The sequence below is a fragment of the Kitasatospora sp. NPDC056138 genome (assembly GCF_042264695.1).
In the GTDB taxonomy this organism is placed as follows: domain Bacteria; phylum Actinomycetota; class Actinomycetes; order Streptomycetales; family Streptomycetaceae; genus Kitasatospora.
This window is the reverse complement of record NZ_JBHJVK010000003.1, coordinates 1-115343: the sequence shown is the minus strand read 5'-3', so window position 1 is coordinate 115343 and position 115343 is coordinate 1. Positions and strand designations below refer to the sequence as shown.

The following is a 115343-nucleotide window of genomic DNA, read 5'->3' as shown; positions in this document are numbered from 1 at the left end:
CGCCAGCGTGAACGGCGAAGCGCCTTCAAAAACCCGATCGATGGCAGATCGAAGGACCTTCGATTCGGTCGGATGAAGTGTCCGCTTATCGGAATTCCATCCGGTCGGACGTGTCCCGCCGGTGGAGATTCCAGCCTCCTTCATTGCCCTATGCTTGCGCTTCACGCGGCGAGCGGTGTCGGAGCTGGACTTGTTGAACACTGTAACGAGCAGGCGGGCCACGGTCCGCCCGTTGTCGGTCAGAAGGTCCAGCGTTCCGGTGATGTCGATGATCGGCCGCCCGAAGTTCTCCACCACCTCGATCGCGTCTTCCAGATGCCGATTGTCGCGGGTGAGTCGATCAAGGTCTGGCACAATGAGGCCATCAATCCGTTGGCCATTCGGCGCGACACCCTGCTTCAAGTCCTCAAATGCGCCTTCCAGGACCGGTCGAATCACGCGATACACGATTCGGCCGTCGGCCAGCCTGACGCGCTTACGCTTCCATGCTGAGGTGTCAGGCTCCTCGTATGTGTAAACGTAGTTGCCACCCCTGGACTCCACGTATCGGCGGTTGTCCTGGTCCTGCACATCACGATTCTTGATGTCTCGACCGGTAGCCGGAGTGAAGCGGACCCCGGTGGAGCCGTCCGCTGTCGCTGTGACCTCGTCTTCGTCGGGCTCGAACGACAGCCGCGTTAGGCCTGCCCAGTTCTGGCCGCTGAGGTCGCCCCAGTGTGCTCGCTGAACCAAGTCTTCGCTCATGCCGGAAACATACATCTACCGATGCATTGATAGCCGCACAAGACGGCCTACCGCCCGCTGCTGGAGCGCCCGGCGCTGCGCGACCTGTGGGCGGGCGAGCCGCAGCACGCGCTCTCGCTCTACCTGCACATCCCGTTCTGCGAGGTGCGCTGCGGCTTCTGCAACCTGTTCACCCGGATCGGCAGCCCCGAGGGCCTGACGACGGCCTACCTGGACGCGCTGGAGCGGCAGGCCACGGCCGTGCGGAAGGCGCTGGACGGCTCGGCGCACTTCGCGCTGGCGGCCTTCGGCGGCGGCACCCCGACCTACCTGACCGCCGCCGAGCTGGCCCGCCTGTGCGACATAGCCGAGCAGCGGATGGGCGTCGACCTGCGCGCGGTCCCGCTCTCGGTGGAGGCGTCGCCCGACACCGCGACCGCGGACCGGCTGGCCGTCCTCGCCGAGCGCGGCACCACCAGGCTCAGCCTCGGCGTGCAGTCCTTCCTGGACGAGGAGGCCAGGTCGGCCGTCCGCCCGCAGAAGCGGGCCGCCGTCGAGGCCGCACTGGGCCGGATCCGGGCGGCGGGCTTCCCGGTGCTCAACATCGACCTGATCTACGGCATCGACGGGCAGACCGAGGCCAGCTGGCTGCGTTCGCTGGACGCCGCGCTCGCCTGGCGGCCCGAGGAGCTCTACCTCTACCCGCTGTACGTCCGCCCGCTCACCGGTCTGGCCCGGCGGGCCGCCGAGGAGTCCCCGGCCGGGTGGGACGCCCAGCGGCTCGCGCTCTACCGGGCGGGCCGCGACCACCTGCTGGCCTCGGGCTACCAGCAGGTCTCGATGCGGATGTTCCGCCGCCTCGGCTCGCCGGACGCGGGCGGCAGCGAGTACAGCTGCCAGACGGACGGCATGGTCGGCCTCGGCTGCGGCGCCCGCTCGTACACCTCGGGCCTGCACTACTCCTTCGACTACGCGGTCGGCACCTCCGAGGTCCGGGGCATCATCGACGACTACGTGGCCACCCGGGACTTCGCGCACGCCGAGTACGGCCGGGTGATCACCCCGGCCGAGGCCCGACGGCGGCACCTGATCCAGTCGCTGCTCCAGGCCGAGGGGCTCGGACTCGCCGACTACCGGCGGCGGTTCGGCACCGGACCGGCCACCGACTTCCCCGCCGAACTGGCGGCGCTGACCGAGCGCGGCCAACTGGCCGAGTCCGGCGGGCGCCTGCGGCTGACCCCCGAGGGGCTGGCGCACTCCGACGCGATCGGGCCCGCCCTGTTCTCCCCCGCGGTCCGGGCCGCGATGGCCGGGTACGAGGCGAAATGACCTTCCTCGGACTGCCGGGAGCAGCACCGGGGCCGGGGCACCCGCCGGGGCCCGGCACCGTGTCCACGGGCCCGCTGGACCTGACGGTCCTGTACCGGGGCCCGCTCTCCTCCTGCGACTACGACTGCCCGTACTGCCCGTTCGCCAAGCGCCGCGACAGTCCCGAGCGGCTGCGCGCGGACCGGGCCGCGCTGGAGCGCTTCGCCGCCTGGGCCGCCGGTCAGACCGGCGACACCCTGTCGCTGCTGTTCACCCCGTGGGGCGAGGGCCTGACCCGGTCCTGGTACCGGCGCACGCTCGCCGAGCTGAGCCGGCTGCCGCACGTCCGCCGGGTGGCGATCCAGACCAACCTGAGCGCCCGCACCGACTGGCTCGCCGGGGCCGACCTGTCCACCCTGGCCCTCTGGGCGACGTACCACCCCGGCCAGGTCACCCACGAGCGCTTCCTCGCCAAGTGCCGCGAGCTGGACGGTCGCGGGGTCCGCTACAGCGTCGGCGTGGTCGGCGAGCCCGGGCACCTCGCCGCCGCGCGCCGGCTGCGCGCCGAGCTGCCGCCCGAGGTCTACCTGTGGGTCAACGCCGCCGAGGGCCGCGGCTACACCGATGCCGAGGCCGCCGACTGGACGGCGCTCGACCCGCTCTTCGGCTTCAGCCGCGACCCGCACCCGAGCGGCGGCCTGCCCTGCCGCACGGGCGAGTCGGTGATCTCGGTGGACGGCGACGGCGGGGTGCAGCGCTGCCACTTCGTCCGCGCCCCGCTGGGGAACCTGTACGACGGCTCCTACCGCGCCGCCCTGGGGCCGCGCCCCTGCCCGCTGGAGGTCTGCGACTGCCACATCGGCTACGTCCACCTGGAGTCCCTGCCGCTCTACGACGTGTTCGCCGGCGGAGTCCTGGAACGCATCCCCCGCCACCTGCCGTAGCCGGCCGGTGCTGTCCCCGCCGGGGGCGGGGCCCGGTCGGCCGCGCTCGAAGCGGGCGAGGTCGCGGGCGGCCGCCGGTGCGAGGCCCGCCAGTCCAGGGCCCCGTCGGTGCCAGGGGCCCGTCGGGGCGGCTGCCCGGTTCTCCGATCAGCCGGGACCGGCCGTCCAGCACGCCCCGACCCCCATCGCGTCCCGCCCCTGCCCAGGCCCCAAGTGCCGCCGAACCGAACGGAGTTCGGACTGTCGACGGCACCCGGAACCACAGGGCCCACTCCCGTCCTCGCGACCGGACCACCGGGCCCGGCCGGGCCCGATCCAGCCCGGCCCAGCCGTGCGCGGAACGGACCTCGGAGACCGGCGGAACGGCCTCCGGGACTACTGCCGCTTCTCCAGCAGATCCTTGAACTTCTCCAGGTCGGCCCGGACCGTCTCCTCGATCGCGTGGACCTGGGCGAACCCCTTCGGGCCGCCGAAAGCCGCACGCACCGCCTCCGGGTCGTACTCCAGCCGGACCTGCAGCTGGGTGTGCTCGTCGTCCAGCGGGTTGACGGCGAAGGCGCACTTCAGCTCGGGGCTGTCCACCGTCCAGTCCATCACCTGGCCGTTACCGCGATCGGCGAGCCGGGTCTCGAACGCCTGCTCGCCGTCGCCGATCCTGATATCGAGATGGGCTCGGCTGCTGCCGTGCGCGGCGGCAGCCTTCACCCCGTCCACGAACATGGGGTACTCGTCGATGCGGTGCAGTTGCGCCCAGACCTCCTGCGCGGGGACATCGACGTTGATCTGTTCTTCGAGCCTGCTCATCGGAAGCCTCGCCTCCCGGCCCGGCCGCCCGGGCCATCGGTACTTCCAGCCTGCTCTGCCGCCCGCCACCCGGCAACCACCCGGCCCGCCGACCCGCGCAACCGCTCGGCCACCCGGCGTCCGGACCCGGTCACCCCACCCCGGCCGTCCCCTCCGCTCACTCGGCCCCGGGCAGTCCGGGCGGGTTGATCTCGGAGCTCCGGACGGCCTCGCCGTCCAGGCCCCAGCGCTTCAGCACCTGCGCGTACGTGCCGTCCTTGATCACCGCGTCGATGGCCGCGGCGAGCGCCTTGACCAGCCCGTTGCCCTTCCTGGTGGTGGCCGCGATCTTGCCGAGCACCCGGTCGCCGCCACCGGAGTAGGTGCCGATGACCTCGGTCTCACCGGTCTGCACGGCATGGAAGGCGGCGGTCGGGTTGGGGCCCAGGTAGGCGTCGATCCGACCGGAGGAGAGGGCGAGGTAGTAGTCGGAGGAGTTCTGGAAGTACTTGATCTCCACGGGTTCGAGGCCCGCCTTGACGTTGGCCTCGTTCCAGGCGATCAGCAGCTTCTCCTGGTTGGTGCCGGAGGAGACGGCGATGGTGTGTCCGGCGACGTCCTCGGGGCCGGTGATCCGCCAGCTGCCGCCCTTCTTCGCCTCGAAGCCGAGGACGTCCAGGCGGTAGGTGGCGAAGTCGTACTTCTCCTTGCGGGCCTCGGTCACGGTGATGTTGGTGACGCCGACGTCGTACTTGCCGCTGTCCAGGCCGACGAAGACGTTCTCCCAGGAGACCGGGTCGAGCTCGACCTTGAGGCCGAGCACGTCGCCGATCAGATGGGCCAGGTCGGGTTCGACCCCGATGATCGTCTTGTCGTCGGTGGCCCGGAAGTCCAGCGGCGGCACCGTGTTGACCGAGTCGACCACCCGGAGGGTGCCGCGCCTGCGGATCTCCTCCGGGACGAGGGCGGCGATCGCGTCCACCTTCGCGGCGGTGACCCGCTTCTGGTCGGCCGTCAGGTTGACCCTGGTCCCGTCCGGTGCGACACCGCCCTCGGCGGAGCCGGAGCCCAGGTCGGCGGAGGCACTGCCCGAGCCGCCGCAGGCCGTCAGCAGCAGGGTGGCCGTCAGACCGGTGGAGGCGGCGAGCAGGGCACGGCGGGGCAGCGACATGGTGTGACTCCAGGAGTGACGGGGTCGAGCGGTACGGGCCGGGCGACGGGGATCAGAGGACCTTGGAGAGGAAGGCGCGGGTGCGCTCGTGCTGCGGGTCGTCCAGAACGGCGGCCGGCGGGCCCTGTTCGACCACCACCCCGCCGTCCATGAAGACCACGGTGTCGGCCACCTCGCGGGCGAAGCCGATCTCGTGGGTGACCACGATCATCGTGGTGCCGGCCCTGGCCAGGTCCTTGATGACGTCCAGGACCTCGCCGACCAGCTCCGGGTCGAGCGCCGAGGTGGGCTCGTCGAACAGCAGCACCTTGGGTTCCAGGGCCAGCGCGCGGGCGATGGCGACCCGCTGCTGCTGACCGCCGGAGAGCTGGCGCGGATAGGCGCCGGCCTTCTCGGCCAGCCCGACCCGGGCCAGGAGTTCCAGCGCGTGCGCGCGGGCGGCCGCCCTGGGCCTGCGCAGGGCGCTGACCGGCGCCTCCACGATGTTCTCCAGCACGGTGAGGTGCGGGAAGAGGTTGAAGTTCTGGAACACGAAGCCGATGTGGGTCCGCTGGCGCAGCACCTCGCGCTCGCGCAGCTCGTACAGCCTGCCGCCGGAGCGCCGGTAGCCGATCAGCTCGCCGTCGATGGAGACGTGGCCCCGGTCGAGCTTCTCCAGGTGGTTGATGGCCCGCAGCAGGGTGGACTTGCCGGAGCCGGACGGGCCGAGCACCACCGTCACGGACCCGGTGGGCACCTGGAGGTCCACCCCGCGCAGGACCTCCAGCCGGCCGAAGTGCTTGTGGACGTTGCGGACGTCCACCATGATCGCGGGCATTCAGCGGTCTCCGATCGGTGTCGGTGCGCCTCGCCGGGCGGACTGGACCCGGCTGACGAAGGCACGGGCGCGCTGCAGGGGCGTCGGCGGCGGGGTGCGCTCGGCGCCCCGGGCGAAGTACCGCTCGACGTAGTACTGGAGCACCGTCAGCAGCGTGGTGAGCACCACGTACCAGACGGTGGCCACCATCAGCAGCGGGACGACCCGTCCGGTGCGGCCGTAGATGACCTGCACCTGGTAGAAGAGCTCCCCGATCGCCATCACGTAGACGATCGAGGTGCCCTTGAAGAGCGAGATCACCTCGTTGCCGGCGGTCGGCAGGATGGATCGCATGGCCTGCGGCAGGACGATCCGCCGGGCCTGCCGCAGCCGCGGGATGCCGAGGGCGGCGGCGGCCTCCAGCTGCCCGCCGTCCACCGCGATCACCCCGGCCCGGATGATCTCGGCGGCGTACGCGGCCTGGTGCAGCGCCAGCCCGAGCACGGCCGCGCCGAGGGCGCCGAGCAGGTCCACGGTGTCGAAGCTGAACACGGTCGGGCCGAACGGGACGCCGATGCCGAGCCGCTTGTAGAGGTAGGAGAGGTTGAACCAGAAGACCAGCTGGACGATCAGCGGGATCGAGCGGAACGCCCAGGTGTAGGTCCAGGCGATGGTCTGCAGGATCGCGCTGCGGGAGAGCCGCAGCGCGGCCACCACGGCGCCCAGGACGAAGCCCAGGACCGTTCCGTAGCAGGTGAGCTGGACGGTGACCCAGACCGCCCTGAGGATGGTGCCGGCGGTCAGGAAGGCGTCGAAGGTCTGCCAGTCCCAGCCCGGATTGGTGGCCAGGCCGTGCAGGAACTGGGCGACCACGACCAGCGCCACCGCCCCGGCCAGCCAGCGCCAGGGGTGCCGGGCGGGCACGACGGGCAGTTCGGCGAGGCCGTCGGTCGGCCTGGCCGACGGCGGCGTCTCGGTGGCGACGGTGGTCACGGGGGTGCTCCTTCGGCGGTCACGGGCGCTCGGGTTCGGCGGGTCACGGGTGCTCGGGCGGATTGATCTTCGACTCGGTGACGGCGGAGTCGGCGGTGCCCCACTTCTGCAGGATCCGGGCGTACGTCCCGTCCTTGATCAGCTCGTTGACCGCGGCCTGGAACGCCGGGGTGAGCGGGGAGCCCTTCTTGAAGGCGAAGCCGACGTCCAGCCGGTGGAACTCGCTCAGGAAGCGGGTCCCCGAGGCCGGCTGGGACGCCTGGTAGCGCAGGCCGTTGATGGTGGACATCACCGTGTCGACCTTGCCCTGCTGGAGACTGGTGAGCACCGCGCCGGTGTCGGAGTACGCCTTGACCTCGTACGGCTTCTTCCCGGCGTCGGTGCAGACGCTCTTCTTCGCGTTGAGCGTGGTCTCGAAGGTGGTGCCCACCCCGGTGCCGATGGTCAGACCGCAGAGCTGGAAGAGGTCGGTGACGGGCGGCAGCGAGGTGTCGTCCTTCCTGACCGCGAAGCCCTGCCCGTCGTCGATGTAGGTGACGAAGTCGATGGTCCTCAGCCGTGCCGCGGTGACGCCGAAGTTGCCGGTGCCCACGTCGTACTTGCCGCTGCCGAGGGCGGGCAGGATGGTCTCGAACGCGGCGGTCTCGTGCTGGACGGTGATGCCGAGCACCCTGGCCACCGCGTCGGCGAAGTCCACGTCCAGGCCGGCGGCCTTCCTGGTGGCCGGGTCCGGGTAGAAGGCGGTGGGCGGGCTGCCGACCGAGCCGCCCAGCTTCAGGGTGCCCGCCCGGCGGACGTCCTCGGGCAGCAGGGCGGCGACGGCGTCCACCTTCCGCACCCCCGAGACCACGTCCTGCCCCGCCGCCGCGACGGCGGAACTCCCGGCCCCGGCAGCCGGCCCGGTGGTGCCCGGAGTGGAACTGCAGGCGGTCAGGACCAGGGCGGGCAGCAGGACGGCGGCCGGGAACAGGCGTCTCACGGGGTCTGGGCCTCTCGGGTGTCGGTCGTTGCTTGGTGCAGGTGTTTCTCGAACGGCAGCGGTCCCACCGGGTCCGCCGCCACGTCGAACAGCGGGGTGTAGCCGGCGGCCAGGTAGAGGCTCCTGGCCTCGGGCTGGAGCGGCCCGGTGGTGAGGTGGATCCGCCGGTAGCCGGCCTGCGCGGCGGCCGACTCCAGCTCCGCCAGGACCCGGCGGGCCAGGCCCCGGCGGCGGTGCCCGGAGTGGGTCCACATCCGCTTCAGCTCGGCGGTCCGCGCGTCGTGGCGCCTGTACGCGCCACCGGCCACCGGCTGCCCGTCCGCCAGCAGGAGCAGCAGCAGGCCGTCCGGCGGCGCGAACGCGGCGGCCGGGTAGCGGGCCATCTCCTCGTGCGCGGACGGCCCGTAGCGGCTGACGTACTCCTCGGTGAGCTCGCGCACCAGAGGTTCGGTGAGCGGGTCGTCCAGGCCGACCCGGCGGACCTCGGTGAGCAGCGTCATGCCTGTGCCGCGATCAGCTGCCGCCGGTCGTCCTCGCGCGCGGCGGCCTGCGCGGCGGTGCGCTCGGCGTCGCGCCTGGCGACCTCCTCGCGGACGATCGGGATCACGTGGCGGCCGAAGTCGATCGCGTCGTCGAGCAGGTCGTAGCCGCGGGCGGAGAGGATGTCCACGCCGAGGTCGTAGTAGTCGAGCAGGGCCTGCGCGACGGTCTCGGGCGTACCCACCAGCGCGTTGGAGTTGCCGCCCCCGCCGGTCGCGGCGGCGGTCGGGGTCCACAGCGCGCGGTCGTAGCGCTCCCCGGCCTCGGCGATCTCGATCAGCCGCTGCGAACCGGTGTTCTCCGGCGTCCGGTCGCCGAGCCGGCGGTGCCGGACCAGGCCCTCGGACTTCCGGGCCCTGATCGCGTCCACCGTCCGGTACGCCTTCTCCCAGGCGAGTTCCTCGGTCGGCGCGATGATCGGCCGGAAGGCCACCTGGATCCTCGGTGCCTCGGTGCGCCCGGCCGCCAGCGCGGCCTCCTTGACCCTGCCGATCTGCTCGGCGGTCTGCGCCAGCGGCTCGCCCCACAGGCAGTAGACGTCCGCCTCGGCGCCACCGGCCGCGTACGCCGCCGGCGAGGAACCGCCGAAGGAGACCCCGGGCCTCGGCTGCTGGACCGGGAAGACGTCGGCGACGAAGTCGTTGAAGCGGTAGTACTCGCCCTCGTGGTCGAACGGCTCGTGGGTGGTCCAGATCTTCTTGACGATCCCGATGTACTCGCGGGTGCGGTCGTAGCGCTGGTCCTTGGTGAGGAAGTCGCCCTCGCGCTGCTGGTCGTGGTCGTTGCCGCCGGTGATGAAGTGCACGGTGAGGCGGCCGTCGCTGATCTGGTCCAGGGTGGCGAAGGTCTTGGCCGCGAAGGTCGGGTACGAGACGTTCGGCCGGTGCGCAAGCAGGATCTGCAGCCGGTCCAGCTTCGACGCGAGGTACGCGGCGGCGGCCGCCGGCTCGGGCGAGCCCGAACCGTACGCGAACAGGACCCGGTCCCAGCCGTACTCCTCGTGGGCGCGGGCCAGGCGCAGGGTGTAGTCGCGGTCGAAGGCGGCGGTGGTACGGGGGTTGGTCTCCGAGCCGTCGCCGGTGGCGGCGATGCCGAGGAACTCGACGGGCATGGGGAAGGACCTTTCGGTGGTGCCGCCCGAAGGCGGGGCACGTGGGCATGGCGCCCGGGCGGGGCACGTGGGCATGGCGCCCGGGCGGGGCGCGGCGGGGATCCGGGCGGACCGAAGCGAACTCGGACGGAGGGAGCGGTGCGTGACGGTGGATCAGCCGGAGTGAGCGGGGAGGGCGGCAGCGTGCGCCTGCGATCCGTCCGGGCGGACGGGGTCCCGGCCCGCGAACGGGGCACCGAGGGAGGTCTCCGAAGGAGGGGAAGGGCCGGTCAGACGGCCCGCTGCCGGGTCAGCCGCAACACGCTGCGGACCACACCCGACCGAAGTCGATGTGGCCGCGCGTGACCAGGGGCTGCTCGGCGTTCATGCCGTCAAGTTGAGCAGTGCGGCTCACGATCCGTCAACCACCGCCCGGATCTGTTCACACGGGGGCAACGCGGCCGGCGGAGCGGGGACCGACCCGGGGGTCCGCCTTCGAACTCCCTTCTGCCGGGCGGCGCTTCGAGCCGCACACCTCCGCCCGGACACACCTTGACAGTGCGGGATCGGGCATGCGTACGATCCTGGCCGGAGTGAGTGTGCACCGAGGAGCCCGCCAAGTCGCGTCGGCTCCGGCCGCGTTGAGGGGCGCGGCAGTGCGCGTGACGACCGCTGCCCGGTCCGCCCACCCCTGGAGCCCCTCTGATGGCCAGCACGCACGACGTCCTGCCCGCCCCCGCCCCACCGCGCGACCCGGCCGCCGCCGACGGCGAGCTGCCGATCGTGCCGCGCCGCCGGCCGGGCCGGCTGGCCGGCTCCGCCGCCGCCCTGCTGCTGTTCGCGCTGCTGCTCGGATCCGTCGTGCGGAACCGGGCGTTCCAGTGGGACGTGGTGGGCCGGTACTTCACCACCACCGCGATCGTGAACGGCCTGGTCCTCACCCTCTGGCTGACGGCCGTCGTGATGGTGCTCGGCTTCGCCCTCGGCACCCTGCTCGCCGTCTGCCGCCTCTCGGGCAACCCGGTGCTGCGGACACTCAGCTGGGGGTACGTCTGGATCTTCCGGGCCACTCCGGTCCTGGTCCAGCTGCTGTTCTGGTTCAACATCGGCGCGCTCTACCCGGTCATCGAACTGGGCATCCCGTACGGTCCGGAGCTGTTCAGCGTGCGGACCGTCAACCTGCTCGGCCCGACCCTGACCGCCGTGATCGGACTGACCCTGCACGAGGCCGCGTACGCCGCCGAGGTGGTGCGCGGCGGAATCCTCTCGGTCGACCAGGGGCAGTTGGAGGCCGCCCAGTCGCTCGGACTGCGCCGGTCCCGGGTGCTGCGCCGGATCGTCGTCCCCCAGGCGATGCGCTCGATCGTGCCGACCGCGGGCAACATGCTGATCGGCACCCTCAAGGGCACCAGCATCGTCAGCGTGCTGGCCGTGCAGGACCTGCTCTACTCGGCCCAGGTCATCTACAACCAGACCTACCAGGTCATCCCGCTGCTGCTGGTCGCCACCCTCTGGTACATCGCGGTCACCAGTGTGCTCTCGGCCGGCCAGTACCACCTGGAACGCCACTACGCGCGCGGGAGCACCCGGGGCGATCTGCCGCCGACCCCGCTGCAACGCCTCCGTTCGGCGCTCGGCACCACCCCGGGGAGCCGGCGTTGAACTCCCTGGTGATCATCGGAGCGGGCCCGCGCGGCACCGGACTGCTGGAGCGGATCGCCGCCAACGCCGCCGAACTGCTGCCCGCCGAACGGCCATTGGAGATCCACCTGGTCGACCCCTACCCACCCGGCGGCGGCCGGATCTGGCGGCACGAGCAGTCGCCGCTGCTGCGGATGAACTCGATGGCCGAGGACGTCACCATGTTCACCGACGAGTCCTCGACCATCGACGGACCCGTCCGCCCCGGCCCCTCGCTCGCCCAGTGGGCCCGGGGCATGGCGGAGTTCGCGCCGTACGCCCCGGTCGCCGACCCCGCCGTACGGGAGGAGCTGCGCGCCCTGGCCCCCACCGACTTCCCCACCCGCCGGGCCCAGAGCGCCTACCTGGACTGGGTGTTCCGCCGCGCCGTCGCCGACCTGCCCGCCCACGTCACCGTCACCGTGCACCGCGACAGGGCCCGCTCGGTCACCGGAGGGCCCGACGGTCCGCAGCTGGTGCGGCTCTCCGAGCGCGTCCTGACCGCCGACCAGGTGGTCCTCACCCTCGGACACCTCGACTCCGCCCCCGAGCCCCGGCACGCCGCCACCGCCGCCTTCGCCGCCCGGCACGGCCGCTTCCACCTGCCCCCCGCCTTCTCCTCCGACGCGGACCTCTCCGGGATAGCCCCCGGCGAGCACCTGGTCCTGCGCGGCCTCGGGCTGGCCTTCGTCGACCTGGTCGCCCTGCTCACCGAGGGGCGCGGCGGACGCTACGAGGAGACCGCCGACGGCCTGCGCTACCGGCCCTCCGGCCGGGAGCCGGTGATCCACGCCGGCTCCCGGCGCGGCGTCCCGTACCGCTCCAAGACCGGCTACCGGCTCCAGGGCCCGCCCGCACCGCTGCCCCGCTACTTCGGCACCGCCGCCGTCGACGCCCTGCTCGAGCGGCCCGGCCCGCTCGAACTCCGCCGTGACGTCTGGCCGTTGATGGCCAAGGAGATCGGCTTCGGGCACTACCACGAACTGTTCCACGCCCACCCCGAACGCACCACGCTCCCCTGGGCGGACTTCCTCGCCCGCTACGACCGGCACGGCTGGTACGACTCCCGACTCGCCGACCTGATCGCCCGGTCCGTCCCCGACCCGGCCGACCGGCTCGACCTCGAAGCCCTCGACCGCCCGCTGGCCCACCTCCGCTTCGCCGGCCCCGGGGAACTCCAGCAGCACCTGCGCGCCCACCTCGCCGCCGACACCGAGCGCCGCGCCGACCCCGGCCACAGCGCCGACCTCGGCGCCTTCCTCGCCCTGCTCTCGCTCTACGCCCAGCTCCCCAGGCTGACGGCCTCCGGACGGCTCACCGCCCGCTCGGTGGCCGACGAACTGGACGGCTGGTGGTCCGGCTTCTTCAACTTCCTCGCCTCGGGGCCGCCCGGCTTCCGGCTGCGCCAGCTGCTCGCCCTCTCCGAGGCCGGCGTCCTGCGGTTCCTCGGCGCGGACCTCCGGGTCCAACTCGACGAACCCACCGGCACCTTCCTCGCCACCAGTGCGACCGTCCCCGGCCACACCGTCCGGGCCACCGCCCTGATCGAGGGCTACCTGCCCAGGCACTTCCTGGCCAGGACAGGCGACCCGGTCCTGCGGGCCCTGCACCGCGCCGGGCAGATCCAGGAGGAGGTCGTGGCCGACGGCACCCACACCCACCGCTCCGGACTCCTGACCACCGCTCCCGGCGACGGCCGCGTCCTCGACCCCGCCCTCGACGGCACTCCCCACCCCCGCCGCACCGCCCTCGGCCCGCACACCAACGGCCGCGCCTACGCCGCCTTCGCCCGCCCCCGCACCGACGCCCCCGCCTTCCGGCAGAACGACGCGGCCGCCCGCGCCCTCCTGCGCGCCCTCGCCCGCGAGGGCGACCGGGCCGCCCCCGACGGGCCCGGGGCACCGCGCGGAACGGAGGACGCCATCGCCGTACCGGCCCCCAGCCGGTGAGGTGCACCACCTCACCGGGGCCGTCGGGGTGCGGCCCGGCCACGGCCCCGGCCGAACGCGGTCGCCTTCCGCCGCGCGCGGGCCCCGCGCCCCGAGGGGGGCGCCTGGTGGCCCCTTCGCACCCCGCCGTCCACCGCACGACACTGCCCGCCGACCCGCCTCCCGGTCGGGCGCCGCAGGTGAAAGGATGCACCGGGCCCGGCAAAGGTGCGCGAGCCCTGGTGAGCAGGAGGTGGGCAGTCATGGCCAAGCAGGCCCCGCAGAGCGACCCGGTGCAGGACGCGCCGCAGGTGGCACCGCCGCAGCACGCCGCCGCCGGCCTCCCCGCGATCGCCCACACCCTGCGGATGGCCGGGCAGCAGATGAGCCCCGGCCGCACCCTCGCCACCCTGCGCAAGGTGAACCAGCCGGACGGCTTCGACTGCCCGGGCTGCGCCTGGCCCGAGCCGGGGAAGACGCACACCGCCGAGTTCTGCGAGAACGGTGCCAAGGCGGTCGCCGAGGAGGCCACCGAGCGCCGGATCACCGCCGACTTCTTCGCCGCCCACTCGATCACGGAGCTGGCCGGGCGCTCCGGCTACTGGCTCGGCCAGCAGGGCCGCCTCACCCAGCCGATGCTGCTGGACGAGGGTGCCTCGCACTACGTCCCGGTCTCCTGGGACCGCGCCTTCGAGATCGTCGCCGACGAACTCGGGAACCTGGACACCCCGGACGCGGCCGCCTTCTACACCTCCGGCCGGACCAGCAACGAGGCCGCCTTCGCGTACCAGCTGTTCGCCCGCAGGTTCGGCACCAACAACCTGCCCGACTGCTCCAACATGTGCCACGAGTCGTCCGGCTCGGCCCTCACCGAGACCCTGGGCGTGGGCAAGGGCAGCGTCAGCCTCAAGGACCTCTACCAGGCCGACCTGATCATCGTGGCCGGCCAGAACCCGGGCACCAACCACCCCCGGATGCTCTCCGCCCTGGAGCGCGCCAAGCGGGCGGGCGCACGGATAGTCAGCGTCAACCCGCTGCCCGAGGCCGGCCTGGAGCGGTTCAAGAACCCGCAGAACGCCCGCGGCCTGGTCGGCCAGGGCACCAAGCTGACCGATCTCTTCCTGCAGATCCGGCTCGGCGGCGACCTCGCCCTGTTCCGCGCCCTGAACCGGATCCTGCTCGCCACCGAAGGCGCCGTCGACGAGGCGTTCATCGCCGAGCACACCCTCGGCTTCGAGGAGTTCGCCGCCGAGGCCAGGACCACCGACCGCGCGGAGGTCGAGGCCGCGACCGGTCTGCCGTACGGGCAGATCGAGGAGCTGGCCCGCCTCGTGCTGGCCTCCGAGAAGATCATCGTCTGCTGGGCGATGGGCCTGACCCAGCACAAGCACTCCGTGCCGACCATCCGCGAGGTGGTCAACTTCCTGCTGCTGCGCGGCAACGTCGGCCGGCCGGGCGCCGGGGTCTGCCCGGTGCGCGGGCACAGCAACGTGCAGGGCGACCGGACCATGGGCATCTTCGAGCGGCCCGGCACGGCCTTCCTGGACGCCCTCGGCAAGGAGTTCGCCTTCGAGCCGCCGCGCCACCACGGCTACGACGCGGTGGACACCATCAGGGCGATGCGCGACGGCCGGGTGCAGGTCTTCTTCGCGATGGGCGGCAACTTCGTCGCCGCCACGCCCGACACCGAGGTGACCGAGGCCGCGATGCGCCGCTGCCGACTGACGGTGCACGTCTCCACCAAGCTCAACCGCTCGCACGTGGTGACCGGCGCCCGCGCGCTGATCCTGCCCACCCTCGGCCGCACCGACCGGGACCGCACGGCCAAGGGCGACCAGTTCGTCACCGTCGAGGACTCGATGGGCATGGTGCACTCCTCGCGCGGCGGACTCCGCCCGCCGAGCCCGGAACTGCTCTCCGAGCCGGCCATCGTCTGCCGGCTGGCCCGGGCCGCCCTCGGCCCCGAGGACCAGCTCCCCTGGGAGGACTTCGCGGTCGACTACGACACCATCCGGGACCGGATCGCCCGGGTCGTGCCGGGCTTCGAGGACTTCAACGCCAGGGTCCGCCGCCCCGGCGGCTTCGCCCTCCCGCACGGGCCGCGCGACAGCCGCACCTTCCCGACCACCACCGGGAAGGCCAACTTCACCGTCAACGAGCTGACCGCCCCCGAGGTCCCGGCGGGCCGGCTGCTGCTCCAGACGCTGCGCTCGCACGACCAGTACAACACCACCGTCTACGGCCTCGACGACCGCTACCGGGGCATCACCGGCGGCCGCCGGGTGGTCCTGGTGAACCCCGCCGACGCCGACGAGCTCGGGCTGACCGAGGGCTCGTACGTGGACCTGGTGAGCGAGTGGCAGGACGGCGTCGAGCGCCGGGCACCGCACTTCAGGGTGGTGCCCTACCCGGTGGCCCGGGGCGGCGCGGCGGCGTACTACCCGGAGACCAACGTGCTGGTCCCGCTGGACTCGACCGCGGACATCAGCAACACGCCCACCTCCAAGGCCGTGGTGATCCGCTTCGAGGCCGACACCGCCCCCGACGGCGAGCACGGGTGACACTCCGTCGGACCCTTCGGATGAAATGTCGGATTTGCCACTAATCTGACACCCATCCGCATGGGACGACCCCGGAGGTACCGCCATGGCCGACGCAGTCCCGCACGACAGCGCCGGCCATGGCGGCCCCGAAACCCCCGGCAGCCCCGGCGGCCCCGATGCCCCGGACTCCCCCGGCCCGCCGGAGGACCCCGGTTCCCCGGACTCCCCCGACCGCCCGGTGCGCCGCCCGGCGACCCCGGCGGGACGGCTGGTCCCACTGGTCGTCCCGGCGATCGTGGTCGGCATCGGCTCCAGCCTGCTCCTGCTCGCCCTCAGCCGGGTCGCCGACCGGGTGGGCCGGCTGCTCTGGAGCTCGATCCCGGGCGGCCTCGGTGTCGACGGCTTCGGCCCCTGGTGGATCATCCTCGTGCTGACCGCCACCGGTGCCGCCGTCGGCCTGACGGCCTGGAAGGCGCCCGGCCACGCGGGCCCGGACCCGGCCACCACCGGCCTGGTCGACCCGCCGCAGCCCCCGTACGTCATCCCCGGCCTGGCGGTGGCCACCGTGCTGGCACTGGCGGGCGGCGTCAGCCTCGGCCCGGAGAACCCGATCACGATGATCAACGTGGCGCTGGCCTACTGGCTCGGACGCCGCTTCCGGCCCACCACCGGGCCCGACCCGTGGGCCGCCCTGGCGGTGGCCGGGACGGTCGGCGCGCTCTTCGGCTCACCGGTCGCCGCGGCGCTGGTCCTCTCCGAGCTGCCCGGACCCGGTGCGCTCTGGGACCGGCTCTTCGCCCCGCTGGTCGCCGCCGTCTCCGGCTCGCTCACCGCCGAGCTGATCGCCGGGAACGAGTTCCTGGTCAAGGTCCCCGGCTACCCCGGCGCCCGGCCGCTCGACCTGCTCTGGGCACTGCTGACCGGCGCCCTCGGCGCGCTGCTCGGCCTGGCCGCCATCCAGGCGTTCCCCGCCGTCCACCGGGCGTTCCGGCAGATCGGGCACCCGGTGGCGATGCTGACTGCGGGCGGCCTCGTGCTCGGCGTCCTCGGCGCGCTCGGCGGGGAGCTGACCCTCTTCAAGGGGCTGGCCCAGACCAACGAGCTCGCCGCCGACTACACCGGTCACGGCTTCTGGGGCCTGCTGGGGCTCGCGGCGGTCAAACTGATCGCGCTGCTGGTCGCGTCCGGCTCCGGTTTCCGCGGCGGCCGGATCTTCCCCGCGGTGTTCGTCGGAGTGGCGTTCGGCTTCGCGATCAGCACGCTCGTCCCCTCGGTACCGCCCGCGCTGGCGGTGGTCTGCGCGATCCTCGGCCTGCTGATGGCGACCACCCGACAGGGCTGGCTCAGCCTGTTCACGGCTGCGGCGATCGTGCCCGACCTGGCCCTGCTGCCGATCCTCTGCGTGGCCGCGCTGCCCGCCTGGCTGCTGGTCACCGGCCGCCCCGAGCTGCAGCTGGCACCCGAACCGGCCGCCCCCGCCGGGGCGGCCGGCTGAGTGCGCGTCAGCCCCGGCCCGAGGGGGACGGGGAGCCCGAGGACGAGAGGGAGCCGGACGGCGAGGGCGACGCCGAACCGGACGGCGAACCCGACGGCGTGCCCGACGGCGTGCCCGGCCCGCCGGTCGACGGAGAGCTCGACGGCGAACCGGACGGCGTCGACGACGGGGTGCCGGACGGGCCGGTGGACGGCGTGGCGGTCGGGCTCGGCGTACCGGTCGGCGCCGGCTTCGGCAGGGTCGACGGCTTCGACGGCTTGATCGGGGTGACGTCGTCCGCCGACTGGGCGACGTCCGGCACCTTCCACGCCCCGCCCTGGTCGTCCGCCGCCGCCCCCGGGTCGGGCCGGACCGCGCCGAGGATCGGCATCATCCCGACCGGAGAGATCTTCACCACGGCACCGGTGTGCGGGGCCTGCACGACCAGCCCGCCGCCGATGTACATCGCGACGTGGGTCGCCTCGGCGTGGTAGATCACCAGGTCGCCGGGCCGCAGCTGGTTCAGCGACACGTGCTGCAGCTCCGCCCACTGTTCCTGGCTGGTCCGCGGGATCGGACGCCCCGCGTGCAGCCACGCCTGCGAGGTGAGCCCGGAGCAGTCGAACATGTTCGGACCTTCACCGCCCCACAGATAGTCCTTGCCGAGCTGCGCCAGCGCGTACGCGACCGCCTTGCGCCCGGCCGCCGAAGGAGTGCGCTCCCCCTTGCCGAGCGCACCGGAGGCGAGGAAGGCCAGCTGTGCCTCGTCGGCCTGCTGCTTCTCCAGCTGCTCCAGCTCGTTGCGCTGGGCGCCGGTGAGCGAGCCGACCATGTCCTCGACCGCCTGCAGCCGCTTGGCCGCCTCGTTCTTGGACTGCTCCTGCTGGGTGGCGAGCGCCTGGGCCTGCACCTGGGCGGCCTGGGCCTGCTGCTGGAGCCCGGTCAGCTCGGCCCGGTCGGCCTTCAGCTTGTCCAGGAAGACCGACTGCGAGCGCCCGGCCGCCTGGAGCAGCTCGGCGATCACGACCGCCTCGTACGGGTCCTTGGCGAGCAGCAGGTCGGCGAACTCGGAGGCGTTGCCGTTGCGGTACTGGGCGCCGGCGAGCTGGGCCGCGACATCGGTGCCGGCGTCGACGGCGGCCTGCTGACGGGCCAGCCGGACGCCCAGGTCCGCCAGGGCGGCCTGCTGCTGCTTGAGCTTGTCCACGCTGGTGTTGTACGTCTCGGTGGCGGCCTCGGCCTCCGTGTAGAGCTGGTGCAGGCGCTGCAGCATCGGGCCGAGGGTGGCCTTGGCGCTGGCGAGCGGGTCGGCACCGGGCGCGACGGTGATGGTGGGCTGGGGCTCCGGGGCCGCGTACGCCGTGCCGGCCAGCGGGAGCGCGAGGGCGGCCACCGCGAGCATCGCCCCGCACCGCAACGCTGCACGTACCCACGGCTTGCCGCCGGTCGCCTCGACCCGCTGTGCAGCCCACATCGGCCGGCCCTCCCCCGTCCGGCCTCGCCGGACCTCTGTTACCCACGAGTTACCGGCTGATCCTGCCATGTCCGCGCCGTCACAGACAGAGGCGGTCCGCACGTGGCTGATGAATTTTCAGATCCGCTGTGACCCCCGTCTCACCCCAACTCCGCCAAATCGTCTGATCATCGACAAATGGCCACGTCAGCGGCGTGCAGGACACCTTCCGGCCGTCTCCGCGACACCCCCGTGCCACCGTACGAACCACGATTCCCGCCGTAGTTCACCTTCCGTTCATCAACCGTCCCTACCGTCCCCGGAGACAGCACTGTCAGGTCGATAACTACGACGATTGTTTGGGTATGGAACACATCACGTTCCTGGTGGCCGTTGTGATCATCACGGCGCTCGCCTTCGACTTCACCAACGGGTTCCACGACACCGCCAACGCGATGGCCACCTCCATCGCCACGGGAGCCCTCAAGCCCAAGGTCGCGGTCACCATCGCGGCAATCCTCAACTTCGCGGGCGCGTTCCTCTCCGTGAAGGTCGCCACCACCATCTCGGGCGGCATCGTCAACGAGAAGGCGGGCATCCAGCCGTCGATCATCTTCGCGGCGCTGGTGGGTGCCATCCTCTGGAACCTGCTGACCTGGCTGCGGGGCCTGCCCTCCAGCTCCTCGCACGCGCTGTACGGCGGTCTGATCGGCGCCACCGTCGTCGGTGTCGGCATGAACGGCGTGAACTTCGCGACCGTCCTGTCGAAGATCGTGATCCCGGCCGTCGCCTCCCCGATCGTCGCCGGCCTGGCCGCCTGGGGTGCCACCAAGCTGGCCTACCGGCTGACCCGCAACACCGACGAGAAGACCAGTGACAAGGGCTTCCGCAAGGGTCAGATGTTCTCGGCCTCGCTGATCTCGCTCGCGCACGGCACCAACGACGCCCAGAAGACCATGGGCATCATCACCCTGACCCTGGTCTCGGCCGGCGCCCTGCACAAGGGCGCGACGCCCCCCGTCTGGGTGATCGCCAGCGCCGGTGCGGCCATCGCGCTCGGCACCTACATGGGCGGCTGGCGGATCATCCGCAGCATGGGCTCGGGCCTGGCCGACATCCGGCCGCCGCAGGGACTCTCCTCCGAGACCGCCGCTGCCACCGTCATCCTGACCTCCTCCTCGATGGGCTACGGCCTCTCCACCACCCAGGTCTGCTCCGGCGGCATCATGGGCGCCGGCCTCGGCGGCCGCAACCCCCGGCTGAACTGGGGCATGGCCCGTCGCATGGTCTACACCTGGGGTCTGACCCTGCCGGCCGCCGCGGTCGTCTCCGGTCTCGCCGCCCTGGTCGTGGACCAGGGCACCTGGGGCGTCGTGCTGGTCGGTGCGGCCCTGGTGATCGGCTCGGGCGCGATGTACCTGGTCTCCCGCCGCCAGCCGGTGCACGCGGGCAACGTCAACGACGTGACCCCCGTCGACGCCACGGTGGCCGCCGAGACCGTGGAGACCGTCGAGGTCACCCCGGCCGGCACCACCACCGCCCCGACCGCCGCCTCGACCACCGTCGCAGCCTGAGCCCGGAAGGCAGTCACTCATGAGCATGAGCATCAAGTGGGCCGCCCTGGCCCAGACCGCAGGTGTCAGCTTCGCCGTCACGGTCGCCGTGGTCGCGGTCTTCTCCGTGGGCGTCCTCGCCCTCTGCCGCCGCGAGGCGGCCCTGGAGGCCGGCCGGGACGGCGCCGGGAGCGCCACCGCGGCCAAGGGCGGCCTGGCACTGGCCTCCGTCTGCTTCGCGGTCTGCGCGGGCGTGGTGCTGTACGGCCTGTCCCTGATCGCCGGTTGACCCCACCGCGCGACCGTCCACCGGTCGCGCACGCCGAAGGGCCCGGGCCGCTCACGCAGCGACCCGGGCCCTTCGGCCGTGTCCGGCTCCGGTCTCCGGTTCTCAGCTGACCTCGACCGCCGGCCCTCGGCTCTTGCCCCTCGGCCCTTACCCCCGAGGCTCTTGCCCCTCAGCCCTTACCCTCCCCGGGACTTTGAGCCTCGGTCCCTGATCCTCAGTCCTTGACGAGCTGCAGATCCGGCTGTCGGTCCTGGGCCTCCTCGTGGCCGCTCCGCAGCGGCACCTCACGGATCAGCAGCACCACCAGGAACGCCAGCAGCGCGAACGGCGCGGCCACCAGGAAGACCTCGCCCACGCCGTGTCCGAAGGCGTCGGTGACCAGCGGCACCACCGGCCTGGGCAGCTTGTGCAGGTCGGGGATCTCACCGCCGCCGGCCGCCGCTGCGGCGGCCGGGTTGATGTGCGCGGCGACCAGGTTCTCGGTCAGGTAGTGGGTGACCCGGTTGGAGAGCAGTGCGCCGAGCGCGGTGACGCCCATCGCGCCGCCCATGGTGCGGAAGAAGGTGACCGCCGAGCTGGCCGCGCCGAGTTCCTTGCGCGGGACGGTGTTCTGCACCGCCAGGACCAGGTTCTGCATGGTCAGACCGAGGCCGATGCCGGTCAGCGCCATGTAGAGCGCGAGCATCGGGTACGCGGTGTCGTCCCGGACGGTGCCCAGCAGTCCGAAGCCGACCGCGAGCAGGAAGGTGCCCGCGACCAGGTACGCCTTCCACCTGCCGTACTTGGTGATCAGCCGTCCGGCCACGGTGGAGGAGATCGCCAGGCCGAGGATCATCGGCAGGGTCATGATTCCGGCCATGGTCGGCGACTTCTCCTGGGCCAGCTGGAAGTACTGGCTCAGGAAGGTGGTGGCGCCGTACATCCCGATGCCGACCAGGGCGCTGGCGACGGCCGCGAGCGAGACGGTCCGGTAGCGGAACAGGCTCAGCGGGATGATCGGCTCGGCGGCCCGGCTCTCGACCAGGACGAAGAGCGCGGCCAGCAGCAGGCCGCCGGGGACCATCAGGGCGGTCTGCCAGGAGATCCAGGCGTAGTTCTGGCCGGCCAGGCTGATCCAGATCATCAGCGTGCTGACGGCGGCGGCGATCAGCAGCGAGCCCAGGTAGTCGATCCTCACCTTGCGCTTGGTGACCGGCAGCTTCAGGGTCCGCTGCAGCACCAGGATGGCGACCAGCGAGAACGGGATGCCGACGTAGAAGCACCAGCGCCAGCCGAGCCAGCTGGTGTCCACGATGACGCCGCCGATCAGCGGGCCGCCGATGGTGGCCAGCGCGAAGACCGCGCCGAAGTAGCCGCTGTACCGGCCGCGCTCGCGCGGCGGGACCATCGAGGCCAGGCAGATCTGGGCGAGCGCCGTGACACCGCCCGCGCCGATGCCCTGCAGCACGCGGCAGGCGATCAGCTCGCTGGTGTTCTGCGAGAGGCCCGCCAGCGCGGAGGAGACGATGTAGATCACCAGCGCGACCTGCACCAGCAGCTTCTTGCTGACCAGGTCGGAGAGCTTGCCCCAGATCGGGGTCGAGGCGGTGAGCGAGAGCAGCGCCGCGGTGATCACCCAGGTGTACGCCGCCTGGCCGCCGTGCAGGTCGTTGAGGATCCGCGGCAGGGCGTTCGAGACCACGGTCGAGGAGAGCACCGCGACGAACAGACCGAGGAGCAGGCCGGACAGGGCTTCGAGTACTTGGCGATGGTTCATGGGTTCGGTCGGTTCGGCGCTCATCACGGTCCTTCACTGAGATTTCGTTGCCTAAGGCAACCATAATCCCAGATGGTTGAATAAGGCAACCTTCTCCGGGGCAAAGTAAAGCCCGCCGGCCAGGGCAGGCGGGGTGCGGACGGGCGGGATGTGAGCGGGATGCGGACGGCAGCAGGCAGCAGGCGCCCGGGGGTCAGGCTTCGAGCGGCTCGCCGGTCAGGTCGTTGAAGCGCCGGAGCAGCTCGCCGAACTGCTCCACGTCGGCCGTCTCCCAGGTCCCCAGCAGCGCCCTGAAGTTCGCCATGCGCTCGTCCCTGGCCCGCAGGAACCGCCGCGCGCCGTCCTCGGTGAGCGAGACCAGCGAGGAGCGCCGGTCCAGCGGGTCGACCTCGCGCGCCACCAGGCCGAGCCCCTCGAGCACCTTGATCTGACGACTGATGGTGGCCTTCCCCACACCGAAGTGCTGCCCGATGTCGGTCATCCGCACCCGGCCGGCGTTCTCGATGAAGCCCATCATGCTGTAGGCGACGCCCTCCAGCCGCGGGTGCACCCGCCGGGACATCTCCGCCACCCGGGCCCGGCCGCGCCGGAACAGCAGTGCGACCTCGCGCTCGACCGCCAGGAACGCCTCTTCGGCAGCCGCCTCGTCACTCATGGCGACCAGTATCCCGCAGGCCGGGCGACCTCCCGCCCGGCAACTGTTTCATGATATGAAGTATCCGTTTTGCCCGTGTTTTCGATAATCAAGGGGAGAGAGTCGATGGCCGGCCCGGACCAAGGGTTCCTCGCAGAGCTGAAGGACGCGGTGAAACCCCGCGCAGCGCTTCTGGTGATCGCCGTACTGCTGCTCCAGCTCGGCTTCATCACCTCGTACGTCGGCGCCCTGCACCACCCCGCACCGCACCGCCTGTCGATCGCCGTGGTCGCCCCGCCCCAGGTGAGCCCGAAGCTGGTCGGCGGCCTCGAATCCGTCCCCAACGACGCGGTCAGGGCCGTCACGGCGGCGAGCCCGGAGGCGGCGACGGCGCAGCTCAAGGACCAGAAGATCTACGCGGCCCTGGTCTTCGACCCGAGCGGCACCGAGGACACCCTGCTGGTCGCCGGGGCCCGCGGCGCAGCGGCCGCGACCGCCGCCGAGCAGATCGTCACCGGTCTGGAGAAGTCCCAGCACCGCACCCTGAAGGTCACCGACGTGGCGCCGCTCGCGGCGGGCGACGCCAAGGGGCTCTCCTCCTTCTACCTGGTCATCGGCTGGTGCGTCGGCGGCTACCTGGTCGCCTCGATCCTCGGCATCAGCGCGGGCGCCCGGCCCGCCAACCGACACCGGGCACTGATCCGCCTCGGCGCCCTCGCGCTCTACTCGGTCGCGGCCGGGATCGGCGGCACGGTCATCGTCACAGCGGCCCTGGACGCCCTGCCGGGATCCACCTGGGGGCTGATCGGCCTCGGCAGCCTGGTGGTCTTCGCCGTCGGAGCGATCACCATGGCGCTGCAGTCGCTGTTCGACATCATCGGGATCGGGCTGGCGGTGCTGCTCTTCGTGGTGCTCGGCAACCCGAGTGCGGGCGGGGTCTACCCGCCGCCGCTGCTGCCCCCGTTCTGGCGGGCCATCGGCTCCTGGATCCCCAACGGCGCGGGGACGGACGCGGCCCGTTCGATCGCCTACTTCGGCGGCACCAACGTCGGTACCCCGCTCCTGATCCTGGCCGGCTGGGCGGTGCTCGGCGTCGCGGTCACCTTCCTCGCGGTCATCCGCAAGCCGCGCTACGGCCGTGAGCTGGTGAACTGACCCGACCGCGCAGCGCCGACGGGGGCGCGAGGAGTGGCGTACGGCCGGTGTGGGCCGGTCGCACACCGCTCCTCGCGCCCCACCGCGTCGGTGCCGACCCGGTGCCGGGAGGGGCGGCCCCGGCCGGCTTCCGGTCCGCAGGGCCCAGCGTGCTACAGGCCCGGGGCGCCGATGGCCTGCCAGGCCGACTCGGTGGCGAAGCGGCCCGGGTCGGCGATGATGGCGCGGACGACTCCGGCGGCGGCGCCGAGCAGGGGGCCCCGGCGGCCGAGACCGGAGGCGGTCAGCCAGTCGTCGGACCACGGGCGGACGGTCAGGCGGTTCGCCAGTTCGGCCCGCATCGGCGGGAGCAGCCACCGGGCCAGCTCCGCGTAGCCGCCGCCGAGCACCAGCTCCGCCGGGTCCAGCAGGTTGACCGCCCCGGCCGCCGCGATCCCGAGTGCCGAACCGGCCGCGGTCAGCGCCGTGAGCACGGCCGGATCCCCGGCCGCCGCCCGTTCGGCCAGCAGTGCGACCCAGTCGCCGCGGATGCCGTCCAGTCCGGCGGCCCGCAGCACCGCCGTCTGGCCCGCGTACTGTTCCAGGCAGCCGCACGCCCCGCACGCGCACTGCGGCCCGTCCGGACGGACGGGTACGTGCCCCAGTTCGCCCGCGAAGCCCCGGGCGCCGCTCAGCAGACGCCCGCCCAGCACGATGGCCGCGCCGATGCCCGCCTCGGCGGAGAGGTGGACGAAGTCGCCGCAGCGGCCGCCGAACCAGAGTTCGGCCAGCCCGCCGAGGTTGGCCTCGTTGTCGGCCTCGATCGGCAGTCCGGCCAGCTCACCCGCCCCGGCGGCGCGCAGCGCGAGCCGGAGCTCGGCCACCGCGGGTACGCCGGTCCAGCCGAGGTTGGCGGCCCGCTCGACGACGCCGTCCGCGCCGCCGACCAGCCCGGGGACGGCGAGTCCGAGCCCGGCGGGGCGCAGCGCGGTGCCGTCCGCAGTGGCCCGCAGCAGCTCGGCGAGGTCGGCGAGGACGGCGGCGGACTCCCGGTCCCGGTTGCAGATCTCCATCCGCTGCCCGCCGCGGACCTCACCGCGCAGGTCGACCAGGCAGACCGCGAGGTGTTCGACGCCGATCTCGGCACCGAGGCCGCAGGGCCCTTCGGGGTTGAGGGACAGTGCGGTGCCCGGCCGTCCGACCCGGCCACTGGGCACGGCGGGGCCGGATTCGGTGAGGAGCCCGGCCGTGAGCAGCTCGTCGACCAGGGAGGAGACCGCGGTCCTGGTCAGGCCGGTGGCGGCGGCGACCTCGGCACGGGAGCGCGGTCCGGACGCGATCTCGCCGAGGACGAGGCCCAGGTTGGCCCAGCGCATTCCCTGCTGACCGGCGGGTCCACCGCGCCGACTGTCCGTCTCACGCATGCCGCTGCCTTACTTCGTTACCGGCCGTAGCCGTCCGGCCATCGAACATGCGGTCGGACCTACGCAGCGTAACGGCGTTCACCGGCCGGATGCTCCGGACCCCCTACCCGGAGCCTAGGACGGCTGGCCCCGGAGCGTGGAACGGCAGGCCCCGGAGCGTGGAACGGCAGGCCGGACAGCGGGGCCCGGTGCGGGTCTCAGACCCGCTCGGACCGCGGCTCGGTCCGCTCCCCGGCAACCGAAGGGCGCTCGGAGACGAACACCCAGTGCTTCATCGCCCAGTACCGGAAGACCATCGCGAGCAGGGTTCCGACGATCATGCCGCTGAGGAAGTCGGCCACCTCCTGGGTGAAGGCGCTGACGTCCGGCTCGCGCAGGTCCAGCAGGTAGCGGGAGACGGCCAGCGGGGCGTCGTTCACCAGCACCGCCACCCCGCTGACCACGAAGAAGAGCACGGCCTCGCGGTGCGTGCCGTTGGTCCGGAAGGACCACTGCCGGTTGAGCACGTAGGAGACCAGGGTCGCGACCACGGTCGCGACGGTGAGCGAGGCCACCGGTTTGGCGTGCAGCACCGTGAGCTTCAGCCCGAAGTTGACGGCCATGGTGAGCACGAAGCAGGTGCCGCCCACCAGCAGGAACTTCACCAACTTGCGGTGCTGCACCAGGAACGGGCGCAGTCGGGCCGGTACCAGGGCCAGGGCCCGCTGAGTAGGTGACGGCATTTCGGCAGTGTCGCACGCCGGGGTTTCCCGCCGGTACCCGCAGGACCCGCCCGGGGCATTACTGCCGGGTTCCCCTTGCGCGCACCGGGCGGGCCCGCTACCGGCGCCACCCGGCGGCGATCCGGAGCACGCCGGTGGTCGTCCCCTGGAGCACCACCCCGCCGGGCGCGATGCTGCCGACCATCTGCAGGGTGTCGAAGACGAAGCCCGCGCCGACGTACTCGGTGCGCACCACGGCGCCGGTCTCCGGGTCCACCTCGGCGTAGTAGTAGGGGTCCAGGATCGAGGTGGCGTCGGTGCCGGGGATCACGGGGTTCCGCAGGAAGGTGTGGATCAGGCCGTCGGCGGTGGAGAGCCGGGGGACCGCGGCCGAGCGGACCTCGGTGTCCCACTTCAGGTCGCAGCCCGAGCCGTCGGCCCGGGCGTCCACCCGGCTCAGGCCGCCCTCGAAGTCGGCGGAGGCCGGCACGCTGTCCCCCGCGCCGTCCGGCAGCCTGGGGTACGGGTAGCCGTAGGTGCCGGCGACGAACACCGAGTTCCCGGCGGCGATCGGGGAGTTCTCACTGCCGCTGCCACCCGCCCTGAGCACCGGCACCGAGCAGACCTGCTCGCCGGTGGCGGCCCGGTAGACCAGCAGGTTCTCGGTGGGTGCGGCGTTGTCCACGACGGTCAGGTAGTCGCCGCCGGTCCGTGGTCCGAAGAAGGTCGGGGTGGAGCCGGTGCCCCAGCTGAGCTGTCCCGGCTTGCGGCCCGGCCCGCGGTCGTACGTCCGGCGCCAGGCGATCTCGGGGGTGCCGTCGGCTCCCGCGGTGAGCAGGTAGGTGGCGTGGGTCGTGGAGACGGCGGTGCCCACGGGGGCGGTGGAGATGCTGTTCGCGACCTTCTCCCCGGCCGGGAGGGCCAGGGTGCGGACGGTGCCGGTGCGGTCGTCGGCGGTGCCGACCACCCCGCCCGCGGTGGCGAACCAGACCCGGCCCCGCCAGTCCGGGGAGACCCCGGTGACCGAGTCACCGGCCGGGACGGCGCCGGCGAGCGGGAGCGAGCTGTCCACGTACAGCTGCCAACCACCGGAGGCGGTGCGGCGGTGGGCGATCCGCAGCAGGGTGCGGTTGCCGTCCACCGCGACCAGGCGGTCCCGGTTGTCGAGGTAGGCGTAGACCCCGCCGAGCAACGAGCCCTTGGTGAGCGGCAGTTCGGCCAGCGAGTCGCCGCTCGCCGGGTCGAGCAGGTGCACGGTCGGGGTCTGGCCGAAGATCGTGGTGCACAGGGCGACCGGGTGGCCGTCCGCACCGACCAGCACCGTCGGGCAGGCCGAGGCGAGTGCCGTCCGGTGCGAGCCGAGCGGACCGGACGGTGGCCCCGGCAGCGGGGTGGCGTCGGAGGACCCGGTGTCGCCGTGCATGGTGGCGGTGCCGTCCGGGCCCGCGTACGAGGTGGCGGCCTGCGCCGGTGGGGTGCAGGCGATCAGGGCGGCTGCGGCGAGTACGGCAGCGCGGGAGGGCAGCGCGAAGCGCATGGAGGATTCCCGTCCGTCGAAGGAGTGGAGGGCCTGCGGGACCGCACAGCGGTGCACTCCGCCCGGCGACGGGACGAGAAGGGGCCCGGCCGACGGCCGGGCGGGCGCACCGCGCTTCTCAGCGGGTGCGGTGACAGATCGCGGAACACGCGTACGCCAGGTCGACGTCGAGTCGACGGCTCAGGTGCGCGTGACGATGCATGCCCGCCATCCTGACGGGCTGACAGCTTGTCTCACAAGACCGTCTCACCCTGCGGTCACCCGGGCCTGACGAGCCGACACGGTCCGCCGGACGCCGCGTCAGGACCGGGCCGCCGGGGGCGCGGGGAACCGGGCGAGTCGACCTCCCGTTCCCGCGCCCCCGGACACCGGGCGGCCGGCCCGCGTTCTCCGGCCCGCGCCCCGTGGCTATGCGGCGGCGACCAGGACCTCCGCCGGCTCCAGGGCCAGCCTCAGGACCTCGCGGACATCGGCCACCGGGTGGACGGTGAGCCGCTCCAGCACCTCGGCGGGGACGTCGTCCAGGTCGGGCTCGTTCCGCTTGGGGATGATCACGGTGGTGATCCCGGCCCGGTCGGCGGCGAGCAGCTTCTGCTTCACCCCGCCGATCGGCAGCACCCGGCCGGTCAGCGAGACCTCGCCCGTCATCGCCACGTCGGTGCGGACCTTGCGGCCGGAGAGCAGCGAGGCCAGTGCCGTGGTCATGGTGATACCGGCGCTCGGCCCGTCCTTGGGGACGGCACCGGCCGGAACGTGCAGGTGCACACCCCGGTCGCGCAGGTCGGTGACCGGCAGCTCCAGCTCGGCGCCGCGCGAGCGCAGGAAGGAGAGCGCGATGTGCGCGGACTCCTTCATCACGTCGCCCAGCTGGCCGGTCAGGGTGAGACCGGTGCCACCGGTCTCGGCGTCCGCCAGCGACGCCTCGATGTAGAGGACGTCACCGCCGGCTCCCGTCACCGCGAGACCGGTGGCCACCCCGGGGACGCCGGTGCGCCGCTCGGCGGGCTCCTGGGCGGACTCGGGGGTGTGGTGCGGCCGCCCGATCAGTGCCCGCAGGTCGCCGGCGCCGATCGCGACGGGCAGCTCGCGCTCCCCCAGCTCGCTCTGCGCGGCGACCTTCCGCAGGATGCGGGCGATCGAGCGCTCCAGGTTCCGTACGCCGGCCTCGCGGGTGTACTCGCCCGCGAGGCGGCGCAGCGCGGCCTCGTCCACCGAGACCTCCTCGCCCGTCAGGCCGGCCTTCTCCCGCTGCCGGGGCAGCAGGTGGTCGCGGGCGATGACGACCTTCTCGTCCTCGGTGTAGCCGTCCAGGCGGACCAGCTCCATCCGGTCGAGCAGCGGCTCGGGGATGGCCTCCAGGACGTTGGCGGTGGCGAGGAAGACCACGTCGGAGAGGTCCAGCTCGACCTCCAGGTAGTGGTCGCGGAACGTGTGGTTCTGCGCCGGGTCGAGGACTTCGAGCAGAGCGGCCGCCGGGTCGCCCCGGTAGTCGGAGCCGACCTTGTCGATCTCGTCCAGCAGGACCACCGGGTTCATCGACCCGGCCTCCTTGATGGCGCGCACGACACGGCCGGGGAGCGCGCCGACGTACGTGCGCCGGTGGCCGCGGATCTCCGCCTCGTCCCGGACGCCGCCGAGCGCCACCCGGACGAACTTCCGGCCCATCGCACGGGCGACCGACTCCCCCAGTGAGGTCTTTCCCACACCGGGCGGCCCGACCAGCGCGAGCACCGCTCCCCCGCGCCTGCCGCCGATCAGGCCGAGCCCCTGGTCGGCCCGGCGCTTGCGCACCGCCAGGTACTCGACGATCCGGTCCTTCACGTCGGCCAGGCCGGCGTGGTCGGCGTCCAGCACCGCGCGGGCGCCGGCGATGTCGTAGGCGTCCTCGCTGCGCTCGTTCCAGGGCAGTTCGAGGACGGTGTCCAGCCAGGTGCGGATCCAGGAGCCCTCGGGCGACTGGTCGCTCGCCCGCTCCAGCTTGTCGACCTCCTTGAGGGCGGCCTCGCGGACCTTGTCCGGCAGCTCGGCGGCCTCGACCCGGGCCCGGTAGTCGCCCTCCTCGTCGGCCGGGTCGCCGTTCAGCTCGGCGAGCTCCTTGCGGACCGCCTCCAGCTGGCGGCGGAGCAGGAACTCCTTCTGCTGCTTGGCCACGCCCTCCTCGACGTCCTTGCGGATGGTGTCGTTGACCTCCTCCTCCGCGAGGTGGTCGCGCAGCAGGGTCAGCGCGTACTCCAGCCGGGCCGACCGGTCGGCCTCCAGCAGCACCTTCAGCTTCTGCTCGGCGGTGGCGAAGGGCGCGTACCCGATGTTGTCGGCGAGCTCGCCGACGCCCTCGATCTGGGCCACCCGGTCGACGATCTGCCAGGCGCCGCGCTTGCGCAGCCACTGGGTGGAGAGCGCCTTGTACTCCTTGACCAGCTCGGCGGCCCGGCCGGCCACCGGCAGCCCCGGGTCGGACTCGCGGAACGGGCTGGTCTCCACCCAGAGCGCGGCGCCGGGCCCGGTCGTACCGGCGCCGATCCGCACCCGGCGGACGGCGCGGACCAGTGCCGCCGGGTCGCCGTCGGCCAGCCGGCCGACCTGTTCGACGGTGGCCAGGGTGCCCACCGCCGCGTACGAGCCGTCCAACCGGGGCACCAGCAGGACCTGCGGCTTCGCCCCACCGGCGGCAGCGGCCCGGGCCGCCTCGACGGCGGCGCGCACCTCGGTGTCGGACAGGTCCAGCGGGACCACCATGCCCGGGAGCACCACTTCGTCGTCGAGCGGCAGTACGGGCAGGGTGAGCGAAGCGGACGTCGATGCCATGATCTCTCCCCAGTCAGCGAAGTTGAGCTGACCTGACTAAGGATTGGCGGGGGTCGGTTGTTCCCGGCCCGATGTTCGCCCTGAGCGATCACGCCCCGGCGGCCGTGGACCGGTGCCGGCGGACCCCGGGGGCCCGGATCCGGCCGATGCGAGGCGCACGGGCATGAGCTGCGGCACGACCGCGGGGAACGGCACGCGGGAGACGGGGCACCATCCACGGGAACCGTTCAACGACCGGGCGGGCGCCCGAAATCCCGCCGCGGCGGATTCACGCCGCCGAGAGGGTGGTCCGGCGCGGCGGGCTCACGCCTGCGAGGCGGCGATCCGGCCTGGCAGGAGGCGGCGGAGGCGGAGCGGGCGGCCACGGCCGCGACCGCGGCGGAGCCAGCGCCAGAGCGAGATGCCGACCAGCAGGGCCGCCGGGTGGCCGACGCCGGTGACCAGGTCCTGGTCGGTGAGGATCTGATGCCCGATCATGCCGCCCGCGCCGGCCAGCGCGAGGATCCGGCCGGTCGGCCGCAGCAGCCCGGCGAGCGCGCCGAGACTGGCCAGCACGCCGTAGCTGACACCGATGTCGAGGCTGTCCAGTGCCGCGGGGCCGAGCCGTCCGGTGGCCACGCCGAGCGCGACGACCAGCTGCGAGAGCAGGGTGGCCAGGACGTGACCGGCCCCGAAGGCCACCGCCGCCCGCAGCCCGCCGACCCGCCGCTCCAGCGGCGCCACGGTGAAGGCGAAGGCCCACAGGTACGGCATCCAGACCGGCCCGGCCACCCAGAGGCCGCTGAGCAGCAGGGCGACGACCGGCCGGTGCAGCAGGTTGTGGCCGTCGGTGCTGGAGATCTCCTGGAGCCTGCGCACCAGGGCGGGGTCGCCGAAGCGGGAGAACAGGGTGGTGCCGAGCAGCACCACCAGATAGCTGAGCGCGAAGGGGTTGCGGCGCGGGGTGGGCACCAGTCGCCGCACCTTGTCCAGCAGTCCCGTCAACGCCAGCAGGCCGGATCCCCGCCCGTGGGCGGCACCGGTCGTACCGTGTCCCAGCTCCGGCATTCCGCCTCCGCTCCAGGTCGTGAGTGGCGTGGGTGGCGTTGTCGTGCCCACGGTACGTCGAGCTCCTGAGAGCCCGCTGAGAGGGACCTGTGAAGATCGCGCCAAAACCGGGCCCGACACCTTCCCCACCTTGGTCCGTACCAGCCCTTTGTTTACGGACGAGTAGTCACTTCGCAGTGAAGTGTGTCATCCGTTCGACGGCATACGCACCGTTACGGGCGATATTTTTGCCGGGTAAGGTATCGCCCCGTACCCCGTCCCGGGCAGGTCTCCGGCCCCGGCCAACAGGCCGGTTGTACCGGTTCACCTGCCGGGATGCTCGCAGTGTCCGTACGCTGCGATGAGAGCGGAAGGCGCGCAGACCCACACCTGCGAGCCTTTCCTTCCGATGCCGACGGCGGACGGCATTTCGGGTGGACCGCGGGCCGGAACACGGCCCATGACGGAACAAGACGACTACGAGCGGAGCCCACTGTCCCCACAGGCAGTCGGCCCGCAGCCCTGGGGGCGGTGGCGTGACCGTGACAGAAATTCAGCAGGAGAGCACCGGCACTGGCAGTCCGGTGACCACACAGCGACGTGTGCTGGTCGTCGAGGACGAGCCGACGATCGCCGAGTCGATCGCGGCCCGGCTCGGCGCGGAGGGCTTCAAGGTCGCCGTGGCCCACGACGGCCCCGGCGCGGTGGACGGCTTCCACACCTGGCAGCCGGACCTGGTGGTCCTCGACGTGATGCTGCCCGGCTTCGACGGACTCGAGGTGTGCCGCCGGATCCAGGCGCAGCGCCCGGTTCCGGTCCTGATGCTGACCGCCCGCGACGACGAGACGGACCTGCTGGTCGGCCTCGGGGTCGGCGCGGACGACTACATGACAAAGCCGTTCTCGATGCGCGAGCTGGCGGCCCGGGTCAACGTGCTGCTGCGCCGCGTGGAGCGGGCCCAGCAGGCGGCCAGGACGCCCGCGCTCGGCTCCCTGCGCTTCGGCGAGCTGGAGATCGACCACGTCCAGCGCCGGGTCCGGCTCGGCGCCGGCGACGTCCACCTGACGCCGACCGAGTTCGACCTGCTGGCCTGCCTCGCCGCCCAGCCGCGCGCCGTGCTCACCCGCGAGCAGCTGCTGGCCGAGGTCTGGGACTGGACGGACGCCTCCGGCACCCGCACCGTCGACAGCCACGTCAAGGCACTACGCCGCAAGATCGGCGCCAGTTGGATCCGTACGGTGCACGGAGTCGGGTACGCCCTGGAGGCACCGCTCTCCTAGCCGTACCGGTGCTTGGGCCACCGGGGGGCCCAGGTCCGGCAGGCAGGGGGACGACGCAGGGACGACATGACCTTTCCACAGCAACGCAACGGGGTGAACCCGCAGCGGGCCGCCGAGGCGAGCGCCGCCGCACAGGGGCGCCGCGGCCTGGCCGCGCGCGCCGCGAGCCGCATCTGGGCCGACATCCGGCCCCTGGACCCGGTCCGCTCGATCAAGGGCAAGCTGGCCCTGCTGGTGAGCGTTTCGGTGTTCCTGGCCACCGGCATGGCGGTGGTCGCGATCCGGTCCGAGACCCAGATCCGGATCATCATGATCTTCTCGATGATCGCCTCGCTGCTCTTCATGCAGTTCCTGGCGCACGGGCTGACCGCGCCGCTGCGCGCCATGACCGCCGCCGCCCGGGCCATGGCGAGCGGCGACTACAGCGCCCGGGTGGAGGTCTCCTCCCGGGACGAGGTCGGCGAGCTGGCCGACACCTTCAACCGGATGGCCGCCGATCTGGAGGCCGCCGACCGGCACCGCCGCGAGCTGGTCGCCAACGTCTCGCACGAGCTGCGCACACCGATCGCCGCCCTGCGCGCCGTCCTGGAGAACGTGGTGGACGGTGTCGTCCAGCCCAATCCGAAGACGCTGGGCGCCGCGCTGGAGCAGACCGAGCGGCTCGGCCGCCTGGTCACCCACCTGCTGGACCTCTCCAAGCTGGACGACGGCGTGGTCCCGCTGGACGCCCGCCCGTTCGAGGTCCGGCCCTTCCTGGACGGAGTGCTGCGCGGCGTCACGGTGGACGGCGCCACGGCCGGCGGCGCCTACGCCAGGCGCGACGACGTGAAGCTGCGCCTGGACGTCAGCCCGGCGGCGCTGACCGGCGTCGCCGACACCGAGCGGCTGCACCAGGTGGTCGCCAACCTGGTGGACAACGCCTGCAAGCACTCCCCCACCGGGGGCACCGTGACGGTCCGGGCGAGAGTGGGGGACCACCCCGGCGCACTGCTGCTGGAGGTCGAGGACCAGGGTCCCGGCATCCCGGTCCAGGACCGCAGCCACGTGTTCGAGCGCTTCGGCCGCAGCGGCACGGCGACCGCCCAGGGGCCCGGCAGCGACGGCGGCACCGGCCTCGGTCTGGCCATCGCCCGCTGGGCGGTCGACCTGCACGGCGGCCGGATCAGGGTGGCCGAGACCGCCGAGGGCTGCCGGATCGAGGTCGCCCTGCCGGGGACGGGAGCGGCCGAGGAGGCCGAGGAGGCCGGCGCCCCCGGCGCGGAGGCCGCCGACCGGCGGTAGCGCGCGGACCCGGCGCCGGGTCGGGAGCCGGGTCCGGCGGACGTCGCTCCGCCCGGCCCCGGTTGCCCCGATCTGTCACAGAACTGGAACACAAGGCATCCGGTCATGTGTCAGGTCACTCTTCACTGGGTAGCGACCTGCAGTATTGTCCAAGTTTGTAGGGATTTCGACCGAACGAGTGGGCGCCTGCCTACCCGTTGGTCGACTGTTCTAACGCACGTTTTCAGCCAAATTGCAGGTCAGTACTGTGATCTGGACGACGCCTACCGGCTGGGGACTGCGCGATCACTGTTCGGAGGCGTAGCCTTAATCCCCGCTGTCCACCATCCCAAAAGGAAGCGGAAGAGGGCGGTTGCCCCGTGTCGCCACACCCTGAAACCCCCGTCAGCTCGGCAAGCTCCACTGGCTTCGGCCCCAACGAGTGGCTCGTCGACGAGATCTACCAGCAGTACCTCCAGGATCCCAACTCGGTCGACCGAGCCTGGTGGGACTTTTTCGCCGACTACAAGCCCGGTACCGAGGTGACTCCAGTGACCCAGGCCGCAACCCAGGCCGGCCCCACGCCGACCACCGTTGCTGCTCCTGCCGCCCCCGCTGCTGCTCCGGCGGCGCCCGCCCCCGCTGCACCGGCCGCTCCGGCCCCGGTCCAGCCGGCGCCCGCGCCGCTCGCCGCAGCCCCTGCCGCGCCGCCCGCGCCGAAGGCCGCCGCCCCGGCCGCGCCCGCGCCGGCCGCGGAGGGCCCCGAGCTGGTCGTGCTGCGCGGCCCGGCCAAGGCGGTCGCCACCAACATGGACGCCTCGCTGGAGGTGCCGACCGCGACGTCGGTCCGCGCCGTGCCGGCCAAGCTGCTGATCGACAACCGCATTGTCATCAACAACCACCTGCAGCGCGCCCGTGGTGGCAAGGTCTCCTTCACCCACCTGATCGGCTACGCCCTCGTCCAGGCCATCAAGGCCAGCCCGGGGATGAACCACAGCTACCAGGTCAAGGACGGCAAGTCCTACCTGGTGAAGCCCGAGCACGTGAACCTCGGCCTGGCCATCGACCTGGTCAAGCCGAACGGCGACCGCCAGCTCGTCGTCGCGGCCATCAAGAAGGCCGAGACCCTCGACTTCTTCGGTTTCTGGCAGGCCTACGAGGACATCGTCCGCCGCGCCCGCGCCAACAAGCTGACGATGGACGACTTCACCGGCGTCACCGTCTCGCTGACCAACCCCGGCGGCATCGGCACCGTGCACTCCGTGCCGCGCCTGATGCAGAACCAGGGCACCATCGTCGGCGTCGGCGCCATGGAGTACCCGGCCGAGTTCCAGGGCTCCTCCCCGGACACCCTGGCCAAGCTGGGCATCTCCAAGATCATGACGCTCACCTCGACCTACGACCACCGGGTCATCCAGGGTGCGGCGTCCGGCGAGTTCCTGCGCACCATCCACCAGCTGCTGCTGGGCGAGCACGGGTTCTACGACGAGGTCTTCGAGTCGCTGCGGATCCCGTACGAGCCGGTCCGCTGGGCGACCGACGTCGCCACCACCCACGACGACGAGGTCAACAAGACCGCCCGCGTCATGGAGCTGATCCACTCCTACCGGGTCCGCGGCCACCTGATGGCTGACACCGACCCGCTGGAGTACAAGCAGCGCAAGCACCCCGACCTGGACGTGGTCTCGCACGGCCTCACCCTGTGGGACCTGGAGCGCGAGTTCGCGGTCGGCGGCTTCGGCGGCCAGAAGATGATGAAGCTCCGCGACATCCTCGGCCTGCTGCGCAACACCTACTGCCGCACCGTCGGCGTCGAGTACATGCACATCCAGGACCCGAAGCAGCGCAAGTGGCTGCAGGAGCGCCTGGAGAAGCCGTACACCAAGCCCGAGCGCGAGGAGCAGCTGCGCATCCTGCGCCGGCTGAACTCCGCCGAGGCCTTCGAGACCTTCCTGCAGACCAAGTACGTCGGGCAGAAGCGTTTCTCGCTGGAGGGCGGCGAGTCGCTCATCCCGCTGCTGGACGCGACCATCGACGCCGCGGCCGAGCACCGCCTCGACGAGGCCGTCATCGGCATGGCCCACCGCGGCCGCCTGAACGTGCTGGCCAACATCGTCGGCAAGCCGTACGGCAAGATCTTCGGCGAGTTCGAGGGCAACCTGGACCCGAAGTCGATGCACGGCTCCGGCGACGTCAAGTACCACCTGGGCTCCGAGGGCACCTTCACCGGCCTGGACGGCGAGACCATCAAGGTCTCGCTCGCCGCGAACCCCTCCCACCTGGAGGCCGTGGACCCGGTCGTCGAGGGCATCGCCCGCGCCAAGCAGGACATCCTGGACCAGGGCGGCACGTCCTTCCCGGTGCTGCCGATCCAGATCCACGGTGACGCGGCCTTCGCCGGCCAGGGCGTCGTCGCGGAGACCCTGAACATGTCGCAGCTGCGCGGCTACCGCACCGGCGGCACCGTGCACGTCGTGGTGAACAACCAGGTCGGCTTCACCGCCGCCCCGGCCAGCAGCCGCTCCTCGATGTACTGCACCGACGTGGCCCGCATGATCGAGGCCCCGATCTTCCACGTGAACGGCGACGACCCGGAGGCCGTGGTCCGCGTCGCGCGGCTCGCCTTCGAGTTCCGCCAGACGTTCCACAAGGACGTCGTGATCGACCTCATCTGCTACCGCCGCCGCGGTCACAACGAGGCCGACAACCCGTCGTTCACCCAGCCGCTGATGTACGACCTGATCGACAAGAAGCGCTCGGTGCGCAAGCTGTACACCGAGGGCCTGATCGGTCGCGGCGACATCACCATGGAAGAGGCGGAGCAGGCGCTCCAGGACTTCCAGGGCCAGCTGGAGAAGGTCTTCTCCGAGGTCCGCGCGGCCGCCACCGCCCCGGCCCCCGCCGCCAACGGCAAGCCGGTCGCCGACTTCCCGGTCAGCATCCAGACCGGCATCTCCGAGGAGATGGTGAAGCGGATCGCCGCCTCGCAGGTCAACCTGCCGGACTGGCTGACCGTCCACCCGCGCCTGCTGCCGCAGCTGCAGCGCCGCGCCGCCTCGGTCGAGGACAACACCATCGACTGGGCGATGGGCGAGACCCTGGCCATCGGCTCGCTGCTGATGGAGGGTCACCCGGTCCGCCTGGCCGGCCAGGACAGCCGTCGCGGCACCTTCGGCCAGCGCCACGCGGTCCTGATCGACCGGGTCAGCGGCGAGGACTACACCCCGCTGCTGTACCTGACGGAGGACCAGGCCCGCTACACCGTCTACGACAGCCTGCTGTCGGAGTACGCGGCGATGGGCTTCGAGTACGGCTACTCGCTGACCCGCCCGAACGCGCTGGTCATGTGGGAGGCGCAGTTCGGCGACTTCGTCAACGGCGCGCAGACCGTGGTGGACGAGTACATCGCCTCCGCCGAGCAGAAGTGGGGCCAGCACTCCGGCGTCACCCTGCTGCTGCCGCACGGCTACGAGGGCCAGGGCCCGGACCACTCGTCCTCCCGCCCGGAGCGCTTCCTCCAGCTGTGCGCGCAGAACAACATGACGGTGGCCATGCCGACCCTGCCGTCGAACTACTTCCACCTGCTGCGCTGGCAGGCGCACAACCCGCACCACAAGCCGCTGGTCGTCTTCACCCCGAAGTCGATGCTGCGCCTGAAGGCCGCGGCGTCGTCCACCTCGGAGTTCCTCTCCGGTTCGTTCCGCCCGGTCATCGGCGACTCCACGGTGGACCCGGCGAACGTGCGCAAGGTCGTCATCACGGCCGGCAAGTTCTACTACGACCTGGAGGCCGCCCGCGCCGAGCGTGGTGTCACCGACACCGCGATCGTCCGGGTCGAGCGGCTCTACCCGCTGCCGGTCGCCGAGCTCCAGGAGGAGCTGGGCCGCTACGGCGAGAACGTCCAGTTCATCTGGGCGCAGGAGGAGCCGGCCAACCAGGGTGCCTGGCCGTTCATCGCGATGAACCTGGTCGACCACCTGCAGGTCGTCATCGGCCGCAGCGCCAACGGTGGTGCGCGCCTGCGCCGCGTCGCCCGCACGGCCTCCTCGGCCCCCGCGGTCGGCTCGGCCAAGCGCCACGCCGCCGAGCAGCAGGCCCTGCTCGACGAGGTCTTCAGCCTCTGAGACGGCTGAGGGTCCCGAAGCACTGACGGCCCGGTCCCCGCTCCGGCGGGGACCGGGCCCGCGGCTATTCTGACCAGGTCAATCCCCATCGGAGCGGAGCGCAGAACCGTGTACTTCACCGACCGAGGCATCGAGGAACTGGAGAGCCGGCGCGGCGACGAGGAGGTCACCTTCGAGTGGCTGGCCGAGCGGCTGCGGGAGTTCGTCGACCTCAACCCCGACTTCGAGATCCCGGTCGAGCGGCTGGCCACCTGGCTGGCCCGGCTGGACGACGAGGACGAGGACTGAAACGCGCGCCGAGGGCCCGGGAGGCAGCTGCCTCCCGGGCCCTCGGCATGTCCGCCACCGGGCGACCGCCGGGGCCCGCACCGACGACCGGGAGCCGGGCCGGGCGGCCGGGTACGGGAGCGCCCCTACGGGAGAGACCAGGGTCGAGGGGTCCTTGACTTGCCCAGTACGCGATATATCGTGTTACTCAGGCAGACGCGATACATCGCGAACCACAACGGGAGGCGACAGCATCATGAGCCAGTGGACGGTCAGTGAGCCGCAGCGGATCGGTTTCGACGGGCAGCAGGTCGACACCCTGCACGTGCGCACCATCGGCGGCGCGGTCAACGTCGTCGCCACCGAGGGCCCGGCCCGCCTGGAGGTCACCGAGCTGGAGGGCGAGCCGCTGCTCGTCACCCTGGAGGACGGCGTCCTCACCGTGACGTACAAGGACCTCAGCTGGGGCGAGTTCGGCGAGGCCGTGAAGTCGGTGCAGTCGGTGAAGTACTTCTTCGCCTCGCTCCGCCGCAAGCGCCGGGCCGTGGTCTCGCTGGCCGTGCCGGCCGGCGCCGAGGCGAAGGTCGGCACGGTCTCGGCCGACGCCACGGTCTCCGGGCTCACCGGCCGGGTCTCGGTGAACGGCGCCAGCGGGGAGACCACCCTGGTGGGCCTCACCGGCCGGACCGACGCCAACACCGTCTCGGGCAACGTGGACGCCCAGTCGGTGGCCGGCGAGCTGCGGGTCAACACCGTCTCCGGCCAGGTCACCCTGGTCGCCGGGGCGGCCGAGAAGGTCCAGGCCAACTCCGTCAGCGGCGACGTCACCCTGGACCTGGACGTCGAGACCGCCGCCGACATCCGCGTCACCACGGTGAGCGGCGCGGTCGGCGTCCGGCTGCCCTCGCTCGCCGACACCCGGGTCGAGGCCGGTACCACCAGCGGCGACCTCACCAGCACCTTCGACGAACTCAAGCTCGGCGGCACCTGGGGCGCCAAGAAGCTCTCCGGCCAGCTCGGCAGCGGCAACGGCAAGCTCCAGGTCACCACCGTCTCCGGTGCGGTGACGGTGCTCCGCCGCCCGGACGCCGAGGACCGCCCCAACCTGGTGAAGGAACTCCCCTCCGCCGGTACTCAGGAGGCATGACATGACCCCCGTCTTCGGCCACGGCCGGCTCCGGCTCTACCTGCTCAAGCTCCTGGACGAGGCCCCCCGGCACGGCTACGAGGTGATCCGCCTCCTGGAGGAACGGTTCCAGGGCCTGTACGCGCCCTCGGCCGGCACCGTGTACCCGCGGCTGGCGAAGCTGGAGAAGGAGGGCCTGGTCAGCCACACCACCGAGGGCGGCCGCAAGGTCTTCCGCCTCACCGACGCCGGGCGCACCGAACTGACCCTGCGCCAGGACGAGCTGGCCGAGCTGGAGGTGGAGATCCGCGAGTCGGTGGCCCAGCTGGCCGGGGCGATCCGCGAGGACGTCCGGGACAGCGCCAAGGACCTGCGCGAGGAGCTCTGGGGCGCGGCCAGGAAGGCTCCCAGGCCGCAGGCCGAGGACGGGGCCGGAGCCGGGGCCGGGAGCCCGTGGGACGGCCCGTGGGGCGACAAGGAGTCCTGGCAGCGGGCCAAGGAGGAGTTCGCCCAGTTCAAGGCCCAGGCCAAGGAGCAGGCGAAGCGGGCCAAGGAGCAGGAGCAGGCCGCCAAGGCGAAGGCCAGGGCGGCCGAGGAGGAGGCCCGCAGGCTGCGCGAGCAGTCCAGGGCCGCCAGGTCCGCCGCACAGCAGGAGGCGCTGCGGATCAAGCGCCGGGTGGAGCAGCAGGTCCGTGACGCGGCGGCCCGCGGGGACTGGTCCTCCGGGCTGGCCGAAGGGCTCTCCGAGCTGACCAGGAGCCTGGCCGGGCTGGCCGACGCCGCCAAGTGGGGCCACCCCGCGGCGCCGGAGGAGGAGGTCCGGGTCACCCGGATCGACCTGGACGAGGAGGACCTGGCCGGCGGGGCCGAGCAGCTGCCGGCGGACCTCCCGCCGTGGACGGAGACCGATCCTTCGGCCGACCCCGCCCGGGAGTTGGAGCGCCTGCTGGACCGCTTCCGCGACCAGGTCAGGGACGCCGCCCGGGACACCGGGGTGACGGCCGCCCAACTCGCCGAATCGCGTGGCGCCCTGGCCGCGGCCGCGGCGCGCCTGCGGCGGCTCCTGGGCTGACGGGTGGGCCACCGGCCGCGCGGGGAGCCGCCCGGCCGGTGGAGAGTCACCCGTTGCCCTGTCGCCCCGGGGTCACGGGATCACGGGGTCACGGGGTCAGGACGAGCTTGCCGAAGACATCGCCCTTGGCGAGGCGGGCGAAGGCGTCGCGGGCCTCGGTGAGCGGCAGCACACTGTCGATCACCGGCCGGATCCCGGTGTTGACGCAGAGGGAGAGCAGACCGGCGAGCTCCTCCTTGGTGCCCATCGTCGAGCCGGCGACGTTGAGTTCGAGGAAGAAGATCCGGTGCAGCTCGGTCGTGGGCGGGTGGTAGCCGGAGGTGGCACCCGAGATGACGATGGTGCCGCCGGGCCTGACGGCCTTGACCGAGTGCGCCCAGGTGGCGGCGCCGACGGTCTCCATCACCGCGTCCACCCGCTCGGGCAGCCGGGCGCCGCTCTCGAACGCGGCGTCCGCCCCGAGTTCGACCGCTCGGGCCCGCTTGGCCTCGTCCCGTCCGGTCACCCAGACCCGGAGTCCCGCCGCCTTGGCCAGCACCACCAGCGCGGTGGAGACCCCACCCCCGGCCCCCTGGACCAGGACGGTGTCACCGGGCTTGACGCCCGCCTTGGTGAAGAGCATCCGGTAGGCCGTCAGCCAGGCGGTGGGCAGGCAGGCGGCCTGCTCGAAGGAGAGTCCGGCGGGCTTGGGCAGCAGGTTCCAGGTCGGTACCGCGACGCGCTCGGCGAAGGTGCCCTGGTAGCGCTCGGTCAGCAGGGAGCGCGGTTCGTCGGGGCCGACCCCGTGGCCGCTCTGGCCGATCACCGAGTGGATGACGACCTCGTTGCCGTGCTCGTCCACCCCCGCGGCGTCGCAGCCCAGGATCATCGGCAGCCGCTCGGCGGGCAGTCCCACCCCGCGCAGTGACCAGAGGTCGTGGTGGTTGAGGGTGGCGGCCCTGACCGTCACCACGCTCCAGCCCGGACGGGCCTGCGGTTCGGGGAGTTCCCCCAACTCCAGCGCGCTCAGCGGGTCGTCGGCGTCGATACGTGCGGCGTAGGCAGCGAACATGTCCCGGACGATAGCCGTGACGGCGGTGGCCCGGAACCACGCGGAGGTGTGACCTCCACCGCGTGTCCCGGGCCCACCGCGCCGCTGCCCGCGTACCGCGGGCCCGCCGGAGCCCTACCGCCGTGCGACGCCCTCCGCGCGGGCGGCCTCGGCCACGGCCTTGGTGACCGCCGGGGCGACCCGCTCGTCGAACGGCGAGGGGATGACCTTCTGCGGCGTCAGCTCGTCGGCGACGACGGCGGCCAGCGCCTTGGCGGCGGCCAGCTTCATGCCCTCGGTGATCCGGCCGGCCCGGACCTGGAGGGCACCGGCGAAGATGCCGGGGAAGGCCAGCACGTTGTTGATCTGGTTCGGGAAGTCGCTGCGGCCGGTGGCCACCACGGCCGCGTACCGGTGCGCGACCTCGGGGTGGATCTCCGGGTCGGGGTTGGCCATCGCGAAGACGAAGCAGCCCTCGGCCATGGTGGCGACGACGTCCTCGGGCACGGTACCGCCGGAGACGCCGATGAAGACGTCCGCACCCGCCAGCGCCTCGGCCAGCGAGCCCTTGAGCCCGGCCCTGTTGGTCCGCGCGGCGATCTCGGCCTTGACGTCCGTCAGGTCCTCCCGGCCCTCGTACACCACGCCGCGGCGGTCGCAGACCGCCACGTCGCCGATCCCGGCCGCGAGCAGCATCTTGGCGATGGCGATCCCGGCCGCACCGGCGCCGGAGATGACCGCCCGCAGGTCGCCGACCTCACGGTTGGTCACCTTGGCGGCGTTCCACAGGGCGGCGGTGGTGACGATCGCGGTGCCGTGCTGGTCGTCGTGGAAGATCGGGATGTCCAGGGCGTCCTGGAGCCGTCGTTCGATCTCGAAGCAGCGCGGGGCGGAGATGTCCTCCAGGTTGACGCCGCCGAAGGACGGGGCGAGCCGGACCACCGTCTCGACGATTTCGTCAACTTCGGTGCAGGCCAGCGCGATCGGAACCGCGTCCACGCCGCCGAACTGCTTGAAGAGGATCGCCTTGCCCTCCATCACCGGCAGCGACGCCTCGGGGCCGATGTCGCCGAGGCCCAGCACGGCGGTGCCGTCGGTGACGACCGCGACCACGTTGGACTTCCAGGTGTAGTCGTTGACCAGCTCGGGCTGCTCGGCGATGGCCGTGCAGACCCGGGCCACACCCGGTGTGTAGGCGAGGGACAGGTCGTCCGCGTCGCGCACCGGCACCGTGGCGCGCACCTCCATCTTGCCGCCGCGGTGCAGGGCGAAGACCGCGTCGACGGGGTCCTCGGTGTCCTGGGTGTTCGGGTGGATGATCTCCGCTGCCACGATGACCTCTTCGTCATGATCGGCGAGAGCGCGCGGCCGACGGTCAGTCGACCCGGACCGCCTCCCGGAGGGAGAAGCGGAAACCGGGTACGCCTGGGCGTACCCGGAACCGGGTCGGGGGCGCAGCCGTCGGGCGCGCCCTCGGGTGAGGGTTGGGTTTTCTGCGCTGTGCTTCCGCTCTGCCAGAGCGTCATCCGGCCGTGGCCGGACGTCGAGCCTAGGTCGGACCGAGGCACCGCACCTATGCCTTTTTGTCCTCTTCACGCACTGGTCATCGCTGAATCACCTCTTGACGACCGGCGGTTTCGGAAGAACCGGCCGGCCGGTGGCGACAACGGCGACCGGGCACGCGCACTCGCAGGGGTGAACCCAGACACGGAGGGGAGCCGGCGCTGCGGATCCAGAGTCGGAGTCTTCGACTTCCGGTCCTGCGCACCCCGGGTCCTCCCCCGCCCTATCGACAGAGGGGGCCCGGCGGTCTGAGTCCTGTTCGGGGGTCACCCGATACCAGATTCTGACACACCCGCCGATCGGCCCGGCAGGGCGGGATGGGAGGATCCCACTTCCGGCCACCGGTCATCCCGGGGCCGTGGCCCGGCGGGGCACGGCACCCGGTCCATCCGCACATCCGCACGAGCCCGGTGGCACAGCATCCCTCGCCCAACCGGAGGAGCCCTCCATGCACGCCACGACGCCACTGACCACGAGCCGCGCCGGACGGGCCGGGGTGGCCCTGGCCGCCGGGACGCTGCTGCTCACGGCCTGCAGCAGTGGTTCGGCGCCCAAGAACCCGGACAGCGAGGACCTGCACGGCAAGCTGCCCGCGGCCGTCAGGTCCGCCGGCGTGCTGAAGATAGGTTCGGACCTCAACTACGCGCCGGTGGAGTTCAAGGGCCAGAACGGCGAGGCGACCGGGCTCGACCCGGACATCGCCGAGGCGATCGGCAAGGAGCTCGGCCTGAAGGTCGAGTTCGTGGACACCTCGTTCGACAAGCTGTTCTCGGCGCTGCAGGCCAAGGACATCGATGTGGCGATGTCCGCGCTGAGCGACAACCGCCAGCGCCGGGACGGCACCGATGACAGCGGCAAGCAGGTCGATACCGGCGTGGACTTCGTCGACTACTTCATCGCCGGCAGCTCGATCCTCGTCCAGAAGGACAACCCGAAGAACATCAAGAGCCTGGACGACCTGTGCGGCCACACCGTCGCACTCCAGCGCGGCACCACCCAGGCCGAGATCGCCGACCGGCAGACCGGCTCCTGCACCAAGCTGAAGAAGCCGCTGACCGTGCACCTGCTGGACACCGACGAGCAGGCCCTGGCCGAGCTCGCCTCGGGCAAGGCGACCGCCGACCTGAACGACTTCCCGGTCGCCGCGCACGTCGCCACGACCAACCCGGACAAGTACCAGGTCTCCAGCGCGCAGCTCCAGCCCGGCCCGTACGGCATCGCGCTGCGGAAGTCCGACACCGATCTGCGCGACCTGGTGGCCAAGGCGCTGGACCGGGTGATCCGCAGCGGCGCGTACGACAAGATTCTCGCCAAGTGGAACGTCTCGGCGGGAGCAGCCCAGAACGCGGTGATCAATGGTGGGTTCTGACGCCTGATCAGGGAGGGGTCGGGGCGCCACAGTTGGCGCCGCGTGGTTCCGTGCGTTCACGCACAGGGTGACAGGACCGTGGGATTCGTCCGAATAACGGACATGTCGAGTCCCCGTTATCCGATTTTGATCTGAATAAGGGCCCGCTCATCGACACCGGGTGGCAGGATTCCCCCCAACTCGGATCGAAACTGCCCCTTCGGCCCCCGGCCGTGCGGGGTGCTCCGGCCGCCGGCCGGAGGTGTGCACTCCGTTCGAGCCCGTTCGATCACGTCGTCCATCTCGGCGGAGGGTGGCGACCGAAGGACCCCGGCAGGACCTCCACCCGACCTCTCCCACAGGAGGAGATTCCCCCTCATGATCGTCCGCACCCCGCACTCCCGCCTCCTGGCGGCCGGCGCCGTCCTCGCCACCGCCACCCTCGCGCTCACCGCCTGCGGCAGCAGCGGCTCCTCCTCCGGCGGTTCGGCCGGCGCCAACCCGAGCGCCTCGGTCAAGGCCGTCACCGCCGACCCGGCGCTGGCCGCGTTAGTCCCCGCCGACGTCAAGGCGAGCGGCAAGCTGGTGGTCGGCGCCGACGCTTCGTACGCACCGGACGAGTTCAAGGACGACAAGGGCGACATCGTCGGCATGGACGTCGATCTGGCCAATGCCATCGCGCAGAAGCTGGGTCTGACCGCCGAGGTCCAGAACTCCGGCTTCACCGCGATCATCCCCGGTATCGATGCGAAGAAGTTCCAACTCGGAATGAGCTCCTTCACCGACACGAAGGAGCGTGAGCAGACCGTCGACATGGTCACCTACTTCAACTCGGGCATCGCGTTCGCGGTCAGGAAGGGCAACCCGGACAAGATCTCCGCCGACGACCTCTGCGGCAAGAAGATCGCCGTCCAGACCGGCACCACCGAGGTCGACGACATCAAGGACAACATCAACCCGGCCTGCACCAAGGCCGGGAAGCCGACCGTTCCGAACGACGGCGACAAGTTCGACCTGCAGACCGACGTCACCACCGCCCTGGTGTCCGGCCGCGACCAGGTCATGAGCGCCGACTCGCAGGTCATCGACTACGCCGTCAAGCAGACCAACGGCCAGCTGGAGAAGCTGGGCGAGACCCGGGACAGCGCCCCGTACGGCATCGCGCTGGCCAAGGGCTCCCCGCTGACCAAGGCGGTCCAGGGCGCCGTCCAGTCGCTGATGGACGACGGCACCTACAAGCAGATCCTGCAGAAGTGGGGCGTCGACGCCGGGGCCGTCTCCAAGGCCGAGATCAACGCCGCCAAGAGCTGACCCCCCGCCGGAACGCACCCCCCGAGGCCACCAACGTGAACTCTCCCGACCAGGGGGAGGTGACACCGGGACCGCCGGCCACCATCAAGGCCGTCCCGGTTCGCCACCCCGGACGCTGGGCCGGAGCCGTCGTCATCGCCGTGCTGGCGGCGATGCTGCTCCACGCCCTGATCTTCAACCCCGCCTTCCAGTGGGACGTCGTGGGCAGGTACCTGTTCGACTCGAGCATCCTGCGCGGCCTCGGGGTCACCCTGGAGCTGACCGCGCTGTCCATGGTCATGGGCGTGCTCGGCGGGATCATCCTCGCGGTGATGCGCCTGTCCCCGAACCCGCTGCTGTCGGCCACCGCCTGGTTCTACATCTGGGTCTTCCGCGGCACCCCCGTCCTGGTGCAGCTGGTCTTCTGGAACTTCCTCGGCGCACTGTGGCCGAAGCTGTCGCTCGGCGTCCCGTTCGGCCCCTCTTTCTGGTCGGAGTCGACCAACTCGCTGATCCCGGTGTTCACCGCGGCCCTGCTGGGCCTGGGCCTCAACGAGGCCGCCTACATGGCGGAGATCGTCCGCGGCGGCATCCAGTCGGTGGACGAGGGCCAGGGCGAGGCCGCGCACGCGCTCGGCATGAGCCGGTTCAGGACCATGCGCCGGATCGTCCTCCCGCAGGCCATGCGGGTGATCATCCCGCCGACCGGCAACGAGACCATCTCGATGCTCAAGACCACCTCGCTGGTCAGCGTGATCGCCCTGGAGGAGCTCTTCCGGGCCGGTCAGAACATCTACTCGCGCAACTTCCAGACCATCCCGCTGCTGATCACCGTCAGCCTCTGGTACCTCTTCCTGACCTCGGTGCTGACCGTCGGGCAGTACTACATCGAGCGGTACTACGGACGCGGGACGACCCGGAGCCTTCCGCCCACGCCGCTGGCGCGGCTGCGCGGCCTGTTCGCCGGGAAGCCGGTGCCGGGCGGCGGGTCCGACGTCGTCCCCGGTCTCGAGGGAGGTGGTCACGCATGACCGACCTGGCGAAGCCGCGGGCCTCGGGTGAGCCGATGGTCAGGGCCGAGGGCGTGCGCAAGTCCTACGGGACGGTCGAGGTGCTCAAGGGCATCGACCTGGAGGTCAGGCATGGCGAGGTGTTCTGCCTGATCGGGCCCTCCGGCTCCGGCAAGTCGACCTTCCTGCGGTGCATCAACCACCTGGAGAAGATCAACGGCGGCCTGCTGTCCGTGGACGGCGAGCTGGTCGGCTACGCGATGAGGGGCGGCAAGCTCCACGAGCTCAGGGACCGCGAGGTCGCCCTCAAGCGCCGCGACATCGGCATGGTCTTCCAGCGCTTCAACCTCTTCCCGCACATGACCGCGCTCGAGAACGTGATCGAGGCGCCGGTGCAGGTCAAGAAGGAGAGCCGGGCCGCCGCCAAGGAGCGCGCGATGGCCCTGCTGGAGCGCGTCGGCCTGGCCGACAAGGCCGGGAACTACCCGACCCAGCTCTCCGGCGGCCAGCAGCAGCGCGTGGCGATCGCCCGTGCGCTGGCCATGAAGCCCAAGCTGATGCTCTTCGACGAGCCCACCTCCGCGCTCGACCCCGAGCTGGTCGGCGACGTCCTGGACGTCATGCGCGGCCTCGCCGAGGAGGGCATGACGATGATCGTCGTCACCCACGAGATGGGCTTCGCCCGCGAGGTCGGCGACGCGCTGGTCTTCATGGACGGCGGCGTCGTGGTCGAGTCGGGCCACCCCCGCGACGTCCTCACCGACCCCCGGCACGAACGCACCAGGGCCTTCCTCTCCAAGGTGCTCTGACCCCACCACCCGGCGCCCGGCAGGACCCGTTCCCGCCGGGCGCCGACGCGTTGCCCCGGCAGGTAATACCCTGGACCCAGCTCGCCCGTTACCGGCCCTTGGAAGGACCACCGTGGAGCTCGCCTCGTACGCCGACTACGCCGTCCGGCTGGTGAACAGCGAGGAGCCCGACCGCGGCACCGACACGCTCACCTCGGTGGACGCCGTCCGGGCCCTGTTCGGCACGCCCTCACGGGCCGCCTCGCTCTCGGACGAGAGCGACCTGCCCCGGCTTCGGGGCGTCCGGGTCAGGCTGCGCGGGGTCTTCGAGTCGGCGGCCGAGGGCGACCAGGTCAGGGCGGTCGACCTGCTGAACAGCCTGATGGTGGAGTACCCGGTCAGCCCACTGGTCTCCGGGCACGACGACCTGAACGAGGCCGGGCAGCCCCGCTGGCACCTGCACCTCGCCGACAACGCGCCGACCGCCGCCGCCAACTTCACCGCCGTCGCCTGCATGGGCCTGGCCATCCACCTCACCGAGCTGGGGGTCGACCGGCTCGGCATCTGCCAGGCCACGCCCTGCCGCAACGCCTACCTGGACACCTCCACCAACCGCTCACGCCGCTACTGCTCGGACCGCTGCGCCACCCGCGCCAACGTCGCCGCGTACCGGGCCCGCAAGCGCGAGGAGGCCCAGCGGGCCGCACAGACGCTCACCGTTCGGGGCTGACCGGACGGCAGACCCCCAGCCGGGCCGCCAGCCGGCCGCAGCGGGCCAGCGAACCGTACGTCAGCGCCCGCTCCAGTGCGGCCGTCGGGGCCAGCCAGGCCGGGCGCGGACGCACCCTCAGCAGCACCCGCCCGAGCACCAGGTCGTCCGGCACCGCGCCGTACTCCCGGCTGTCCGTGAGCACCAGCGGATTGTCCGACAGCAGCCACCAGCCGCCGGGGCGCCGCCCGGCGGCGCGCTTCACCACCAACAGGTCCTGCCGCAACGGGTGCCGGAACAGCACCACCGCGCCGGGCCGGATCCGCGCGCCGTACCTGACCACCACCTGATCGCCCGCCAGCAGGGTGGGGCGCATCGACGGCCCTGCCACGTCGACCACCCCGAACGGCAGCAGCCCGCCGCCCGTCCGGCTCTCCCCGCCGTCCACCCGACCGCCCGTCATCCCTGCGCTCCCCGCTCTGTCGTGTCCCGGTGTGCCGGGTTCAGCATCCCCCGGCCCGCCCGGGTTCCGACGGCCGCCCGAAATCAACCGGTTGAGCCTCCTTCTTTTGCCCTAGGCCCCCGGCCCAACCGCGAAACCGGCCGTACGGAGAGGTAATCTCAGGCGCGGGAAGACGATCTAAGGAAGGACTCCCATGTTCTCTCGTCTGTTTGCTCCGCGAGCCACCGCGCACGCCCACTGCGACCTCCCCTGCGGCGTCTACGACCCGGCCCAGGCCCGCATCGAGGCCGAGTCCGTGAAGGCGACTCAGGAGAAGTACCAGGCCAACGAGGACGCGCAGTTCCGCACGCGCGCCCTGGTCATCAAGGAGGAGCGCGCCGAGCTGGTCAAGCACCACCTCTCGGTGCTGCACACCGACTACTTCAAGGCCCCGCACTTCGAGAAGTACCCGGAGCTGCACGACCTGTTCAACCGGGCCGGCAAGGCCGCCTCGGCCGCCAAGGCGTCCACCGACCCGGCCACCGGCCAGGCGCTGCTCGACCTGATCGCCGAGATCGACACGATCTTCTGGGAGACCAAGAAGGCCGCCTGATCACCACCGGCACCTCCGAGGGCCCGGCCGCTGCCACGCGCAGCGGTCGGGCCCTCGGGCTTCCGGGCGCCCCGCCGTACCGGACCGCGAGAACGGCCTCCCGGCAGCGGTGGGTCCGCGAGTACGCTCGCCGTATGATCCGCACCGCCGCAGTCACCGACGTCCCCGTCATCCACGCCATGATCCGCGAGCTGGCCGAGTACGAGAAGGCCCTGCACGAGGCCCGGGCCACCGAGGAGCAGCTGCGCGACGCACTGTTCGGCGAGCACCCGGCCGTCTTCGGCCTGGTCGCCGAGGACGACGCCAGCGGCGAGCCGGTCGGCTTCGCGCTGTGGTTCCGCAACTTCTCCACCTGGCGCGGCACCCACGGGATCTACCTGGAGGACCTGTACGTCCGCCCGACCGAGCGCGGCGGCGGCCACGGCAAGGCACTGCTGACCGAGCTGGCGCGGATCTGCGTCGAGCGCGGCTACTCCCGGCTGGAGTGGTCCGTCCTCGACTGGAACGAGCCCTCGATCGGGTTCTACAAGTCGCTGGGCGCCGTCCCGATGGACGAGTGGACGGTCTTCCGGCTGACCGACGACGCCCTCCGGGAACTGGGCGGCTGACCCGTGTCCGTCGCTCGTTCCCGTGACGGCTGGCCCGGATCGCGACATCGGGCCTCCTCTCGCGGTAACGTCTCGGGCGGATGCGCGGCGTTCCGGCCTCTCCCGGGTGGGTATGACCGGTACGTACCGCACCACCCCTCTGGACAGTTGGGGCGAAGCAGTTGAGCCATGCAACAGGAAGTGCCGCGGCCGCGGGGCCGCAAGCACCGCGCGTCACCCAGGAGGTGAGGGTGTCCCAGATCGACGGCGAGCCCGGAGTGAAGGACTTCGTGGAGGTCCGGCTGCCCGCAGCCGGGGCCTACCTCTCGGTGCTGCGAACGGCCACCGCCGGCCTCGCGGCCCGGCTGGACTTCACCCTGGACGAGATCGAGGATCTCCGGATCGCGGTGGACGAGGCCTGCGCCATCCTGCTTCAGCAGGCGGTGCCGGGCTCGATCCTCAGCTGCGAGTTCCGGTTGGTCGGGGACTCGCTCAGGGTCACCGTCGCCGCACCGACCACCGACGGCAAGGCCCCCGAGCGGGACACCTTCGCCTGGACGGTGCTCTCGGCGCTGGCCGGTGAGGTGGACTCCTCGGTCGGCCCGGACAACACGGTGTCGATCAGCCTGCACAAGAAGCGCGGCGGTGCGACCACCGCGGGGTGAGAGCCGGCCGTGAAGCCGTACGCGCGATCTGCCGCGCGTACGGCTCCCCCGTACCGCAGTGCGGTACAACCAATGTGAAGTGCTCCCCCGGAACGGAACGGGTGATCGCCGTGAGTGATCTGGACCGCACAGGTGTTGCCGGCAGCCCGGCCGCCACCGCCGACGTGGCCGTGCCGCCCCAGGCGAGCACCGCCGCCCCGTACCACTCCCGAAACGCCGCAGACGACGTGCACCCGAAGGACAGCCATCGGATGAGCCAGCCGACCGACCCGACGCCGGACCAGCAGCCGGACGCCCAGCAGCCGGGCCGCGCCCGGGACGAAGGTCCTGCGGCCGACGACGACCTGGTCGACGCGCTGACGGCCGAGGAGCTGAAGGCTGCCGCCGAGGCGGTCCGCAGTGCGGTGCCCGCGCAGGACCGGCACCGGTCCGGCGCGCCGGACCGGGAGGCCGCCCGGGCGCTCTTCGTCCGGCTGGCGGCGCTGCCCGAAGGGTCCCTGGAACGGGTCGAGCTGCGCAACCAGCTGGTCCGGATGCACATCCCGCTGGTCGAGCACCTGGCCCGGCGCTTCCGCAACCGCGGCGAGCCGCTGGACGACCTCACCCAGGTCGCCACCATCGGGCTGATCAAGTCGGTGGACCGCTTCGACCACGAGCGCGGGGTGGAGTTTTCCACCTACGCCACTCCGACCATCGTCGGCGAGATCAAGCGGCACTTCCGCGACAAGGGCTGGGCGGTGAGAGTGCCGCGCCGGCTCCAGGAGCTCCGGCTCTCGCTCACCACCGCGACCAGCGAGCTCTCCCAGCGGCACGGCCGCTCCCCCACGGTGCACGAGCTGGCGGAGCACCTCGGCATCTCCGAGGAGGACGTGCTGGAGGGCCTGGAGTCCGCCAACGCGTACTCCACGCTCTCGCTGGACGTCCCGGACAGCGACGACGAGTCGCCGGCCGTGGCGGACACCCTGGGGGCCACCGACGAGGCACTGGAGGGCGTCGAGTACCGCGAGTCGCTCAAGCCGCTGCTCGCCCAACTCCCGCCGCGCGAACAGAAGATCCTGGTCCTGCGGTTCTTCCGGAACATGACGCAGTCCCAGATCGCCGCCGAGGTGGGCATCTCGCAGATGCACGTGTCCCGGCTGCTGGCCCGCACGCTCGCGCAGCTGCGCGAGAAGCTGCTCGTCGAGGAGTGACGCGTACGGCCGGAGAGTCCAGCTCTCCGGCCGTAGGTGTGCGGCGCTGCCCGGCCGCCTCCGGGCGGCGCCTCGCCGGCGCTTCGCCTCAGTCGGCCTTCGGGCCGTAAAGGGCCTCGGTGGCACGGGGGTTGAGCAGGCTGGCGACACCGACCAGGCCGAGGGCGAGGACCACGACCGCCAGGGCGGGCATCACGCCGTCGCCCTGCCACATGTAGTACGCGACCGGCAGGCAGATCGTGTTGGTCAGCACGGCCGGGCTGCGGCCCCAGCGCTGCAGCCTGAGCAGGGCCCACGCGGCCGCCAGCGGCAGCAGACCCATCAGCAGCAGCACCACGCCGCCGAACTCGCTGCGACCGAGCGCCGCCGAGTCGCCGAGCAGTCCCGAGACCATGTCGTAGATGCCCCAGCCGGCCAGGACGGCCCCTTCGAGGGCGGTGATGACGGCGCCCCTGAGCAACGGGCCCGGCCTGCTCGGGGCCGGGCTGCTCGGAGTCTGCGCGGTAGTTTCTGCGGTCACTCCAGCAGGGTAACCGCCGCCTTCTCCGTACGGCCCCGTAGGCTGATCGACATGCGCGCTCTCCTGGTCGTGAACCCCAAGGCCACCACCACCAGTGGACGCACCCGCGATGTGCTCATCCACGCGCTGCGCAGCGATCTGAAGCTGGATGTCGCGGAGACCCGGTACCGGGGCCACGCCCGCGACCTGGCCCGACAGGCGGCCGTCGAGGACGGCGTGGACCTGGTGGTGGCACTCGGCGGCGACGGCACCGTCAACGAGGTGGTGAACGGGCTGCTCTCGCAGGGCCCGGCGGATCGGCTGCCGCGGCTCGCGGTGGTCCCCGGGGGCAGCACCAACGTCTTCGCCCGCGCGCTGGGCCTGCCGAACGACCCGGTGGAGGCGACCGGTGTCCTGCTGGACGCGGTGGAGCAGGGGCGGGAACGGGCGATCGGCCTGGGCAAGGCGATGACCGAGGGCCTGCCGGACCGCTGGTTCACCTTCACCGCGGGCCTCGGCTTCGACGCCGGCGTGGTGGGCCGGGTCGAGGAGCAGCGCAGGTCGGGTCGCCGGTCCACGCACGCGCTGTACGTCAACCAGGCGGTCAGGCACTACATCACGGAGCGTGAGCATCGTCGGAAAGGCCCGATCCACCTGGAGATCAATGGCCAGGAGTCGGTGCCGGGATTGGTGATGGCGATAGTCTCCAACACCTCGCCATGGACTTTTCTGGGTAATCGCCCGGTGGTCCCCTCGCCCTCCGCCTCCTTCGACACCGATCTCGACGTCTTCGGCATCACTCGAATGACGGCGTTCGGCACGGCTCGAACGGTCCGTCAGATTCTGCGTTCGCACAGTCCTGCTAACGGCTCCACGAGGCCGGTTGGCCCACAGGGAAAGCACGTCGTCTCCTATCACGACGTCAGGCACTTCACCTTGGTTTCACAGGAACCGGCCCCGTTTCAGGTCGACGGGGACCACCTTGGAGACAGGAGTCGCGTCAGTTTCACAGGCGTTCGGCGGGCACTGCGTGTGATTGTGTGACCAGAAGGGGGTTTCCCCCTTCTTCTCGAACGCACAAGCCCCCTTCACCCCATAGAAGTACGGGCTGTGAGCTAGGCGACACCGAAGAATCAAAAATTCCTACCCGAAGGGGGTTGTATCCCGGCCCGAGGTTTGCGAACCTCTACATGGCGATCGGGACACGTCGCAGCAGCCCCGCAGGACGGGCGCGGCAGGCGACGGCTCCCTTGATCCGCCCGAACCCCACCCCAGTACAGACCACCCAGGCCCGGGCGGGCCTTTGGTCCCTTTTACTGTTGCGGGATTCGTGAAAGCGTTCACATTCACAAGCCGCCATCGAGTGAGTCGGCCGGGCCACCCGCCCACCGACCGGAGGAGTTGGACATGGACTGGCGCCACCGCGCTGTCTGCCGCGAAGAGGACCCGGAGCTCTTCTTCCCGATCGGGAACACCGGTCCCGCTCTGCTGCAGATCGAGGAAGCCAAGGCCGTGTGCCGCCGCTGTCCCGTCATGGAGCAGTGCCTGCAGTGGGCGCTGGAGACCGGCCAGGACGCCGGCGTCTGGGGCGGAATGAGCGAGGACGAGCGTCGTGCGATGAAGCGCCGCGCCGCCCGCAACCGCGCCCGCACCGCCTGACACACACTCAGCTCGACCTGATCAACCCATGATCAAGGGCTCCGCCCCCGCGACCACGGTCGCGACAGCGGCCGAGCCTTCCGCAGGACGGGCCGCGCCTCGGCGAGGTCCGGACCACGCCGAGCGGCCAGGCCACTTGATACTGTTCACTTAGAGCAATACTGTGGACCTGTGGCGCTCACCGTGTGCAACACACGGGCCCGGCGTCGCACCACCAAAAGAGCCCCCGTTCCGGCCGACTCCCCCCGACGGCCGGAACGGGTTGAGAGGCCCTGTCGACCCACCCCCCCGGTCGACAGGGCCTCGTTTCCGTTTCCGGCACCCGGACCCGCCCGCCGGGCCCGCCCCGCTTCAGCGGATCGGGATCTCCAGGACCACCTTGGTGCCGCCACCAGGTGCGGCGACCATGTCGAAGGTGCCGCCCAGCTCGTTGGTGCAGAGCGTACGGACGATCTGCAGGCCGAGGTTGCCCGCCTGCTGCGGGTCGAAGCCCTCGGGCATGCCCGTGCCGTCGTCCTGCACGGTGATCAGCAGGTACTCGGCCGGCCTGGCGCCACTGGTCCAGCTGTCCGACCAGCCCTTGCCGCTCGCGGGGGCCCGGCCGCGCAGCGCGCCGACCTCCAGGTTCCCCTCGGACCTCGTACCAAAGGCGTGCTCCAGTGCGTTCTGCAGCAGTTCCGTGAGCACCATCGCCAGCGGGGTGGCGATCTCGGCGGGGAGGATGCCGAAGCTGCCGGTGCGCCTGGTCACCACGCGGCCGTCCTGGGACAGCTCCTTGACCATCGCCAGCACCCGGTCGGCGATCTCGTCGAAGGCCACCTTCTCGTCCAGCGCCTGTGAGAGCGTCTCGTGCACGATGGCGATCGAACCCACCCGGCGGACGGCCTCGTCCAGTGCGGCCCGCCCGGCCTCGGAGTCCATCCGGCGGGCCTGCAGGCGCAGCAGTGCGGCCACCGTCTGCAGGTTGTTCTTCACCCGGTGGTGGATCTCCCGGATGGTGGCGTCCTTGGTCATCAGCTCCCGGTCGCGGCGGCGCAGTTCGGTGACGTCCCGGCAGAGCACCAGCGAACCGGTGAGCGTGCCCTTCGGCTTGAGCGGGATGGCCCGCAGGGTGACCACTCCGCCCTGCACCTCGACCTCGGTCTGCCGCGGCGCCCAACCGCTGGCCAGCTTGACCAGTGCCTCGTGCACCGCGCTGCGCGACGGCGGGACCAACTCGGCGGTGGCACTTCCGAGATGGCTTCCCACCAGGTCGGCGGTGAGGCCGAGCCGGTGGTAGGCGGAGAGCGCGTTGGGACTGGCGTAGGTGACGATGCCCTCGGCGTCCAGCCGGATCAGGCCGTCGCCGACCCGGGGGGCGGCGTCCATGTCGGTCTGCTCGGCAGGGTAGGGAAACGTTCCTGCGGCGATCATCTGGGCCAGGTCGGAGGCGCTCTGCAGGTAGGTGAGCTCCAGCCGGCTGGGCGTGCGCACGGTCAGCAGGTTGGTGTTGCGGGCGATCACCCCGAGCACCCGGCCCTCGCGCCGGACCGGGATCGACTCCACGCGCACCGGGACCTCCTCGCGCCACTCCGGGTCGCCCTCGCGGACGATCCGGCCCTCGTCGAAGGCCGCGTCCAGCAGCGGACGGCGGCCGCGCGGGACCAGGTGACCGACCATGTCGTCCTGGTACGAGGTCGGCCCGGTGTTGGGGCGCATCTGGGCGACCGAGACGTACCGGATGCCGTCCCAGGTGGGGATCCAGAGCACCAGGTCGGCGAAGGAGAGGTCGGAGAGCAGCTGCCACTCCGAGACCAGCATGTGGAGCCACTCCACATCGGCACCGGTCAGCGTGGTGTGGCGGCGGACGAGTTCGTTCAGCGAGGGCACACGGCGAGCGTAACCGGAGGGGGGCCCGCCGGCCCCGGCGGCCGCCCGTCCGGATGGCCGGTGCCGAGACCTCCGGGCAAGTTGTCCAGACCAATTTTCGGACCACCCTGGACAACCGAATTGGTCTAGTCCACAATGAAAGAGCACCAAGGAGCCGCCCCCCGCGCAACTGCCCTGACCGCGCGAGGCAGCTCCTCGGTCGGTCGCCGCTCGTCCGAAGGCCCCGCACAGCCATCGGTCGGTGGAGGCGCCCGACGACAGCTCCGGGCTGCGGTGCCGCACGGGTTGAGGGTCCTGTGTCGGCGCCGTGGCCCGTAGTGCTTTTCCCTCCGCCGCGCCCGGCCGGGCAGCGCCTCGCACCCGGAACCCGTGACCGGCCGGCGCCCGCGCCTTCCGCCTTCCGCCTTCCGCCTTCCGTTGCTGCGGCTTCCCGCGGTGCGGCTCGGCGCAGCCCCGGACAGCGCACGCCTGCCCTGCGCGATCCCCCCGGCGGCCGCCCTCCGATGCGCGCCGCCCTCCGATGGACGCAAGCCCTCCGGGCTCGCGCCACTCCCCGGGCGCGACGAACGACGAAGCCCCCGACCTCGCCTGCGAGGCCGGGGGCTCTCCGCTGTGCGCGTCAGTGGGTCTCGGTGACCTTGGCGAGGGCGCGGGGGGCGTCCGGGTCCTGGCCGCGGGCGATGGTGACCTCGTAGGCGAGCTGCTGGAGCGGGAGGATCTCCAGGATCGGCTGGACCTCCTCGGGGACCCCGGCGGGCAGCACGAAGCCCGCGGAGGCGGCGTCCACCTGGTCCTGCTGGCCGAAGACGACCAGGTCGGCGCCCCGGCCGCGCAGGCGGTCCAGCACCGGCTGCAGGGCCTCGCCGCCCTTGCCGTCCGGGACGACCGCTATCACCGGGGAGACGTTGTCCACCATGGCCAGCGGGCCGTGCAGCAGGTCGGCGCCGGAGAACGGGGAGGCCGGGATGTAGGTGGTCTCCATCAGCTTCAGCGCCGCCTCGCGGGCGGTCGGGTAGCCGTAGCCGCGCGAGGTGATGACCAGGCGCTGGGCGAAGCGGTAGCGCTCGGCCAGCGTCCTGACCTCGCCCTGGCGGGCCAGGATCCGGGCCGCCAGCTCGGGCAGCACCTTGGCGGCCGAGCCGTCGCCCCCGCGCAGGCCCTCCACCAGCAGGTACAGCGCGAGCAGTTCGGCGGTGTAGGTCTTGGTGGCCGGCAGCGCCTTCTCCGGACCCGCCAGCACGTCGATGTGGAACTCGGAGACCTCGGCCAGCGGAGAGCCGGCGTTGTTGGTGACCGCCAGCGTGATCGCCCCGGCTTCGCGGGCGGCCTTGGTGGAAGCCACCAGGTCCGGCGAACCGCCGGACTGGCTGACGGTGATGACCAGCACGTCGGTGAGGTCCGGCTTGGCGCCGTACGCCGTCGTGGTGGACATCGAGGTGAGGCCGGCCGGCTTGCCCAGCAGCACCTCGATCAGGTACTTCGCGTACAGCGCCGCGTTGTCGGACGTGCCGCGCGCGGTCAGCAGGACGAAGCGCGGGGCGCGGGCGGCGATCTGGGCCGCGATCTCGCGGATCTTGGGGGCGCCTTCGTCGAGGATGCGCTGCAGGACGGCCGGCTGCTCGGCCATCTCCGCCGCCATGATCCGGCCGGGGACGGAAGTGGTCTGCGGGTCGGACATCTGGATGTGCCTCCGATGAGATGGTTGAACCCCCGTCGGACGGATGCCTGACGGGGACCTCTTACGGCGGCGAGTCCGCACACTCGCTGCGAATGATTCCTCCGACGATCCTACGGGGGCCGGAGGGCCGGAGCACACCCGGTGCACCCTCCGGAACCGGGGACGGCGCACCGGGAGCGGCTCAGGAGGGGGTGTTGATCAGCTTGTCGATCGCCGCGTCCGCGTCCTTGGTCGCGGCGTCCACCGACTTGCCCCCCAGGATGCCGTCGAGCATGTCGACCAGCACGTTCTGCTTCTCGACCGCGCTCCAGCCGGGGGCCAGCGGGGTGAACCAGGCGTCCGGCACCGCGTTGGCGGCGGCGGCCGTGGTGGCCTTGGTCTTCAGCGGCTCCAACTGCGTCAGGTTGTTCGGCAGGGTGTCCTTGTCCGCGAGCACCTGCTCGGACTTGCCACTGGTGAACATCCGGATCCAGTCCTTGGCCAGCTCGGCCGAGGGCGACTTGGCGGTCACCGCGAGGTCCGAGCCGCCGATGAAGGAGGGCAGCGGCTTGCCGTTCGGGCCGGGCATGACGGCCTGCCGGAGGCTGTCGGCGAGCTTCGGGTCGCCGGTGAGCGGGGCGGTGGCGCCGGCCACCTCCCAGCCGTTGCCGTACAGCACGGCCGCCTTCTGCCCGGCCAGGACGCCGCTCTGGCCGGCCTCGTCGACGGTGAGGTCGCCGTGGTTGTACGTCCTCACCAGGTCGACGAAGTGCTGGATGCCCTGCTGCGACTTGGCGTCGTGCAGCGTGCCGTGCCAGTTGCCGGAGCTGTCGAAGCGGGCGATGGCACCGCCGTACGCCGCGACGTAGGACATCGCCGCGTACCAGTACGGGCCCGGCAGGTAGAGCGCGGAGAAGGTCCGGTCGCCCCGGTGCTTCGCCTGGACCTTGTCGAGCGCGGTGCGCAGGTCGTCCTCGGTCTTCGGGAACTCGGCGCTGCCGGTGGCGTCCTGGAACATCGCCGAGTTGTAGATGCCGACCCGGGCGCCCGCGTAGTACGGGACGCAGAACAGCTTGTCCTGGTAGGTGCAGGTGTTGACCAGCCCGCGGATCCAGGTGTCGGAGTTCTCGAAGGTCGACTTGTCCACCGGGGCGAGCGAGCCGTTGAGGATGTACTTCATGGTCTCGGTGTTGCCGAGCTCGACCACGTCGGGGGCGTCGCCGCCCTTGAGCGCGGCGTCGAGGTTGCCGACCTTGTCCTTCCAGGTCTGGTACCTCAGCTTCAGCTGGACCTTCGGGTACTTGGCGGCGAACCGGTCGTTGACGCTCTTGACCAGCTCGGGCCAGTTGTTCTGGGCCTCCGGCATGAGCCAGACGGAGACCGTGCCGGTGGCGTCCCCGGGGTCGGCGACGGCCGGACCGGCCTTCGCCGACCCGCCGGAGCCGCAGCCCGCGACCGAGGCCAGCAGGGCCGTGACACCGATCGCAGCCAGCAGCTGACGCTTCACGCAATCCTCCCGAGGAGCAGGTAGGTCTGCGCAGTGGTACAGACCAGCTGGCTGGATACTGGCCTAGACCACATCGAGCGTCAACGCATTCGTGCACGTGAAGTGGCTTATGTTGCAGACCTGTTGTGAGGTGTGCGCAGGCTGTGCCCAGTGCGTCACTTAGGGTCCCGTTAAGGTCCCCTTAAGGCTCCCTTGAGGGAGCACGGTCATCACCGGACCGGAAGAGCCCGGGGCCCGCCGGAGTGAAGTCTCCAGCGGGCCCCGGGCCGTAACAGCGGGTCAGACGGACTGTCCGGTCAGCACCTCGACGGCGGCCAGTCCGCAGACCCGGGCCGCCCCGTGGGTGGCGACGTGCAGCGCACCGACCGGTACGGCCTGCGGCACGCCCATCTCGACCACCAGCGCGTCCGGACGGGCGGACACCAGCCGGTCCAGGGCGGCGGACATCCACGGGTGCCGGTGCGCGTCGCGGACCACCAGGACGAGGCGGCGGTCGGCTGCCCCGGCGAGCACCCTGGCCGCCACCTCGTCCAGCTCCACGTCCGGGCCGAACCTGGCCGTCCTGGTCCCCGGGAAGCGGGCCGCCAGCATGCCGGCCACGCCCCACGGGGTCTCGTCGCCGACCGCGATGTTCGCCTGCGGGGAGAACGAGGCCACGTACGGGCGCTCGGTCACCGCGGCGGCGGCCGCGCCCGGCGCCCTGACCACCCGCAGGGCCCGGCGGGCGGCCCGCAGGCCGATCGCCAGGTCCGGCTCGGCCAGCTCGCCCTGGGCCTCGATCCTGGCCCAGCTGCCCAGGCCGCGGACCCGCTGGGCCGCGTCGGCCAGGCGCTCCTCGGTGAGGCGTCCGGCGCGGACCGCCTCCACGATGGCGTCGCGCAGGTGCAGCACCGTCTCCTCGTCGGACAGCCCGCCGCCGACGCAGATCGCGTCGGCACCGGCGATCAGGGCCAGGACGGTGCCCTCGCCGGTGCCGTAGGTGTCGGCGATGGCACCCATCTCGATGCCGTCGGTGACGATCAGGCCCTCGTAGCCGAGGCCGCCGTCGGCGGGCCGCGCCCGCAGCAGGTCGCTGAGCACCGCCCGGCTGAGGGTGGCGGGCAGCGTCGGGTCCAGAGCCGGGATCATGATGTGAGCGGTCATCACGGCCTTGGCGCCGGCCGCGATCGCGGCCTTGAACGGGACCAGGTCGCGCGAGCGCAGCAGGTCCACGTCCACGTCCACCACCGGCAGGCCGAGGTGGGAGTCGACGGCGGTGTCGCCGTGACCGGGGAAGTGCTTGGCGCAGGCGGCCACGCCGACCGACTGCAGGCCCTCCACCCAGGCGGCGGTGTGCCGCGCGCACAGCCCGGGGTCAGCGCCGAACGAGCGGACCCCGATCACCGGGTTGCGCGGGTTGGAGTTGACGTCGGCCGACGGCGCCCAGTTGTAGTTGACGCCGCAGGCGGCCAGCGCCCGGCCCAGCTCGCGGGCGACGTCCCGGGTCAGCGCCGGGTCGTCGATCGCACCGAGGGCCAGGTTCCCCGGCCAGGAGGAGCCGGAACCGGCCTCCAGCCGGGTGACGTCGCCACCCTCCTCGTCGATGGCGACCAGCACGTCCGGGTTCTCGGTGCGCAGCGCGGAGGTCAGCGCGGCCAGCTGGTCCGGGTCGGTGACGTTCCGGCCGAACAGCGCGACCGAGCCGAGGCCGGCCGCCAGGTGACGGCGCAGCCAGTCGGGCGGGGCGGTCCCGACGAAGCCGGGCTGGAGGACCGTCAGGGCGTCGCGGTGCAGCTGGTCGCTGTCCGCGACGGCGGGGACGAGGATGCTCACGGTCACCCCTTCACGGCGCCGGCGGTCATCCCGCCCACGGCCTTGCGCTGCAGGAACAGGAAGACGATCAGGACCGGTACGGCGAACAGCGTCGACGCGGCCATCGTGGCACCCCAGTCGTTCCCGAAGGTGCTCTGGAAGGAGGTCAGCCACAGCGGCAGGGTCTGCGCGGTGCCCTCACCGGTCTGCTTGTTCAGGATCAGCACCAGCGGGTACTCGTTCCACGCGGTGATGAACCCGAACAGCGAGGTGGACATCAGGCCCGGAGCGAGCAGCGGGAAGACCACCTTGACGAAGGCCTGGGTACGGGTGCAGCCGTCCACCATCGCCGACTCCTCCAGCTCCTTGGGCACGGCGGCGATGAACCCGCGCAGCGTCCAGATCGTGAAGGGCAGCACCATCATCATGTAGAAGATGGTGAGCGGGAGAAGGCTGTTCAGCATCTCGCCGTCGCGGGTGATCATGTAGATCGAGATCGTCATGACCTCCCAGGGCGCCATCTGGGCCGCCATGACGATCAGGACGAAGACCTTGCGCCCGCGGAACTTCATCCGGGCGACGGCGAACGAGGCCAGGGTGGCGATCACCAGCGAGGCGAGCACCGCGCCGACGGTGACGGTGAAGCTGTTGCCGACCATCGTCCAGAACTGGTCCGCGTGCACCGCCCGGTCGAAGTGGTCGAGGGTGCCGTCCAGCGGCAGGAAGACCGGCGTTCTGCTGATGACGTCCCGGTCCGGCTTGAACGCCGTCGAGACCATCCAGTAGACCGGGAAGAGGAAGAAGAGGGCCAGGACGGCGGCGATGACGTTGGGCCAGGTGCGTCCGATGAGCGAGCGCCTCACAGCTCGTCCTCCTGCTTCAGAATGATCCGGAAGTAGTACGCCATCAGCACGCCCAGCATCACGATGGTGAGCACGGCGATGGCGGCACCCGTCCCGTAGTGCTGGTTGCCGAAGCCCTCGACGAAGGCGTACACGGGGAGCGTCTCGGTCAGCCGCTGGGGGCCGCCGAAGTTCATCGCGTAGACCTGGGTGAAGCACTTGAAGACCCAGATGACCTCGAGGAAGGTCGTGGCGAGGAAGAACGGGCGCAGGCTGGGGAAGACCACGGCGGTGAAGATCTTGAACGCCCCGGCGCCGTCCATCCGGGCGGCCTCGTAGAGCTCGGCCGGGATGGTGGTCAGGCCCGCGTACATGTTGAAGGCGACGAAGGGGATCGAGCCCCAGACGATCAGCAGGACGATCACGAAGAAGGTCGAGAGCTGGCTGCCGAACCAGTTGTAGTCGGCCATGCCGTGCCAGCCCAGCCCGTCCAGGAACCAGTTGACCACGCCGTACTGCTGGTCGAAGAGCCAGGTGTAGACCGTGGTGCTGGCCACGATGGGCATCGCCCAGGCCAGGATCAGGCCGAAGGACAGGAAGAGCCGCATGCCCTTGCCGAGCCGGTTCAGCAGCAGGCCGACCAAGGTGCCGCCCGCCATGATCAGGACGACGTTGAGCAGGGTGAAGGCGACCGATCGTCCCGCGGTGTGCCAGAACTCCGAGCTGCCCAGCTGCGCCGTGTAGTTGTCGAACCCGTTCCACTCGGTCAGGTGCTGGATCAGCTGACGCCGGTTCAGGTTCTGGAAGGAGATCAGCGCCGTCTTGACCAGCGGCCAGCCGAGCAGCGCCGCGGTCGCCAGGGTGGCGGGCAGGATCAGGAGGTAGGGCGTACTCCGGGAGAGCAGGCTCGCACCGCCGGCGGGTCTCACGTTCTTCGGGGTGCCGTCCGCGGTCGCGGCGGTCGGCCCGGTGTCGGCCCCGGCGTTCTTCGCTTCCCCCGGGGACCGCGTCTGCACCCGCTCGGAATGCACAGCCATCGTTCTCTCTTCCTCGCACCCGGCCAAGACAGGACGGCGGCGCCGCCCGCCGGCCCCTGGGGGAGACCGGAGTGCGGCGCCGCTCGGCACTACTGCTTCTGCGCGAGACGCTTGCTGATCTCGTCGTCGTACTTCTTGGCCAGGCTGTCGTAGTCGCCGCCCTGCAGGGCCGCAGCCAGGAAGTCCTTGATCGGGTTCGGGTTGTTCTCGACGTTGGCCCAGGACGCCACGTTCGGGGTGACGGCGCCGTTGGCGGAGGCCGGCAGCGCGGCCTTGGCGAAGTCCCCGGTGACCTGGCTGTTCAGCGAGGTCTTGTTCGGGATCAGGCCGGAGGCGGCCAGCTGGCCCTCGAACTTGTCCGACAGGGCGATCTTCAGGAAGCCCTTGGCCAGGTCCTGGTTCTTGCCGGCCTCCGCGACGGCGAGGTTCGAGCCGCCGAGGAAGACGCTGGACGGCTTGTCGGCGGTCTTGCCCGGGAGCGGGAAGAAGCCCACCTTGTCGGCCGGCATGTCCTTGGGGGCCGGAGCCTCCCAGCCGAGGCCGATCATCGCGCCGATGTCGCCCTTGGGGAACAGCGTCGACTGCTGCGGGGTGGCCTCGTCCTTGTCCTTCGGGGCGTTGGAGTAGCTCTGCAGCTTCTGGAACGTCGCGAAGGCGGCCTTGGCCTCGGGGGACGACAGGTTGCCGACCCACTTGTCGCCGTCCTGCTTGGCGATCTTGCCGCCCGCGTCGGTGACCAGGCCGAAGTAGGTGTACCACTCCTGACCGGGCAGGTAGATCGCGTTGTTGACGCCCGGGGTGCCCTTCAGCTTCTCCAGGTCGGCGTAGAACTCGTCCAGGGTCTTCGGCGGGGCGGCGATGCCGGCCTTGGTCCAGAGCTCCTTGTTGTAGATCACCACGCGGTTGGTGAAGTACCACGGCGCGGCGAACTGCTTGCCGTCCAGGACCGCGGACTCGTTCAGGTTGGGGGCCCAGTCGTTGCCGCCCAGGTCCGCCTTGGCACCGGTGAGGTCGGCCAGGCCGCCGGTGGCCGCGTAGCCCGCGGTCTGGGTGTTGCCGATCTCCAGGACGTCGACCGAACCCTCGGACAGCGCAGTGGTGACCTTCTGCCCGATGCCGTCCCACTTCTGGATCTGGATGTTCAGCTTCGCCCCGGGGAACTGCTTCTCGAACTCGGCCTTGACGCCGTCCTGCCACGCCTGCGGGGCCGAGCCGTCCATGAACCAGGCGTTGAGGGTCTTGCCGTTGTAGTCCTTCGCGCCGCCCGACGACGCACCGTCGTCCTTCTTGGCGTCCGAACCACATGCCGCGAGACCGACGACCATAGCTGCGACGCCGACCGCCGCGATGAGCTGACGCTTCATTACGCCATCCTCCTGAGGGATGCCCGGGGTGCCCCCACGGGGGGACGACATACCGGCACGGAACGGCAGGAACTGGTGTCGCAAACCCATGGGAAGGGGTGGGGAATTCTCTGAGCGGTCTGCAGTGGTGTAGACCAGCTGCCTGGAGCTTGGCCTAGACCAATGGGCGTGTCAACGGTGGCCGGAGCAATTGGGACCACCCGTTATCAAGCCGACACCGCAGATCGTTCATCGTGTGATGAGCTCCCCGTCGACAGGACATACGTGCAACGATGTGTGCCGTTAACGAGGCAGCAGGGTCAAGGACGACCCCGCAACTAGCAGGAGATACGGCCCATGACCAGCGACGGGGGCAGCACTGCCCAGGTGAACAACCCCCAGGCGAAGAGCCTGCCGACGCAGACAGCGGCCGACCCGACCGCCCGCGTCCCCAAGTACTACGGCCTGAAGCGCCACCTGCTGCAGCTGACCGAGACCCAGCCGGCCGGCACCCCGGTCCCGCCCGAGCGGGCGCTCGCCGCCCAGTTCGACACCTCCCGCACCACCGTGCGCCAGGCCCTCCAGGAGTTGGTGGTCGAAGGGCGCCTGGAACGCATCCAGGGCAAGGGCACCTTCGTCGCCAAGCCCAAGGTCGCCCAGGCGCTCCAGCTCACCTCCTACACCGAGGACATGCGGGCCCAGGGCCTGGAGCCGACCTCCCGGCTGATCGAGCTCGGCTACATCAGTGCGGACGAGCACCTCGCGCCGCTGCTCGACATCAAGCCCGGCAGCCGGGTGCTGCGGATCGAGCGCCTGCGCCTGGCCAACGGCGACCCGATGGCGATCGAGGTCGCCCACCTCTCCGCCAAGCGCTTCCCCGCCCTGCGGCGCAACCTGGCCAAGCACAACTCCCTCTACACCGCGCTGCGCGAGGTGTACGGGGTCACGGTGGCCGAGGCCGAGGAGACTATCGAGACCACCCTCGCCAACCCGCGCGAGGCCGGACTGCTCGGCTCCGACCTCGGACTGCCGATGCTCCAGCTCTCCCGGCACTCCTTCGACGCCGAGGGCGCCCCGGTCGAGTGGGTCCGCTCCATCTACCGCGGCGACCGCTACAAGTTCATCACCCGCCTCAAGCGCCCGGAGTGACGGCGGGGCGGGACACGCCCGAGCGGTTCGGCGGCCGGACCTGACGAGGTTCGGCACGGGCCCGTCCGGTATCCGGAATCTTCGGTCCTGGGTAGTGACACAGGTCACTCCAGGCCCTAGATTTCGCAGCCGTACTGACTGCCGATCACCGCAGGTGCTGCTCGGCGGGCGCACGGCCCCGTGCGTCGCGGCGCCGACGAGGTGAGCCCTCATCAGCCGGAGCACACATGTCGTCGTCCGAAGCCTCGAAGCCCGATACCGGCGCGCCCCCCGGCGCGATCCCGGCCGTGACCCCGGAGCGGGTGCTGGCCGGCATCTGCCTGCTCGTCCCGATCGTCGCGGTGCTCTGGGTGTCCTCGTACACCAAGGTGACCCCGGAGCTCGGCGGGACCCCGTTCTTCTACTGGTACCAGCTGCTCTGGGTGCCGGTCTCGGCGGTCTTCACGGTCGGCGCCTACCTGCTGCTCCAGCGTGACGAGAAGGCCCGCAGGGCGGCCGCCGAGGGTGGTGGGCCGGCGTGAACCACGGCGTGAACGTCACCGCACTGACGGTCTTCCTGCTGTTCTTCGCCCTGGTCACCGCGATGGGCTTCCTGGCCTCGCGCTGGCGACGGGCGGACGACGCCCAGCACCTGGACGAGTGGGGCCTGGGTGGCCGCAGCTTCGGCACCTGGGTGACCTGGTTCCTGCTCGGCGGCGACCTCTACACCGCGTACACCTTCGTCGCCGTCCCCGCGCTGATCTACGGCGCCGGCGCGGCGGGCTTCTTCGCGGTGCCGTACACGATCATCGCGTACCCGCTGGTCTTCCTCTTCCTGCCCCGGCTCTGGTCGGTCTCCCGGGTGCACGGCTACGTCACCCCGGCGGACTTCGTCCGCGGCCGGTACGGTTCCAAGGGGCTCTCGCTCGCGGTCGCGCTGACCGGCATCCTGGCCACCATGCCGTACATCGCGCTCCAGCTGGTCGGCATCCAGGCGGTGCTGGACGTGCTGGGCGTGGGCGGCGGGGCGAACAGCAACTGGTTCGTCAAGGACCTGCCGCTCTTCCTGGCCTTCGCGGTGCTCGCCGCGTACACCTACTCCTCGGGTCTGCGGGCCCCGGCCCTGATCGCGTTCGTCAAGGACACGCTCGTCTACATCGTGATCATCGTCGCGGTGATCTACATCCCGATGCGGCTCGGCGGCTACGGGCACATCTTCGACTCGGCCGCGCAGAAGTTCTCCGCGGTCAATCCGGCCACCGGCAAACCGGTCGGCTCGCTGGTCACCGGCGAGAGCGCGCAGTGGACGTACGCCACGCTGGCGCTCGGCTCGGCGATGGCCCTGTTCATGTACCCGCACTCGGTGACGGGGGTGCTGGCCTCCAAGTCCCGCAACACCGTGCGCCGCAACATGGCGATCATGCCGGCGTACTCGCTGATGCTCGGCCTGCTGGCCCTGCTCGGCTTCATGGCCGTCGCGGCGGGCGTCGGCAAGGGCGTCAAGGGCTACAACGCGCAGCTGGCGGTGCCGCAGCTGTTCGCGGACATGTTCCCGGACTGGTTCACCGGTGTCGCCTTCGCGGCGATCGGCATCGGCGCGCTGGTCCCGGCAGCGATCATGTCGATCGCGGCGGCCAACCTGTTCACCCGCAACGTCTACAAGGAGTTCCTCAAGCCGGACGCCACGGCCGCCCAGGAGACCCAGGTCGCCAAGGTCGCCTCGCTGCTGGTGAAGGTCGGCGCGCTGGCCTTCGTGCTGCTGATGGACAAGCAGTTCGCGATCAACCTCCAGCTGCTCGGCGGCCTGTGGATCCTGCAGACCTTCGTGTCGATCGTCGGCGGACTCTTCACCCGCTGGTTCCACCGCTGGGCGCTGCTGGCCGGCTGGGCGGCCGGCATGGTGTACGGCACCTGGAAGGCGTACGGGGTCTCCTCCCCCGCCACCAAGCACTTCGGCGGCAGCTCGGCGGTGATCCCCGGGGTCGGCGAGATCGGGTACATCGGCTTCACCGCCTTCGCGCTCAACCTGCTGGTGTCCCTCGTGCTGACCCTCCTCCTGCGGGCCTTCAACGCCCCTGACGGCGTCGACGAGACCAGCCGGGCGGACTACAGCGCCGAGGCCGGGGACAAGGCCCTGGAGGACGCCCCGGAGCCCGTGGCGGCGCACTGACCCCGGCAGGCGCACTCGTCGCCGACTCGTGCGCCCTGTGATCGCGCCGTCACCTCCGTCAACACTGGGGTGGCGGCGCGATCACTCGGCGGCGCAATCGTTCCGGGGGCGCGACCATGGAGTGCGCGTGGCTCGCACGGCCCCACCGGGTCACGGACACCAACGGGGAGAACCGGTCATGGCAGAACTCACCAGCGTTTTGAACGGGCACCGCCTCGCAGCCCACCGGCGGGCGCTGCCCTCCGTCCTGATCGCCACCCGGCACGGCGAGAGCACCGCCAACGTCGAGTTCCGGCTCGCCGCCGAGACCGGGGCGCTGACCGTCCCGATCACCAGCCGGGACGCCGACATACCGCTCTCCCCGCACGGCCAGCGCCAGGCCCACCACCTCGGCCGCTGGTGGGCCAGGCTGCCCGCCGCCGACCGGCCCCGCGCCGTCTGGTGCTCCCCCTACCTGCGCACCACCGAGACCGCCAGGATCGCGCTCGCCCGGGCCGGCGGCCTCGGCGCGGTGCCGGCCGGGCTCCCGGTCAGGTACGACGAACGGCTGCGGGACAGAGAACTCGGCGTCCTGGAGATGCTGACCGCCGCCGCGATCGAGAAGAAGCACCCCGCCGAGGCCGCCCGCCGCCGCAAGATGGGCGAGCTCTACTACCGACCGCCCGGTGGCGAATCGTTCCTCGACGTCGCGCTGCGGATGCGCAGCTTCCTGCGCGACCTCTGCGAGGAGGAGGACGGCAGAGCGGTGCTGGTGGTCTCGCACGACTGCCCGGTCCTGATGCTCCGCTACGTCCTGGACCGGCTCACCGAGTCCCAGCTGCTGGAGCTGAACGCGGTGCGCAACTGCTCGACCAGCCTCTGGCGGGCCCTGGACGGCCAACTGCGGCCCGAACACTGGAACTCGGTGTCCCACCTCGACTGACACCGGGTCCTTCCGGTGCTCGGCGCGCCACCGGGCGGGCGGGCCCGGCTCAGCGCGCGATCCGGTTGGCCAGCTCGGGCCAGCAGCCCGCGAACGCGCGCCGGTACGCCAGCGGCGTCGTGCCCAGCCAGCGGCCGAAGTGGTGCCGGAGGGTGGCCGCGTTGCCGAAGCCGCAGCGGGCGGCGACCACGTCCACGGGGTCGTTGGTGCTCTCCAGCAGGCGCTGGGCGAGGAGGAGGCGCTGGTTGGTGAGCCAGCGGTGCGGGGTGGTACCGGTCTCCTCCTGGAAGCGGCGGGCGAAGGTGCGGGGGGACATGTGGGCCCGGGCGGCCAGCTGGTCGACCGTCAGGTCCTGGTCGAGGTGGCGGCGCAGCCAGTCGAGCAGCCCGCCGAGCGACGCCGCGTCGCACACCGGCAGCGGCCGGGCGACGAACTGCGCCTGCCCGCCCTCCCGGTGCGGGGCGACCACCATCCGCCGGGCGATCGCCCGGGCCACCTCGGCGCCCTGAAGCTTGCGGACCAGGTGCAGGCAGGCGTCGATCCCGGCGGCCGTCCCGGCCGAGGTGATCACCGGGTCGTCGTCCACGTAGAGCACGTCGGGTTCGATGGTGCTGAGCGGGAAGCGTCGGGCCATCTCGTCGGCGTGCTTCCAGTGCGTGGTGGCCCGGCGCCCGTCCAGCAGCCCGGCGGCGCCGAGCAGGAAGCTGCCGCTGCAGATCGACAGTGCGCGCGCCCCGCGCTCGACGGCAGCGCGCAGTGCCTCGGTGAGCGCCGGCGGGTACTCCGCGCGCCGTCCGACCGCCGTCACCACGACCAGGTCCGCCTCGGCCAGCCGTTCCGGCCCGTACGGGACGTCGAGACCGAAGCCGGCGTGGGTGGCGAGCCGGCCGGAGCGGTCGGCGGCGAGGGCGAAGTCGTACACCGGCAGGCCGTCGTCACTGCGGTCGAGTCCGAAGATCTCGCTGGCCACGCCGAGTTCGAACGGGTGGACCGGCTCCAGCACCACGGCGACGACGTTCTTCAGCATCCCCCCAGAATGCCGTTGGCAGGATTTCGACGCAATCGGTCATTTCTGCCACTCGCGGCTGCGACCTGCACGGACGAGGGTTGAGGGCATGACCTCGGAGACACTCGCAACCTCGCTCGGCCTGCTCGGCACCATCGGCGGCTTCGGTCTGCTCGGCTTCCTGATCGGCCGTGAGCTGCCCGGCCGCGGTGCGCCGGGGCACCCCGGAGGGCCCGGCTCGGGCGGCGGTCACGGCGGGGGTCCGGGCGGCGGTCACGAGGGCCCCAACCACCCCGCGGCGCCGGTTCTTCCCGACCGCCTGTACGGCACCCTGCCCGCCGCCTCCGCCTTTGGGTCGGGCACACTGTCCGGATGGACATCCTCATCCGCCGGGCGCTCGAAGAGGACCTCGAAGCCGCTGGTGACGTCACGGTCGAGGCGTTCGTGGGCGACGGTCACACCTCGCCGGACAGCGGCTACGTCGAGCTCCTGCGGGACGCCGGGCGCCGCAACCAGGAGGCCGAACTCCTCGTCGCGCTCGACCCGCACAGCCGGCAGGTCCTCGGCTGCGTGACCCTCGCGGTCGGCGGCACCGAGTGGGCCGACATCGCCGCCCCGCACGAGGGCGAGATCCGGATGCTGGCGGTCGGCGCGGCGGCCCGTGGGCGCGGCGCTGGTGACGCGCTGGTCCGTGCCGCGATGGCCCGCTGCCGGGAGCTCGGCCTGGCCGGCATGGCCTTCTCGACCCGTCCGGAGATGAAGGCGGCGCACCGGATCTACGAACGCCTGGGCTTTGCCCGGACCCCCGAACGGGACTGGGCGCCGGCCCCCGGAATCGACCTCATGGTGTACTCGATCACCTTCTGACGGCCTCTGCCGCGTAACCACGCGGGTAGCTCGGCCACGACACACGCCACTACATCTGGTGCCGCATCGTCGCACCGCCACAACATGTATGCTCGCTCTCGCTGTCGAAGCAGGGGAACCCGGTGCGAATCCGGGACTGCCCCGCAGCGGTGAGCGGGCGGCTGCCCCAAGCGCCCGCAAGTCCGATGACCTGCCGACGGTGTGCCACACGGCTTCCCCGCAGATGCCTTGCAGCACCGCAGTACGTCCGGGCCTCGCGGGTGGGCCGGGGGGTCGAGCGCGCCGGTACCGGGCGTGCTGTCCTTCCCTGCGCTCGTGCCGGTCCGGACCTCCCACCCCCAGCCTCCGGCTGGGAGGGGCTCCCCAGTCGTCCGCCGCCGCCAGGAGAGAAGCGCCTTGACCATCGCTGCCTCAGTTGCCCTGCCCTCCCAGGGTTCCGCCGCCACCCCCCAGACCGACCCCGGTGCGGCACTGCTTCGGCTCCTCACCGACCGCAGCGTGGACCTCCCCCAGGTGGACCCCGGCCACGTCGCCGCCGCCGCGCTGCGCGGCCGCCACGCCGGTTCGGACTTCGCCGAGCTGCGCGGGCTGGCCGTGGAGGCCGCCGCGTCGATGATCGCCGAGGACCCCCAGTACTCGAAGCTGGCCGCCCGCCTGCTCGCCATGGAGATCGCCGACGAGGCGATCGGCCAGGGCGCCGTCTCGTTCTCCGCCTCGATCGCCGTCGGCCACGCCGAGGGCCTGATCGGCGACGTCACCGCCGCCCTGGTCGCCAAGCACGCCGAGGCCTTCGACGCCCTGATCGACCTTCAGGGCGACGACCGCTTCGAGTACTTCGGCCTGCGCACCGTGCAGTCCCGCTACCTGCTGCGCCACCCGATCACCCGCAAGGTGATCGAGACCCCGCAGCACTTCCTGCTCCGCGTCGCGGCCGGTCTGGCGGTCGGCGACAGCGAGCAGTCGGTGGCCGAGGTGGCCGAGCTCTACCGGCTGATGAGCCGTCTGGAGTACCTGACCAGCTCGCCGACGCTCTTCAACTCCGGCACCAAGCACCCGCAGATGTCCAGCTGCTACCTGCTGGACTCGCCGCTGGACAACCTGGACTCGATCTACTCGCGCTACGCCCAGATCGCCCGGCTGTCCAAGCACGCCGGCGGCATCGGCCTGTCCTACAGCCGGATCCGCTCGCGCGGCAGCCTGATCCGGGGCACCAACGGCAAGTCCAACGGCATCGTCCCGTTCCTGCGCACCCTGGACTCCTCGGTCGCCGCCGTCAACCAGGGCGGCCGCCGCAAGGGCGCGGCCTGCGTCTACCTGGAGACCTGGCACGCCGACATCGAGGAGTTCCTGGAGCTCCGCGACAACACCGGCGAGGAGGCCCGCCGGACCCACAACCTCAACCTGGCGCACTGGATCCCGGACGAGTTCATGCGCCGGGTGAACGCCAACGCCGACTGGTCGCTGTTCTCCCCCGCCGACGTCCCCGAGCTGGTCGACCTGTGGGGCGCCGAGTTCGACGCCGCCTACGTCAAGGCCGAGGCCGAGGGCAAGGCCGTCCGCACCATCCCGGCGCAGACCCTGTACGCCCGGATGATGCGCACCCTGGCGCAGACCGGCAACGGCTGGATGACCTTCAAGGACGCCTCCAACCGCGCCGCCAACCAGACCGCGCTGCCCGGCCGGACCGTGCACTCCTCCAACCTCTGCACCGAGATCCTGGAGGTCACCGACGACTCCGAGACCGCGGTCTGCAACCTCGGCTCGGTCAACCTCGGTGCCCACGTCGCCGCCGGCGCCACCGCCGCCGACCTGGTGAACGCCATGGACTGGGAGCGGCTGGACGCCACCGTGCGCACCGCCGTGACCTTCCTGGACCGGGTCATCGACATCAACTTCTACCCGACCCCCGAGGCCGGCGCGTCCAACTCGCGCTGGCGCCCGGTCGGCCTGGGCGTGATGGGCCTGCAGGACGTCTTCTTCAAGCTCCGCCTGGACTTCGACTCCGCCGAGGCCAAGCAGCTCTCCACGCTGATCTCCGAGCGCATCATGCTCACCGCCTACGAGCGCTCCAGCGAGCTGGCCGAGCAGTTCGGCCGCCACGAGGCGTACCAGGAGACCCGCGCCGCCCGGGGCGAGCTGCACATCGACCACTTCGGCGCGGCAACCCCGCAGTGGACCGAGCGCTGGGACGACCTGCGCGCCACCATCGCCCGCACCGGTCTGCGCAACTCGCTGCTGCTGGCCATCGCGCCGACCGCGACCATCGCGTCCATCGCCGGTGTGTACGAGTGCATCGAGCCGCAGGTCTCCAACCTGTTCAAGCGCGAGACCCTCTCCGGCGAGTTCCTCCAGGTCAACCCGTACCTGGTCCGGGAGTTGAAGGAGCTCGGCGTCTGGGACCAGCAGACCCGGGACGCCCTGCGCGACTCCAACGGCTCGGTCCAGGACCTCAACTGGCTGCCCACCGAGGTCCGTTCGCTCTACCGCACGGCGTGGGAGCTGCCGCAGCGCGCGCTGATCGACCTGGCTGCCGCCCGCATGCCGTACATCGACCAGAGCCAGTCGCTGAACCTCTTCATGGCCGCGCCCACCATCGGCAAGCTCAGCTCGATGTACGCGTACGCCTGGAAGGTCGGTCTGAAGACCACCTACTACCTGCGCTCCCGCCCGGCCACCCGGATCGCCCAGGCCGCGACCCGCAGCAACGCCGTGAGCGTGCCGGCGCCCACCATGACCGCTGAGGAGCAGGCCGCCGCCATCGCCTGCTCCCTGGAGAACCCCGAGTCCTGCGAGGCCTGCCAGTGAGCACCCCTCAGTCCGAAGACCGCAAGAAGATGCTGCTCGACCCCGGTTTCGAGCTGACGCTGCGTCCGATGCGCTACCCGTCGTTCTACGACCGGTACCGGGACGCCATCAAGAACACCTGGACCGTCGAGGAGGTGGACCTGCACTCCGACGTCGCCGACCTCGCCAAGCTCAGCGAGGGCGAGCGGCACATGATCGGCCGCCTGGTCGCCTTCTTCGCGACCGGTGACTCGATCGTCGCCAACAACGTGGTGCTGAGCCTCTACAAGCACATCAACTCCCCCGAGGCCCGGCTCTACCTGTCCCGGCAGCTGTTCGAGGAGGCCGTGCACGTCCAGTTCTACCTGACGCTGCTCGACACCTACCTGCCCGACCCGGACGACCGCGCGGCGGCCTTCGCGGCGGTGGAGAACATCCCCTCCATCCACCAGAAGGCGCAGTTCTGCTTCAAGTACATGAACGCGGTCGACCACATCGACTCGCTGCAGACCAAGGCGGACCGCAGGGCCTTCCTGCTCAACCTGATCTGCTTCGCGGCCTGCGTCGAGGGCCTGTTCTTCTACGGTGCCTTCGCCTACGTGTACTGGTTCCGCTCGCGCGGTCTGCTGCACGGCCTGGCCACCGGCACCAACTGGGTGTTCCGGGACGAGTCCATGCACATGGACTTCGCCTTCTCCGTCGTGGACACCGTCCGCGAGGAGGAGCCGGACCTGTTCGACGACGAGATGGCCAAGCAGGTCACCGAGATGCTGGAGGAGGCCGTCGAGGCCGAGCTCCAGTTCGCCCGCGACCTCTGCGGTGAGGGCCTGCCCGGCATGAACACCGAGTCCATGCGCGAGTACCTGCAGGCCGTCGCCGACCAGCGGCTGGCCCGCCTCGGCATGCCGATCCGCTACGGCTCCAGCAACCCGTTCGGGTTCATGGAGCTGCAGAACGTCCAGGAGCTGACCAACTTCTTCGAGCGCCGGGTCTCCGCGTACCAGGTCGCCGTCGAGGGCTCGGTCTCCTTCGACGACGACTTCTAGGCCGGAACCACGAAGGCCGGTACGGGACTTCCCGTACCGGCCTTCGCCGTACTCCCTGACCGCTGGACCCCTGACCGCCGCAGCTCCGCGGATGGTGGCTCCGGGGCCGTACCGCCGGTGGTCCGTCCCGTCAGTCGTTCGGGACGGTGGCGTACCGGGGAGTGCCCTCGGCCATCTGCTTCAGGGCGGCCTTGCGGTCGCGCTTGGAGAGCTTGTCGATGTACAGGAAGCCGTACAGGTGGTCGGTCTCGTGCTGGAGGCAGCGGGCGAAGAAGCCGGTGCCCTCCACCCGGATCGGGTTGCCGTCCTTGTCCTGGCCGGTCACCGCGGCGTAGTCGGGGCGCGGCAGTTCGGCGTACGCGGTGGGGACGGAGAGGCAGCCCTCCTGGCCGTCGTCCAGGACGCGGCGGCGGCCGACCGGCGGCTCCTCCAGCACCGGGTTGACGACGTGGCCGATGTGGCGCACACCGTCGTCGTCCGGGCAGTCGTAGACGAAGACCTTGAGGTCGACGCCGATCTGGTTGGCCGCGAGGCCCACGCCCTCGGCCGCGTACATCGAGGAGAACATGTCGTCGATCAGCGCGGAGAGTTCGGCGTCGAAAGCGGTGACGTCCTTGCACTCACGGTGCAGAACGGGGTTGCCCATCACGGTGATCGGGCGGGCGGTGGCGTTGGCGAGGTCCGGCACCTCACCGATCACCTTGGTCGGCTGAGGCTCCTCGTGCTCATGCTCGTGGTCGTGGTCGTGCTCGTGGTTGTGCTGGTCCGCCATCGTCGCTTCCGCTTCCGTGGATCACTGAGGGTTTACCGATCAAGAGTACGGCTCCGAGGCGCTGCCAGGCCCTTACTTCCCTTGCCCGGCGGACCTCTTCGGCCTCTCCGGCCTCCTCTCCCGGATTCGGCCGGCTCCCCCCGGCCCCCCGGCTCCGCCGGCAGACCCCCCTGCTAGCAGACCTCTTCGAGGTCGCGGTAGGCCCTGGTCCCCGGCGAGGCGGCGGCCCAGCGGTCGAGCAGCCGACGGACCAGCCCGGCGGGGGCGGCGATCCCGCACTCCCGCTCGGCCAGCCAGGACATCCCGCCGCTGCCGCTGAGGTGGCTGAGGTGACCGGGGTGGTCGAGGTCGCCGTCGTCGTGCGGGTCGTGGTGGTGGGTGTGCCCGTCGTCGGCGGCCATCCGGCTCTCCGAACAGGCGCGGCAGAGCAGCCGCACCGAGGAGGTCCAGTCCTCGGCCGCGTAACCGGCATCGGCGACCAGCCGTTCCAGCGCGTCGCGGTCGGCGGCGGTGGCCGCCTGGAGCAGCACGACGAAGGTCGGCACCGGGGACGGCGCCCAGAGCTCGATCTCGTCGAAGACCGGGTACGCCACCCCGTCGGTGACCCGCTCGCCGTGCGGGGCACCGTCGTGCAGCACCACCTCGCCCCAGCGGCGGCCCGAGGACGGCAGCGGGATGGAGAGCACCTCGATCCTCGCCGGGTCGAGGCGTCTGCCCCAGACCACCTCGGACTCGCCCTCCGGGGAGAGCCGCACCGGCGTGGTGCCGAGGTCCAGCGCCACCGGGCTGTCCAGCGCGGCACCGCCGGGCAGCCGCAGGCCGTACGCCTGCCAAGCACGCCGGGCGAGCGGCCAGTCCTGCAGAGCGGTCGCGGTGATACCGAGGTTCCACCAGTCGGGAGCACCGTGCTCGCGGTCGAGCAGGGCGACCGCGCGCAGGCCGGCGCTGCGCGCCTGGTCCCAGTCGCGGCGGAACTTGTGCAGCAGTGCGAGGTTGAACCAGGAGTCGGAGAGCCACGGCTCCAGGTCCGCCGCCATCACCAGCAGCGCCCCCGCGTCCTCGTAGCGGCCGTCACCGATCAGGGTGAAGGCCCGATCGGTCGTCTGCCGCCAGGTGGCCGACGGCCGGTGCCGTGCGCGGTGGAAGATCCTCACGTTCCGTCCCTGCCGTTGTCGTCCGCCAGTACCGCAGTGCCTCCCCGGAGGCCGGGCCACCCCGGGGTGGGGCCTGCGCGGAGTCCGGTGTCCGCCACCGGACCGGTTCACCGGACCGGTGGCCGCAGCCGGAACGCCCCGGGAACCGGGCGGCCCCGGTTCCGGTGTTCCACGCTACGACCGCATCCAACCACGGCAGCCTTCGACCGCGCTCCCCGCACGTCCATTCAGTCAGCTTCGCCGCTCCGGTACGTCATAATCGCGGGCCCGCCACAGCGGGTTCACCGTCCCGTCACCGGTGGTTCGGCACACCGGTGTGCCCCGGTTTCACCCGCCCCGTCCCTCCCGGCGGCCCAGCCCGGCCAGTGCCTCGACCACCTTCGGGTCGTACCGGTCGCCGCGCTCAAGCCGCAGCAGTTCCAGGGCCTCCAGCTGCCCGGCCGCCTCCGGCAGACCCCGGTCGCGGGCGAGCGTGAGCAGTTCGTCGTGGGCGTTGGCGACCCGGATGATCCGGGCGGCCAGCGGCAGGGTCGGATCGTTCGAACCGTCCGGGCGGCGGCACGGGTCGGCCAGCCGTGCGACCTGCTGTGCGACCTGCCGCGGGACCCCGGTCTCCCGGATCACCTCGCTGCCCAGCCTGGCGATCCGCTGCTGCTCGGTCTGCGGCAACCGGGCGGTGGCCCCGCAGGGCACCGGTTCGAGGAGCGAGAGCTGGCCGATGTCGTGCATCAGCGCGGCGTACTCCAGCAGGGCCAGGTCCCGGGTGCCGAAGCCCAGCACCCGGCCGAGCGCGCAGGCGGTGTCGGCGACCCTTCGGGCGTGGCCCGGCGGGGTGTAGCCGGCCACCTCGGTGGCGCGGGCGAGGGTCTCGATGGTCTGTCCCGTGGTGGCCCGCACCGCCGCCGCCCGGCGGAAGGACGCCTGCGCCAGCAGCAGCGGGGTGCAGAACAGCGGCAGCGCCCAGAGTCCCGTCTCGGCCGCCAGCAGGCTGATCAGCATCCCGGTCGCGGGGATCGCGGAGCCGATGCCGAGCAGCGACCTCAGCTCGTCCTCCAGCGCGGCGGCGAACCGCAGGCCGGTCCTGGCCCGGTGCAGCCCGGCGGCCAGGGTCGCGTCGCAGAGCGCGGTGAGGGCCGCGACCCCGCTCACGAACAGCCCGTACGCCGGTCCGGTGCAGTCCGCCCGGTCGAGGGTGCCGCTGTCGTAGAGCGGCTGGAAGAGGGTGGCCGCGAAGGCGACGGTGAGCAGCCGGCGGGCGATCGCGTCCAGCCTGGCCGGGCCCGGCGCCCGCAGGGGCGGTACGGCTCCGCTGAGCATCCCGACCCCGGCGACCGCGATCACCTGCAGCACCCCGTGGGTGGTCGGGAGCCCGCGCAGTGGGCCGAGCAGGGCGTACGCCAGTGCGACGGCGGAGCCGATCGGCGCCTGCTCGCGGTCTCCCGGCAGCGTGAGCCGGACCCGCTCGCCGACCGCGATCACGGCGGCGAAGGCGAGTGCGGCCCCCGGCTCGGCGGGCCCGTCACGCAGCACCACACCGAGCCCGGCCACCAGCAGCACGGCGGCGGCCAGATGGACCGCCCGCACCCAGACCAGCTCGGCACTCACCACCCCGACCACCCCGACCACCCCGACCGTCCGGTCCGCCCCGGCCATCCGCTCCACTCTGACCGCCCGCTCCACCCCGGCCATCCGCTCCACTCTGACCGTCCGGTCCGCCCCGGCCGTCCGGTCCGCCCCGGGCACTCCGGCCGCCCGGGTCCCGGTCCGTCGACACGCCGCCTCGGCCCACCTGTCGCAGAGTGTGCATCCCCGCCCCGGCGTGCGCGCGTCCACGCGGGGCGCCCGGCCCCACACCGCGCACACCCCCACCCGCCCACGCTGCTCCCGGGCCGCCTCACGCCGTCGCCGCCGTCCGTGCGCCCCCGCCTAGCTGCGCTCCGGCTCACCGCACACCCCCGCCTCGTCGCGCGCCGCCCGAGCGCGCGGAACGCGCCGAACGCCCCTGTGGAGCGAGCGTCCTGGCGGGCTCCGGTACGCCGAGCGGGATGTCCGGCACCTCACCGGCCCAGCCACCGGGCGGCGGCAGGACGGGCTCCCACCCGTGCTCCGCGACGGCCGCGACCAGCGCCCGCACCATCGCCGGGTCGAACTGGCTCCCCGCACACCGCTCCAGCTCGACGATCGCCTCGGCGACCGGCCGCCCGCGCCGGTAGGAGCGGGTGGAGGTCATCGAGTCGAAGGCGTCCGCGACCGAGATGATCCGGGCGAACTCGGGGATCCGGTCCCCGGCCAGGCCGTCGGGGTAGCCGAGCCCGTCCAGCCGCTCGTGGTGGTGCAGGATTCCGGCCCGGCCCTCCTCCCCGAGGAAGGCGATGTCCCGCACCAGCTCGTGGCCGAAGACCGGGTGCACCTCGACGGCCCGCCGCTCCGCCTCGCTCAGCGGACCGTTTCTGCGGAGCAGTTCCGTCGCCACCCCCAGCTTGCCCACGTCGTGCAGGGTCCCGGCGAAGTGCAGGGTGCGCAGCCGCTCCTCGACCATGCCGAGCTGGCCGGCGATCAGCACCGCTGCCCGGCCGACCCGTTCGCTGTGGCCCCTGGTGTACGCGTCCTTGATCTCCACGGCCTGCACCAGCGCCTGGACGGAGGTCTGCTGGGCCGCCCGCTCCCGGTGCCCCTGGGCGAAGACCCAGGCGGAGATGGAGAACGGCAACAGGGCGAGCACCGCCGCGAAGGCGCCGTACGGTCCCCGCCAGAGGATCGCGACCATCAGCCCGCCGGCTCCGTGCACGAGTGCGGGCAGCACCACCGCGAGCGGACCGCGCAGCGCTGCGCCCGGTCGCGGCCGGCCCACCGTACGAGGCCCGGCGAGCCGTCGCATTCCCGCCACCAGAGCACTGTTGACCAGGCAGAACGCCGCCACCGAGACGAATGCGGGGAGCAGCGCCGCCGGGAACCTCGACCCGAGCAGCAGCCGTGGGCCGTCCGTCAGATGGAAGACCACCCCGGCCGTGTAGGCCGAGACCGCGAGCTGCGCGGCGTTCCAGCTGCGGCGCAGCGCCCGACGCTGGTCCGCGTACTGCGCGAACGCGGCGGGCAGTGCGACCAGCGCGGCGGCGGCCGGAGGCAGTATCAGGACCCCGGCGAACAGCACGGGGAAGAAGGCCGGACCGGCGGAGAAGCCCGTCCGGTGGGGCCGGCCGGTCCGCCCCGACCGGCGGAGCAGCGCACTCCGGATCCGGTGGCAGGGAGTGGGAAGCCCCTGCGCCAGGCCGTCCCAGTAGCAGTGCAGGAAGGCCAGCAGGGCGACCCCGGGCCAGTCCACCGGCCGGCCCAGCCAGCCGGCCGGGCCGGTGGCGGGCAGCGCCAGGGTCAGCAGGCAGCCGGTTGCGGCAGCCAGCACCGCCAGCAGGTAGCCGACCGTGCGCCGGTCGGCGCGCCGGGTGCTTCGAGGTCCGGGCGCCGCCCCGTCCGCCGGAGCGGCGTCTCGGTGCTCACCAGCGATCTCCGCCTCCCCGCCATGGCCGCAGTTCCCCTCGGGCCGCACGGGCTTGAGGGGCCGTCAGAGGAGGATAGGGCTACACCGGGGAGCGCGGAGGCGCGAAAACACATTGCCCGGGTCGACGCACTGTCAGCTCACCCGAACGAGTGAGCCGACCGATCCCGCGGCACAGTGCACGACCCACCGCGGGCCCGGGCTAGCCCGCCGGGCACGGCGGCCGAGGTCTACTCGGACGCCGCGAGCGTGCTCTGCGCGCCGTGGCCCGCGGTCTCGTCCGCCGCGACCTCGGCGACCGGCCGCATCTCGCCGGAGCGCTGCCCGGCACGGATGCTGTCGATCCGGGCGAGCACCTTGCCGCGCAGGTCGGCAGGCGTGTCGTCGCAACCGCAGGAGCGCTTGATCAACGCCTTGATGGCCTGTTCGAGCCCGTACTTCTCCAAGCAGGGCGAGCACTCCTCGAAGTGCACCCGCAACTTGGCGCAGTCGCCCTCGGCCATCTCGTTGTCGAGGAATTCGTAGAGGTGGTCGAGCACCTCGCCACACTCGGTGTCGTGCGGATCGCCGCAGCTCATGAGCCCGCGCCCTTCGCTTCCTGCCCTGCTCCGCTACCTGCCGGAACGAGCCCGCGCTCACGGGCGTAGTCCTCCAGCATGCCGCGCAACTGGCGGCGGCCCCGGTGCAGTCGGGACATCACCGTACCGATGGGTGTACCCATGATGTCCGCGATCTCCTTGTACGCAAACCCCTCGACGTCCGCGAGGTAGACCGCGATTCGGAACTCCTCCGGAATGGCCTGGAGGGCGTCCTTCACATCGCTGTCCGGCAGGTGGTCGAGCGCCTGGGCCTCGGCCGAGCGGAGACCGGTCGACATGTGCGACTCGGCCCTGGCCAGCTGCCAGTCCTCGATCTCCTCGGCGGCGGTGCGCTGGGGCTCGCGCTGCTTCTTGCGGTACGAGTTGATGAACGTGTTGGTGAGGATCCGGTACAGCCAGGCCTTGAGGTTGGTGCCCTCGCGGAACTGGTGGAAGGACGCGTACGCCTTGGCGAACGCCTCCTGCAGCAGATCCTCGGCGTCGGCCGGGTTGCGGGTCATCCGCAGCGCGGCGGAGTACATGGGATCGAGGTAGCCCAGGGCGTCGCGCTCGAAGCGCTCCCGCCGGGCACCCTCGGTCTCGTTCTCCGACACCCGGAAGGTGTCCTCGCCGATCGCCTCGGCCAGCTCGTCACCCGTGAGAACCTCGCTCACCGGCAGCACCTCGCCCGGCTCGGCCTCGTCCTCGGTCCCGACGACCGGACCCACCTCCTCGGCATCCCGGGCACGACCCACCGCGGGTCCACCCGACAGCGAGGATATCGGGCTCACGGGCTTCTCGCTCGTGGCAAGCCAGTCCGGCCAGACCGGCAGCGCGGCATCCATCGCCGCCCGCTCGTTCGGCCGCTCGGGGCACGCGATCGAACCCATGTGTGCTGCCTTTCCACGGGGCTCACCTGCTGACGGTGGTGTTAACCAGAGCGCCCCGCCGGGCATTCCCAGCAGTCTCAGCAGAGTCCGAGAATCCAGTCGCCGACCGATCCGGTGATCAGCTGCAGTGCCTCGTCCTGGCCGTACGGCGCCCGCTTCGGGACGGCGAAGCCGTGGTTCCCGTACGGAACGGCGACCAGCCGGTGGCCCTCCGGCAGCGCGGGGAACTCCTCCGGGGTGCCGAAGGCGTCCTTCTCCCCCTGGAGCACCAGGGTCGGCCGGCCGGAGCCGAGCAGTTCCTCGGCCCGGCTGCGCTCCGGCCGGCCCGGCGGGTGCAGCGGGAACGCCAGCGCCAGTACCGCGACGGCGCCGACGGCCACCGCCGTGCGGCACGCCACCCGGGCGCCGGCACTGCGGCCGCCGACCACCAACGGCAGCCCGTCACCGGCGAGTTCGGCCATGACCGGGAGCCAGCCCGCGTCCAGGGTCTTCGGCGCGGGGGCGACCTTCTTCCCCGCGACCCGCCAGGGCTGCTCGACCAGCGCGAGGGCGATCCCGCGCCCGGGCAGTGCGGCGGCCAGGGCCTGCAGGTCGACCGCCTCGACGCCGCCGCCCGCACCGTGTCCGAGGACGAGCAGCGCCTTCGGGCGGCCGGCGGCCGGGTACCGGGTGATCCTGGCCTCGCCGGCCGGAGTGGTCACGAGGGTCTGCACGACGGCTCCTGGGTGTTTCCGAAGTTCGGCTTCGACTGTGTCAGGTCTCGGGTGGGCGGCCCGGTCTCGGGGCCGGGAGCAGGGCTCACTCGGCCCGGCGAGGCTCAGCAGGGCCCGACGGGTCACGGCGGGTCACGGCGTGGCTCAGAAGAGCGGCGGGGCTCAGAAGAGCATGGTGCCGTCGTTTCCGGTCTCGTCGAGCGGCTTGAGCAGTTCGGGCCCGTTGTTGCGGATGTTGCCGACCGCCGTCGAGACCGGGACGGCCCGCAGCACGCCGGGCGCGGGCGGGACGAGCAGCGGCCTCACCTCCTCGGCGTTGTCGAGGGACGGGTCCAGCCAGGCGTCGAAGGTGGCCGGGTCGAGGAAGAGCGGCATCCGCTCGTGGATCGGGGCGAGCGCCGGTTCGGCATCGGTGGTGACGATGGTGCAGGTCACCAGCCAGGCCGCCGGATCGTCGGCCGCCACGGTGCGGTCGCGCCAGAACTCGTACAGCCCGGCCAGGGCCAGCGGCCGGCCGTCGACCCGGCTGACGAAGAAGGGCTGCTTGCGCGGCTTGCCCTTCTCGCCGGTCATGGTCTGCCACTCGTAGTAGCCGTCGACCGGCAGCAGACAGCGCCGGGAGGCGAAGGCCTGGCGGTAGGCGGGCTTCTCGTGCACGGTGTCGGAGCGGGCGTTGATCATCTTCACCGCCGTCTCGGCCGACCGCGACCAGGACGGCACCAGGCCCCAGCGCAGCACCCGCAGCTGGCGCACCGGCTCGCGCTCCCCCTTGGGTGCACGGTCCAGCACCGCGTACGCCGAGTCGGTGGGCGCCACGTTCCAGCTCGGCGCGATGGCCTCGGTCGGTTCCCACTGCTGGACACCGAAGATCTCGACCAGGTCCCCGGGCTCGGTGGTGGAGGCGAAACGTCCGCACATGCGGCCAGCTTGCCACGCGGCGGGGCCGCGCCGTGCCCGATCTCGCCCAGCAGAACCGGGAAGTACCGCCGGGCCGTCCTGCCATGGGAGGCTGCCCACTCGGATCCGACGCGGCAGCGCTCGGTACGACCACGGAAGGCGGGGCATGGACAGCGCGTACGTATGGCACCTGGTGGTCGGTTCCCAGCCGGGACCGCCGAGCTGGGTGGCCCCGACCACGGCGGCGGTCGCACTGCTCGCCGTCCTGCTGCGCCCCGTGTGGCAGTTCAGCCGCAACGTGGTGACCATCGCGCACGAGGGCGGACACGGTCTGGCCGCCGTCCTCACCCGCCGCCGGCTGGCCGGCATCCGGCTGCACTCGGACACCTCCGGCCTGACCATCTCCTCCGGACCGCCCACCGGTCCCGGCATGATCCTCACCGCCGCCGCCGGGTACACCGCCCCACCGCTGCTCGGCCTCGGCGGCGCCGCCCTGCTCGCCGGGCAGCACATCGCCCAGCTGCTGTGGATCGGGATCGTCCTGCTGGCGGCCGTCCTGATCATGGTGCGGAACGCGTTCGGACTGCTCTCCGTGGTGGTCACCGGCGCGGCCTTCGTCCTGATCTCCTGGTACGGCGGGGGCGAGCTGCAGGCGGTCTTCGCCTACCTGGGCGTGTGGTTCCTGCTCTTCGCCGGGGTGCGTCCGGTGGTGGAGCTCCAGACCAAGCGGCGGCGCGGCGAGGCCCCGGACTCCGACGCCGACCAGCTCGCCCGCCTCACCGGGGTGGCGGGAGTCCTCTGGGTGACCCTCTTCCTGGTCATCGCACTGTCCTGCCTGCTGGCCGGCGGCAGCTGGCTGATGTCCGCCTGACCCCCGGGTCCGGGCGGCAGCCCGCCGGGGGCGGGGAGCCACCGGTTGCACCGCACGCTCCGCGTGTCTTCGCAGAACGCACGTCCGCCATTCGAATGGGAACGAAGCCCTGATTTCCCGGGCCCCTAGACTTGGCACATGACCGAAGCCCTGTGGCCCGCCCCCGTTGCGACCACCGCCGTCGACGCGACCGTCACCATCCCCGGCTCCAAGTCGGCGACCAACCGAGCCCTGGTGCTGGCCGCCCTCGCGGACGGCCCGGGCTGGGTGCGCCGCCCGCTGCGCAGCCGTGACTCCCAGCTGATGGCGGACGGCCTGCGCGCACTCGGCGTGACCATCGAGGAGACGGTCAACACCGCCAGCGGCGGCACCGGCGGCGGCGAGGCGTGGCGGGTCATCCCGGCCGGCCAGCTGCACGGCCCGGCCCAGGTGGACGTCGGCAACGCGGGCACCGTCATGCGCTTCCTGCCCCCGCTCGCGGTGCTGGCCGACGGCCCGGTGCACTTCGACGGCGACCCGCGCTCGTACGAGCGTCCGCAGCACGGCGTGATCAACGCCCTGCGCGCGCTCGGCGCCCGGATCGACGACGGCGGGCGCGGCGGCTTCCCGCTCACCGTGCACGGCTCCGGCGCGCTGGACGGCGGTCCGGTCGAGCTGGACGCCTCGTCCTCCTCCCAGTTCATCAGCGCACTGCTGCTCTCCGGCGCCCGCTACAACAACGGCGTGGAGATCAGGAACATCGGCGGCACCGTCCCCTCCCTCCCGCACATCCGGATGACGGTGGACATGGTCCGCAAGGCCGGCGCCCAGGTGGACGCGCCCGAGGACGGCGGCGAGAAGGACGTCTGGCGGGTCACCCCCGGTGCCCTGATCGGCCGTGACCTGGTGGTCGAGCCGGACCTCTCCAACGCCGCGCCGTTCTTCGCCGCCGCGCTGGTCACCGGCGGCCGGGTGACCGTCCGCGACTGGCCCAGGCACACCTACCAGCCCGGCGACCAGCTGCGCGAGATCTACACCCGGATGGGCGGCAGCTGCCGCTTCACCGACGACGGCCTGGAGTTCTCCGGCACCGGCCGGATCCACGGCATCGAGGTCGACCTGCACGACGTCGGCGAGCTCACCCCGGTGATCGCCGCCGTCGCCGCGCTGGCCGACTCCGAGTCCCACCTGTACGGCATCGCCCACCTGCGGATGCACGAGACCGACCGGCTGGCCGCGCTGGCCAAGGAGATCAACGACCTCGGTGGCGACGTCACCGAGACCGAGGACGGCCTGCGGATCCGTCCGCGCCCGCTGCACGGCGGCGTCTTCCACACCTACGAGGACCACCGCCTGGCCACCGCCGCAGCGGTGCTGGGCCTCGCGGTCGAAGGCGTCCGGGTGGAGAACGTGGCGACCACGGCCAAGACCCTGCCCGACTTCCCGCAGATGTGGGCCGATCTACTGGGTCAGGGCTAAGGGGAGTACTGCACCATGCGCCGCTACGGCAAGGACGCCGACGAGGACGACATCCGCAACCGCCCGGCCCGCCGGGGCTCCCGGCCGCGGACCCGGATCCGGCCCAAGCACGAGGACGCCGCCGAGGCGATGATCCTCACGGTGGACCGGGGTCGGCTCACCTGCCTGGTGGACGCCGGGACCAAGCAGGAGCGCGAGGTCGTCGCCATGAAGGCCCGCGAACTGGGCCGCAAGGGGGTCGTCGTCGGCGACGTGGTCAACGTGGTCGGCGACCTCTCCGGCGAACCCGACACGCTCGCCCGCATCGTCCGGGTCGAGGAGCGCACCTCGGTCCTGCGGCGCACGGCGGACGACGACGACCCGTACGAGCGGATCGTCGTCGCCAACGCCGAGCAGCTGGCCATCGTCACCGCCCTGGCCGACCCGGAGCCCCGGCCCCGGCTGATCGACCGCTGCCTGGTCGCCGCGTACGACGCGGGGATGGAACCGCTGCTGGTCCTCACCAAGTCCGACCTCGCCCCGGCCGAACCGCTGCTGGAGTCGTACGCGCCGCTGGGCATCCGCTACGTCGTCACCCGGCGGGACGAGCTGTCCGCCGAGGACGCGGAGGCCGTCCGGGAGCACCTGCGCGGGCGCTCCACGGTGTTCATCGGGCACTCAGGCGTCGGCAAGACCACGCTGGTCAACGCGCTGGTCCCGGCACGCCAGCGGATCACGGGGCACGTCAACGCGGTGACCGGGCGCGGTCGGCACACCACCGTCTCGGCGCTGGCCCTGCGGCTTCCGCCGCCGCCCGGCGCCAAGCCCGGCTCCAGGAAGGCGCTCGACCCGGGCTGGGTGATCGACACCCCGGGCTTCCGCTCCTTCGGCCTCTCCCACATCGACCCGTCCCGGGTCATCCACGCCTTCCCCGACCTGGAGTCCGGCACCGCCGACTGCCCGCGCGCCTGCAGCCACGACGAACCCGACTGCGCCCTCGACGCCTGGGTCACCGACGGCCACGCCGACCCCGCCCGCCTCTACTCGCTGCGCCGTCTGCTGGCCACCCGCGAAGCCCGCGAGGGCGACTGAGGCCTGTCCGACGGTTCCCGCCCGGGGAGCGGGGAACCGCCCGCACCGAAGGGGCCGGGCCGGCCACGGCCGCTCCCGCTGCGGACGGTTCCCCGCGTCCCGACGCCGTGCCCGATTGCCCGGCGGGAGGTGTCGGACGGCCCGCGCGTGGCGATCATAGGAAGGTCAGTCCTCGACGCGGCAGGGAGTCAGCTCGATGGCATGGGCCTTGGTGATCATCGCCGGTCTGCTGGAGACCGGGTTCGCGATCAACCTCAAGCTGAGCGACGGCTTCACCAAGCTCTGGCCCACCATCGGCTTCGCCTGCTTCGCGCTCGGCAGCTTCGGCCTGCTGACCCTCTCGCTCAAGTCCCTGCCGGTGGGCAGCGCCTACGCGGTCTGGACCGGCATCGGCGCGGCCGGTACCGCGGTCTACGGGATGATCTGGATGGACGAGTCGACCTCGGTGCTCAAACTGGTCTCGATCACCATGGTGATCGCCGGCGTGGTCGGTCTCCAGCTCAGCGGCAGCGGCCACTGACGTCCCGCCCTGCGAGCCACCCTGACGCGGCTCCCGATGCCTCGATAGTGTTCGAGCATGGCCGACTACCACGATGACCTCCGCCTCGCCCACGTCCTCGCCGACTCGGCCGACTCCGTCACCATGGACCGTTTCAAGGCGCTGGACCTGCAGATCGAGACCAAGCCCGACCTGACACCGGTGAGCGACGCCGACAAGGCCACCGAGGAGCTGCTGCGCAGCGTGCTGCAGCGGGCCCGCCCGCGCGACGCGGTGCTGGGCGAGGAGTTCGGCCTGCAGGGCTCGGGCCCGCGCCGCTGGGTGATCGACCCGATCGACGGGACCAAGAACTACGTCCGGGGCGTACCGGTCTGGGCCACCCTGATCGCGCTGCTGGAGGACGGCCCGGACGGCGAGCAGCAGCCGGTGGTCGGCATGGTCTCCGCCCCGGCGCTGGGCCGCCGCTGGTGGGCGGCGAAGGGCCTGGGCGCGTACGCCGGCCGCAGCCTGGCCAAGGCGAGCCGGATCGAGGTGTCCGGGGTCTCCCGGATCGAGGACTCCTCGCTCTCGTACTCCTCGCTCACCGGCTGGGAGGACCGCGGCCGGCTGGACGCCTTCCTCGACCTCTCCCGGTCCTGCTGGCGGACCCGGGCGTTCGGTGACTTCTGGTCGTACATGATGGTCGCCGAGGGCGCAGTGGACATGGCGGCCGAGCCGGAGCTGAGCCTGTGGGACATGGCGGCGCCGTGCGTGATCGTCCAGGAGGCGGGCGGCCGCTTCACCGGGCTCGACGGGATCGACGGACCGAACGGCGCGGACGCGGTGGCCTCCAACGGGCTGCTGCACGACGAGACGCTGCGCCGGCTGAGCGTCTGATCCGGCCGCCTCGTGGGTGCGGGCCCTGGAACCAGGAGAAAGCTGGTTCCAGGGCCCGCGGTCTTGGCGGCGGCCTGCGGCTACTTCTGCTTGCGCAGCTCGCGGACCGCGTTCTCCAGCCGCTGGCCGTAGTCGGCGTCGGCCTGGCGGAAGTTGCCGATCGCCCGCTCGACGATGTCGTCGCGGTCGGCCGAGACCTTGGCGATGAAGCCGGCCAGGTTGGCGATCAGGCGCTGCTTCTCGTCCTCGGAGAAGAGCCGGTAGAGGTTGCCGGCCTGCACGAAGTCGTTGTCCTCGGTGTGCGAGGGGGCCTCGTGGGTGCCGGTGGTGCCGGTGACCGGGACGGCGGACCAGAGCGGACGGCCGGTCTCGACCGGGCCGCCGAAGCTGTTCGGCTCGTAGTTCTTCTGGCGGCCGTGGCGGCCGTCGTACAGGTAGCCGTCACGGCTGTTGGTGCGCGCCTCGGTGGCGTGCGGGCGGTTCACCGGCAGGTGGTCGGCGTTGATGCCGACCCGGTAGCGGTGGGCGTCCGCGTAGGCGAACAGACGGCCCTGGAGCATCTTGTCCGGGGACGGGCCGATGCCGGGGACGAAGTGCGCCGGCGAGAAGATCGACTGCTCGACCTCGGCGAAGACGTTCTCCGGGTTGCGGTTGAGCTCCAGCTTGCCGATCTCGATCGGCGGGTAGTCCTCGTGCGGCCAGACCTTGGTCAGGTCGAACGGGTTGAAGCGGTACTGCGCGGCGTCGGCGGCGGGCATGATCTGCACCTGGACGGTCCAGCTCGGGAACTCGCCGCGCTCGATCGCCTCGCGCAGGTCGCGCTGGTGGCTGTCCGGGTCCTCACCGGCGAGCCTGTTGGCCTCGTCCTGGGTGAGGTTCTTGATGCCCTGGTCGGTCTTGAAGTGGTACTTCACCCAGAAGTACTCACCGGCCTCGTTCTGCCACTGGTAGGTGTGCGAGCCGTAGCCGTTCAGGTGGCGGTAGGTGGCCGGGATGCCGCGGTCACCGAAGAGCCAGGTCACCTGGTGGGTGGACTCGGGCGACAGGCCCCAGAAGTCCCAGACGTTGTCCGCCTCCTGCGAACCGGTGTACGGGTCGCGCTTCTGGGTGTGGATGAAGTCCGGGAACTTGATGGCGTCCTTGATGAAGAACACCGGGGTGTTGTTGCCGACGAGGTCGTAGTTGCCGTCCTCGGTGTAGAACTTCAGCGCGAACCCGCGCGGGTCACGGACGGCGTCGGCCGAGCCGAGGTTGCCGGCCACGGTGGAGAAGCGCAGGAAGGTCTCGGTCTGCTTGCCGACCTCCGAGAGGAACTTCGCCCGGGTGTACGCGGAGACGTCGGCGGTCACCGTGAAGGTGCCGTACGCGGCGGCGCCGCGGGCGTGCACCACGCGCTCCGGGATGCGCTCGCGGTTGAAGTGCGCGAGCTTCTCGAACAGCAGCTGGTCCTGGATCAGCGCCGGGCCGCCTATGCCGGCGGTCTCGGTGTTCTGGTTGTCCGCGACGGGGGCACCGGCCTCCGTGGTGAGGGTGGGCCGCAGCTCGTCCTGGGTCGTCATGGCAGTGCCTCCGCGTTATCCGGTCGTGACGGACTCGATCCTAGCTTGGACTTTGTCTAAGTCAACACTGGAACCAACTTCGGAATGTGGCTTACCCTGTCCCCATGAGTGACCTGCTGGAACGACTTCGCGGACGTGGGTGGCGGCTGACCTCGCAGCGGCGTGTCGTGGCGGAGGTCCTCGACGGCGACCACGTGCACCTGACCGCCGACGAGGTGCACGCACGCGCGGTGGAGCGACTGCCCGAGATCAGCCGCGCCACCGTCTACAACACCCTCGGCGAGCTGGTGATCCTCGGCGAGGTGCTGGAGGTCAGCACCGACGGCCGCGCCAAGCGGTACGACCCCAATGCGCACCACGCCCACCAGCACCTGATCTGCTCCGGTTGCGGCGCGATCCGCGACGTCCACCCCCAGGGTGATCCAATTGCCGCCCTGCCCGCCACCGAGCGCTTCGGCTTTGTCATCTCGGGCGCCGAGGTCACCTACCGCGGCCTCTGTCCCAACTGCGCGAGACCCTGACCACCGGACACCCTCCTGACGCACTGCCGGCCCGCCCCGGGGCCGGGACAGGACCCGGTCGTACGCGGAGCCGCACGGCTCAAACGGCACCGGAGCCGCGCCGGCCCGCAGCACTCACTGGGGGCCGCGGGGCACCAGCGGGCCGCCGGACCGCCGCCCGGCTGTCGCCCGCCGCCTCCCGCCGCGCCCCCTGCTCCGGACGGACCCGCCCCCGACCGCCGGAACTCAGGCGCTGAGCTCCGAGTGCAGCGCCCCCAGCAGCCGGGCCGCCCGCTCCGCGACCTCCGCGGGCCCGTACTCCGTCGCCCGCCGGCAGTAGCTCTCCGCCTGCAGCGGCTCGCCCCGGCGCAGCGCCAGCAGCGCCAGCCGCAGCGCCGCCCGCCCGTGCCCCGCGTCCGCGGCCCGGGTGTACCAGAGCATCGCCTCGGCCTCGCTGTCCTGCCGCGCCAGCAGCAGGCCCAGGTTGAACGCCGCGCTGCGGCTGCCCGCCTCCGCGGCGCGCCGGTACCAGCTCTCGGCGATCTGCAGCGCACCCCGCTCCGCGGCCCGTACGCCCATCCGCACCTGCGCCCGCCGGTGCCCGGCGTCGGCGGCCACCGCGTACCAGTGCTCGGCCTCCTCATCCGCGTCACCACGCCGGTCCAGCAGCGAGGCCAGCCGGAACGCGCCCTCGGCCGAACCGCCCGAGCCCGCCTGCCGGTAGCGCTCCAGCGCACCGGTCAGATTGCCCCGCTGCTCCTGCGCCACCGCCAGCTGGAGCGCCGCCTCGCCGTGCCCCTCGGCAGCGGCGCGCGCGTACCACTCGTGCGCCTGCTGCTGCTCCCCGCGCCCGGCGTGCAGGACACCGAGGTTGAAGGCGCCGTCGACGCTCCCGGCCTCGGCGGCCTTGGAGAACCAGGGCTCGGCGCCGGACTCGTCGCCGCGCTGGAGGAGCACCACGGCCAGCGCGTTGCACGCCTCCCGGTGCCCGGCGTACGCGGCCCGCCGGTACCACTGCTCGGCCTGCGCCTCGCGTCCCGCGCCCGCGCAGAGCAGCCCGAGGTTGAAGGCGCCGTTGTGGTCGCCGGCATCCATCGCCACGCGGTACCAGCGCTCGGCCTCGGCGGCCTCGCCCCGACTCGCGTGCAGCGCTCCGAGCGCGTTCGCGGCCATGCCGTCGCCCGCCTCCGCGGCCTCCTGCCACCACTCGGCGGCGGCGGTGGGATCCCCGGCGTCGCGCAGCAGGAAGCCCAGTGCACAGGCCGCCCTGGCCTCGCCATTCTGCGCCGCCTGGCGGTACCAGCGGGCGGCCTCGTCGGCGCAGGCCGGGTCCTGGTGGGCCCGCTCCTCCAGCAGCACGCCGAGCCGCAGCGCGGCGCGGGCGTGGCTGCGCGCGGCGGCGGTGCGGTACCAGGTCTCGGCGGTCTCCTTGTCCCCGGCCGCCTCGCGCATCCGGGCCAGCCGGTACGCGGCCTCGCGGTGGCCGGCGTCGGCGGCGGCCCGGAACCAGCGTTCGGCCCGGACGTCCCGCCGGTGCTCCATCAGGTCGCCCAGGGCGTACGCCCCGAGCGGGTGCCCCTGCTCGGCGGCGAAGTGCAGCCAGTACTCGGCGGCCTCCTCCTCGCCCTGGTCGCGCAGCTGGAGGCCGAGCGCGTGCGCGGCCGGCGCACTGCCCGCGACGGCGGCCTGCCGCCACCACTGGGCCGCCTCGGCCCGGTGACCGCGCTGGTGCAGCAGCACCCCGAGGTTGTTGGCCGCCGCGCGCAGCCCGGCGGCGGCGGCGCTGCGCAGGTACGGCTCGGCGTCCTCCAGGTCCCCCCGGCGCAGCAGCAGCGCGCCGAGCTGGCTCGCCGCGTTGGCGTCGCCGCCGTCGGCCGCCTGCCGGTGCCTGGACTCCAGTGCGGCCTGCTCGCGGGCGGCCAGCGCGGACTCGAAGCTCGTCTCCTCCTCGCCGTCGGGCTCGACGGAGACCGACGCGGTTCCGTACGGACCGATGGCGTCCAGGAGCTGCTGCGCCGAGACGTGCACCAGCCGCTCGGGTCCCGAGCCGGCCGCCGGCTCGGGACCGCCCGTCAGGCTGCTGGTGCGCTGGGTGGGCAGAGCCCGTTGAGTGTCCTCGGGGCCGATCGCCCAGGCCTCGGTGTCGGCGTCGCGGAGCGGCTCGCCCGCTCCGTCGGCCTGCGCCGTGCTGGTGCCCTTGGCCGGGGTGGGCCTCGCTCCCGTGTCGTTCCTGCCGATCAGCTTCATGCCGACTCCCGCTCCCCCAGAGTGCTGCGGCATCCTCCCCCAGCCTTCGGCCAGGGGGACCCCCAAGGGGTGCGCCGGATCGGACGGCTCGTCAGCCGTCGTCCTGCATCCCCCGTGTGGCCCATCGTCGCATCACCCGCAACCCGCGTACACCTGCTCCGGCCGTTTTTGGCGGAGCGGGGCCGAAGCCCGGCGAGATTGCTTCAGCGCTTTGTCGATTTCCCGACACTTGAGCCCCACAAACCCCAGTCACGCATAGTACCGGAGCAGGCCGACACGCCGTGCGGACATGCAGAAGGCCCGGCAGATGAATCTGCCGGGCCTTCTGACTATCGAGTAGCGGGGACAGGATTTGAACCTGCGACCTCTGGGTTATGAGCCCAGCGAGCTACCGAGCTGCTCCACCCCGCGTCGTTGTGTCTCAACCGTAGCACGGTCGCGGAGTGGAACAGAAATCGGTTAACCGCAGCTCAGGGGCTGGCGGTGGGCGAGGAGGACGGTGCCGGGGCACCGCCGCCGCCCTGCTGCTGCGCCGCGGCCGCGGCCGAGAGCGCGTCCTGAAGGGCCTTCTGGTCCTGGCCGTACCTGGTCCAGTCCCCGCTCTTCAGCGCGTCCTGGCCGTCGGTGAACGCCTTCTGGGCGTCCTGCAGCGCCTTGTCCAGCGCCGGGTTGGCGCCGGTCCGCGATCCGGTGGCAGGCGGGGTGGTGGTGCCCGGCGCGGTGGTGCCGGGGCTGGTGGTGCCGGGCGCGTTCGGCGTGGCCGGGGCTCCGCTGGTCGCGGCGCCGAAGACCTTCTTCAGCGCGTCCTCCAGGGTGTTCTCGAAGGCCACGTTGTCCTTGCCGTACACCGCGAGCACCTTCTGCAGCACCGGGTACTTGGCGCTGTTCCCGCGCACGTACACCGGTTCGACGTTGAGCAGGCCGCCGCCGACCGGGAGGGTCAGCAGGTTGCCGTACTCGACGTCGGAGCCGCTGCCGTTCTTCAGGATGTTGAGCTGGCGGGCGACTTCGGGGTCGGAGTTGAACTTGGCCTGCGCCAGGTTCGGACCGAGCGTGCCGGTGTCCCCGGGCACCTTGAGGACCCGGATCTTGCCGTAGTCCGGCCCCGGGTCCGCGCCGACCGCCATGAAGGCGGCCAGGTTGTCGCGCTTGCTGGGTACGAAGGAGGTGGTCAGCGAGAAGCTGGCGGCGGCCGCGTCGGGCATCCGGACCGTCAGGTAGTACGGCGGCTGCACGTCACCGGTGCCGGTGGTCGGGTCCTGCGGGACCTGCCAGATGTCGGTGCCGTTGAAGAAGGCGTTGGCGTCCGTCATGTGGTACATCGCCAGCAGGTCGCGCTGGACCTTGAACATGTCCTGCGGGTACCGCAGGTGCGGCAGCAGCGTGCCCGGGATGGCGCTCCTGGGCTCGATCGTGCCGGGGAAGGCCTTCATCCAGGTCCTCAGCACCGGGTCCGCGTCGTCCCACTGGTAGAGCGTCACCTCGCCGGTGTACGCGTCCACGGTGGCCTTCACCGAGTTGCGGATGTAGTTGACCTCGTTGGCGGCGGTCAGCGTCCGGCCGCGCTGGTCGGTCAGCGAGTCCTTGGTGGCGTCGCCGAGCGTGGTCTTGGACGAGAACGGGTAGCCGTCGGAGGTGGTGTAGCCGTCCAGGACCCAGACCAGCCGGCCGTTCTCCACCACCGGGTACGGGTCGGCGTCGATGGAGAGCCAGGGCGCGACCTTCTCCACCCGCTCCTTGGGTGTCCGGTCGTAGATCACCTTGGCGCCGTCGGCGATCGCACCCGAGTAGAGGATCTTCGGCTCGGCGAACTTCACCGCGTACGCGGCCCGGGTCAGCGGGTTGTCCAGCGAGACGCCGCTGTCGCCGGTGTACTTGTACGTCTGGTCGGCACCGGTGTCGGTGGTGTAGTCGATCTCGCTGTTGGAGCCGCCGACGATCGAGTACTGGGTGCTCTTCTCCCCGTAGTAGACCCGCTGCTGGTAGTCCCCGAGGGCGCCGGTGGCCGGCAGGCCCGACTCGGTGAAGACCGGCTGCCCCTGGGAGTTGACCTGGTTCCCCTTGGCCGCGACGACGCCGTAGCCGTGGGTGTACTTGAAGTGGTCGTTGATCCAGTTCCGCTGCTGGACGCCGTTCAGGTCGAGCTCGCGCACGCCGATCACGGTGTCCTGGGCGGCGGTGCCGGTGCCGTACCGGTCGACGTTCAGGGTCTTCGGGAAGGCGTAGTACGAGCGCTGCTGCTCGAGCTGCTGGAAGGCCGGCGAGACCACGTTCGGGTCCAGCAGGCGGATGTCCGAGATGGTCTGGGCGTCCTGCTTGAGCGCCTCGGCGGTGGTCGAGTCCTTGGGCGTGTACTGCTGGGTCCGGCTGTCCGCGATGCCGTACGCCTGCCGGGTGGCGTCGATGTTCTTCTGGATGTACGGCGTCTCCTTGGCCTGCTCGTTCGGCTTGACCTGGAACTGCTGCACGATCGCCGGGTAGAGCCCGCCGATCAGCACCGCCGAGAGCGCCATCAGGCCGAAGCCGATCAACGCCGGGGCCCAGGTGCGGCGGATCGGCGTCAGGAAGAACAGCAGCGCACAGATGATCGCGACGAAGAACAGGATGGTCTTGGCCGGCAGGTACGCGTTGGCGTCCACGTAGCGCAGCCCGGTCCAGCCGTCCACACCCTTGTAGGCGCCGGACTTCACCGCCAGCGCGTACCGGTCCAGCCAGTACGCGACCGCCTTGAGCAGCACGAACGCACCCAGCAGCACGGCCAGGTGACCCTGCGCGCCGGCGCTCGCCCGCCGCCCGGGGCCCTGCAGGCGCAGGCCCCCGTACAGGTAGTGCACCAGCACGGCGGCCAGCAGCGAGACGATCACCGCACTGAACGCGAAGCCGAGCAGGAACTCGTACCAGGGCAGCGAGAAGGCGTAGAAGGCGACGTCCAGGTGGAACTGGCTGTCCTTCTCGCCGAACGGCGTCTGGTTGGTCCACAGCAGCCAGGTGCGCCACTGGCCGGCCGCCGCCGCACCGGCGACCAGACCGATCAGCAGCGAGATCGCCACCAGCAGCCAGCGCTTGTGCGGGGCCACGCCCATCCGGTAGCGGTCCAGGCTCTGCTGCTCCACCGACATCGCCGAGAGCGGCGGCCGCAACCGGTACGCCAGCCAGAGGTTGACGCCGACGACGACGGCCATGACCAGGCCGAAGACCGCGAACAGTCCGATCTTCGCCGACAGCTGGGTGCCGAAGACCGAGGAGTAGCCGACCGACTTGAACCAGAGCCAGTCCGTCCACAGACCTGCGAACAGGACGAACAGCACGATCAGCGCCGCGAGCACCGCGGCGGTCAGCAGCAGGACCCGCGCCCGGCGTGAGGGTGGGCCGACTCTGGGCCGGAAGCCCGGTCCCGGTCGGTCCGGCATCTGGAACACCAAGGTGGCACCTCTGCTGTGTCGTGGGTGAGCGGGTCGGGGCGAGCGAGTCGGTCCTTTATGCAACTTAGTCGGTGATTACCTGAGTTCCCACGGTCCGTACACCGGTTCCGCACGGGGACGACGGGGAGCCGCTCATGTGAGGATTGGGACATGTCCGATGCAAGCCACACCCTGTCCGGCGACGGCCGCCCGCCGGCCGCCACCCCGCTCACCCGCGCCGCCCTGGAGATCGACGAGTACGCCTCCTCGCTCGGCTGGGACCTCCCGGCCCGGCTGTTCGCCCTGATCGACGGCGCGAAGCTGAAGAAGACCGACCCCGCGCTGGCCAGGCAGCTCGGCCTGGCCGACGAGGAGGACCCTGGCCTGACCCCGGTCGAGCAGGACGAGCTGCCGACCGGGATGGAGCTGGACAAGTTCCTCGGCACCATCGCCTGGCCCGACATGGTGTCCGGCTGCGCGCTGGTGGTCGAGCGGCTGATGCTGCCGCCGGGCGCCGAGCAGTCCCGCCCCAAGAACGCCACCGAGGCGCAGCTGGCCGACTGGGTGGCCAACCACCCGGACCGCCAGGAGGTGCGGATCACCGCCGCCGTGCTGCGCGACGGGAAGAAGGAGATCGCCCTGCGGCTGCGTTCCAAGGACGTCGCCCGCGAGGTGCTCACCGGCCCCGACCTGGTGCCGGGCCTCACCGAAGCACTGCTGGCCACCTTCTCCTGAGCGGGCGGCGGCCGGCCCGGCCGGCTACTTGCTGCAGGACGGCAGCGCTGCGGTCTGGCCGGCCCTGACCTCGTCGAGCGCCTTCAGCGCGTCGGCCAGTGTGTTCACCTTGATCAGCCGCAGGCCGCCGGGCGTGTTCCCGGCGGCCTCGGCGCAGTTGTCGGCCGGGGTGAAGAAGTACTCGGCGCCCTTCTCCCGGGCGGCGATCAGCTTCATCGAGATGCCGCCGATCGGGCCGACTTTGCCGTCGTCGCTGATCGTGCCCGTCCCGGCGACGAACTTGCCGCCGGTCAGGTCGGTGGGGGTGAGCTTGTCGATGATGCCGAGCGAGAACATCAGGCCGGCGCTCGGGCCGCCGACGTCCTGCAGCCCGATGTCGATCTTGAACGGGTAGTCGTGGGTCACCCCGGGACCGATCCCGACGATCGCCCGGCCGGTGCCGTCCGTCGCCCTGGCGGTGGTGATCGCGACCTTCTTCTCGGCCGCCGGGTCCGGCGTGACGCCGTCCCTGCCGTGCGGGACCACGGTGAACTCGACCGTCTCACCGGGCTTGTGCTTGGTCACCTGCTGAGCCACCTGCGCCTGCGAGGTGATCGGCGTGCCGTCCACCGCCACGATCTGGTCGCCCGCGTGCAGCTTCCCCTCGGAGGGGCCGCCGGCCACCACGGAGGAGACGACCACCTCGGTCCCGACCGGAATCCCCAGCTGGGTCAGTGCGGCGGTCTTGGCGCTGTCCTCGGAGGAGGCGAACTCCTCGGCGTTCTGCTGCTGGGCCTGCTGGTCGGTCTGCCCCTCGGGGTAGACGTTCTCGTGCGGCACCACCAGGACGTCGTCACGCAGCCAGCCGACCACCACCGAGACCAGGCTGGGCTGGTACTTCGCCCCCGTCACCTGGACCGTGGTCATGTTGAGGTGCCCGCTGACCGGATAGGTCTGGTGCCCGGTGATGTTGATCACCGGCTGGTCGCCACCGTCCTGCACCCCGAGCGTGTTGAACGTCGGCCCCGGACTCATCTCGGTGTACGGCACCTTCATCAGTACCGAGGCACACAACAGTGCTATCAGCATCAGGGTCGCGGCGAGCATCGTCGCAGAGCGGCGTGGCATGGCTCGACAGTACGGGACGAGGGTGACGGAGCGCGCTCCGGGCTACTGCCCGTTGCCGCCCGGAACGGTGGCCGTGCTGCGCTCCATCGCCGCGCGGAAGCGCTGGTGCTCGGCCAGCGAGGCCGGGTCACCGGTGGCCCTGGGTGTCCGGGCCGCCCAGCCGGCCCAGATCATGGCGGCGATCGCCGCGACTACGGGGATGATCAACCAGGCGAGCGCAGCCATGTCAGTACTCCCAGCTCGTCGTGTCTATGAGCAGATTAACCAACCTGGCGGACAACGGCCGCAGCGCCGTCCGGGTTACGGGACGACGCCTCCTGTCACCACCCGGAGGGACGCACCGGGCCCCGGTTGCCCGATCGGGTGAACCCGCCCGGCGGACGGGATCCTGCGGACGGGCCCTAGCAGGAGCCGGCGCCCACCCACTCCTCCTCGCCGTCGGCGAAGACCTGGTGCTTCCAGATCGGCACCTCGTGCTTGAGGTCGTCGATCAGCCGGCGGGCCGCAGCGAAGGCCTCGCCCCGGTGCGGGCAGGACACCGCGACGATGACCGCCTTGTCGGTGATCTCCAGCCGGCCGACCCGGTGCACCGCCGCCAGCGCGCGCACCGGGAACTCCGCGACGATCTTCTCGGCGATCCGGCGCATCTCCCGCTCGGCGGTCGGGTGGGCGCTGTACTCCAGCGCGGCGACCGACTTGCCGCCGTCGTGGTCCCGGACCGTCCCCACGAAGACCGTGGTGCCGCCGGCCGCGTCGTCACCGACGGCCTCGTAGACCTCGTCCAGCGAGAGCGGGGTCTCCCGGACGGCGAGCAGGCGGATGGGGTCGCGGTTCTCGGTCATGGTCACCATGATTCCTCATCCGAGGTGGGATTCGGCAAGAGGCTTCCGCATCACGATTGGGAAATTTCGCAATGCGGTAATCCTGTGGGTCCGATGCCGACGGCACCGGCTCCGCGAACGGCCCGCCACCGAGGTGCCGGGCCGTTCGCACCGTTCGCCGCGCCCGGACCGGCCTCCCGCCGCCCCGGGTGCGCGGGGCCTAGAACCGGCGGCGCTTGCGGGCCCGACGGACCAGCGCGGCCGTACCGACCAGGGCCACCGTCGCACCGGCCGCTCCCAGGCTGGTCGCCGCCTCCTTGCCGCCCAGCCGCCGCCCCGCCACCGCGTGCTTGCCCGAGACCTGCGCCAGCAGCTCGGCCAGCACCTCCTCGTTGCCGAACGACGGCCGCCAGCCCGCCTCGTGCAACCGGCTGCCGGAGACCACCCACGGGTACATGGTGTACGCGAGATCGCCCGCCGGAGCCGGGGTCAGCCCCAGCCGGTGCAGCCGGGCCGCCGTACCGAGCGCCAGCGAGGCCGGCAGCTCCATCCGCCGGATGCCCGACAGCTCCTCGACGTCCTCCTGCTCCAGCCAGCCGTCGCAGCCGACCGTCACCTCGCCCTCGACCAGCCCCAGGGCCGCGTACTCCAGCGCCGAGGCCAGGTCGTCCACGTGGCAGAACTGCCAGCAGGGGCGCGAACCGGCCACCACCAGCAGCCTGGGCGCCTCGAAGTGCCTGGTCAGCACGGTGTCCACGCCGGGGCCCACGACCACCGCGGGGCGCAGGACGGTCACCTGGAGACCCGGGTGGGCGCGCGGCGCGCGGCGGGCCAGACGCTCGATCTCCAGCAGGTCGCCGACCAGCGAGGCCTCCTCGGTGGCCCGCAGCTCGGAGTCCTCGGCCAACGGCACCTCGTTGTCCGGCAGCGCGCCGTAGACCATCGCCGAGGTGCAGAGCACCACCCGGCCGACCCCGGCCGCCGCCGCCGCGGTGACCACGGTCTGGGCGCCGCGCACGTTGTACGCGCTGCGCGCCCGGGCGTCGGACTCCATCCCGAAGTCCATCGCCAGGTGGACCACCACGTCCACCCCGGCCAGCCGCTCGGCCACCGCCGGGTCCCGGACGTCCAGGACCCGCCAGTGCACACCGGGCACCTCACCGCGCCGGTCGTCCAGCGCCAGCACCCTGCGGACGTGCGGCGAGGCCACCAGCCGCGCCGCGACGCGCTCGCCGAGCACCCCGGCGGCACCGGTGACGGCCACGGTCAGTGGACGCCCGCCGTAGGCTGGAGACGGCGAACCCGCGGCAACTGGGGCGTCCTCACCTCCGGTCAGCCCAGAGCGAACGTCCGAAGGCGGGGAACTCACCGGCCATCCTCCACGGTTAGCTTATGTGCGTACGTACGAGTGTCACGTACCGTCCATCCTGCCCGAGGCGCGGGCCTGGCAGTGCACCCGGCACGGCCCGGGTCGCCGAGCCGCTGCTCCGCACCCCCCGCCTTGGGCCCGCACCTCCCCGCCACACCACCCGCGTGACGGCCGACCAGATCGAGGACCCCGTGAGCGACCTCCCCTTCGGATTCGGCGTTCCGCCCGAGGAGCCCGAGGACGGCAAGGCCACGCCCGGCAAGGACGAGCACGGTCAGGACAGGCCCGGGCAGGGCAGGTCGGACGCGGCCAAGGGCTCCGAACCGGGCTCCGGCCCGACGCCGCAGCAGCCCTTCGGCTTCGGCGGTGCCAACCCGCTGGGCGCCCTCTTCGGCATGGGCGGCATGGGCATGCCCGGCGCCCCCGGTGGCCCCGGCGGGGGCGACAACCCCTTCGGTGCGATGTTCGGCGGGCTCAACCCCAACGACCTGGGCGCCGCCTTCCAGCAGCTCGGCCAGATGCTCTCCTTCGACGGCGGCCCGGTGAACTGGGAGCTGGCCAAGGACATCGCCCGGCAGACCGTGGTCGCCGAGCCCGCCGAGGGCAAGAGCAAGGACCGTTCGGTCGGCGCCGCCGAGCGCTCGGCCGTCGAGGAGGCCGTCCGCCTCGCCGACCTCTGGCTCGACTCCGCCACCGAGTTCCCCTCCGGCGCGAACACCGCCGTGGCGTGGAGCCGGGCCGAGTGGATCGAGGCCACCCTGCCGGTCTGGAAGGACCTGGTCGACCCGGTCGCCGAGCGGGTCGCGGGCGCCATGGGCGGCGTGCTGCCCGAGGAGATGCAGGCCATGGCCGGGCCACTGATGGGCATGATGCGCTCGATGGGCGGCGCGATGTTCGGCACCCAGATCGGCCAGGCGCTCGGCGCGCTGGCCGCCGAGGTGGTCGGCTCCACCGACGTCGGCCTGCCGCTCGCCCCGGCCGGCAAGGCGGCGCTGCTGCCGCAGAACGTCGCCGAGTTCGGCGAGGGCCTGAGCGTCCCCGCCGAGGAGGTCCGGCTCTACCTGGCCCTGCGCGAGGCGGCCCACCAGCGGCTCTTCGCCCACGTCCCGTGGCTTCGGGCGCACCTGTTCGGCGCCGTCGAGGCCTACGCGCGCGGCATCAAGGTGGACAGCTCCCGGATGGAGGAGCTGGTCGGCCAGCTCGACCCGAGCAACCCCGAAGCGCTCCAGGAGGCCCTCGCGGGAGGCCTGCTCCAGCCGGAGGACACCCCGGCGCAGAAGGCCGCCCTGGCCCGCCTGGAGACCGCCCTCGCCCTGGTCGAGGGCTGGGTGGACGCGGTCGTGCACGCCGCCGCCGAGCCGCACCTGCCGCAGGCCGGCGCCCTGCGCGAGACGGTACGCCGCCGCCGCGCCGCCGGTGGCCCCGCCGAGCAGACCTTCGCCACCCTGGTCGGCCTCGAACTCCGTCCGCGCCGGCTGCGCGACGCCTCCCGGCTGTGGGCCTCGCTGGCCGACGCGCGCGGCATCGAGGGCCGCGACTCGCTCTGGGAGCACCCCGACATGCTCCCCACCGCCGCCGACCTGGACGACCCGGACGGCTTCGTGCACCAGGGCACCGGTGACGCCGCCGAGGGCGGCATCGACTTCGACGCACTCGACAAGCTGCTCGGCGAGGCCGCGGCGGGCGGGCACGGCACGGGTGGGCCGGGCTCCGCCGAGCCGGGCAAGGAGTCGGACGGGAACGGCAAGGGCGAGGGCGAGAACAAGGCATGACCCTGATCGACACGGCCGGCACCGGCCTGCACTCCGACGCCGTCCGCGCCCTGTCCGGCTGGTCCGTGGCCGACGCCGACCAGGAACAGCTCCGCCGGGACTACCTCAACCACCTGGCAGACCAGCCGGAGGGCCTCTACCGCAGCTGCCTGCCCGCGCACATCACCGCCAGCGCCGTGGTGGTCGACCCGGCCGCCGGGCGGGTGCTGCTGACCCTGCACCCCAAGGTCGGCATCTGGCTGCAGATGGGCGGCCACTGCGAGCCCGGCGACGCCACCCTGGCCGCCGCCGCACTGCGCGAGGCCACCGAGGAGTCCGGGATCCAGGGGCTCCGGCTGCTCGGCGTCGACGGTGTGCCGACACCGGTCAAGCTCGACCGGCACCAGGTGCGCTGCACCGGCAAGGACCAGCCGGAGAACACCCACCTCGACGTCCAGTACGTCGCGCTGGCCCCGGCCGGCGCGGAGGCGCTGATCAGCGAGGAGTCGCTGGACCTGCGCTGGTTCGACTACGACCGCCTGCCGGAGCTGACCGACGTCTCCGTCCGCGAGCTGGTCGCCCTGGCGCGCCTGCGCACTGCCTGACAGGCCGAACCGGCCGAACGACTGGCCGGAGCGCTCCTCGGGGCGCTGCACGGCGGGACGCCGGACGGCCGACCGTGCGCCGCTGTCGGGCAGGCACTCCGGGGACCGTGCAGGCGCCGACGGCGCGGGACACCGCGTGACCGGCCCGCCGCAGGGTCGTGGCGCCACCGCTCCGCGCCACCGGCGAGCGTCAGTCGCAGGACTCGGGGGCTTCGTCCTCGTCCGGCACCGGGGCACGGCCGCCGCGCGCACCGGGGATGTGCGGCAGCCGGGCGGCGGAGGCGACACCCTCCAGGTACCCGCGCGCGCGCTCGGTGCGCGGGTACGCCTCCAACAGCGCCCAGAAGGCCGGGCCGTGGTCGGGCACCAGCAGGTGCGCCAGCTCGTGCAGCAGCACGTAGTCCACGACGTAGCCGGGCATGCCCTGGAGCCGGTGGGAGAGTCTGATGGTGCGCTCGCTGGGGGTGCAGGAGCCCCAGCGGGAGTTCTGGTTGGTCACCCAGCGGACCTGCTCGGGCTCGGCCCGGCCGCCCAGGTAGGCCGCCGACAGCTCCCGGGCCCGTACCGCCAGGGCGTCGTCCCCGAGCGTACGGCGGCTCTCCTGCGCGGCCAGCTTGTCGAGCATCTGCGCCACCCAACGCTGCTCCTCCGCGTGCGACATCCGGGCGGGGATCAGCACGATCGTCCGGTCGCCCTCGCGGTAGGCGGAGACCGTACGGCTGCGGCGGGCGCTGCGGCGGACCTCGACGTCGGACCGGGCGGGGAGCAGGGCTGCGTCCCGGCCGTCCCGGCCGGCCGGGGTCTCCCGGACGGACGAGGAGGTCTCGCGGACCGAGGCGGTGTCGGGGTGCGGGGCGGCACCGGCGAGCGGGGAGGCGCCGGGTGCCGGGCGCGCACGGCTGCTCGGCGTCGCCACTACCGGCCCGGACGCTGCACGGGCACGCCGAGGCGACACCGAAGGATGGGAGTCCCTTTCGGCTGCCATGGCACCCGACGTTACCCGGTGTCACGGACGGAAGTCCGCTGCCGTGGCCGAAATGTTTCCCGGACCGATCGGTAGCGAAAGGTGCTGCCGGACCGGCTGCGGGAGTTGTCCACAGGGTGTGCGAAACGCTGGTCCGATCATCGGTCCGGGCCTGTGGACAACCGGGCCCGGACCGACGGCGCCATCGGGCATCCTGCCGTCGGACCACCACTCACGCCACGTCCCGGCACCGCCCCCGCAACGTCCCGTACCGCCCCCGCACCACCCTCACAACGTCCCGTACCGCCCTCGCACCGCGCCGGAGGACCGCCATGCAGCCCGTGTCCAGGCCCATGCTCAAGCCCGCACTCTCCCGCGCCTGGCGGGACCGAGACACCCTGCAGTTCGGCACCGTCCGTCGGCACGCCCGGCTGGTCGAGGAGGTCGACCAGGCCGTCACCGCCTTCCTGGACCTGATCGACGGCACCCGGGAGCACAGCGCCCTGCTCGACGCCGGGGAGCGGCTCGGCCTCGGCAGCGCGGTGGCCGCGCAGCTGCTCGCCTCGCTGGCGCAGAGCGGCCTGCTGGACGACGCGGAGGCCACCGCCAAGGCCCTGGCCGGGTACCCGCGGCCGCGCCAGGACCTGCTCGGCCCCGACCTCGCCTCGCTCTCCCTGGTGCACCCGGCGCCCGGTGAGGCCCCGGCGGTGCTCCGGGGGCGGTGCCGGGCCAGGGTCGAGGTGCGCGGCGCCGGGCGGGTGGGCGCGGCCGTCGCCGCCGCACTCGCCGCGGGCGGGGTCGGTTCGGTCACCGTCCTGGACAAGGGCCGGGTCACGGCACGGGACTGCTCCCCCGCCGGGTACCCGCCCACCGAGGTCGGCCGGCTGCGCACCACCGCCGCCCGGGACGTGGTGCACCGGGCCTCCGGGGCCGCTGTCGGCGAGCGGTACCGCCCGTCCCGCCGGCCGGGCGCCGACACACCGCCCGTGCTGGTCGTGCTGGCTCCCCGGGACGGCAGCGGCGCCTTCACCGGTGCGGCGGCCGAGGCCCACCGGCTGATGCGCGCGGGCATCCCGCACCTGTACGTCGGCGTGCTGGAGCACCTGGGCGTCGTCGGGCCGCTGGTCCTGCCCGGCGCCTCGGCCTGCGGCAGCTGCGCGACCCTGGCCCGGCGGGACGAGGACGAGGCCTGGCCCAGGCTGCTCGCCCAGCTCGGCGACGAGGGCCCCGGGCGGCCCCGGGCGCCCGCCTGCGACAGCGCGCTCGCCACCGCGGTGGCCGGGCTCGCCGCGCTGCACGTCCAGCTGTACCTGGACGGCGGGAGCCCGCCGAGCATCGACGGCTGGTGCGAGGTGTCCGCCGCCGACGGCATGGCCCGGCGCCTGCGGCTGCCGAGCCACCCGGACTGCGGCTGCCTCTGGCAGTCGGTACCCCGGCCCAGGCCCACCCCTGACGAGTCGATGCACTCGGGCTGACGCGCGCCCCCAGCGGTCGGGCACGCCCCCACGCGCGCCGCAGGTCCCACCCGGACACCGAGGTACCTAAACGCCGAGGCGCCTAGACGCCAAGGCACCGAGGCACCCGGGTGTCGGTCGCCCATCCGACCGGCACCACGATCAGCGCGTGACCAGCGGTGTGACCGGCGGCGTGAACAGCGGTTTCGCTCAAGGCATTCGATCGGACCGGACCGTTCGACCGAGCAGATCGGTCGAGCGGGCACAATGGCGTAGTGACCACCATCCTCCGGTCTGTTGTGACCGACGGGGACAACTGACTTGGAGGCCCCCGGGTGAGCGATCTTCCGCGCAAGGCAGTGACCCGCACGGCTCGGCTCGCCGCCCTGCCCCTCGGGATAGCCGGACGCGCCACCCTGGGCTTCGGCAAGCGGATCGGCGGGCGTTCGGCGGAGGTGGTCACCGCCGAACTCCAGCAGGCCACCGCCGACCAACTCTTCAAGGTCCTCGGGGAGTTGAAAGGCGGAGCGATGAAGTTCGGGCAGGTGCTGTCCGTCTTCGAGGCCGCACTGCCCGAGGAGGTCGCCGGGCCCTACCGGGCCGCCCTGACCAAACTCCAGGACGCCGCACCCCCGATGCCCGCCGCCTCCGTGCATGCCGCACTGTCCGAGCGGCTCGGCAAGGACTGGCGGTCGAAGTTCCGGCAGTTCGACGACCGTCCGGCGGCCGCCGCCTCGATCGGCCAGGTGCACCGGGCCGTCTGGCACGACGGGCGCGAGGTCGCGGTCAAGGTCCAGTACCCGGGCGCCGGTGACGCACTGCTCTCCGACCTCACCCAGCTCAGCCGGGTGGCCTGGCTGGTCGGTCCGCTGATCCCCGGGCTCGACATCAAGCCGCTGATCTCCGAGCTGCGTGAACGCGTCTCCGAGGAGCTCGACTACGAGCTGGAGGCGGAGGCCCAGCGGCGGCACGCCGAGGAGTTCGCCGACGACCCGGACATCACGGTGCCCAGGGTGGTGGCCCAGACCGACCAGGTGCTGATCACCGAGTGGCTGGACGGTGTCCCGCTGGCCGAGGTGATCGCGAACGGCACCCAGCGCGAGCGCGACCGGGCCGGCCAGTTGCTGGCCCGCTTCCTGTTCGCCGGCCCGTCCCGCACCGGCCTGCTGCACGCCGACCCGCACCCCGGGAACTTCCGGCTCATCAAGGACGGCAGGACCGCGTCAGGTTGGCGCCTGGGCGTACTCGACTTCGGCACCGTGGACCGGCTGCCCGAGGGGCTGCCCACCCCGATCGGGGACTCGCTGCGGATGGCCCTCGCCGGGGACGCCTCCGGAGTCCTGGACATGCTCCGCGAGGAGGGCTTCGTCAAGCCGTCGACCGAGCTGGACCCGGACGCCGTCCTTCGGTACCTGCTGCCGATCATCGAACCGGCCAGCGTGGACACCTTCCACTTCACCCGCAGCTGGATGCGTGCCCAGGCCGCCCGGATCGCCGACCCCCGCTCGCCCGCCTACAACCTCGGCAAGCAGCTCAACCTGCCGCCCGCCTACCTGCTGATCCACCGGGTCACGCTCAGCACCATCGGGGTGCTCTGCCAGCTGGGCGCCAAGGCGCCGTTCCGGGCCGAGATGCTGGACTGGCTCCCCGGCTTCGCCGATGAGGCCGCTGCCGGGGCCGCGCTGGAAGACGCCCTGGCCGAGGTCCTGGAAGAGGGCTGACGCTCAAGGGAGAGCGTGATGCGGCGATGGCCGCTCCCCTATTCGCAGGGGAGCGGCCATCGCCGTCACTGTGGTGCAGGCCGGAACCTGCCGGGCGCGGGGCGCTTACATCACGGCGGCCGCGAGCGCCTTGCGGGCACGCAGCGAAGCGCGCTCGGCGCGGCGCTTCAGCTTCGCCGCCCGCGCGACGCGGAGGACCAGACGTTGGTGCTCGGCCTCTTGCAAGCGCTCTTGCATATGGGCCCGGGCCAGGGATTCCTGGAGAAGATGCATTTCGAGTGTCCTGTTCTGGATCTGAAGTTCGGTGGTCTGCTCGGCGCGGACGGTCGGATCGATGGCGGCGGGGGTCATGTGGTGGTCCTGCTCGTGGTGCGTGTTCGGGAAGGGACGGGAGAGTTCTGCATCCGCCTTGGCGGCGGCGATACGGATGGAGTGCCGCAGAGCGCTGTCCATCGGGGGCTGCTCTCCCCGACCGACGGCTGCCGCGGACTTCGCGGGGTTCATGCCACGACCTCGTTCTTGCGCGGACGGCCCCGGGGCCGCTTGCGGGCGACGACCACGCCCTGCACGAAGAGCTCGCCACCCCAGACGCCCCACGGCTCACGCCGCTCCAGCGCACCGGCCAGGCACGCCTCCTTCACCGGGCAGGTGCCGCAGAGCGACTTGGCGTACTCGACGTCGGCCGGCGTCTCCGCGAAGAAGACCTCGGGGTCGAAGGCACGACACGGGATGGTCTGGCCGAGGGCCTCGGCGTCGTCGAGCGCGGTGAGCTGCATGAGGGAAACCTCCGGAGGGTCGGCCTGGTCGGCCTTGGTGTTGTCTGTCGGTACGGACGGGAGTGGCGGTGTGATGACCGTGGACACTGTGGGTGTTCCTCGTCTTCTCTCTGTGGTTCCGATCCCGGCCTGCTGGTGGGGCTGGATCGGAGGCCCCGAGGGGCCAGGGTGGGTCTGACGTACCGGACAAACAGAAGGGCCGCGGATCCCGGTGTTACGGGGTTCCGCGGCCCTGGAGTGCCGACCTGAGGGTGCCTCAGGTTCGCTCTCTCCAGGGTCCAGGCCCGCGGAAGGCCCGCATCCGGATGGCCATGGCGCCGGTAAAGGCGGCCTCGGCCAGGTTGATCTGCTGCTGCTCCTGCTTCTGGGCTGCTCCGGCACCGATGACCCGCGCATAGTCGCCATGCTTGGTGGCGGCTACGACGGCCTTCGATGCCTGGAGCGGTCGCTCGCTACGGGACAGACCCGACTCGACGGACGTGGCATCAGTGTTGCCAGGACCACTGACAGTGGAGCCGCCGAGAACAGCGGCATTGGCAATGGAGACACCGGTGGCGTCGAGACCCAGACCGCCCTCGGCAGGGACGACCACGTCACGCAGCTGCGCGGCGACGATCGAGGTGCCGGTGGCGTCGAACTGCGAGAGTGCACGCCAAGGCATGGCGATGACGGTCTGGCCAGTCAGTTTGGTGATCATCTTGGTTCCCACTGTCTTCGCCTCCTCTCGGCGTCTCGCGGTGCCCAGTCCCCCGGGCTCCGATGTTCGGATGTCTGTCAGGTCAAGCAGGTACGGCTGATGGTGCGCAGGGGGAAGCTGTTTCAGGAGTGACCCCGTCCAGCTCGCGGTCTTGTCCCCTTGACCGCTCCGGCAGGCTATTGCGCTCCCAGCACGGCGCGCAAACTATTTTTTCGGCGAGTTCCGAAGTGGTCTTGCGAGCGGCTCAGGCCGGCTCGTCCGACTCCCCCGAGTCTCCCCCTGGGGTCTCCCCCTGCTGGTCGCCCTCGGACTCGTCCTCGGGAACCTCCCCAGCACACAACGACAGCACGGCGGCCCCGTACTTGTCCAGTTTCATGGCGCCCACTCCCGAGATCAGCGCCAGTTCGCGGGCGCTGGCGGGGACGTCCTCGGCGATCGCCATCAGGGTCGCGTCGGTGAAGACGACGTAGGCCGGGGCGCCCTGCTTCTTCGCCTGTCCGGCCCGCCACTCGCGCAACCGCTCGAACAGCGCCTCGTCCATCGAGGAGGGGCAGTCCTCGCAGCGGCGCAGCTTGCGCTCCACCGCTTCGGTCAGTGTGCGGTCGCAGACCCGGCACTTGACCGGCCCGCGCACCTTGCGGCCGGCCGAGCGCTCGACCCCGGACTCCACCCCGCCCCGGCCTGCGCGCGAGCGCCCGCCCGGGGCGCTGGAGCCCGGCCGCAGGCCGTCCAGGAAGCGGGTGGGCCTGCGGCTCGCCCGGCCGCCCGGGGAGCGCGCGAGCGCCCAGGACAGCGTCAGGTGCACCCTGGCGCGGGTGGCCCCGACGTAGAGCAGTCGGCGCTCCTCCTCGACCTGCTCGTCGGTCTTGGCGTAGATGATCGGCAGGGTGCCCTCGGAGAGGCCGACCAGGAAGACGGCGTCCCACTCCAGACCCTTGGCGGCGTGCAGCGAGGCCAGTGTGACGCCCTCCACCGCGGGGGCGTGCTGAGCGGCGGCGCGGGCGTCGAGCTCGGCGACGTAGGCCGCGAGATCCGCGGCCCCGCCCGCGCCCAGCCGGGCGGCCTCGAACTCCTCGGCGAGCCGGACCAGGGCGGCCAGCGACTCCCACCGCTCGCGGACGGTGCCCGAACCGGCCGGGGGCACCGGGGTGAAGCCCCGGCTGGCCAGCACCGCCCGGACCTGCCCGGCGAGGTCGGGCGCCCCGGCGGTCAGCGGGTCGGACCCGGCGCGGGCGGCACCGCGCAGCAGCATCACCGAGTCCCGCACCTCCGGCCGCTCGAAGAACCGCTCGGCGCCCTTGAGCTGGTACGAGATGCCGAGGTCGGCCAGCGCCTGTTCGTAGACCTCGGACTGGCCGTTGGTACGGAACAGCACCGCGATCTCACTCGCCCGCACGCCCTGGGCCAGCAGCCTCTCGATCGCGTGGGCGGTGCTCTCGGCCTCGGTCGGCTCGTCCGGGTACTCGACGTAGACCGGGTCGGGACCGGCCTCGCGCTGCGAGATCAGCTCCAGGCGGTGCTGGGCCGCGTGGCCCCTGGCCTGGGCGAGCAGGCCGTTGGCCAGGTGCACCACCTGCGGGGTGGAGCGGTAGTCGCGGACCAGCTTGACCACCGTGGCCTCGGGGTGCCGGTTGCGGAAGTTCAGCAGGTAGTCGGGGGTGGCGCCGGTGAAGGAGTAGATGGTCTGGCTGGCGTCGCCGACCACGCAGAGACTGGCGCCGCCCGCCGTCCACTGGTCGAGCAGGCGCTGCTGGAGCGGGGAGACGTCCTGGTACTCGTCCACCGTGAAGTGACGGTACTGGGCCCGGACCCGGTCGGCGATCTCCGGGCGGTCCTCCAGGATCGCGGCGGTCAGCAGCAACACGTCCTCGAAGTCGATCACACCGCGGTCGCGCTTGGTCTGCTCGTAGGTGGCGTAGACCCGGGCGATCTCGGCCGGGTCGCGCGGGGCGTCGCGGCCGGTCTTGAGCACGGCGGCCGGGTAGTCGTCCGGCACGATCTGGGTGACCTTGGCCCACTCGATCTCGCTGGTGAGGTCGCGCAGTTCGGTGCGCTGGACCCGCAGGCCGCTGCGGCCGGCGGCCTCGGCGACCAGCTGCACCTTGCGCTCCAGCAGCCTGGGCACCTCGCCGCCGATCGCGCGCGGCCAGAAGTACTGGAGCTGGCGGAGCGCGGCGGAGTGGAAGGTGCGGGCCTGCACGCCCTCGGCGCCGAGCTGGCGCAGCCGGCCGCGCATCTCGCCGGCCGCGCGGGCGGTGAAGGTGACGGCGAGCACCTGCTGCGGCTGGTAGACGCCGCTGCGCACGCCGTAGGCGATCCGGTGGGTGATCGCCCTGGTCTTGCCCGTCCCGGCGCCCGCGAGGACGCAGACGGGCCCGTGCAGGGCCGTGGCCACCGCCCGCTGCTCGGGGTCGAGGCCCGCCAGCACGGCGTCGGCGCCGACCGCCGCCCCGCCGGCGGGGCCGGGGGTGTCGTACGGACCGGAGGTGCCCAGGAGCTCTTGCTGCATGCCCTCCATCCTCGCAGGGTCGACTGACGATCCGGCCCGGGTTGTCCACAGGCCCGGCAGGGTGAACGGATAATCACTCCGTGAACCGGCGCGCGCGCCAAGTCGCACGCCGGGCGCACGAGGAATGTCGGAAGCACTCCGTACGTTCTGGCCACAGACCGCAAGCCCCCTTCCCGAAGGAGCCCAACGCCATGTCCGGCAGCGTCACGATGTACAGCACGACCTGGTGCGGGTACTGCAACCGTCTGAAGAGCCAGCTGGACCGCGAGGGCATCGGCTACACCGAGATCAACATCGAGCAGGACCCGGACTCGGCGTCCTTCGTCGAGTCGGTGAACAACGGCAACCAGACCGTCCCGACCGTGCTGGTCCAGCCGGCCGGCGGTGGCGAGCGGGTCGTGATGACCAACCCGAGCCTGCTTCAGGTCAAGAAGGCCTTGGCCGCCTGACCCGGGATCAACTCCGCGGCGACCCCGGCCTGCTCCGGCCCGGGGCCGTCCGCCTCGGGCCCGGGCACCGGCCGGGCGCCCAGCTCGCCGAGTCCGTACACCAGCCGGCAGCGGTCCGCCGAGTAGCGCGACTCGACCACCCGGACCGGACCGCGCCGGTCGTACGTCACCCGGGTCTGCACCAGCAGCGGCACCCCGGGCCCGCCCTGGAACCAGGCCGACTCCTCGGGCCCGGGCATCCGCGACACCAGGTGGTCCACCGCGCCGATCTCGGTGCGGCCGAGCGCGGCCAGCACCGACTCGTCCCCGCCCGGCACCGGATCGGGCTCCATCAGCGGCGTGCCGGCGGCCAGCCCGGCCCGGTAGTGGCTCTCCTCGATCGAGTACGGCTCACGGTCCATCAGCCGCAGCTGGCGGCGGACCACCACGGCCTCGCCCGGCCGCATCCCGAGCCGCTCGGCGATGTCCACCCGGGCCCGGACGATCAGCATCTCGAAGTCCACCGTCAACCGGCGTCCCGCCGTCTGCGCCTCTTTCGGGTAGACCTCGGAGGGGGCGGCCAGGCAGTCCGGCAGGCCGGGGACGGGCGCGGGACCGTACGCCCGGTGGTCCAGCACCGGGTGGTCCTTGAGGAAGGTCCCCTTGCCCTGGAGGCGGACCAGCCTGCCCTCGTTGACCAGCACGTCGACCGCGAGGCGGACGGTGTTGCGGGCCACGCCGTACTGCTGCTCCAGCTCCCCCTCGACCGGGAGCGGGACGTCGCTCGGCCACTCCCCGGCCGCGATGCGGCGGCGCAGATCGGCGGCCAGACGCTGGTACTTCGGTGATTGGGCACTGCCCCGTGGGATTGTCACCCGAGTGAATGTAGCGAGAGGGCTTGCGCCATTTCAGCGAAACCGGCCAATATTGGCCGGGATTGGGGATTCCGAGATTGATCCCAACCAGAACGATTGCGGTCGCCCGGCGACACCGTCGCCAAATCCGGCGCCGTATTCCAACCAGCACACCGGGGGCGGATCCATGCCCGTAACCAGTTCCGCGCACCTGTACAACGCGCGCCAGACCGACCAGCAACGCGCTGCCCCGGGCGGCGCCCGGCAGCGGCCCGGCCGCACCCTCGAAGCCGCCGATCGCGGCGCTTGGTCGGTGACGGCCACCTTCCCGCCCCAGCCGCGCAACGTCGGCCGGGCCCGCCTGCTGACCAGTACCGCACTGGCCGCCTGGGGCGCCGCCGACCTGGTCGACAGCGCCCAGCTGCTGGTGTCCGAGCTGGTCACCAATGCGGTGCGGTACGGCCGGGGCGCGATCTCGATCACCCTGGCGCTGACCGACGCCGCCCTGCAGATCTCGGTCGCGGACTTCGGCCGCGAGCTGCCCCAGGCCCGCGAGGCCGGCGAGGAGGACTCCAGCGGGCGGGGCCTGGCCATCGTCACCATGCTCTGCGAGGAGTGGACGGTGACCACCCGGCTGACCGGCAAGACCGTCAGCTGCTGGCTCGACCTGTCCTGACCCGTTCCGACGTTGACGGTCGGAAATCATCGAAGCCGGTCAGGGATTCGGTCAAATTAATCCGACAATAAAGGCCGAAGGGGCGTGCAGAGAACATCCGCACGCCCCCTTTCCGCACCCAGTCGGCGGAAATCGGCGACTAGCCGCGAGCCACCGAAGGCAGCGGCTCGCCGTACCAGAGTTCGACCAGATGACGGGCGATCGAAATTCCGGACGGCGACAGGATCTCCCCCGCGACCATTCCGGCCCGCAGTTCCTCGCGGGAGAACCAGCGCGCCTCGGCCAGTTCCTCACCGTCGACCGTGATCGCGGTGCCCCCCGGTGCGGCCTTGCCCAGGAAGCCCAGCATCAGGCTGGCCGGGAACGGCCACGGCTGGCTGGCCACGTACTCGACCTCGGCGACCCGGACCCCGGCCTCCTCGAAGACCTCCCGGCTCACCGCCTGCTCGATCGACTCACCGGGCTCGACGAACCCGGCCAGCGTGGACCAGCGGCCCTCCGGCCAGATCGCCTGGCGGCCGAGCAGGCAGCGGTCCTGCTCGTCGGTGATCAGCATGATCACCGCCGGGTCGGTGCGCGGGTAGTGTTCGGCGGCGCAGGAGGTGCAGCGGCGCACGTGTCCGGCCCCGGCCTTCTCGGTCGGGTGGCCGCAGCGCGAGCAGAAGCTGTGCAGCCGGTGCCAGTGCTCCAGCGCGACCGCGTGCACCAGCAGTCCGGCGTCGCGGTCCGAGAGCATCCCACCGACCTCGCGCAGCCCGGCCGGGCGGGCGTCGCCGTCCAGGCGGCCGGGCAGGCTCTCGCCGGCCAGGGCGAAGTACGAGGTGCCGTCGTCGTCGGTGCCGAGGAAGTACCGGTCGCCGGTCTGCGGCGCCTCGAAGGAGGGCAGCAGCACCAGCTCGGTCCCCGGCTCGGTGTCGACCACGAAGGCCTCGCCGCCCGAGATCGGCAGCACCTTGGTGCTCGGGTGGCTCCAGGCCGCCGCCAGCCACGGCTCGTCGAACCGGTGCTGCGCGGCCCGGTCCACTCCGGCGCGGGCCAGGGCGAGAGGCTTGGTCTCAGGCACGGTGCTCAACTCGGTCCATCCCCGTTCTGGTTGTCTTCAGCTCATCGCCATGCGCGTGCGCGGCTCTCACGCCCGACGCCAGTTCTCGGCCAGGTCGCCCCAGAGGTAGGCGGCCGTCTCGACGCCCTTGGCCAGCAGGTCGAGCTCGACCTTCTCGTTGATCGAGTGCCAGCCGTCCGACGGCACCGAGATGCCCAGGAAGAGCACCGGGGCACCGAGCACGTCCTGCAGGTCGGCGGCCGGGCCCGAGCCCCCCTCGCGGGTGAACAGGATCTTCTTCTCGAACGCGCGCCCCATGGCCCGGACGGTGGACTGCAGCGCCGGGTGGTCCAGCGGCGTCAGGCACGGCCGGGTGGCGCCGGGGAAGACCAGCTCGTACCGGATGCCCTCGGGCACCCGGGCGGCCACCCAGGCACGGACGGCCTCCCGCACCTTCTCCACCTCCTGGCCCGCCACCAGCCGGAAGGAGAGCTTGAGGTGCGCCTCGGCCGGCACGATGGTCTTGCCGCCGGGGCCGGTGTAGCCGCCCCAGATGCCGTTGACCTCGGCGGTCGGACGGGCCCAGACCCGCTCCAGGGTGGTGTAGCCGGCCTCGCCCTGGGTGCCGTACGACTTGGCGACCTTGAGCCACTGCGCCTCGTTGAAGGGCAGTTCGGCGAAGAGCTCGCGCTCCTGCTCGGTCAGCTCGACGATGCCGTCGTAGAAGCCCGGGACCGCCACCCTGCGGTCGGCGTCGTGCAGGGCCGCGGCGAGCGAGGCCGCGACGTCGGCCGGGTTGGGGACGGCGCCGCCGAAGGAACCGGAGTGGATGTCGCTGTCCGGGCCGTACAGGTCGATCTGGGCGTCGGCCAGGCCGCGCATGCCGGTGCAGACGGTCGGGGTGTCCTCGTCCCACATGCCGGTGTCCGAGATGATGACCACATCGGCGGCCAGGCGCTCGGCCTCACGGCGGACCAGGTTCGCGAAGTTCGGCGAGCCGGACTCCTCCTCGCCCTCGATCAGCAGCTTGAGGTTGACGGCGGGGGCGGTGCGGCCGGTGGCCGCCAGGTGCGCCCGGACACCCAGCGTGTGGAAGAAGACCTGGCCCTTGTCGTCCGCCGCGCCCCGGGCGAACAGCTGCCTGCCGATGACGGTCGGGGTGAACGGCTCGGTCGCCCAGCCGTCCTCCTTGGCCGCGGGCTGCACGTCGTGGTGCCCGTAGACCAGCACGGTGGGGGCGGACGAATCCCCGGAGGGCCACTCTGCGAACACGGCCGGCAGTCCGTCGGTCTCCCAGACCTCCGCCACCGGGAACCCCGTGGCGGTCAGCTTCCCGGCCAGCCACTGGGCCGAGCGGCGGACCTCGTCGGCCCGGTCCGGGTCGGCGGAGACGGACGGGATGCTCAACCAGTCGGACAGGTCCTGGAGGAAGGAGGCCTGGTGCTGGTCGATGTAGGAGCGGACGACGCTGTCCGGGGTTTTCGTCATACGGACGACTTTAGTTCGCCCATGCGGGTGCGTGCCCACGACGTCCGCGCACCGATCCAGTAACCTCCGTCACCTCTGTCACCTCTGTCACCTCCGGGCCTCCCGGGCCCCCGGGACCCGTCGGGACCCGGGGAACCCTGTCGGCCGACGGCCCAGGGAGCGACGCGGCGACGTCAGGCGGCCCGGCGGAGCACGCCCAGCCGGGACCGGCTGAAGAGCATGGCCAGCAGCGTCGCCACGGCGGGCAGGACGACCAGCATGAGCCCGAGGTCGAGCCAGGGGACCACGATCACCGTGCCGGCCTTCGGGTCGGCGTGGCCCTGGACCAGGCGGATCGCGAGGGCCGGCACGGCTCCGGTGACCGTGCCGAGCACCACGCCCATCGCCGCGATCACTCCGCACTGGAACCCGGAGAGCCGACGGCGGACGCCCCCGTCGGCGCCGACGGCGGCCAGGGTGGCCAGGTCGTGCTGGGAGTCGGCGGCCGCCAGCCCGGTGGCGATGCCGGCCGCACCGAGCGCGACCAGGGCGGCGAAACCGGTCAGTGCGAGGGTCATCGCGTCCCGGTCCGACCGGTAACCGCGTTCCACGGTCACCTTCGCGTCGGCCTCGACCGTGGCGGCGGCGCCGGCCGCCCTCTGTTCGGCCGAGCCGCTCGGCATCCCGTCCGGCAGCCAGACCGAACCGGTGGGCGTGACGGTCAGCCCGTTCCGCTCGGCGGCCTGCGGGGAGATCAGCGCGGTGGCGTTCGGCGTCGCCGAGGTCGCCACCACGGCCTCCACCAGGATCTCGTGGGTGACCGACTTCGCCGGCGCGGTCATCCGGCCGTCGGCGCCGACCCGGGGCAGTCCGCCGTTCTCGTCACCGCTCGGCTCGGTCACCCGGACGGCGACCCGGCCGTCCTTGACGTAGGCCGGGTCGAAGACCACCGCCTTGCCCTGGGCCAGGGCCTGCTCGGTCTGCTGGTCCCGGATCCCGAAGAGGTTGCGCAGCACGGCACCGTCGCCCGCCGGAAAGTCCCCGAACGCCCCGCCCAGCGAGAAGTGGTGCTCCCGGCAGCGGGGATCCGATCCCATCAGCCGGGCGAACTCGCCCGGGTCCGTCTGCACCGCCGGATCGCCGTCGGTGGCCGGGCAGCGGCGTTCCTCGGGCAACACCACCTGGACGTAGCCGCAGGAGGAGGAGCCCGCGGCGCAGGGCTTGCCGTAGCCGACCTGGAAGACGTCCCCACGGGTGCCGAGACCGGGAACCGCCTGCTCGACGGCGGATCGTTCCTGCGTTGCCAGCGCGGCGCTCCGGGCCTGCCGTGTGTCGAAGCTGAGCATGACCGCGCCGCTCGGCAGGCTGGCCCGGTACGCGTCGCGCAGCTGCTGGTCGTTGCTGGTGTTGTAGATCCCGACCGCGACCGAACCGGCCACCGCCGCCATCACCGCGGCCACCGCGGGTGCGGTACGGCCGCGGTGGCGCACCGCGTCGCGCAGCGCGAGCCGGGGGCTGAGCGGCAGTCGGCGGCCGAGCCGTCCGAACAGGCCGACCAGCAGCGGCGTGCAGGCCACCATCCCCAGTTCGGCGACCACCGACCCGCCGAGCACCCCGAGGGTGCCCTGGCCGC

96 protein-coding genes, 1 tRNA gene, 2 pseudogenes and 1 riboswitch (1 of these 100 running past the window's edge) are annotated in these 115343 nt (G+C 72.0%); of the genes and pseudogenes, 46 read left to right on the top strand and 53 right to left on the bottom strand.

Annotated elements, in window-relative coordinates; translation table 11 throughout:
• Nucleotides 1-744, bottom strand: partial view of a recombinase family protein gene (locus ACFC1R_RS03430; protein ID WP_375931916.1) — the 5' portion only. Its footprint begins 885 nt before the window's first position; the window shows 744 of its 1629 coding nt (coding positions 1-744); the start codon lies at nt 742-744; the stop codon falls past the left edge of the window.
• Between the two features lie 33 nt (nt 745-777).
• Between ACFC1R_RS03430 and ACFC1R_RS03425 the strand changes: the two are divergent.
• Both ACFC1R_RS03425 and ACFC1R_RS03420 read left to right on the top strand, forming a co-directional pair.
• Nucleotides 778-2052, top strand: a pseudogene (locus ACFC1R_RS03425) (STM4012 family radical SAM protein); the annotation flags it as partial.
• 74 nt (nt 2053-2126) lie between these two features.
• Nucleotides 2127-2975 carry an STM4011 family radical SAM protein gene (locus ACFC1R_RS03420; protein ID WP_375932267.1) on the top strand — a complete coding sequence of 283 codons (849 nt, stop codon included), beginning with the start codon at nt 2127-2129 and terminating at the stop codon, nt 2973-2975.
• 375 nt (nt 2976-3350) lie between these two features.
• Here the strand turns inward: ACFC1R_RS03420 and ACFC1R_RS03415 are convergent, their stop codons facing one another.
• The 7 genes from ACFC1R_RS03415 to ACFC1R_RS03385 form a co-directional block, all read right to left on the bottom strand.
• Complete coding sequence (locus ACFC1R_RS03415; RefSeq protein WP_375931913.1) at nt 3351-3779, bottom strand: SRPBCC family protein; 429 nt, start codon at nt 3777-3779, stop codon at nt 3351-3353.
• Between the two features lie 157 nt (nt 3780-3936).
• Nucleotides 3937-4929, bottom strand: a complete 993-nt coding sequence (locus tag ACFC1R_RS03410; RefSeq protein ID WP_375931910.1) for an ABC transporter substrate-binding protein — start codon at nt 4927-4929, stop codon at nt 3937-3939.
• A 52-nt stretch (nt 4930-4981) separates the two neighbouring features.
• Complete coding sequence (locus ACFC1R_RS03405) at nt 4982-5746, bottom strand: amino acid ABC transporter ATP-binding protein (protein WP_375931907.1); 765 nt, start codon at nt 5744-5746, stop codon at nt 4982-4984.
• On the bottom strand, nt 5747-6718 hold the full coding sequence (locus ACFC1R_RS03400; protein WP_375931904.1) for an amino acid ABC transporter permease: 972 nt from the start codon (nt 6716-6718) through the stop codon (nt 5747-5749).
• A 43-nt stretch (nt 6719-6761) separates the two neighbouring features.
• On the bottom strand, nt 6762-7697 hold the full coding sequence (locus tag ACFC1R_RS03395; protein ID WP_375931901.1) for an ABC transporter substrate-binding protein: 936 nt from the start codon (nt 7695-7697) through the stop codon (nt 6762-6764).
• Nucleotides 7694-8197, bottom strand: a complete 504-nt coding sequence (locus ACFC1R_RS03390) for a GNAT family N-acetyltransferase (RefSeq protein WP_375931898.1) — start codon at nt 8195-8197, stop codon at nt 7694-7696. Before ACFC1R_RS03390 ends, ACFC1R_RS03395 begins: the two co-directional genes overlap by 4 nt.
• Nucleotides 8194-9348: an LLM class flavin-dependent oxidoreductase gene (locus tag ACFC1R_RS03385; RefSeq protein WP_375931895.1), complete on the bottom strand. Its 1155-nt coding sequence runs from the start codon at nt 9346-9348 to the stop codon at nt 8194-8196. Before ACFC1R_RS03385 ends, ACFC1R_RS03390 begins: the two co-directional genes overlap by 4 nt.
• A gap of 684 nt (nt 9349-10032) precedes the next feature.
• Here ACFC1R_RS03385 and ACFC1R_RS03380 point away from each other — a divergent pair.
• From ACFC1R_RS03380 to ACFC1R_RS03365, 4 genes are all read left to right on the top strand, one after another.
• The gene (locus ACFC1R_RS03380; protein ID WP_375931892.1) at nt 10033-10989 is read left to right on the top strand and encodes an amino acid ABC transporter permease; all 957 of its coding nucleotides are present in this window, start codon (nt 10033-10035) and stop codon (nt 10987-10989) included.
• Complete coding sequence (locus ACFC1R_RS03375) at nt 10986-12956, top strand: FAD/NAD(P)-binding protein (protein WP_375931889.1); 1971 nt, start codon at nt 10986-10988, stop codon at nt 12954-12956. The genes ACFC1R_RS03380 and ACFC1R_RS03375 overlap by 4 nt, the downstream gene beginning before the upstream one ends.
• A gap of 242 nt (nt 12957-13198) precedes the next feature.
• A complete protein-coding gene (locus ACFC1R_RS03370; protein ID WP_375931886.1) occupies nt 13199-15496 on the top strand; it encodes an FdhF/YdeP family oxidoreductase in 2298 nt (765 codons plus the stop codon).
• An 85-nt stretch (nt 15497-15581) separates the two neighbouring features.
• Nucleotides 15582-16973, top strand: coding sequence for an ion channel protein (locus tag ACFC1R_RS03365; RefSeq protein ID WP_375931883.1), 1392 nt, complete (start codon nt 15582-15584; stop codon nt 16971-16973).
• A 7-nt stretch (nt 16974-16980) separates the two neighbouring features.
• Here the strand turns inward: ACFC1R_RS03365 and ACFC1R_RS03360 are convergent, their stop codons facing one another.
• A complete protein-coding gene (locus tag ACFC1R_RS03360) occupies nt 16981-18426 on the bottom strand; it encodes a C40 family peptidase (protein WP_375931880.1) in 1446 nt (481 codons plus the stop codon).
• A gap of 344 nt (nt 18427-18770) precedes the next feature.
• Here ACFC1R_RS03360 and ACFC1R_RS03355 point away from each other — a divergent pair, with 344 nt between their 5' ends.
• Together ACFC1R_RS03355 and ACFC1R_RS03350 are read left to right on the top strand one after the other, a co-directional pair.
• Nucleotides 18771-19979, top strand: a complete 1209-nt coding sequence (locus ACFC1R_RS03355; RefSeq protein WP_375931877.1) for an anion permease — start codon at nt 18771-18773, stop codon at nt 19977-19979.
• 19 nt (nt 19980-19998) lie between these two features.
• Nucleotides 19999-20247: a hypothetical protein gene (locus tag ACFC1R_RS03350; protein ID WP_375931875.1), complete on the top strand. Its 249-nt coding sequence runs from the start codon at nt 19999-20001 to the stop codon at nt 20245-20247.
• Between the two features lie 214 nt (nt 20248-20461).
• Here the strand turns inward: ACFC1R_RS03350 and ACFC1R_RS03345 are convergent, their stop codons facing one another.
• Together ACFC1R_RS03345 and ACFC1R_RS03340 are read right to left on the bottom strand one after the other, a co-directional pair.
• Complete coding sequence (locus ACFC1R_RS03345) at nt 20462-22027, bottom strand: MDR family MFS transporter (protein ID WP_375931872.1); 1566 nt, start codon at nt 22025-22027, stop codon at nt 20462-20464.
• A gap of 169 nt (nt 22028-22196) precedes the next feature.
• Nucleotides 22197-22658: a MarR family winged helix-turn-helix transcriptional regulator gene (locus tag ACFC1R_RS03340; RefSeq protein ID WP_375931869.1), complete on the bottom strand. Its 462-nt coding sequence runs from the start codon at nt 22656-22658 to the stop codon at nt 22197-22199.
• A 105-nt stretch (nt 22659-22763) separates the two neighbouring features.
• Here ACFC1R_RS03340 and ACFC1R_RS03335 point away from each other — a divergent pair, with 105 nt between their 5' ends.
• Entirely contained in the window at nt 22764-23792 is a 1029-nt protein-coding gene (locus ACFC1R_RS03335) for a DUF3533 domain-containing protein (RefSeq protein ID WP_375931866.1), read from the top strand.
• A gap of 152 nt (nt 23793-23944) precedes the next feature.
• Here ACFC1R_RS03335 and ACFC1R_RS03330 read toward each other — a convergent pair whose 3' ends face one another.
• The 5 genes from ACFC1R_RS03330 to ACFC1R_RS03310 all read right to left on the bottom strand — a co-directional run bounded on the left by ACFC1R_RS03330 (nt 23945) and on the right by ACFC1R_RS03310 (nt 31285).
• Complete coding sequence (locus ACFC1R_RS03330; RefSeq protein ID WP_375931863.1) at nt 23945-25195, bottom strand: ROK family protein; 1251 nt, start codon at nt 25193-25195, stop codon at nt 23945-23947.
• Between the two features lie 197 nt (nt 25196-25392).
• Nucleotides 25393-25917: a GtrA family protein gene (locus ACFC1R_RS03325; RefSeq protein ID WP_375931860.1), complete on the bottom strand. Its 525-nt coding sequence runs from the start codon at nt 25915-25917 to the stop codon at nt 25393-25395.
• Between the two features lie 97 nt (nt 25918-26014).
• Nucleotides 26015-27433 carry a hypothetical protein gene (locus tag ACFC1R_RS03320; protein ID WP_375931857.1) on the bottom strand — a complete coding sequence of 473 codons (1419 nt, stop codon included), beginning with the start codon at nt 27431-27433 and terminating at the stop codon, nt 26015-26017.
• A 408-nt stretch (nt 27434-27841) separates the two neighbouring features.
• Complete coding sequence (gene lon, locus ACFC1R_RS03315; protein WP_375931854.1) at nt 27842-30238, bottom strand: endopeptidase La; 2397 nt, start codon at nt 30236-30238, stop codon at nt 27842-27844.
• A gap of 303 nt (nt 30239-30541) precedes the next feature.
• Nucleotides 30542-31285 (bottom strand): rhomboid-like protein, encoded by a 744-nt coding sequence (locus ACFC1R_RS03310; RefSeq protein ID WP_375931851.1) that lies wholly within the window; start codon nt 31283-31285, stop codon nt 30542-30544.
• A 521-nt stretch (nt 31286-31806) separates the two neighbouring features.
• Between ACFC1R_RS03310 and ACFC1R_RS03305 the strand changes: the two genes are divergently transcribed.
• The 6 genes from ACFC1R_RS03305 to ACFC1R_RS03280 all read left to right on the top strand — a co-directional run bounded on the left by ACFC1R_RS03305 (nt 31807) and on the right by ACFC1R_RS03280 (nt 40393).
• Nucleotides 31807-32544: a response regulator transcription factor gene (locus ACFC1R_RS03305; RefSeq protein ID WP_045298910.1), complete on the top strand. Its 738-nt coding sequence runs from the start codon at nt 31807-31809 to the stop codon at nt 32542-32544.
• A gap of 66 nt (nt 32545-32610) precedes the next feature.
• A complete protein-coding gene (locus tag ACFC1R_RS03300) occupies nt 32611-33825 on the top strand; it encodes an ATP-binding protein (RefSeq protein ID WP_375931848.1) in 1215 nt (404 codons plus the stop codon).
• Between the two features lie 359 nt (nt 33826-34184).
• Nucleotides 34185-37928, top strand: a complete 3744-nt coding sequence (locus ACFC1R_RS03295) for a multifunctional oxoglutarate decarboxylase/oxoglutarate dehydrogenase thiamine pyrophosphate-binding subunit/dihydrolipoyllysine-residue succinyltransferase subunit (RefSeq protein ID WP_375931845.1) — start codon at nt 34185-34187, stop codon at nt 37926-37928.
• Nucleotides 37929-38036: 108 nt separating this feature from the next.
• Nucleotides 38037-38216 (top strand): DUF6104 family protein, encoded by a 180-nt coding sequence (locus ACFC1R_RS03290; protein ID WP_030267971.1) that lies wholly within the window; start codon nt 38037-38039, stop codon nt 38214-38216.
• A 235-nt stretch (nt 38217-38451) separates the two neighbouring features.
• Nucleotides 38452-39342 carry a DUF4097 domain-containing protein gene (locus tag ACFC1R_RS03285; protein ID WP_375931841.1) on the top strand — a complete coding sequence of 297 codons (891 nt, stop codon included), beginning with the start codon at nt 38452-38454 and terminating at the stop codon, nt 39340-39342.
• A gap of 1 nt (nt 39343) precedes the next feature.
• Complete coding sequence (locus ACFC1R_RS03280; protein WP_375931838.1) at nt 39344-40393, top strand: PadR family transcriptional regulator; 1050 nt, start codon at nt 39344-39346, stop codon at nt 40391-40393.
• Between the two features lie 88 nt (nt 40394-40481).
• Here ACFC1R_RS03280 and ACFC1R_RS03275 read toward each other — a convergent pair whose 3' ends face one another.
• Both ACFC1R_RS03275 and ACFC1R_RS03270 read right to left on the bottom strand, forming a co-directional pair.
• Entirely contained in the window at nt 40482-41444 is a 963-nt protein-coding gene (locus tag ACFC1R_RS03275; protein WP_375931835.1) for a zinc-binding dehydrogenase, read from the bottom strand.
• Nucleotides 41445-41558: 114 nt separating this feature from the next.
• Nucleotides 41559-42755, bottom strand: coding sequence for an NADP-dependent malic enzyme (locus ACFC1R_RS03270; protein ID WP_375931833.1), 1197 nt, complete (start codon nt 42753-42755; stop codon nt 41559-41561).
• 679 nt (nt 42756-43434) lie between these two features.
• On the opposite strand from ACFC1R_RS03270, the gene ACFC1R_RS03265 reads away from it, so the two are divergent.
• The 5 genes from ACFC1R_RS03265 to ACFC1R_RS03245 all read left to right on the top strand — a co-directional run bounded on the left by ACFC1R_RS03265 (nt 43435) and on the right by ACFC1R_RS03245 (nt 48152).
• Nucleotides 43435-44355, top strand: a complete 921-nt coding sequence (locus tag ACFC1R_RS03265) for an ABC transporter substrate-binding protein (protein WP_375931830.1) — start codon at nt 43435-43437, stop codon at nt 44353-44355.
• Between the two features lie 357 nt (nt 44356-44712).
• Nucleotides 44713-45645 carry an ABC transporter substrate-binding protein gene (locus tag ACFC1R_RS03260; RefSeq protein WP_375931827.1) on the top strand — a complete coding sequence of 311 codons (933 nt, stop codon included), beginning with the start codon at nt 44713-44715 and terminating at the stop codon, nt 45643-45645.
• A gap of 35 nt (nt 45646-45680) precedes the next feature.
• Entirely contained in the window at nt 45681-46655 is a 975-nt protein-coding gene (locus ACFC1R_RS03255; RefSeq protein ID WP_375931824.1) for an amino acid ABC transporter permease, read from the top strand.
• The gene (locus ACFC1R_RS03250) at nt 46652-47443 is read left to right on the top strand and encodes an amino acid ABC transporter ATP-binding protein (protein WP_375931821.1); all 792 of its coding nucleotides are present in this window, start codon (nt 46652-46654) and stop codon (nt 47441-47443) included. The genes ACFC1R_RS03255 and ACFC1R_RS03250 overlap by 4 nt, the downstream gene beginning before the upstream one ends.
• Before the next feature lie 112 nt (nt 47444-47555).
• Complete coding sequence (locus tag ACFC1R_RS03245) at nt 47556-48152, top strand: CGNR zinc finger domain-containing protein (protein WP_375931818.1); 597 nt, start codon at nt 47556-47558, stop codon at nt 48150-48152.
• On the opposite strand, the gene sodX is transcribed toward ACFC1R_RS03245, so the two are convergent.
• The gene (sodX, locus tag ACFC1R_RS03240; protein ID WP_375931815.1) at nt 48136-48594 is read right to left on the bottom strand and encodes a nickel-type superoxide dismutase maturation protease; all 459 of its coding nucleotides are present in this window, start codon (nt 48592-48594) and stop codon (nt 48136-48138) included. The genes ACFC1R_RS03245 and sodX overlap by 17 nt on opposite strands.
• Nucleotides 48595-48787: 193 nt before the next feature.
• Here sodX and sodN point away from each other — a divergent pair, with 193 nt between their 5' ends.
• From sodN to ACFC1R_RS03220, 4 genes are all read left to right on the top strand, one after another.
• Nucleotides 48788-49186, top strand: a complete 399-nt coding sequence (sodN, locus tag ACFC1R_RS03235) for a superoxide dismutase, Ni (RefSeq protein ID WP_375931812.1) — start codon at nt 48788-48790, stop codon at nt 49184-49186.
• 134 nt (nt 49187-49320) lie between these two features.
• Nucleotides 49321-49794 carry a GNAT family N-acetyltransferase gene (locus tag ACFC1R_RS03230; protein WP_375931809.1) on the top strand — a complete coding sequence of 158 codons (474 nt, stop codon included), beginning with the start codon at nt 49321-49323 and terminating at the stop codon, nt 49792-49794.
• Nucleotides 49795-50024: 230 nt separating this feature from the next.
• Nucleotides 50025-50438 (top strand): anti-sigma regulatory factor, encoded by a 414-nt coding sequence (locus ACFC1R_RS03225; RefSeq protein ID WP_045298702.1) that lies wholly within the window; start codon nt 50025-50027, stop codon nt 50436-50438.
• Between the two features lie 110 nt (nt 50439-50548).
• A complete protein-coding gene (locus ACFC1R_RS03220; RefSeq protein ID WP_375931806.1) occupies nt 50549-51628 on the top strand; it encodes an RNA polymerase sigma factor SigF in 1080 nt (359 codons plus the stop codon).
• A gap of 88 nt (nt 51629-51716) precedes the next feature.
• On the opposite strand, the gene ACFC1R_RS03215 is transcribed toward ACFC1R_RS03220, so the two are convergent.
• Nucleotides 51717-52148 (bottom strand): hypothetical protein, encoded by a 432-nt coding sequence (locus tag ACFC1R_RS03215; protein WP_375931803.1) that lies wholly within the window; start codon nt 52146-52148, stop codon nt 51717-51719.
• Between the two features lie 51 nt (nt 52149-52199).
• On the opposite strand from ACFC1R_RS03215, the gene ACFC1R_RS03210 reads away from it, so the two are divergent.
• Both ACFC1R_RS03210 and ACFC1R_RS03205 read left to right on the top strand, forming a co-directional pair.
• Nucleotides 52200-53171, top strand: coding sequence for a diacylglycerol/lipid kinase family protein (locus tag ACFC1R_RS03210; protein WP_375931800.1), 972 nt, complete (start codon nt 52200-52202; stop codon nt 53169-53171).
• Nucleotides 53172-53534: 363 nt separating this feature from the next.
• A complete protein-coding gene (locus ACFC1R_RS03205) occupies nt 53535-53786 on the top strand; it encodes a WhiB family transcriptional regulator (protein WP_014138019.1) in 252 nt (83 codons plus the stop codon).
• 351 nt (nt 53787-54137) lie between these two features.
• Here ACFC1R_RS03205 and ACFC1R_RS03200 read toward each other — a convergent pair whose 3' ends face one another.
• The 7 genes from ACFC1R_RS03200 to ACFC1R_RS03170 form a co-directional block, all read right to left on the bottom strand.
• Entirely contained in the window at nt 54138-55655 is a 1518-nt protein-coding gene (locus ACFC1R_RS03200; RefSeq protein WP_375931798.1) for a PAS domain-containing sensor histidine kinase, read from the bottom strand.
• A 619-nt stretch (nt 55656-56274) separates the two neighbouring features.
• Nucleotides 56275-57333: an SIS domain-containing protein gene (locus ACFC1R_RS03195; protein ID WP_375931795.1), complete on the bottom strand. Its 1059-nt coding sequence runs from the start codon at nt 57331-57333 to the stop codon at nt 56275-56277.
• Nucleotides 57334-57514: 181 nt separating this feature from the next.
• A complete protein-coding gene (locus ACFC1R_RS03190) occupies nt 57515-58819 on the bottom strand; it encodes a sugar transporter (RefSeq protein ID WP_375931792.1) in 1305 nt (434 codons plus the stop codon).
• 279 nt (nt 58820-59098) lie between these two features.
• Nucleotides 59099-60631 carry a glycoside hydrolase family 3 protein gene (locus ACFC1R_RS03185; protein WP_375931789.1) on the bottom strand — a complete coding sequence of 511 codons (1533 nt, stop codon included), beginning with the start codon at nt 60629-60631 and terminating at the stop codon, nt 59099-59101.
• 2 nt (nt 60632-60633) lie between these two features.
• Nucleotides 60634-61473, bottom strand: coding sequence for a carbohydrate ABC transporter permease (locus tag ACFC1R_RS03180; RefSeq protein WP_375931786.1), 840 nt, complete (start codon nt 61471-61473; stop codon nt 60634-60636).
• Nucleotides 61470-62489, bottom strand: coding sequence for a carbohydrate ABC transporter permease (locus ACFC1R_RS03175; protein ID WP_375931783.1), 1020 nt, complete (start codon nt 62487-62489; stop codon nt 61470-61472). Before ACFC1R_RS03175 ends, ACFC1R_RS03180 begins: the two co-directional genes overlap by 4 nt.
• An 89-nt stretch (nt 62490-62578) precedes the next feature.
• Complete coding sequence (locus ACFC1R_RS03170; RefSeq protein ID WP_375931780.1) at nt 62579-63853, bottom strand: extracellular solute-binding protein; 1275 nt, start codon at nt 63851-63853, stop codon at nt 62579-62581.
• Nucleotides 63854-64189: 336 nt separating this feature from the next.
• On the opposite strand from ACFC1R_RS03170, the gene ACFC1R_RS03165 reads away from it, so the two are divergent.
• The 4 genes from ACFC1R_RS03165 (at nt 64190) to ACFC1R_RS03150 (ending at nt 68052) form a co-directional block, all read left to right on the top strand.
• On the top strand, nt 64190-64981 hold the full coding sequence (locus ACFC1R_RS03165; protein WP_375931777.1) for a GntR family transcriptional regulator: 792 nt from the start codon (nt 64190-64192) through the stop codon (nt 64979-64981).
• Between the two features lie 227 nt (nt 64982-65208).
• Nucleotides 65209-65502: a DUF3311 domain-containing protein gene (locus ACFC1R_RS03160; protein WP_375931774.1), complete on the top strand. Its 294-nt coding sequence runs from the start codon at nt 65209-65211 to the stop codon at nt 65500-65502.
• Nucleotides 65499-67130, top strand: coding sequence for a monocarboxylate uptake permease MctP (gene mctP / locus ACFC1R_RS03155; RefSeq protein WP_375931772.1), 1632 nt, complete (start codon nt 65499-65501; stop codon nt 67128-67130). Before ACFC1R_RS03160 ends, mctP begins: the two co-directional genes overlap by 4 nt.
• A gap of 178 nt (nt 67131-67308) precedes the next feature.
• The gene (locus ACFC1R_RS03150; protein WP_375931769.1) at nt 67309-68052 is read left to right on the top strand and encodes a histidine phosphatase family protein; all 744 of its coding nucleotides are present in this window, start codon (nt 67309-67311) and stop codon (nt 68050-68052) included.
• 49 nt (nt 68053-68101) lie between these two features.
• On the opposite strand, the gene ACFC1R_RS03145 is transcribed toward ACFC1R_RS03150, so the two are convergent.
• Entirely contained in the window at nt 68102-69079 is a 978-nt protein-coding gene (locus ACFC1R_RS03145) for a helix-turn-helix domain-containing protein (RefSeq protein WP_375931766.1), read from the bottom strand.
• Nucleotides 69080-69430: 351 nt separating this feature from the next.
• Between ACFC1R_RS03145 and ACFC1R_RS03140 the strand changes: the two genes are divergently transcribed.
• The 3 genes from ACFC1R_RS03140 to ACFC1R_RS03130 all read left to right on the top strand — a co-directional run bounded on the left by ACFC1R_RS03140 (nt 69431) and on the right by ACFC1R_RS03130 (nt 73755).
• Nucleotides 69431-69925, top strand: a complete 495-nt coding sequence (locus ACFC1R_RS03140; protein ID WP_375931763.1) for a GNAT family N-acetyltransferase — start codon at nt 69431-69433, stop codon at nt 69923-69925.
• Nucleotides 69926-69996: 71 nt separating this feature from the next.
• Nucleotides 69997-70138: riboswitch (cobalamin riboswitch) on the top strand.
• 189 nt (nt 70139-70327) lie between these two features.
• Nucleotides 70328-72730 (top strand): ribonucleoside-diphosphate reductase subunit alpha, encoded by a 2403-nt coding sequence (locus ACFC1R_RS03135; RefSeq protein WP_375932264.1) that lies wholly within the window; start codon nt 70328-70330, stop codon nt 72728-72730.
• A 29-nt stretch (nt 72731-72759) separates the two neighbouring features.
• Nucleotides 72760-73755 (top strand): ribonucleotide-diphosphate reductase subunit beta, encoded by a 996-nt coding sequence (locus ACFC1R_RS03130; RefSeq protein ID WP_375932261.1) that lies wholly within the window; start codon nt 72760-72762, stop codon nt 73753-73755.
• Between the two features lie 130 nt (nt 73756-73885).
• Here the strand turns inward: ACFC1R_RS03130 and def are convergent, their stop codons facing one another.
• The 8 genes from def to ACFC1R_RS03090 form a co-directional block, all read right to left on the bottom strand.
• Nucleotides 73886-74527: a peptide deformylase gene (def, locus tag ACFC1R_RS03125; protein WP_375931760.1), complete on the bottom strand. Its 642-nt coding sequence runs from the start codon at nt 74525-74527 to the stop codon at nt 73886-73888.
• A 173-nt stretch (nt 74528-74700) separates the two neighbouring features.
• Nucleotides 74701-75681, bottom strand: coding sequence for a tetratricopeptide repeat protein (locus ACFC1R_RS03120; protein WP_375931757.1), 981 nt, complete (start codon nt 75679-75681; stop codon nt 74701-74703).
• A gap of 327 nt (nt 75682-76008) precedes the next feature.
• Complete coding sequence (locus ACFC1R_RS03115; protein ID WP_375931754.1) at nt 76009-77370, bottom strand: HD-GYP domain-containing protein; 1362 nt, start codon at nt 77368-77370, stop codon at nt 76009-76011.
• 253 nt (nt 77371-77623) lie between these two features.
• On the bottom strand, nt 77624-79225 hold the full coding sequence (locus ACFC1R_RS03110; protein WP_375931751.1) for an HD-GYP domain-containing protein: 1602 nt from the start codon (nt 79223-79225) through the stop codon (nt 77624-77626).
• A 179-nt stretch (nt 79226-79404) separates the two neighbouring features.
• On the bottom strand, nt 79405-79752 hold the full coding sequence (rsrA, locus tag ACFC1R_RS03105) for a mycothiol system anti-sigma-R factor (protein ID WP_375931748.1): 348 nt from the start codon (nt 79750-79752) through the stop codon (nt 79405-79407).
• Nucleotides 79749-80399 carry a sigma-70 family RNA polymerase sigma factor gene (locus tag ACFC1R_RS03100; RefSeq protein WP_375932258.1) on the bottom strand — a complete coding sequence of 217 codons (651 nt, stop codon included), beginning with the start codon at nt 80397-80399 and terminating at the stop codon, nt 79749-79751. The genes rsrA and ACFC1R_RS03100 overlap by 4 nt, the downstream gene beginning before the upstream one ends.
• Nucleotides 80400-80719: 320 nt before the next feature.
• Complete coding sequence (locus ACFC1R_RS03095; RefSeq protein ID WP_375931745.1) at nt 80720-81355, bottom strand: alpha/beta family hydrolase; 636 nt, start codon at nt 81353-81355, stop codon at nt 80720-80722.
• 162 nt (nt 81356-81517) lie between these two features.
• The gene (locus tag ACFC1R_RS03090; RefSeq protein WP_375931742.1) at nt 81518-82273 is read right to left on the bottom strand and encodes an SOS response-associated peptidase; all 756 of its coding nucleotides are present in this window, start codon (nt 82271-82273) and stop codon (nt 81518-81520) included.
• Nucleotides 82274-82418: 145 nt separating this feature from the next.
• Here ACFC1R_RS03090 and ACFC1R_RS03085 point away from each other — a divergent pair, with 145 nt between their 5' ends.
• From ACFC1R_RS03085 to hisN, 5 genes are all read left to right on the top strand, one after another.
• Complete coding sequence (locus ACFC1R_RS03085; RefSeq protein WP_375931739.1) at nt 82419-83123, top strand: M50 family metallopeptidase; 705 nt, start codon at nt 82419-82421, stop codon at nt 83121-83123.
• Nucleotides 83124-83261: 138 nt separating this feature from the next.
• Nucleotides 83262-84581 carry a 3-phosphoshikimate 1-carboxyvinyltransferase gene (aroA, locus tag ACFC1R_RS03080; protein WP_375931736.1) on the top strand — a complete coding sequence of 440 codons (1320 nt, stop codon included), beginning with the start codon at nt 83262-83264 and terminating at the stop codon, nt 84579-84581.
• A gap of 15 nt (nt 84582-84596) precedes the next feature.
• Nucleotides 84597-85652: a ribosome small subunit-dependent GTPase A gene (rsgA, locus tag ACFC1R_RS03075; protein ID WP_375931733.1), complete on the top strand. Its 1056-nt coding sequence runs from the start codon at nt 84597-84599 to the stop codon at nt 85650-85652.
• A gap of 196 nt (nt 85653-85848) precedes the next feature.
• The gene (locus tag ACFC1R_RS03070; protein WP_375931730.1) at nt 85849-86172 is read left to right on the top strand and encodes a DMT family transporter; all 324 of its coding nucleotides are present in this window, start codon (nt 85849-85851) and stop codon (nt 86170-86172) included.
• 57 nt (nt 86173-86229) lie between these two features.
• Nucleotides 86230-87027: a histidinol-phosphatase gene (gene hisN / locus ACFC1R_RS03065; RefSeq protein WP_375931727.1), complete on the top strand. Its 798-nt coding sequence runs from the start codon at nt 86230-86232 to the stop codon at nt 87025-87027.
• An 80-nt stretch (nt 87028-87107) separates the two neighbouring features.
• On the opposite strand, the gene ACFC1R_RS03060 is transcribed toward hisN, so the two are convergent.
• On the bottom strand, nt 87108-88586 hold the full coding sequence (locus ACFC1R_RS03060; protein WP_375931724.1) for a catalase: 1479 nt from the start codon (nt 88584-88586) through the stop codon (nt 87108-87110).
• Nucleotides 88587-88690: 104 nt separating this feature from the next.
• Between ACFC1R_RS03060 and ACFC1R_RS03055 the strand changes: the two genes are divergently transcribed.
• The gene (locus ACFC1R_RS03055; RefSeq protein ID WP_375931721.1) at nt 88691-89107 is read left to right on the top strand and encodes a Fur family transcriptional regulator; all 417 of its coding nucleotides are present in this window, start codon (nt 88691-88693) and stop codon (nt 89105-89107) included.
• A gap of 225 nt (nt 89108-89332) precedes the next feature.
• Here ACFC1R_RS03055 and ACFC1R_RS03050 read toward each other — a convergent pair whose 3' ends face one another.
• The 3 genes from ACFC1R_RS03050 to ACFC1R_RS03040 all read right to left on the bottom strand — a co-directional run bounded on the left by ACFC1R_RS03050 (nt 89333) and on the right by ACFC1R_RS03040 (nt 94743).
• Nucleotides 89333-91333, bottom strand: a complete 2001-nt coding sequence (locus ACFC1R_RS03050; protein ID WP_375931718.1) for a sel1 repeat family protein — start codon at nt 91331-91333, stop codon at nt 89333-89335.
• Nucleotides 91334-91670: 337 nt separating this feature from the next.
• Nucleotides 91671-91744 (bottom strand) — tRNA-Met (locus ACFC1R_RS03045).
• Nucleotides 91745-91803: 59 nt separating this feature from the next.
• Nucleotides 91804-94743: a UPF0182 family protein gene (locus ACFC1R_RS03040; RefSeq protein WP_375932255.1), complete on the bottom strand. Its 2940-nt coding sequence runs from the start codon at nt 94741-94743 to the stop codon at nt 91804-91806.
• Nucleotides 94744-94905: 162 nt separating this feature from the next.
• Here ACFC1R_RS03040 and ACFC1R_RS03035 point away from each other — a divergent pair, with 162 nt between their 5' ends.
• Complete coding sequence (locus ACFC1R_RS03035; protein WP_375931715.1) at nt 94906-95469, top strand: PPA1309 family protein; 564 nt, start codon at nt 94906-94908, stop codon at nt 95467-95469.
• Between the two features lie 24 nt (nt 95470-95493).
• On the opposite strand, the gene ACFC1R_RS03030 is transcribed toward ACFC1R_RS03035, so the two are convergent.
• The 4 genes from ACFC1R_RS03030 to ACFC1R_RS03015 all read right to left on the bottom strand — a co-directional run bounded on the left by ACFC1R_RS03030 (nt 95494) and on the right by ACFC1R_RS03015 (nt 98766).
• Complete coding sequence (locus ACFC1R_RS03030; RefSeq protein WP_375931712.1) at nt 95494-96576, bottom strand: PDZ domain-containing protein; 1083 nt, start codon at nt 96574-96576, stop codon at nt 95494-95496.
• Between the two features lie 42 nt (nt 96577-96618).
• Complete coding sequence (locus ACFC1R_RS03025; protein WP_375931709.1) at nt 96619-96801, bottom strand: hypothetical protein; 183 nt, start codon at nt 96799-96801, stop codon at nt 96619-96621.
• Between the two features lie 176 nt (nt 96802-96977).
• Complete coding sequence (locus ACFC1R_RS03020; RefSeq protein WP_375931706.1) at nt 96978-97418, bottom strand: molybdenum cofactor biosynthesis protein MoaE; 441 nt, start codon at nt 97416-97418, stop codon at nt 96978-96980.
• Nucleotides 97419-97617: 199 nt separating this feature from the next.
• Entirely contained in the window at nt 97618-98766 is a 1149-nt protein-coding gene (locus tag ACFC1R_RS03015) for an NAD-dependent epimerase/dehydratase family protein (protein WP_375931703.1), read from the bottom strand.
• A gap of 191 nt (nt 98767-98957) precedes the next feature.
• Between ACFC1R_RS03015 and ACFC1R_RS03010 the strand changes: the two genes are divergently transcribed.
• Nucleotides 98958-100538, top strand: coding sequence for a zinc-dependent metalloprotease (locus tag ACFC1R_RS03010; protein WP_375932252.1), 1581 nt, complete (start codon nt 98958-98960; stop codon nt 100536-100538).
• Entirely contained in the window at nt 100535-101122 is a 588-nt protein-coding gene (locus tag ACFC1R_RS03005; protein ID WP_375931700.1) for an NUDIX hydrolase, read from the top strand. Before ACFC1R_RS03010 ends, ACFC1R_RS03005 begins: the two co-directional genes overlap by 4 nt.
• Before the next feature lie 190 nt (nt 101123-101312).
• Here ACFC1R_RS03005 and ACFC1R_RS03000 read toward each other — a convergent pair whose 3' ends face one another.
• Complete coding sequence (locus ACFC1R_RS03000; RefSeq protein ID WP_375932249.1) at nt 101313-101891, bottom strand: M48 family metallopeptidase; 579 nt, start codon at nt 101889-101891, stop codon at nt 101313-101315.
• A 527-nt stretch (nt 101892-102418) separates the two neighbouring features.
• On the opposite strand from ACFC1R_RS03000, the gene ACFC1R_RS02995 reads away from it, so the two are divergent.
• Both ACFC1R_RS02995 and ACFC1R_RS02990 read left to right on the top strand, forming a co-directional pair.
• On the top strand, nt 102419-103561 hold the full coding sequence (locus tag ACFC1R_RS02995; RefSeq protein WP_375931697.1) for a ThiF family adenylyltransferase: 1143 nt from the start codon (nt 102419-102421) through the stop codon (nt 103559-103561).
• A 314-nt stretch (nt 103562-103875) separates the two neighbouring features.
• Nucleotides 103876-105261 carry an ABC1 kinase family protein gene (locus ACFC1R_RS02990; RefSeq protein ID WP_375931694.1) on the top strand — a complete coding sequence of 462 codons (1386 nt, stop codon included), beginning with the start codon at nt 103876-103878 and terminating at the stop codon, nt 105259-105261.
• A 105-nt stretch (nt 105262-105366) separates the two neighbouring features.
• On the opposite strand, the gene ACFC1R_RS02985 is transcribed toward ACFC1R_RS02990, so the two are convergent.
• From ACFC1R_RS02985 to ACFC1R_RS02970, 4 genes are all read right to left on the bottom strand, one after another.
• A complete protein-coding gene (locus tag ACFC1R_RS02985; RefSeq protein WP_375931691.1) occupies nt 105367-105714 on the bottom strand; it encodes a hypothetical protein in 348 nt (115 codons plus the stop codon).
• A 47-nt stretch (nt 105715-105761) separates the two neighbouring features.
• Complete coding sequence (locus ACFC1R_RS02980) at nt 105762-106124, bottom strand: WhiB family transcriptional regulator (protein ID WP_375931688.1); 363 nt, start codon at nt 106122-106124, stop codon at nt 105762-105764.
• A 169-nt stretch (nt 106125-106293) separates the two neighbouring features.
• On the bottom strand, nt 106294-106734 hold the full coding sequence (locus ACFC1R_RS02975; protein ID WP_375931685.1) for a hypothetical protein: 441 nt from the start codon (nt 106732-106734) through the stop codon (nt 106294-106296).
• A gap of 244 nt (nt 106735-106978) precedes the next feature.
• Nucleotides 106979-109252, bottom strand: a complete 2274-nt coding sequence (locus ACFC1R_RS02970) for an ATP-dependent DNA helicase UvrD2 (RefSeq protein WP_375931682.1) — start codon at nt 109250-109252, stop codon at nt 106979-106981.
• A 182-nt stretch (nt 109253-109434) separates the two neighbouring features.
• Between ACFC1R_RS02970 and ACFC1R_RS02965 the strand changes: the two genes are divergently transcribed.
• Nucleotides 109435-109692, top strand: coding sequence for a mycoredoxin (locus ACFC1R_RS02965; RefSeq protein WP_375931679.1), 258 nt, complete (start codon nt 109435-109437; stop codon nt 109690-109692).
• Here the strand turns inward: ACFC1R_RS02965 and ACFC1R_RS02960 are convergent.
• A complete protein-coding gene (locus ACFC1R_RS02960) occupies nt 109665-110546 on the bottom strand; it encodes a GntR family transcriptional regulator (protein ID WP_375931676.1) in 882 nt (293 codons plus the stop codon). The genes ACFC1R_RS02965 and ACFC1R_RS02960 overlap by 28 nt on opposite strands.
• A 166-nt stretch (nt 110547-110712) precedes the next feature.
• On the opposite strand from ACFC1R_RS02960, the gene ACFC1R_RS02955 reads away from it, so the two are divergent.
• Complete coding sequence (locus ACFC1R_RS02955; protein WP_375931673.1) at nt 110713-111201, top strand: ATP-binding protein; 489 nt, start codon at nt 110713-110715, stop codon at nt 111199-111201.
• Nucleotides 111202-111340: 139 nt separating this feature from the next.
• Here the strand turns inward: ACFC1R_RS02955 and nudC are convergent, their stop codons facing one another.
• From nudC to ACFC1R_RS02940, 3 genes and pseudogenes are all read right to left on the bottom strand, one after another.
• Nucleotides 111341-112273, bottom strand: coding sequence for an NAD(+) diphosphatase (gene nudC / locus ACFC1R_RS02950; protein ID WP_375931670.1), 933 nt, complete (start codon nt 112271-112273; stop codon nt 111341-111343).
• A 57-nt stretch (nt 112274-112330) separates the two neighbouring features.
• A complete protein-coding gene (locus ACFC1R_RS02945) occupies nt 112331-113731 on the bottom strand; it encodes a dipeptidase (RefSeq protein WP_375931667.1) in 1401 nt (466 codons plus the stop codon).
• 173 nt (nt 113732-113904) lie between these two features.
• Nucleotides 113905-115343: pseudogene (locus ACFC1R_RS02940) on the bottom strand (ABC transporter permease); the annotation flags it as partial.

Coding starts and splice junctions, on each gene's coding strand:
- ACFC1R_RS03345 (WP_375931872.1), bottom strand. CDS start 22,027: ATGAGCGCCGAACCGACCGAACCCATGAACCATCGCCAAGTACTCGAA.
- rsrA (WP_375931748.1), bottom strand. CDS start 79,752: ATGAGCTGCGGCGATCCGCACGACACCGAGTGTGGCGAGGTGCTCGAC.
- ACFC1R_RS03275 (WP_375931835.1), bottom strand. CDS start 41,444: ATGTTCGCTGCCTACGCCGCACGTATCGACGCCGACGACCCGCTGAGC.
- ACFC1R_RS03055 (WP_375931721.1), top strand. CDS start 88,691: ATGAGTGACCTGCTGGAACGACTTCGCGGACGTGGGTGGCGGCTGACC.
- ACFC1R_RS03205 (WP_014138019.1), top strand. CDS start 53,535: ATGGACTGGCGCCACCGCGCTGTCTGCCGCGAAGAGGACCCGGAGCTC.
- ACFC1R_RS03260 (WP_375931827.1), top strand. CDS start 44,713: ATGATCGTCCGCACCCCGCACTCCCGCCTCCTGGCGGCCGGCGCCGTC.
- ACFC1R_RS03335 (WP_375931866.1), top strand. CDS start 22,764: ATGGCCGGCCCGGACCAAGGGTTCCTCGCAGAGCTGAAGGACGCGGTG.
- ACFC1R_RS03090 (WP_375931742.1), bottom strand. CDS start 82,273: ATGTGCGGACGTTTCGCCTCCACCACCGAGCCCGGGGACCTGGTCGAG.
- ACFC1R_RS02965 (WP_375931679.1), top strand. CDS start 109,435: ATGTCCGGCAGCGTCACGATGTACAGCACGACCTGGTGCGGGTACTGC.
- ACFC1R_RS03410 (WP_375931910.1), bottom strand. CDS start 4,929: ATGTCGCTGCCCCGCCGTGCCCTGCTCGCCGCCTCCACCGGTCTGACG.
- def (WP_375931760.1), bottom strand. CDS start 74,527: ATGGCGGACCAGCACAACCACGAGCACGACCACGACCACGAGCATGAG.
- ACFC1R_RS03195 (WP_375931795.1), bottom strand. CDS start 57,333: ATGTCCGACCCGCAGACCACTTCCGTCCCCGGCCGGATCATGGCGGCG.
- ACFC1R_RS03035 (WP_375931715.1), top strand. CDS start 94,906: ATGTCCGATGCAAGCCACACCCTGTCCGGCGACGGCCGCCCGCCGGCC.
- ACFC1R_RS03040 (WP_375932255.1), bottom strand. CDS start 94,743: ATGCCGGACCGACCGGGACCGGGCTTCCGGCCCAGAGTCGGCCCACCC.
- ACFC1R_RS03250 (WP_375931821.1), top strand. CDS start 46,652: ATGACCGACCTGGCGAAGCCGCGGGCCTCGGGTGAGCCGATGGTCAGG.
- ACFC1R_RS03145 (WP_375931766.1), bottom strand. CDS start 69,079: ATGCTGAAGAACGTCGTCGCCGTGGTGCTGGAGCCGGTCCACCCGTTC.
- ACFC1R_RS03210 (WP_375931800.1), top strand. CDS start 52,200: ATGCGCGCTCTCCTGGTCGTGAACCCCAAGGCCACCACCACCAGTGGA.
- ACFC1R_RS03060 (WP_375931724.1), bottom strand. CDS start 88,586: ATGACGACCCAGGACGAGCTGCGGCCCACCCTCACCACGGAGGCCGGT.
- ACFC1R_RS03025 (WP_375931709.1), bottom strand. CDS start 96,801: ATGGCTGCGCTCGCCTGGTTGATCATCCCCGTAGTCGCGGCGATCGCC.
- ACFC1R_RS03310 (WP_375931851.1), bottom strand. CDS start 31,285: ATGCCGGAGCTGGGACACGGTACGACCGGTGCCGCCCACGGGCGGGGA.
- ACFC1R_RS02995 (WP_375931697.1), top strand. CDS start 102,419: ATGCAGCCCGTGTCCAGGCCCATGCTCAAGCCCGCACTCTCCCGCGCC.
- ACFC1R_RS03340 (WP_375931869.1), bottom strand. CDS start 22,658: ATGAGTGACGAGGCGGCTGCCGAAGAGGCGTTCCTGGCGGTCGAGCGC.
- ACFC1R_RS02975 (WP_375931685.1), bottom strand. CDS start 106,734: ATGATCACCAAACTGACTGGCCAGACCGTCATCGCCATGCCTTGGCGT.
- ACFC1R_RS03030 (WP_375931712.1), bottom strand. CDS start 96,576: ATGCCACGCCGCTCTGCGACGATGCTCGCCGCGACCCTGATGCTGATA.
- ACFC1R_RS03415 (WP_375931913.1), bottom strand. CDS start 3,779: ATGAGCAGGCTCGAAGAACAGATCAACGTCGATGTCCCCGCGCAGGAG.
- rsgA (WP_375931733.1), top strand. CDS start 84,597: ATGCGCCGCTACGGCAAGGACGCCGACGAGGACGACATCCGCAACCGC.
- ACFC1R_RS03380 (WP_375931892.1), top strand. CDS start 10,033: ATGGCCAGCACGCACGACGTCCTGCCCGCCCCCGCCCCACCGCGCGAC.
- ACFC1R_RS03150 (WP_375931769.1), top strand. CDS start 67,309: ATGGCAGAACTCACCAGCGTTTTGAACGGGCACCGCCTCGCAGCCCAC.
- ACFC1R_RS03020 (WP_375931706.1), bottom strand. CDS start 97,418: ATGACCGAGAACCGCGACCCCATCCGCCTGCTCGCCGTCCGGGAGACC.
- ACFC1R_RS03005 (WP_375931700.1), top strand. CDS start 100,535: ATGACCCTGATCGACACGGCCGGCACCGGCCTGCACTCCGACGCCGTC.
- ACFC1R_RS02955 (WP_375931673.1), top strand. CDS start 110,713: ATGCCCGTAACCAGTTCCGCGCACCTGTACAACGCGCGCCAGACCGAC.
- ACFC1R_RS03265 (WP_375931830.1), top strand. CDS start 43,435: ATGCACGCCACGACGCCACTGACCACGAGCCGCGCCGGACGGGCCGGG.
- ACFC1R_RS03170 (WP_375931780.1), bottom strand. CDS start 63,853: ATGAAGCGTCAGCTCATCGCGGCGGTCGGCGTCGCAGCTATGGTCGTC.
- ACFC1R_RS03365 (WP_375931883.1), top strand. CDS start 15,582: ATGGCCGACGCAGTCCCGCACGACAGCGCCGGCCATGGCGGCCCCGAA.
- ACFC1R_RS03280 (WP_375931838.1), top strand. CDS start 39,344: ATGACCCCCGTCTTCGGCCACGGCCGGCTCCGGCTCTACCTGCTCAAG.
- sodX (WP_375931815.1), bottom strand. CDS start 48,594: ATGACGGGCGGTCGGGTGGACGGCGGGGAGAGCCGGACGGGCGGCGGG.
- ACFC1R_RS02970 (WP_375931682.1), bottom strand. CDS start 109,252: ATGGAGGGCATGCAGCAAGAGCTCCTGGGCACCTCCGGTCCGTACGAC.
- ACFC1R_RS02985 (WP_375931691.1), bottom strand. CDS start 105,714: ATGGACAGCGCTCTGCGGCACTCCATCCGTATCGCCGCCGCCAAGGCG.
- ACFC1R_RS03050 (WP_375931718.1), bottom strand. CDS start 91,333: ATGAAGCTGATCGGCAGGAACGACACGGGAGCGAGGCCCACCCCGGCC.
- ACFC1R_RS03230 (WP_375931809.1), top strand. CDS start 49,321: ATGATCCGCACCGCCGCAGTCACCGACGTCCCCGTCATCCACGCCATG.
- ACFC1R_RS03320 (WP_375931857.1), bottom strand. CDS start 27,433: ATGCGCTTCGCGCTGCCCTCCCGCGCTGCCGTACTCGCCGCAGCCGCC.
- ACFC1R_RS03175 (WP_375931783.1), bottom strand. CDS start 62,489: ATGGCTGTGCATTCCGAGCGGGTGCAGACGCGGTCCCCGGGGGAAGCG.
- ACFC1R_RS03325 (WP_375931860.1), bottom strand. CDS start 25,917: ATGCCGTCACCTACTCAGCGGGCCCTGGCCCTGGTACCGGCCCGACTG.
- ACFC1R_RS03070 (WP_375931730.1), top strand. CDS start 85,849: ATGGCATGGGCCTTGGTGATCATCGCCGGTCTGCTGGAGACCGGGTTC.
- ACFC1R_RS03285 (WP_375931841.1), top strand. CDS start 38,452: ATGAGCCAGTGGACGGTCAGTGAGCCGCAGCGGATCGGTTTCGACGGG.
- ACFC1R_RS03165 (WP_375931777.1), top strand. CDS start 64,190: ATGACCAGCGACGGGGGCAGCACTGCCCAGGTGAACAACCCCCAGGCG.
- aroA (WP_375931736.1), top strand. CDS start 83,262: ATGACCGAAGCCCTGTGGCCCGCCCCCGTTGCGACCACCGCCGTCGAC.
- ACFC1R_RS03370 (WP_375931886.1), top strand. CDS start 13,199: ATGGCCAAGCAGGCCCCGCAGAGCGACCCGGTGCAGGACGCGCCGCAG.
- hisN (WP_375931727.1), top strand. CDS start 86,230: ATGGCCGACTACCACGATGACCTCCGCCTCGCCCACGTCCTCGCCGAC.
- ACFC1R_RS03355 (WP_375931877.1), top strand. CDS start 18,771: ATGGAACACATCACGTTCCTGGTGGCCGTTGTGATCATCACGGCGCTC.
- ACFC1R_RS03140 (WP_375931763.1), top strand. CDS start 69,431: ATGGACATCCTCATCCGCCGGGCGCTCGAAGAGGACCTCGAAGCCGCT.
- ACFC1R_RS03300 (WP_375931848.1), top strand. CDS start 32,611: ATGACCTTTCCACAGCAACGCAACGGGGTGAACCCGCAGCGGGCCGCC.
- ACFC1R_RS03405 (WP_375931907.1), bottom strand. CDS start 5,746: ATGCCCGCGATCATGGTGGACGTCCGCAACGTCCACAAGCACTTCGGC.
- ACFC1R_RS03160 (WP_375931774.1), top strand. CDS start 65,209: ATGTCGTCGTCCGAAGCCTCGAAGCCCGATACCGGCGCGCCCCCCGGC.
- ACFC1R_RS03385 (WP_375931895.1), bottom strand. CDS start 9,348: ATGCCCGTCGAGTTCCTCGGCATCGCCGCCACCGGCGACGGCTCGGAG.
- sodN (WP_375931812.1), top strand. CDS start 48,788: ATGTTCTCTCGTCTGTTTGCTCCGCGAGCCACCGCGCACGCCCACTGC.
- lon (WP_375931854.1), bottom strand. CDS start 30,238: ATGGCATCGACGTCCGCTTCGCTCACCCTGCCCGTACTGCCGCTCGAC.
- ACFC1R_RS03115 (WP_375931754.1), bottom strand. CDS start 77,370: ATGGCCGGGGTGGAGCGGGCGGTCAGAGTGGAGCGGATGGCCGGGGCG.
- ACFC1R_RS03350 (WP_375931875.1), top strand. CDS start 19,999: ATGAGCATGAGCATCAAGTGGGCCGCCCTGGCCCAGACCGCAGGTGTC.
- ACFC1R_RS02945 (WP_375931667.1), bottom strand. CDS start 113,731: ATGACGAAAACCCCGGACAGCGTCGTCCGCTCCTACATCGACCAGCAC.
- ACFC1R_RS03085 (WP_375931739.1), top strand. CDS start 82,419: ATGGACAGCGCGTACGTATGGCACCTGGTGGTCGGTTCCCAGCCGGGA.
- ACFC1R_RS03130 (WP_375932261.1), top strand. CDS start 72,760: ATGCTGCTCGACCCCGGTTTCGAGCTGACGCTGCGTCCGATGCGCTAC.
- ACFC1R_RS03360 (WP_375931880.1), bottom strand. CDS start 18,426: ATGTGGGCTGCACAGCGGGTCGAGGCGACCGGCGGCAAGCCGTGGGTA.
- ACFC1R_RS03330 (WP_375931863.1), bottom strand. CDS start 25,195: ATGCGTGAGACGGACAGTCGGCGCGGTGGACCCGCCGGTCAGCAGGGA.
- ACFC1R_RS03390 (WP_375931898.1), bottom strand. CDS start 8,197: ATGACGCTGCTCACCGAGGTCCGCCGGGTCGGCCTGGACGACCCGCTC.